The sequence below is a fragment of the Pseudomonas aylmerensis genome, from assembly GCF_001702265.1.
Classification (GTDB): Bacteria; Pseudomonadota; Gammaproteobacteria; order Pseudomonadales; family Pseudomonadaceae; genus Aquipseudomonas; species Aquipseudomonas aylmerensis.
In genome coordinates, this window is sequence record NZ_MAUE01000032.1 from 115,343 (window position 1) to 206,686 (window position 91,344).

General features: G+C 61.5%; 80 protein-coding genes and 1 pseudogene (1 of these 81 running past the window's edge). 42 read left to right on the top strand and 39 right to left on the bottom strand.

The window, feature by feature from the left end; translation table 11 throughout:
- Both BBG20_RS21640 and rlmF read left to right on the top strand, forming a co-directional pair.
- Window positions 1-1,855 carry the 3' portion of a valine--tRNA ligase gene (locus BBG20_RS21640; protein ID WP_065906935.1) on the top strand. It extends 992 nt beyond the left edge of the window, so only the last 1,855 of its 2,847 coding nucleotides appear in the window; the start codon falls outside the window, past its left edge; it ends in the stop codon at window positions 1,853-1,855.
- A gap of 217 nt (window positions 1,856-2,072) precedes the next feature.
- Entirely contained in the window at window positions 2,073-3,089 is a 1,017-nt protein-coding gene (gene rlmF / locus BBG20_RS21645) for a 23S rRNA (adenine(1618)-N(6))-methyltransferase RlmF (protein WP_065906937.1), read from the top strand.
- Between the two features lie 73 nt (window positions 3,090-3,162).
- Here rlmF and BBG20_RS21650 read toward each other — a convergent pair whose 3' ends face one another.
- Window positions 3,163-3,444: an HU family DNA-binding protein gene (locus BBG20_RS21650; protein ID WP_003188840.1), complete on the bottom strand. Its 282-nt coding sequence runs from the start codon at window positions 3,442-3,444 to the stop codon at window positions 3,163-3,165.
- 397 nt (window positions 3,445-3,841) lie between these two features.
- Between BBG20_RS21650 and yejK the strand changes: the two genes are divergently transcribed.
- Window positions 3,842-4,846, top strand: coding sequence for a nucleoid-associated protein YejK (gene yejK / locus BBG20_RS21655; RefSeq protein ID WP_010212893.1), 1,005 nt, complete (start codon window positions 3,842-3,844; stop codon window positions 4,844-4,846).
- Entirely contained in the window at window positions 4,846-5,199 is a 354-nt protein-coding gene (locus tag BBG20_RS21660; protein WP_065906939.1) for a glutaredoxin family protein, read from the top strand. Before yejK ends, BBG20_RS21660 begins: the two co-directional genes overlap by 1 nt.
- Here the strand turns inward: BBG20_RS21660 and BBG20_RS21665 are convergent, their stop codons facing one another.
- From BBG20_RS21665 to BBG20_RS21685, 5 genes are read right to left on the bottom strand one after another with little or no spacing between them, the layout of a single operon-like run.
- Window positions 5,200-6,177 carry a FecR family protein gene (locus BBG20_RS21665; protein ID WP_065906942.1) on the bottom strand — a complete coding sequence of 326 codons (978 nt, stop codon included), beginning with the start codon at window positions 6,175-6,177 and terminating at the stop codon, window positions 5,200-5,202.
- Window positions 6,174-6,752 (bottom strand): RNA polymerase sigma factor, encoded by a 579-nt coding sequence (locus BBG20_RS21670; RefSeq protein WP_065906946.1) that lies wholly within the window; start codon window positions 6,750-6,752, stop codon window positions 6,174-6,176. Before BBG20_RS21670 ends, BBG20_RS21665 begins: the two co-directional genes overlap by 4 nt.
- A 9-nt stretch (window positions 6,753-6,761) precedes the next feature.
- Window positions 6,762-7,088, bottom strand: coding sequence for a DUF3325 domain-containing protein (locus BBG20_RS21675; RefSeq protein ID WP_065906947.1), 327 nt, complete (start codon window positions 7,086-7,088; stop codon window positions 6,762-6,764).
- Window positions 7,088-8,662, bottom strand: a complete 1,575-nt coding sequence (locus BBG20_RS21680; RefSeq protein WP_065906948.1) for a PepSY-associated TM helix domain-containing protein — start codon at window positions 8,660-8,662, stop codon at window positions 7,088-7,090. The genes BBG20_RS21675 and BBG20_RS21680 overlap by 1 nt, the downstream gene beginning before the upstream one ends.
- Window positions 8,659-8,961: a DUF3649 domain-containing protein gene (locus BBG20_RS21685; RefSeq protein ID WP_065906949.1), complete on the bottom strand. Its 303-nt coding sequence runs from the start codon at window positions 8,959-8,961 to the stop codon at window positions 8,659-8,661. The genes BBG20_RS21680 and BBG20_RS21685 overlap by 4 nt, the downstream gene beginning before the upstream one ends.
- 170 nt (window positions 8,962-9,131) lie before the next feature.
- Here BBG20_RS21685 and BBG20_RS21690 point away from each other — a divergent pair, with 170 nt between their 5' ends.
- The 3 genes from BBG20_RS21690 (at window position 9,132) to fecA (ending at window position 12,986) form a co-directional block, all read left to right on the top strand.
- Entirely contained in the window at window positions 9,132-9,620 is a 489-nt protein-coding gene (locus BBG20_RS21690; protein WP_065906950.1) for a sigma-70 family RNA polymerase sigma factor, read from the top strand.
- Entirely contained in the window at window positions 9,617-10,558 is a 942-nt protein-coding gene (locus tag BBG20_RS21695; protein WP_065906951.1) for a FecR domain-containing protein, read from the top strand. The genes BBG20_RS21690 and BBG20_RS21695 overlap by 4 nt, the downstream gene beginning before the upstream one ends.
- A gap of 91 nt (window positions 10,559-10,649) precedes the next feature.
- Window positions 10,650-12,986, top strand: a complete 2,337-nt coding sequence (fecA, locus tag BBG20_RS21700) for a TonB-dependent Fe(3+) dicitrate receptor FecA (protein WP_065906952.1) — start codon at window positions 10,650-10,652, stop codon at window positions 12,984-12,986.
- A 195-nt stretch (window positions 12,987-13,181) separates the two neighbouring features.
- Here fecA and BBG20_RS21705 read toward each other — a convergent pair whose 3' ends face one another.
- Window positions 13,182-14,093 (bottom strand): LysR family transcriptional regulator, encoded by a 912-nt coding sequence (locus BBG20_RS21705; RefSeq protein ID WP_065906955.1) that lies wholly within the window; start codon window positions 14,091-14,093, stop codon window positions 13,182-13,184.
- A gap of 104 nt (window positions 14,094-14,197) precedes the next feature.
- On the opposite strand from BBG20_RS21705, the gene BBG20_RS21710 reads away from it, so the two are divergent.
- Entirely contained in the window at window positions 14,198-15,709 is a 1,512-nt protein-coding gene (locus tag BBG20_RS21710) for an MFS transporter (RefSeq protein ID WP_065906957.1), read from the top strand.
- A gap of 59 nt (window positions 15,710-15,768) precedes the next feature.
- On the opposite strand, the gene BBG20_RS21715 is transcribed toward BBG20_RS21710, so the two are convergent.
- Window positions 15,769-16,179 (bottom strand): HPF/RaiA family ribosome-associated protein, encoded by a 411-nt coding sequence (locus tag BBG20_RS21715; protein WP_065906958.1) that lies wholly within the window; start codon window positions 16,177-16,179, stop codon window positions 15,769-15,771.
- A gap of 212 nt (window positions 16,180-16,391) precedes the next feature.
- Window positions 16,392-17,339 (bottom strand): LysR substrate-binding domain-containing protein, encoded by a 948-nt coding sequence (locus tag BBG20_RS21720; protein WP_065906960.1) that lies wholly within the window; start codon window positions 17,337-17,339, stop codon window positions 16,392-16,394.
- A 137-nt stretch (window positions 17,340-17,476) separates the two neighbouring features.
- Here BBG20_RS21720 and BBG20_RS21725 point away from each other — a divergent pair, with 137 nt between their 5' ends.
- From BBG20_RS21725 to BBG20_RS21735, 3 genes are all read left to right on the top strand, one after another.
- On the top strand, window positions 17,477-18,853 hold the full coding sequence (locus tag BBG20_RS21725) for an L-serine ammonia-lyase (protein WP_065906961.1): 1,377 nt from the start codon (window positions 17,477-17,479) through the stop codon (window positions 18,851-18,853).
- Between the two features lie 60 nt (window positions 18,854-18,913).
- Entirely contained in the window at window positions 18,914-20,206 is a 1,293-nt protein-coding gene (locus tag BBG20_RS21730) for a serine/threonine transporter (protein ID WP_065906963.1), read from the top strand.
- A gap of 238 nt (window positions 20,207-20,444) precedes the next feature.
- Entirely contained in the window at window positions 20,445-20,762 is a 318-nt protein-coding gene (locus tag BBG20_RS21735) for a DUF3509 domain-containing protein (RefSeq protein WP_065906965.1), read from the top strand.
- On the opposite strand, the gene BBG20_RS21740 is transcribed toward BBG20_RS21735, so the two are convergent.
- The gene (locus BBG20_RS21740) at window positions 20,759-21,247 is read right to left on the bottom strand and encodes a phosphate-starvation-inducible protein PsiE (protein WP_065906966.1); all 489 of its coding nucleotides are present in this window, start codon (window positions 21,245-21,247) and stop codon (window positions 20,759-20,761) included. The genes BBG20_RS21735 and BBG20_RS21740 overlap by 4 nt on opposite strands.
- Window positions 21,248-21,495: 248 nt before the next feature.
- Here BBG20_RS21740 and BBG20_RS21745 point away from each other — a divergent pair, with 248 nt between their 5' ends.
- Window positions 21,496-21,756: a YebG family protein gene (locus tag BBG20_RS21745; protein WP_012722374.1), complete on the top strand. Its 261-nt coding sequence runs from the start codon at window positions 21,496-21,498 to the stop codon at window positions 21,754-21,756.
- A 55-nt stretch (window positions 21,757-21,811) separates the two neighbouring features.
- Here BBG20_RS21745 and BBG20_RS21750 read toward each other — a convergent pair whose 3' ends face one another.
- Window positions 21,812-22,831: a Glu/Leu/Phe/Val dehydrogenase family protein gene (locus tag BBG20_RS21750; RefSeq protein ID WP_065906967.1), complete on the bottom strand. Its 1,020-nt coding sequence runs from the start codon at window positions 22,829-22,831 to the stop codon at window positions 21,812-21,814.
- Window positions 22,832-23,019: 188 nt separating this feature from the next.
- Between BBG20_RS21750 and BBG20_RS21755 the strand changes: the two genes are divergently transcribed.
- Window positions 23,020-23,823 carry a SirB1 family protein gene (locus BBG20_RS21755; RefSeq protein WP_065906968.1) on the top strand — a complete coding sequence of 268 codons (804 nt, stop codon included), beginning with the start codon at window positions 23,020-23,022 and terminating at the stop codon, window positions 23,821-23,823.
- A 493-nt stretch (window positions 23,824-24,316) separates the two neighbouring features.
- Here BBG20_RS21755 and BBG20_RS21760 read toward each other — a convergent pair whose 3' ends face one another.
- The 4 genes from BBG20_RS21760 to hmgA form a co-directional block, all read right to left on the bottom strand.
- Window positions 24,317-25,678, bottom strand: coding sequence for an MFS transporter (locus BBG20_RS21760; RefSeq protein WP_065906970.1), 1,362 nt, complete (start codon window positions 25,676-25,678; stop codon window positions 24,317-24,319).
- 162 nt (window positions 25,679-25,840) lie between these two features.
- Window positions 25,841-26,485, bottom strand: a complete 645-nt coding sequence (gene maiA, locus BBG20_RS21765) for a maleylacetoacetate isomerase (protein WP_065906975.1) — start codon at window positions 26,483-26,485, stop codon at window positions 25,841-25,843.
- A gap of 11 nt (window positions 26,486-26,496) precedes the next feature.
- Window positions 26,497-27,783 (bottom strand): fumarylacetoacetase, encoded by a 1,287-nt coding sequence (gene fahA, locus BBG20_RS21770; RefSeq protein WP_065906977.1) that lies wholly within the window; start codon window positions 27,781-27,783, stop codon window positions 26,497-26,499.
- 3 nt (window positions 27,784-27,786) lie between these two features.
- Window positions 27,787-29,070 carry a homogentisate 1,2-dioxygenase gene (gene hmgA, locus BBG20_RS21775; protein ID WP_065906979.1) on the bottom strand — a complete coding sequence of 428 codons (1,284 nt, stop codon included), beginning with the start codon at window positions 29,068-29,070 and terminating at the stop codon, window positions 27,787-27,789.
- A 119-nt stretch (window positions 29,071-29,189) separates the two neighbouring features.
- Here hmgA and BBG20_RS21780 point away from each other — a divergent pair, with 119 nt between their 5' ends.
- Complete coding sequence (locus BBG20_RS21780; protein ID WP_065906981.1) at window positions 29,190-29,969, top strand: IclR family transcriptional regulator; 780 nt, start codon at window positions 29,190-29,192, stop codon at window positions 29,967-29,969.
- A gap of 6 nt (window positions 29,970-29,975) precedes the next feature.
- Here BBG20_RS21780 and dacB read toward each other — a convergent pair whose 3' ends face one another.
- The 7 genes from dacB to BBG20_RS21815 form a co-directional block, all read right to left on the bottom strand.
- The gene (gene dacB / locus BBG20_RS21785) at window positions 29,976-31,433 is read right to left on the bottom strand and encodes a D-alanyl-D-alanine carboxypeptidase/D-alanyl-D-alanine endopeptidase (RefSeq protein ID WP_065906983.1); all 1,458 of its coding nucleotides are present in this window, start codon (window positions 31,431-31,433) and stop codon (window positions 29,976-29,978) included.
- Between the two features lie 294 nt (window positions 31,434-31,727).
- Window positions 31,728-34,154, bottom strand: a complete 2,427-nt coding sequence (locus tag BBG20_RS21790; RefSeq protein ID WP_065906984.1) for a TonB-dependent siderophore receptor — start codon at window positions 34,152-34,154, stop codon at window positions 31,728-31,730.
- Between the two features lie 139 nt (window positions 34,155-34,293).
- Window positions 34,294-35,229 (bottom strand): glutathione S-transferase family protein, encoded by a 936-nt coding sequence (locus BBG20_RS21795; protein WP_065906986.1) that lies wholly within the window; start codon window positions 35,227-35,229, stop codon window positions 34,294-34,296.
- Window positions 35,230-35,304: 75 nt separating this feature from the next.
- Entirely contained in the window at window positions 35,305-35,580 is a 276-nt protein-coding gene (locus BBG20_RS21800) for a GIY-YIG nuclease family protein (RefSeq protein WP_065906988.1), read from the bottom strand.
- A gap of 36 nt (window positions 35,581-35,616) precedes the next feature.
- Window positions 35,617-36,087, bottom strand: a complete 471-nt coding sequence (locus BBG20_RS21805) for a nuclear transport factor 2 family protein (RefSeq protein ID WP_065906989.1) — start codon at window positions 36,085-36,087, stop codon at window positions 35,617-35,619.
- 95 nt (window positions 36,088-36,182) lie between these two features.
- Window positions 36,183-36,818, bottom strand: coding sequence for a response regulator transcription factor (locus BBG20_RS21810; RefSeq protein WP_065906994.1), 636 nt, complete (start codon window positions 36,816-36,818; stop codon window positions 36,183-36,185).
- Between the two features lie 206 nt (window positions 36,819-37,024).
- Window positions 37,025-37,447 (bottom strand): hypothetical protein, encoded by a 423-nt coding sequence (locus tag BBG20_RS21815; protein ID WP_141697310.1) that lies wholly within the window; start codon window positions 37,445-37,447, stop codon window positions 37,025-37,027.
- A 400-nt stretch (window positions 37,448-37,847) separates the two neighbouring features.
- On the opposite strand from BBG20_RS21815, the gene BBG20_RS21820 reads away from it, so the two are divergent.
- From BBG20_RS21820 to BBG20_RS21855, 8 genes are all read left to right on the top strand, one after another.
- Window positions 37,848-38,468 (top strand): DUF1120 domain-containing protein, encoded by a 621-nt coding sequence (locus BBG20_RS21820; RefSeq protein ID WP_065906998.1) that lies wholly within the window; start codon window positions 37,848-37,850, stop codon window positions 38,466-38,468.
- A 32-nt stretch (window positions 38,469-38,500) separates the two neighbouring features.
- Window positions 38,501-39,121 (top strand): DUF1120 domain-containing protein, encoded by a 621-nt coding sequence (locus tag BBG20_RS21825; protein WP_065907000.1) that lies wholly within the window; start codon window positions 38,501-38,503, stop codon window positions 39,119-39,121.
- A gap of 38 nt (window positions 39,122-39,159) precedes the next feature.
- Complete coding sequence (locus tag BBG20_RS21830) at window positions 39,160-39,780, top strand: DUF1120 domain-containing protein (protein ID WP_065907002.1); 621 nt, start codon at window positions 39,160-39,162, stop codon at window positions 39,778-39,780.
- A gap of 89 nt (window positions 39,781-39,869) precedes the next feature.
- Window positions 39,870-40,496, top strand: coding sequence for a DUF1120 domain-containing protein (locus BBG20_RS21835; RefSeq protein ID WP_065907004.1), 627 nt, complete (start codon window positions 39,870-39,872; stop codon window positions 40,494-40,496).
- A 33-nt stretch (window positions 40,497-40,529) separates the two neighbouring features.
- Complete coding sequence (locus BBG20_RS21840; RefSeq protein ID WP_065907006.1) at window positions 40,530-41,231, top strand: fimbria/pilus chaperone family protein; 702 nt, start codon at window positions 40,530-40,532, stop codon at window positions 41,229-41,231.
- Window positions 41,232-41,336: 105 nt separating this feature from the next.
- The gene (locus tag BBG20_RS21845; RefSeq protein ID WP_065907008.1) at window positions 41,337-43,757 is read left to right on the top strand and encodes a fimbria/pilus outer membrane usher protein; all 2,421 of its coding nucleotides are present in this window, start codon (window positions 41,337-41,339) and stop codon (window positions 43,755-43,757) included.
- A gap of 11 nt (window positions 43,758-43,768) precedes the next feature.
- Window positions 43,769-44,911, top strand: coding sequence for a DUF1120 domain-containing protein (locus BBG20_RS21850; protein WP_065907010.1), 1,143 nt, complete (start codon window positions 43,769-43,771; stop codon window positions 44,909-44,911).
- Window positions 44,912-44,928: 17 nt separating this feature from the next.
- Window positions 44,929-45,579: a DUF1120 domain-containing protein gene (locus BBG20_RS21855; RefSeq protein ID WP_065907013.1), complete on the top strand. Its 651-nt coding sequence runs from the start codon at window positions 44,929-44,931 to the stop codon at window positions 45,577-45,579.
- Here BBG20_RS21855 and BBG20_RS21860 read toward each other — a convergent pair.
- Window positions 45,576-46,841, bottom strand: a complete 1,266-nt coding sequence (locus BBG20_RS21860; protein WP_065907015.1) for a CynX/NimT family MFS transporter — start codon at window positions 46,839-46,841, stop codon at window positions 45,576-45,578. The two genes, BBG20_RS21855 and BBG20_RS21860, sit on opposite strands and share 4 nt — an antisense overlap.
- The gene (locus BBG20_RS21865) at window positions 46,831-47,490 is read right to left on the bottom strand and encodes a FadR/GntR family transcriptional regulator (protein WP_065907017.1); all 660 of its coding nucleotides are present in this window, start codon (window positions 47,488-47,490) and stop codon (window positions 46,831-46,833) included. Before BBG20_RS21865 ends, BBG20_RS21860 begins: the two co-directional genes overlap by 11 nt.
- A gap of 153 nt (window positions 47,491-47,643) precedes the next feature.
- Between BBG20_RS21865 and BBG20_RS32010 the strand changes: the two are divergent.
- Window positions 47,644-47,820 (top strand): annotated as a pseudogene (locus BBG20_RS32010) (transcriptional regulator); the annotation flags it as partial.
- Window positions 47,821-47,877: 57 nt separating this feature from the next.
- Here BBG20_RS32010 and BBG20_RS21870 read toward each other — a convergent pair.
- From BBG20_RS21870 to BBG20_RS21885, 4 genes are all read right to left on the bottom strand, one after another.
- Complete coding sequence (locus BBG20_RS21870) at window positions 47,878-48,642, bottom strand: amino acid ABC transporter ATP-binding protein (protein ID WP_003171943.1); 765 nt, start codon at window positions 48,640-48,642, stop codon at window positions 47,878-47,880.
- A gap of 11 nt (window positions 48,643-48,653) precedes the next feature.
- On the bottom strand, window positions 48,654-49,751 hold the full coding sequence (locus BBG20_RS21875; protein ID WP_065907019.1) for an amino acid ABC transporter permease: 1,098 nt from the start codon (window positions 49,749-49,751) through the stop codon (window positions 48,654-48,656).
- A 10-nt stretch (window positions 49,752-49,761) separates the two neighbouring features.
- On the bottom strand, window positions 49,762-50,943 hold the full coding sequence (locus tag BBG20_RS21880) for an amino acid ABC transporter permease (RefSeq protein WP_065907020.1): 1,182 nt from the start codon (window positions 50,941-50,943) through the stop codon (window positions 49,762-49,764).
- Between the two features lie 72 nt (window positions 50,944-51,015).
- A complete protein-coding gene (locus BBG20_RS21885; RefSeq protein WP_016974565.1) occupies window positions 51,016-52,047 on the bottom strand; it encodes an amino acid ABC transporter substrate-binding protein in 1,032 nt (343 codons plus the stop codon).
- Window positions 52,048-52,392: 345 nt separating this feature from the next.
- Here BBG20_RS21885 and BBG20_RS21890 point away from each other — a divergent pair, with 345 nt between their 5' ends.
- Both BBG20_RS21890 and rhlB read left to right on the top strand, forming a co-directional pair.
- Window positions 52,393-53,049: an alpha/beta hydrolase gene (locus tag BBG20_RS21890; RefSeq protein WP_065907026.1), complete on the top strand. Its 657-nt coding sequence runs from the start codon at window positions 52,393-52,395 to the stop codon at window positions 53,047-53,049.
- Window positions 53,050-53,144: 95 nt separating this feature from the next.
- Complete coding sequence (gene rhlB / locus BBG20_RS21895) at window positions 53,145-54,614, top strand: ATP-dependent RNA helicase RhlB (protein ID WP_083221457.1); 1,470 nt, start codon at window positions 53,145-53,147, stop codon at window positions 54,612-54,614.
- A 57-nt stretch (window positions 54,615-54,671) separates the two neighbouring features.
- On the opposite strand, the gene BBG20_RS21900 is transcribed toward rhlB, so the two are convergent.
- The 8 genes from BBG20_RS21900 to BBG20_RS21935 form a co-directional block, all read right to left on the bottom strand.
- Window positions 54,672-59,540, bottom strand: a complete 4,869-nt coding sequence (locus BBG20_RS21900; RefSeq protein WP_065907029.1) for an RHS repeat domain-containing protein — start codon at window positions 59,538-59,540, stop codon at window positions 54,672-54,674.
- 43 nt (window positions 59,541-59,583) lie between these two features.
- Window positions 59,584-60,573 (bottom strand): hypothetical protein, encoded by a 990-nt coding sequence (locus tag BBG20_RS21905; RefSeq protein WP_065907031.1) that lies wholly within the window; start codon window positions 60,571-60,573, stop codon window positions 59,584-59,586.
- Between the two features lie 44 nt (window positions 60,574-60,617).
- Window positions 60,618-62,567 (bottom strand): hypothetical protein, encoded by a 1,950-nt coding sequence (locus BBG20_RS21910; RefSeq protein WP_065907033.1) that lies wholly within the window; start codon window positions 62,565-62,567, stop codon window positions 60,618-60,620.
- A 194-nt stretch (window positions 62,568-62,761) separates the two neighbouring features.
- Window positions 62,762-63,214: a molybdopterin synthase catalytic subunit MoaE gene (gene moaE / locus BBG20_RS21915; RefSeq protein WP_065907035.1), complete on the bottom strand. Its 453-nt coding sequence runs from the start codon at window positions 63,212-63,214 to the stop codon at window positions 62,762-62,764.
- Between the two features lie 2 nt (window positions 63,215-63,216).
- Window positions 63,217-63,459 carry a molybdopterin converting factor subunit 1 gene (gene moaD, locus BBG20_RS21920; RefSeq protein ID WP_065907037.1) on the bottom strand — a complete coding sequence of 81 codons (243 nt, stop codon included), beginning with the start codon at window positions 63,457-63,459 and terminating at the stop codon, window positions 63,217-63,219.
- Entirely contained in the window at window positions 63,456-63,929 is a 474-nt protein-coding gene (moaC, locus tag BBG20_RS21925) for a cyclic pyranopterin monophosphate synthase MoaC (protein ID WP_065907039.1), read from the bottom strand. The genes moaD and moaC overlap by 4 nt, the downstream gene beginning before the upstream one ends.
- Window positions 63,930-64,094: 165 nt before the next feature.
- Window positions 64,095-65,489: a PhoH family protein gene (locus tag BBG20_RS21930; RefSeq protein ID WP_017135209.1), complete on the bottom strand. Its 1,395-nt coding sequence runs from the start codon at window positions 65,487-65,489 to the stop codon at window positions 64,095-64,097.
- A gap of 348 nt (window positions 65,490-65,837) precedes the next feature.
- Window positions 65,838-66,962 (bottom strand): polysaccharide deacetylase family protein, encoded by a 1,125-nt coding sequence (locus tag BBG20_RS21935; protein ID WP_065907040.1) that lies wholly within the window; start codon window positions 66,960-66,962, stop codon window positions 65,838-65,840.
- 152 nt (window positions 66,963-67,114) lie between these two features.
- On the opposite strand from BBG20_RS21935, the gene yaaA reads away from it, so the two are divergent.
- From yaaA to BBG20_RS22010, 15 genes are all read left to right on the top strand, one after another.
- Window positions 67,115-67,894, top strand: a complete 780-nt coding sequence (yaaA, locus tag BBG20_RS21940; protein WP_065907041.1) for a peroxide stress protein YaaA — start codon at window positions 67,115-67,117, stop codon at window positions 67,892-67,894.
- A gap of 891 nt (window positions 67,895-68,785) precedes the next feature.
- Window positions 68,786-70,102, top strand: a complete 1,317-nt coding sequence (locus BBG20_RS21945; protein ID WP_065907093.1) for a nucleotide sugar dehydrogenase — start codon at window positions 68,786-68,788, stop codon at window positions 70,100-70,102.
- A 105-nt stretch (window positions 70,103-70,207) separates the two neighbouring features.
- Window positions 70,208-71,689, top strand: coding sequence for a mannuronan synthase (gene alg8 / locus BBG20_RS21950; protein ID WP_162946061.1), 1,482 nt, complete (start codon window positions 70,208-70,210; stop codon window positions 71,687-71,689).
- A gap of 38 nt (window positions 71,690-71,727) precedes the next feature.
- Complete coding sequence (locus BBG20_RS21955) at window positions 71,728-72,894, top strand: alginate biosynthesis protein Alg44 (protein WP_065907047.1); 1,167 nt, start codon at window positions 71,728-71,730, stop codon at window positions 72,892-72,894.
- A 90-nt stretch (window positions 72,895-72,984) separates the two neighbouring features.
- Window positions 72,985-74,409, top strand: coding sequence for an alginate biosynthesis TPR repeat lipoprotein AlgK (algK, locus tag BBG20_RS21960; RefSeq protein WP_371920687.1), 1,425 nt, complete (start codon window positions 72,985-72,987; stop codon window positions 74,407-74,409).
- Window positions 74,406-75,893 carry an alginate export family protein gene (locus tag BBG20_RS21965; RefSeq protein ID WP_065907050.1) on the top strand — a complete coding sequence of 496 codons (1,488 nt, stop codon included), beginning with the start codon at window positions 74,406-74,408 and terminating at the stop codon, window positions 75,891-75,893. The genes algK and BBG20_RS21965 overlap by 4 nt, the downstream gene beginning before the upstream one ends.
- A complete protein-coding gene (algG, locus tag BBG20_RS21970) occupies window positions 75,893-77,467 on the top strand; it encodes a mannuronan 5-epimerase AlgG (protein WP_065907053.1) in 1,575 nt (524 codons plus the stop codon). Before BBG20_RS21965 ends, algG begins: the two co-directional genes overlap by 1 nt.
- 11 nt (window positions 77,468-77,478) lie before the next feature.
- Window positions 77,479-78,927 (top strand): alginate O-acetyltransferase, encoded by a 1,449-nt coding sequence (locus BBG20_RS21975; RefSeq protein WP_065907096.1) that lies wholly within the window; start codon window positions 77,479-77,481, stop codon window positions 78,925-78,927.
- An 8-nt stretch (window positions 78,928-78,935) separates the two neighbouring features.
- A complete protein-coding gene (locus tag BBG20_RS21980) occupies window positions 78,936-80,045 on the top strand; it encodes a mannuronate-specific alginate lyase (RefSeq protein WP_083221459.1) in 1,110 nt (369 codons plus the stop codon).
- A 191-nt stretch (window positions 80,046-80,236) separates the two neighbouring features.
- Window positions 80,237-81,769 carry an MBOAT family O-acyltransferase gene (locus BBG20_RS21985; RefSeq protein WP_065907070.1) on the top strand — a complete coding sequence of 511 codons (1,533 nt, stop codon included), beginning with the start codon at window positions 80,237-80,239 and terminating at the stop codon, window positions 81,767-81,769.
- Window positions 81,770-81,780: 11 nt separating this feature from the next.
- A complete protein-coding gene (locus BBG20_RS21990; RefSeq protein WP_065907073.1) occupies window positions 81,781-82,965 on the top strand; it encodes an alginate O-acetyltransferase in 1,185 nt (394 codons plus the stop codon).
- Between the two features lie 16 nt (window positions 82,966-82,981).
- Entirely contained in the window at window positions 82,982-83,638 is a 657-nt protein-coding gene (locus BBG20_RS21995) for an alginate O-acetyltransferase AlgF (protein WP_065907075.1), read from the top strand.
- A gap of 208 nt (window positions 83,639-83,846) precedes the next feature.
- Window positions 83,847-85,298, top strand: a complete 1,452-nt coding sequence (locus BBG20_RS22000) for a mannose-1-phosphate guanylyltransferase/mannose-6-phosphate isomerase (protein WP_065907077.1) — start codon at window positions 83,847-83,849, stop codon at window positions 85,296-85,298.
- Between the two features lie 243 nt (window positions 85,299-85,541).
- Complete coding sequence (locus BBG20_RS22005; protein ID WP_065907081.1) at window positions 85,542-86,006, top strand: multidrug transporter; 465 nt, start codon at window positions 85,542-85,544, stop codon at window positions 86,004-86,006.
- Window positions 86,007-86,020: 14 nt separating this feature from the next.
- Complete coding sequence (locus tag BBG20_RS22010; RefSeq protein ID WP_065907083.1) at window positions 86,021-86,833, top strand: SDR family oxidoreductase; 813 nt, start codon at window positions 86,021-86,023, stop codon at window positions 86,831-86,833.
- Here BBG20_RS22010 and BBG20_RS22015 read toward each other — a convergent pair.
- Entirely contained in the window at window positions 86,830-87,687 is an 858-nt protein-coding gene (locus BBG20_RS22015; protein WP_065907085.1) for a LysR family transcriptional regulator, read from the bottom strand. The genes BBG20_RS22010 and BBG20_RS22015 overlap by 4 nt on opposite strands.
- A 112-nt stretch (window positions 87,688-87,799) precedes the next feature.
- Here BBG20_RS22015 and BBG20_RS22020 point away from each other — a divergent pair, with 112 nt between their 5' ends.
- Window positions 87,800-88,987, top strand: a complete 1,188-nt coding sequence (locus BBG20_RS22020) for an MFS transporter (RefSeq protein WP_065907087.1) — start codon at window positions 87,800-87,802, stop codon at window positions 88,985-88,987.
- Window positions 88,980-89,387 (top strand): DUF4440 domain-containing protein, encoded by a 408-nt coding sequence (locus BBG20_RS22025; RefSeq protein ID WP_065907089.1) that lies wholly within the window; start codon window positions 88,980-88,982, stop codon window positions 89,385-89,387. The genes BBG20_RS22020 and BBG20_RS22025 overlap by 8 nt, the downstream gene beginning before the upstream one ends.
- A 750-nt stretch (window positions 89,388-90,137) precedes the next feature.
- Here BBG20_RS22025 and BBG20_RS22030 read toward each other — a convergent pair.
- Together BBG20_RS22030 and BBG20_RS33240 are read right to left on the bottom strand one after the other, a co-directional pair.
- Window positions 90,138-90,974 carry an IS3 family transposase gene (locus tag BBG20_RS22030; protein ID WP_065899479.1) on the bottom strand — a complete coding sequence of 279 codons (837 nt, stop codon included), beginning with the start codon at window positions 90,972-90,974 and terminating at the stop codon, window positions 90,138-90,140.
- Window positions 90,971-91,273, bottom strand: coding sequence for an IS3 family transposase (locus BBG20_RS33240; RefSeq protein ID WP_065899480.1), 303 nt, complete (start codon window positions 91,271-91,273; stop codon window positions 90,971-90,973). The genes BBG20_RS22030 and BBG20_RS33240 overlap by 4 nt, the downstream gene beginning before the upstream one ends.
- Window positions 91,274-91,344 lie beyond the last annotated feature (71 nt).

The window sequence follows — 91,344 nt, forward strand, 5'->3', positions numbered from 1 at the left end:
CCTCGACCGCTTTGAAGCACGCAAGCAGATCGTTGCGGCCTTTGACGCCGCCGGCCTGCTGGTCAGCGTTGACGACCACGGCCTGAAAGTCCCGAAAGGCGACCGCTCCGGTACCGTGATCGAGCCGTGGCTGACCGACCAGTGGTACGTGTCGACCAAGCCGTTGGCTGAGCCGGCCATTGCTGCCGTGGAAGACGGCCGTATCCAGTTCGTGCCCAAGCAGTACGAAAACATGTACTTCTCGTGGATGCGCGACATCCAGGATTGGTGCATCAGCCGTCAGCTGTGGTGGGGCCACCGCATCCCGGCCTGGTACGACGAGTCGGGCAAGGTGTATGTCGGCCGCGACGAAGCCGAAGTGCGTGCCAAGCACAACCTGGGGGCTGACGTTGCGCTGCAACAGGACAACGACGTGCTGGACACCTGGTTCAGCTCGGGCCTGTGGACCTTCTCGACCCTGGGCTGGCCGCAGCAGACCGAATTCCTGAAGAAATTCCATTCCACCGACGTGCTGGTCACCGGCTTCGACATCATTTTCTTCTGGGTTGCCCGGATGATCATGCTCACCATGCACCTGGTGAAGAACGAGGACGGCACGCCGCAGGTACCGTTCAAGACTGTGTACGTGCACGGCCTGGTGCGTGATGGCCAGGGCCAGAAGATGTCCAAGTCCAAGGGCAACGTCCTGGACCCGCTGGACATCATCGACGGCATCGACCTGGAAACCCTGGTGCAGAAACGCACCTCGGGCCTGATGCAGCCGAAACTGGCGAAGAAGATCGAGAAGCAGACCCGCGACGAATTCGCCGACGGCATCGCCAGCTACGGCACCGATGCCCTGCGCTTCACCTTCTGCTCGCTGGCGTCCACCGGTCGCGACATCAAGTTCGACATGGGCCGCGTCGAAGGCTATCGCAACTTCTGCAACAAGATCTGGAACGCCGCGCGCTACGTGCTGGACAAGGGCGAAGACTGTGGCCAGAACGGCGAAGCCTATGAGCTGAGCCTGGCTGACCGCTGGATCATCTCGCAGCTGCAGCGCACTGAAGCCGAAGTGACCCGCCAACTCGACCAGTTCCGTTTCGACCTGGCCGCACAAGCCTTGTACGAGTTCATCTGGAACCAGTATTGCGACTGGTACCTGGAACTGTCCAAGCCAGTGCTGTGGGACGAAAACGCGCCGGTCGAACGCCAGCGCGGCACCCGTCGCACCCTGGTACGCGTATTGGAAGTGGCGCTGCGCCTGGCGCACCCGTTCATGCCGTTCATCACCGAAGAAATCTGGCAGCGCATCGCGCCGCTGGCCGGTATCGACGGCAAGACCATCATGCTGCAGCCTTGGCCGGTGGCCAATGAAGCACGCATCGATGAAGCCGCCGAAAGCGACATCGAGTGGCTCAAGACCCTGATGCTCGGCACGCGCAACATCCGCGCCGAAATGAACATCGGGCCGGGCAAGCCACTGGCCGTGTTCGTCAAGAACGCCAGCGCCGAAGACCAGCGTCGTCTCACCGAGAACGACGCCCTGCTCAAGAAGCTGGCGAAGCTGGAGTCGATCACTGTGTTGGCCGACGGCGCCGAAGCACCACTGTCCGCCACCGCGCTGGTGGGCGACATGGAAGTGCTGGTGCCGATGGCCGGCCTGATCGACAAAGGTGCGGAACTCGCACGTCTCGACAAGGAAATCCTGCGCCTGCAAGGCGAAGTGCAGCGGGTGGGCGGCAAGCTGTCCAACGCGGCATTCGTCGACAAGGCGCCGGCCGAAGTGATCGAGAAGGAACGCGCCAAGCTGGCCGAGGCTGAACAAGCCCTGGGCAAGCTGGCGGAGCAACATGCGCGGATTTCCAGCCTGTAAGGGTGCGAACCGTGTGAAAAAAGGGACCTTCGGGTCCCTTTTTTTTGCCTTGAAAACCCAATCAATGTAGGCGCTGGCTTGCCGGCGATAGCATCACCTGGGTATGGCGGATGGACCGAGTCGCCAGCATCGCAGGCAAGCCAGCTCCCAGATTTGAACGAGTTGGCCTCAGGATGTGTGACAATGCCCACCACTTTGAGCCAACACCAGAATCAACATGACCGCCCCCAGCACGCCAAAACCTCCGCGCAAGAAGCCTAAAACCGCCACCCCGGCCAAGCCCGTGGTACCGCGCAAAGAGGCCACCCTGCACCCGCGCAACCGCCACACAGGCCGCTACGACTTCCCGGCGCTGATCAAGACCACGCCGGAACTGGCGCAATTCGTGATCATCAACCCGTACGGCAAGGAAAGTATCGACTTCGCCAGCCCGGACGCGGTGCGAGTGTTCAACCGCGCGCTGCTGAAAAGCTTCTATGGCATCCAGCACTGGGACATCCCGGCCGATTACCTGTGCCCACCGGTGCCGGGGCGTGCCGACTACGTGCACTTCCTCGCCGACCTGCTGGCCAGCGGCAATGACGGCAAGATCCCGCGCGGTTCGATCGTCAAGGTGCTGGACATCGGCATGGGCGCCAACTGCGTCTACCCGCTGATTGGCTACATGGAGTACCGCTGGAACTTCCTCGGTTCGGAGGTCGACCCTACCGCCGTGGCCGCCGCCAAGGCCATCGTGCAGTCCAACGACCTGAGCAAGGTCATCCAGCTGCGCCAGCAAACCAACCCCAAGCAGATCCTGCTGAACCTGCTGGAGCCGGGTGAGCGCTTTGACCTGACCATGTGCAACCCGCCGTTCCACGCGTCCATGGACGAAGCCACCAAGGGCAGCGAGCGCAAGTGGCGCGCCCTGGGCAAGGCGGACCCCAAGCGCAAGTTGCCGGTACTGAACTTCGGCGGCCAATCGGCCGAGTTGTGGTGTGAAGGCGGCGAGGCGCGGTTTGTGACGCAGCTGATTGCCGAGAGTGCGCATTTTGCCCACAAGGTGTTGTGGTTCAGCACACTTGTGTCAAAAGCGTCGAACTTGCCCGCGATCGAGACAGCCCTGAAAAAGGCTGGCGTGCTGGAAAGCCAGGTGGTGGAAATGTCCCAGGGGCAGAAGCAAAGCCGCTTCGTGGCCTGGACTTTCCAGACCAAGAACGAACAGCAAATCTGGCGCCAGCGCTGGGTTCGCTAGGACCGGCAACAAATCGCAGGCAACAAAAAACCGTGCCCGGATCGCTCCGGAGCACGGTTTTTTTTGCTGCGTCTTACTTGTTAACAGCGTCGGTCAGGCCTTTGGCCACAACCAGCTTGATAACTTTCTTGGCAGCGATTTCGATGGCAGCGCCAGTCGAAGGGTTACGGCCAGTACGGGCAGGACGCTCGGTCACTTTCAGTTTGCCAACGCCTGGCAGAGTGATTTCGCCGCCGTTTTCCAGCTGGTCAGCAACAACTTGGCTCAGTTGGTCCAGCAGAGCGCGCACGGTAGTTTTCGGTGCGTCTACTGCTTCAGCCAGGTCAGCGATCAGTTGGTCTTTAGTAATAGCCATTGTGGTGTTCCTTCCCTATCAAATTCATATGGATTGCAGAGTGCAGTGTCAGCCGTCGAGCCTGGCCGTCATGGCCTGGCACCCCCGGCTATAACCACGGAGATCGGGGTTATAGATGCTTGAAACGGGGATTGGTTCGACCTGACAGATGCTGAATGCACGCTTATCGCCGAGACTTGGCGTAAGACGGGGCAAAACTAGCACAGAGACGGGGAAATATCCGCTTCTACCTACCCATTTGGTCAGCTTTATCGCTCTAAACCGTGAAAAAAAGGCATATGCCCCGTCGGAGAGCCTGCAAAATGCCCTTCGACAGGTGTCTTGGCCAATGGGTGCGGTACACTGGGCGACTTTTCGGGGAGGCCAACCGCTCCCCGCTCAACCAGCCGAGAAGCCTATGCCGATCCGTCATTGCATCGTCCACCTGATCGACAAAAAACCCGACGGCACACCCGCAGTTCTCCACGCCCGCGACTCCGAACTCGCCGAGTCGGCCGCCATCGAGAACATGCTTGCCGACCTCAACGAGAGCTACAACGCCAAACAAGGCAAGGCCTGGGGTTTCTTCCATGCCGAGTCCGGCGCGCACCCGTTCAGCGGCTGGTTGAAGGAATATTTCGACGGTGGCCAGGATTTCACCACCTTCAGCCGCACCGCTGTCGAGCACCTGCAAAAGCTGATGGAGGAGTCCAACCTGTCCACCGGCGGCCACGTGCTGTTTGCCCACTACCAGCAAGGCATGACCGATTACCTGGCCATCGCCCTGCTGCACCACAGTGAAGGCGTGGCGGTGACCGACGAGCTGGACGTGACCCCCTCGCGCCACCTCGACCTGGGCCAGTTGCACCTGGCGGCGCGCATCAACGTCTCCGAGTGGCAGAACAACAAGCAGTCCAAGCAGTACATCTCGTTTATCAAAGGCAAGAACGGCAAGAAGGTCTCGGAGTACTTCCGCGACTTCATCGGCTGCCAGGAAGGTGTCGACGGCCCGGGCGAGACGCGCACCCTGCTCAAGGCCTTCAGCGACTTCGTCGAAAGCGAAGACTTGCCGGACGAGTCCGCCCGCGAGAAAACCAAGACCCTGGTCGATTACGCCAGCAGCCAGGCCAAGCTCGGCGAGCCGATGGGCCTTGAAGAATTATCGGGTTTGATCGATGAAGATCGGCCAAAGGCGTTCTACGACCACATCCGCAACAAGGACTACGGCCTGTCGCCGGAAATCCCGGCGGATAAGCGCACTCTCAACCAGTTCCGCCGTTTCACCGGACGCGCCGAGGGCCTGTCCATCAGCTTTGAAGCGCACCTGCTGGGCGACAAGATCGAGTACGACGAAGCCGCTGGCACCTTGATCATCAAGGGCCTGCCAACGCAATTGACCGATCAGCTCAAGCGCCGTAACTGATGCTCGGCGGGGTTTTCAAGAAAGTCCTGCTGGTGTTGCTGGTGGTCGTGGTGATCCAGAACTGGGGCAAGATCGAGCGGGTGTTCAACCCTTCGCAGGTGGCGCCCGAACACCTGCGTGAGTCAGCGCAGGTGGTGCTCTACACCACCGAGTGGTGCGGCTACTGCAAGCAGATTCGCCGCTTCCTCGACCAGAAAGCCATTCCCTACCAGGCGTTTGATATCGAAAAGGACGCCCAAGCCCGCAAGGCGTATGAGGCGCTGGGCGGCGGCGGAATTCCGTTTGTGGCGGTGAACGGCACGCTGATCCGCGAATACAGCCCCGAGAAAATCATGGCGGCGCTGACTCAGTAATCAGCGCACCACGATCATCCGGCCCAGCAGCTGGTGTTGTTCAAACCCCAGCACCGCCTGCAAGGCATTCAATACGGCTTGCGGGTCCTTGCTCGGGAAGCTGCCGCTGACGCGCTTGGCGCCCATCTCTTCGTTGAGCAACAGGATGCGGCCAGGGTAGTAGCGGCCCAGATCCTTGAGCACGTCCGCCAGCGGCGCCTTGTAATAGTTGAGCCAGCCGTCGCGCCACGCCAGGCGTGACTCGCTGTCGACCGCATGCAGGGGCTCTGCGATGCCATCGACGTAGGCCACTTGCTGGCCTGCCGTGAGTATTTGCTGCTGGCCCTGCTTCGACGGCGTCACCCCAACCCGCCCCGACAACACCGTCACCTGGGCCCCCGCCGGTTGCAGGCGCACTTCAAACTGCGTGCCCAACACCCGCGCCTCGCCACTGCCCGCCCCCACGACAAACGACTGGCCGGTGTGGGCCACGCGGAAAAATCCTGCGCCTCGACGTAGCTGGATATGCCGCTCGCCGTGGCTGAAATCCACGGCGATGGCGCTGTCGGCATCCAGGGTTACCTGGGATTGATCGGCCAGGGTGATGGTCTTCACCTCGCCTGGCGCGGTCACGTAGTCGGCGCCGAAGTCATCGACCCAGCGCGAAGGCTGCCAGCCAGCGCCCATCGACACCATCACCAGCAAGCACGCGGCCATGGCCATGGCGCCGGACCAGCGCAGCACTCGCGAACGCGTCGGAGTGTTCATCGCATTCAGGTAGCCCTGCAGCGCCAGGGCGTCTTCGTCCGCCAGCTTGCGCGCTGGCACTTCGCTCAGTTCCCACAGGACCTGGGCCTGGGAATAGGCCTCGACGTGCGCGGGGTCGGCGCGCAACCAGCGGCTGAACGTGGCCTGGTCGCCGCTGCTGGGTTGATCATGCAGCAGGCTCAGCCAGGCGAGAGCGGCCTGTTCCTGGTCGGGCGTGGGGCTGGCGTTCACGGTGCTTTCCCTGGCGTGCGTGGGGGTGAGGGTTCGCGAAGGCTGGCCTTGCAGGCTTCGAGGGCACGCATCATATGTTTTTCCACGGCACTTTGGGACAAGCCCATCGCCTTGGCGATCTGTGCGTATTTGCGGCCATGGATGCGGTTGAGCAGGAAGATCTGTCGGGTGCGCTCCGGCAAGCTGCGCAGCGCGGCCTCGACATGGCGCAGGTCATTGCCCGCTTCCAGTGCAGCCTGGGGCTCGCAGCCCTGGTTATCCTGCTGTTCGGGCAACCAGCCCTCGCTGCTGCGCACCCGCGCGCCTTCGCTGCGCAAGTGGTCGATGGCGATGTTGCCAGCGCAGCGCAACAGGTAGGTGCTGAGTTCTTCGACCTGCACCAGCGGCCGGCGCCAGAAACGCAGGAACAAGTCCTGCACCAGGTCTGCCGCCGTCGCACGGCAACCGACGCGGCGGCTGACCAGGGCTTCCATCTGCGAACGCTGGGACAGGAACACTTGCAGAAAATGCGCACGCCCGCCCGCCGCTTCAGCGTGCTGGCTGTCCGGGGATTCGGGCGGCGTGCTGATCATCATGGCTGGGGCTCAGAGGGTGGCGAAGGCCGCGACGGGGCTGGCCAGCAGTCCGACGCCCGCCAGGATCAAGGCCAGCCTTGGCCGATACGGCAACAACAGCACCAGCAGCAGTGCGCTGAGCATCAACACGGCGCACCACTCCACCAGGCCCTGGCCCCAACCGGCGATGCTCACGGCCGGCCAGATCGACACACTCAACAGCAACCAGCCGATCACCCGCAGCCCCATACGCCGACGCGCCGAAGGCTTGCTGTGGAGCAATTCGCCATGATGACGGTCGGTGGACAGGCACAAGGCAGTGAAACCGGCGTAGCACATCAACAGGGCGAGCAGCATCAGTTCGCCTCGCGCTTGAGGGTCATCGGGCGCGCACGTTCGGCCTTGGCCACGGGCGCGGTGCGGTGTTGCATCTTCCAGGCAGCCCAGCTCAGGAACGCGCCGCTGGCCAGGCAAGTCAGGTCGAAACCGGCCATGGCCCAGTCGCCGGTGACCAGGGACACACCCAGGTGGCTGGACGTGGTCAGTGCGTTGAGCACAGGGATGGCAACAAACAGCAGCGCGCCAACACTCAACTGCTCGACCCAACCCTGGCGGCCGCGACGCAGGATCGCGTGCAACAGACTCAATCCCCAGGCGATGAAGAAGGTTTGTACTTCCCAGTCGGAGCGTTCGGCGAAGCTCACCGGCAACAGGCGATTGGCCCAGAAAAACGCCGCGATCGCGATCATCAGCCCGGACATGCTGGCCATGTTCAGCACTTCGACCAGGCGCAACTCAAACGGCATGACCGAGGCCTTTGCATGCTTGAGCTGGCGCTTGCCCAGCCAGATCACCAGCCCCGTGCCGATCATCGCCGTGCCCGCCAGGCCGCAGATAAAGTACAACCAGCGCAGCACCGGGCCGGCGAAATGGCCCATGTGCAAACCGTAGAAACTGCCGCCGATCACCGCCGGCAGCGACTGCTCGCCGCTCACCCGCAGCAGCTCGCCGGTGCTGCCGTTGAACGACACGGTGCTGCCGAAATCATGGACCACGCGGTCGGAGCCGGCGCGGAACACATTCACCGATGCGTTGACATCACCGGGGTTATTCACCGCCAACCGCCCGACATGACCGCCCGCCCACTGCGCCCGCGCTTGCTCGTACATCGGCACCAGCGGCAGCAGTTCGGCCGGCTGGCCCAGCGCGGGCGCATTGTTGGAGGCCGGGAACACCTCATTGAAAAAGGCACGGGTGTCATTGCCATAGGAGGCCAGGATCGGCGCCGGCATGACCAGGCTCATGAAAATCACCAGGCTGCTGTAGGTGATCATCAAGTGGAACGGCAGCACCAGCACCCCGACCGCATTGTGCCCGTCGAGCCAGGAGCGCTGGCCTTTGCGGGGGCGGAAGGTGAAGAAGTCCTTGAAGATTTTCTTGTGGGTGATGATGCCGGTGATCAACGCGACAAACATCACCATCGCGGCAATCGTCGACAACCAGCGTCCCCAGGGATGAGGCATCTGCAGCTGGAAATGGAAACGATAGAAGAACTCGCCGCCCATGCTTTCGCGGGCCTGCACCGCCTGGCCGCTGACCGGGTCGAGGGTTTTCTGGATGAAGTTGCCACGCTTTCCGGGGTCGACCTTGTCTTGCCACATCACCGACAGGCCGGGGTCACGGCTGTCGGGCAAGGTGATGAACCAGCGCGCGGCGGACGGCGCCACCTGCTGCAGGTAGGTTTGCGCGACGCTCAGGCTGCGCGCATCGTCCAGCGGATGGGCCTGCACTTCAGGCTGCATCCAGTGGCTGATCTCATCCTTGAAATACGACAGGGTGCCGGTCAGGAAAATCGCGAACAGCAGCCAGCCAAAGATCAATCCGGCCCAGGTGTGCAGCCAGGCCATGGCCTGGCGAAATCCCTCTTTCATGTGCGTGTCATCCAGAACCCCACACCCGCCAGGGTGGCAAACGCCGCACTCGGCAACATCACGCCGAACCAGGCGCGCGCGGCACTGCGACAGGCGAAACACCAGAGCACCGCCAGCAGATAGAACACAAATGAACTCATCATCCCGGTGATCACCGCATCGGCGCGGCTGGTGGGCATCCAAAGCGCCAGGCAGATACTGGCGAGCGAAGCCATCAGGTAGCCGCCGACCACGGCAGCCAGCACGCGCGAGGTCACGGCAAGACGATAAGAGACAGGCAGCGAGGTTTTGCTTTTCATGCGGGAGGCGCCAGGTTCATCAGCGCGCAATATTAATGATAAATATTCTCATAAGCAAAACAGAACGGATGAATCACCTGCCCAGGCCGATTGCCGAAGCCGTTCTTGCGCCCTACAATGCGAACAATTCTTGTTCTCTAACGTGCATGGGTGCTTGTGGAGTGTCTTCGTTGAGCCCGTCCCACACCGTCGAAGTGTTGTACCACGACCATCACCACTGGCTCACCGGCTGGTTGCGACGCAAGCTCGGCTGCCCGGAAAGCGCCGCCGACCTGGCACACGACACGTTCATCCGCGTGCTGACCGCCCGGGAAGCCCCCACGCTGATCGAACCGCGCGCATTCCTCACCACCGTCGCCAAGCGCGTGCTGTTCAATTTCTACCGCCGCCAGGACCTCGAGCGCGCCTACCTCGATGCTTTGGCGCAAATGCCTGAGCACGTGGCGCCGTCGGAAGAAGAACGCGCGATCATCCTGCAGACCCTGATTGAACTGGACCAGTTGCTCGACGGCCTGCCCGTGCAGGTCAAGCGTGCATTCCTGCTGGCGCAGCTCGACGGCCTCACCTACGCACAAATCGGCGCGGAGCTGGGCATCTCCATCGCCACCGTCAAGCGCCACCTGAATAAAGCAGCGATGCGCTGCTACTTCGCCCTATGAACTTCTCGACCCAGGTTGCCGAACAAGCCGTGCACTGGCTGATGGAAATGCAGCAAGGCGCACTCAACCCGCGCCAGCAGGCGGCCTGGCAGCATTGGCTGAATGCCCACAGCGAACACCAGCGCGCGTGGGACCATATCCAGCGCGTCAACCAGCGCCTGCGCGGCATGCCCTCGCCATTGGCGCACGCGGCGTTGAACGCGCCAACGTCCACCAGCCGGCGCCAGGCACTGAAGTTGCTGTTGATCCTGGGGGCCGGTTCGGCGGCGGCCTGGAGTCTGCGCCAGCAACATATCCTGCCACCGCTGACGGCCGATTACCGCAGCCCCGTCGGCCAGCGGCGCAAGGTGCAATTGGCCGATGGCAGCCAGTTGCAGCTCAATACCGGCAGCGCGGTGGATGTACATTTCGATGGCCAGCAACGGCTGATCCGCCTGCTCGAAGGCGAGATCCTGCTGACGGGCATCGCCGGCGCGACACCGCTGCACGTGCTGACCGGCCAGGGCGTGCTCAGCAGCCAGGCAGCGCGCCTGAATGTGCGCCAGTTCAACGACCACACCCAAGTGGCGGTCTTCAGCGGGCGCGTCGAGGTGATGCCCAACCACTACAGCGGCCTGCCGCTGACAGTCGAGGCCGCACGCCAGGTCAACTTTACCCGCAAGGGTTGGGACACCCCGCGCGCCACCGACGCCAACAGCGGTGCCTGGGCCGATGGCATGCTGATGGCCGCGCACATGCGCCTGGAGGACTTCCTCGCCGAACTGGGCCGCTACCGCCGTGGCCAGGTCAACTGTGACCCGCAAGTCGCCAATTTGCTGATTTCCGGCAGCTACCCGCTGGACGACAGCGAGCGCATTCTCGACCTGCTCGAAATCAGCCTGCCGGTGAAAGTGCGGCGCTTTACCCGCTATTGGGTGACCGTGCAGGCACGCGCCTGAAATTATTTTCAATCCCAGTGAGCCGTTTTCCACACCTGGCGTGACAGAGAAGGAAAGCCACCTTGATCCTTCCTTCTCAGGACCGCTCTTCATGCCCCAGCAACCCACCCTTCTCGCCCGCACCCTGCGCCAACTCCTGCTCGGCGCCAGCCTCGGCCTGACCGTGCTGCCACCGGTAATGGCCGCTGACGCCAAGCCCTACCACATCGCCCCAGCGTCGCTGGAAGCGGCACTGAACCAGTTTGGTCGCGAAGCCGGCGTGCTGATTTCCTTCGGTTCCGAAGTCACCGCGGGCATGCAGAGTCGTGGGTTGTCGGGCAATTACGGCGCCGCTGATGGCCTGCAGAAACTCCTCGAAGGCACCGGCCTGCAAGCGCGTGCCGAAGGCGACAATGCCTACAGCCTGCAACCGGCCAACGCCCCGGCCAGCATTGAACTGGGCACCTCCAGCGTGGTGGGCGACTGGCTCGGCGATGCGGCGCAGACCAACGTATTCGAACACCCCGGCGCCCGCGACGTGATCCGTCGCGAAGAATTCGAACGCCAGGGCGCGACCCAGGCCCGTGATGTGCTCAACCGTATTCCCGGCGTCAACGCTCCGGAAAACAACGGCACCGGCAGCCATGACATGGCGCTGAACTTCGGCATTCGTGGCCTCAACCCGCGCCTGGCCTCACGTTCGACCGTGCTGATGGACGGCATCCCGGTGCCATTCGCGCCGTATGGCCAGCCGCAACTGTCGTTTGCACCGATCAGCATGGGCAACATGGACGCGGTGGACGTGGTGCGCGGCGGCGGCGCTGTGCGCTATGGCCCGCAGAACGTCGGCGGCGTGGTCAACTTCGTGACCCGCGCGATTCCCGACGCGCCAACCGTCAAAGGCGGCCTGCAGACTGAAACCAGCCCGTCCTCCAGCCACGACGGGTTCAAGACCACCGGCAATTTGCTCGCCGGCGGCACCGCCGACAACGGCCTCGGCGGCGCGATCCTCTACTCCGGGACCCGTGGCGGCGACTGGCGCGAAAACAGCAATACGCGCATTGATGACCTGATTCTCAAAGGCAAATACCAGCTCGACGACGCCAACAGCTTCAACGCCATGGCGCAATACTACGAAGGCCAGGCCGATATGCCTGGGGGGTTGAACGTCAAGGACTACAAGGCCGACCCATACCAATCCACCCGTCCCTACGACAAGTTCTGGGGCCGGCGCACCATGTTCAACGCCGGCTACCGCTACCAGGAAGATCGCCGCGAATTCACCGCCAACACTTTCTTCACCACCACCTTGCGCAACGGCTACCTGGACCAGGGCAACTTCCTCTCGCTGTCGCCACGCGAATACTGGGTGCGCGGCCTCGAAACGCGCTTCGCCCAAGGCTTCGACCTCGGCCCGACCAGCCACGAAGTGGGCATCGGCTACCGCTACATCAACGAAGCCGGCCACGAACTGCGCTACCGCACACCGATCGCCGCCAACCAGCAGATCCCCACCACCGACAGCCGCAACGACCGCGACACCCGCGGCAGCACCGAGGCCAATGCACTGTTCCTCGATGACCGGATTGATATCGGCAAGTGGACCATCACCCCGGGCGTGCGCTACGAAATGATCAAGTCCGAGCAGACCGACCACATCAACAACCTGAACTACAAAGGTGACTACAACACCGCACTGCCGGCGTTGAACGTGCTCTATCACCTCACCGACAGCTGGAACCTCTACGCCAACACTGAAGGTTCGTTCGGCAGCGTGCAATACAGCCAGATGGCCAAGCGCGTGCCCAAGGGCGAAGTGCAACCGGAAAAGGCCCGCACCTGGGAACTCGGGACCCGCTACGACGACGGCACCTTGCGTGTAGAGATCGGCGCGTTCCTGATCAACTTCGACAACCAGTATGAAAGCAACCAGACCGATGACTCGGTGATCGCCCGTGGCGAAACCCGCCACCAGGGCATCGAGACCAGCGTCAACTATGCACTCGACGGCCTGAGCCCGGCGTTGGCGGGGTTTGATGTGTACGCCACCTATGCCTATGTCGACGCCACCATCCGCGAAGACGGCCCGAACAAAGGCAACCGCGTGCCCTTCTCGTCCAAGCACAAAGGCACCCTCGGCGTGGGCTACACCGAAGGCCGCTGGAAGCTCAACCTGGACAGCAGCTTCCAGAGCAGCCAGTTCGCCGACAACGCCAACACCGAGGCCGAAAGCGCCAACGGTGCCACCGGTCGCATCCCCGGCTACATGCTGTTCAGCAGCCGCGCGGCGTATGACTTCGGCCCGCAACTATCGGACTTGAACGTGGCCGTCGGAGTGAAGAACATCTTCAACACCCAGTACTTCACCCGTTCGTTCGACGACAACAACAAGGGCAAGTATGTCGGCGAGCCGCGTACGGTATACGTGCAGACGTCTATCGCGTTCTGACTGCCGAGCAAAGCCCACGCGGGCTTCCCGTGGCAAGCAGGCTTACTGTGGAGAGCAGGCTTAATGTGGAGAGCAGGCTTAATGTGGCAAGCACGCTTCCTGTGGCGAGCGTGCCTCCTGTGGCGAGCGTGCCTCCTGTGGCGAGCGGGCTTGCCCCGCGTTGGGTTGCGAAGCAACCCCAAAAAGCCCTGACACCTAACTCCCCGCCAAACAACTAGGCGTCGCAGCAACCAAGGCATCAATGGCACAACGCGTCTTGGCCGGCATATGCGCCGCCGTCGGCCAAATCACATGGATCGGCGCAGGCTGGTCGCGATAGCTCGGCAAAACCGCCTCCAGTTGCCCACGCAAAACATAGTGGGCAATCAACCAACTCGGCAGCCAGGCCAGGCCCACCCCCGCGATCGCGGCATCGGCCACGGCCTGGAGGTCGTCCATCATCAACGGCGAGGCCACCCGCGCACGGTGCGCGCGCCCTTGCGCATCCTTCAACTCCCATTCCAGGCGTGGAGCACTGCAGCGGTAGGCAATACCGCGATGCCCCGCCAAATCCTCGATGCACCCGATCCGGCCGCTGCGCTGCAAATACGCAGATGACGCCGCCAGGCCGATGGCCTGTTCGCCCAGGCGACGAGCACTCAAGCGATCAGTGTCGGGCAGCGGGCCAATACGCACCGCCAGGTCAAAACCCTCCTGCGCCACATCGATCAGCCGATCCGAGAACGAAATCTCGATCTCCAGCTCAGCAAACTGGTCCATCAACCGCCACAGCGCAGGCGCGGCATAATGGTGCCCGAACGCCAGCGGCAGGCTCGCGCGCAGGCGTCCGCGTGGCTGCTGCCGACCGCTCTCCAGCACCGACTCGGCGGCCTCCAGCTCCGCCAGCGCGCGCAGGCAATGCTCGTAATAGGCCTGGCCGTCCTCGGTCAACCGCTGGCGGCGCGTGGAACGCTGCAGCAAACACGTGCCCAGGCGCGCCTCCAATCGCGCCAGCCCTTTGCCGACCGCAGAGCGCGTGAGGTTAAGCCGCTCGGCGGCTTCGGTCAGGTTGCCGCTTTCGACGATCTGTAGAAACAGCTCGACGCCATCAAAACGCGGAGTGGCCATGATTCGATTGTCGCTCTTGATTCCCTGATAAGAAGAAAACTTATCACGAATAAAGAAACAGATTCCCCTGAAAATGACCCGATTGCCATCGACAGGAGAATCCCATGCCACCCGCCGCTACGTTATCTGCCGCCACGCCCGCGCTTACCGCCAGGAACGGCCTGGCCCTCACCGCCGTGTGCCTCGTCGCCCTCATGTTCGGCCTGGAGATTTCCAGTGTGCCCGTCATCCTCCCGACGCTTGAACGAGAGCTGGGCACCGGCTTTCAGGATGCTCAATGGATCATGAATGCCTACACCCTGGCCTGCACCAGTGTGCTGATGGCGGCGGGCACGCTGGCCGACCGCTTCGGGCGGCGGCGCATGCTGGTGCTGTGTCTATGGGTGTTCGGCCTGGCATCGCTGGCCTGTGGATTGGCCGATCATGCGCCGACACTGATCGCGGCACGTTTCGTACAAGGCGTGGGCGCCGGGGCGATGATGATCTGCCAGTTCGCGATTCTTTCGCACCTGTTCCGCGAGCCGGCGGCACGGGCGCGGGCGTTTGCGATATGGGGCGTGATTGCCGGCATCGGCCTGGGTTTCGGGCCGATGGTGGGCGCGTTGATCCTGGCGATCGCGGATTGGCGCTGGGTCTTCCTCGTGCATGTGCCGCTGACGGTGTTCACCCTGGCGCTGCTGCACATCAGCGTGCAGGAATCCCGCGATCCGGCGGCCCATCGCCTGGACATCGCCGGCATGCTCACGTTGACGCTGTCGGTCTTTGCGCTGGTGTACTTCATTACCCAGGGCACCGAGCAAGGCTTCGGCACGGCGCCCATGCTCGGCTGGGCCGGGTTGGCGATCGGTGGGTTACTGCTGTTCATCGTGGTCGAGCGCCGCAGTGCGCAGCCGATGTTCGATTTTTCGGTGTTTCGAATCCAGCGTTTCAACGGCGCGCTGATGGGCTCCATCGGCATGAACTTCAGCTTCTGGCCGTTCATGATCTACCTGCCGCTCTACTTCCAGGCCGGCCTCGGCTACGACACCTTGACCACCGGCGGCGCCCTGCTCGCCTACACCTTGCCCACCTTGCTGGTGCCGCCGCTCGCCGAACGCCTGGCGCTGCGCTACGGTGCCGAGCGCATTATCCCGCTGGGGTTGGGCCTGATGGGTGCTGGCTTCCTGGCCATGGCCACCGCGAATGGAACCGGGCATCCGAGCCTCTCCTGGATGCTGGCCAGTTGTGTGATCGCCGGCGTGGGCCTGGCGCTGACCAACTCACCGACCACCAACACCACCACTGGCGCGGTCTCGGCTGATCGCGCGGGCATGGCATCGGGCATCGACCTGAGTGCACGCCTGATTACCCTGGCACTCAACATCGCGTTGATGGGGCTGGTGCTGTTGTTGGGGATCAGCCATTACCTGGCCGAAGTATTGCCCGCCACCACGGCCTCACAGTGGCCGGCCCTCAGCCAGGAGATTGCGGCAGGCAAACTGGAAGTGCCTGGGCTGGCAATCTCCCAGGCACAGGCGGGGCTGCGCCAAGGGGCGGGATGGGCGATGCTTTTTGCCGGCTTGGGGGCTGGCGTCCTGGCACTGCTGAGCGGGTATTTCTTCCGACGCGGCCGCTAAACGAAAACGGGCCTGCATGTGCAGGCCCGTTTCAGTCGGAGGGTAAAAACCTTCAGCGATCAGCTGTTAAACACGGCACGTTCTTTTTCCAGAAACTCCTGTTCAAGCTCATCTTCATTCACTTTGGTGTCCGACAGACTTTTCCCGGCAGCGCGGGGCTTGCCTTGCAGTTTGCCGAATAAATGTTCCAACGCATGGTCCAGCTTGGTCGCAGCGCCGTCGATCGCCTGCTCCAAGGTATCGGCCTTGTGCAGCACCGACAGCGGTTGATGGCCTTTTGGCCGCGCTTCCAGGCGGCAACTCAGATCGTGGGGACCGGGCTTGTCGCCGTTCTCATCCCGCAGGTAGACCTCGACACGGGTCAGGTCTTCTTCATAACGTTCGAGCGTGCTTTCAATGGTATTACGTACCCACTCCTCCAGTCGGATGCTGCTTTCAATATGGTTATCGCTATTGACTTGGATTTGCATAGTTCTTCCCTTATTTCAGCTAGCTCGCGAGAGGTCACAACTGCAACACCGGTGTGGTGAAACCATGACCTCTTGATTACACAATTGAGCAGTCAGCAGAACAATTCAACCCCTTTGCAAAGATAAATCACACATTACAAATTAACTCTGACTACGAGCAAAAACGCTGGTAGGGTGGGGAGTTAGTTACATCTTCTTACGCCCGACAATCCTCACAATTGCCCCTCTCCCAACGGGTGCAAGCTGCGAAAAATCCCTGCTTCCTCCACCAGCCAGTCATGCACTGCCCGCACGCCCGGATGGCTCAGCGCGCCCGGCGCATACAGCAGCACGTAGCGTTTATGGTTGGGCACGGCCAGGCCGAACGGCACGATCAAGGTGCCGCGCTCCAACTCATCGTTGAGCAAGGTGCGCCGCGCGATGGCCACGCCCATGCCGGCGATGGCGGCCTCGATGGTCAGGTGATTGCGGTTGAAGGTGTGCCCGCGCCGTACGTCGGCGTGGTGATAGCCGATGGCATTCAGGTAAAACTCCCACTCGGCGTACTCATAACTCCCACGCCACGCGGTAATGTCATGCAGCAACGGGAAATGCACCAGGTCAGCCGGCCCATGCAACGGCGGACGGCCGCGCAACAGGCTGGGGGCGCACACCGGGAAAATCTGTTCATCCAGCAAGGCTGTGGATAACAGGCCGGGGTAGCTGCCGTCGTTCAGGTCGATCGCCAGGTCGAAGTCGCCCTCGTGCAGTGCAATGCTGCTGTCTTCGGCAACCATGCGCAGCTGAATATCCGGGAACCGCTGCTGCAGGCGGGGCAAGCGCGGCGTCAGCCATTTGCCCAGAAACGACGGGATCGAACGCAGGCGCAAGGTGCCGCTGATCATCCCCGCATCCAGGCGCTGCAACTCGGCATCAATGCTGCCGTAGGCCTCCCCCACTGTGGTCGCCAGCCGCTGCCCCTCTGCGCTCAACTCCACGCCCCGCGCGCGCCGATGGAACAGGCGGAAACCCAGGCGCTCTTCCAGCTGGCGAATCTGCTGGCTCACCGCCCCCGGCGTGATGTGCAGTTCCTCGGCGCAACGGGTGAACGACAAATGCCGCGCCGCGCAGGAAAAAACGTGCAACCAGACATACGTCTGGCCATGAAGGGGCCGGGTCATAGGGTTTAGTCCTGCTAAAGGGTGTCTTAGGATAATTCGTTGGTCAGTGCCGTTCCAGAGGCTCAGTATCGCGCCAATTGCGCTCGTCCTACAAAACATGGCAGCGATTCCTACTCCATTGCTTGTAAGGCTTTAGCATGGCTATCAGTGTTTTCGATCTATTCAAGGTGGGCATCGGCCCGTCCAGTTCCCATACCGTCGGCCCGATGCGCGCTGCGGCGACGTTTGCCCAAGCCCTCATCGACCAACAGCTACTCAGCGAAACCCGTCGCGTCGAAGTGCGCTTGTACGGCTCGCTGTCGGCGACCGGCGTGGGCCACGCCACCGACCGCGCCTGCGTGATGGGGCTGATGGGCGAATGGCCAGACCAGATCGACCCCACCTCCATCAACGCCCGTATCCAGCAACTGCGCGAGAGCGGCCGGCTGCTGCTCGCCGGCCAGCAGGACATCGACTTCAACTGGCACGGCGACCTGTTGCTGCTCGACGAAAGCCTGCCCTACCACCCCAACGCCATGTCCCTGCATGCCTACGGCGACAATGGCCTGCTGAGCGAGCAAACCTATTACTCGGTGGGCGGCGGTTTCATCATCGAAGCCGCTGAAGCGGCTTCGGGCATTGCGCCGACCAGTGACGTGGAGTTGCCCTACGACTTTTCCAGCGCTGTCGAACTGCTGGCCCTGTGCAACCAGCACGGGCTGCGGGTTTCGGAACTGATGATGGCCAACGAGCGCGCGTGGCGCAGTGACGAGGAGATCCGCAGCGGTCTGCTGCATATCTGGTCGGTGATGCGCGAATGCGTCGAGCAGGGTCTGCGCGATGAAGACATCTTGCCCGGCGGCCTGGACGTGCCGCGCCGCGCTGCGAAACTGCACCGCAGCCTGCTGGAAATCGGTAAACCGAATGTGATCACTTCGACCTTGTCGGCGATGGAATGGGTCAACCTGTTCGCCCTCGCCGTCAACGAAGAAAACGCCGCCGGCGGGCGCATGGTTACCGCGCCGACCAATGGCGCGGCCGGCATCATCCCGGCGGTGCTGCATTACTACATGAAGTTCAACCCCGACGCGTCTGACGACGACGTAGTCAATTTCTTCCTGGCCGCGGCCGCCGTCGGCATCCTCTGCAAGAAAAACGCCTCGATCTCCGGCGCCGAAGTCGGCTGCCAGGGCGAGGTCGGCTCGGCCTGTGCCATGGCCGCCGCCGGCTTGGCCGATGTGCTGGGCGCCACGCCCGAGCAACTGGAAAACGCCGCCGAAATTGGCCTGGAGCACAACCTCGGCCTGACCTGCGACCCGGTCGGTGGCCTGGTACAGGTGCCGTGCATCGAGCGCAACGCCATCGCGGCAGTCAAGGCGATCAATGCCACGCAGATGGCCCTGCGCGGTGACGGCAAACACTTCATTTCCCTCGACCGGGTGATCCGCACCATGCGCGATACCGGCGCCGATATGCATGACAAATACAAAGAAACTTCACGGGGCGGCCTGGCCGTGAACTGGGTGGAGTGCTGAGGCGCATTCCCTGACCGCCCCAACGTGAGCCCGCGCAAAAATAATAACGAGGCAATAACGATGACCGATGTACGTACACCTGCTGCCGAAAATCCCGCTGTAGACCTGACGACCCCCGTTGCAAAAGGCTGGAACAAACACGACACCACCTGGATGCTTGGCCTCTACGGCACCGCCATCGGCGCGGGCACCCTGTTCCTGCCGATCAATGCCGGCGTCGGCGGGTTCTGGCCGCTGATCGTGCTGGCACTGCTGGCCTTCCCGATGACCTTCTTCGCCCACCGTGGGCTGACGCGCTTTGTGCTGTCGGGCAAATCCGGTGACATCACCGAAGTCGTCGAAGAGCATTTCGGCGTGGGTGCGGGCAAGCTGATCACCCTGCTGTATTTCTTCGCGATCTTCCCGATCCTGCTGGTGTACAGCGTGGCGCTGACCAACACCCTCGGCAGCTTCATGGAACATCAACTGCACATGGCGCCGCCGCCCCGGGCGATCCTGTCGCTGGTGCTGATCCTCGGCCTGATGGCCATCGTGCGCTGCGGCCAGGGTGTGATCGTCAAGGCCATGAGTGTGCTGGTCTACCCGTTCGTCGCCGCCCTGCTGTTGCTGGCGGTGAGCCTGATCCCCAACTGGAACGGTGCATTCTTCGCCTCCGCCGGCGACGGCATGCCGCTGCCGATGTTCTTCAAGACCCTGTGGCTGGCAATCCCGGTGATGGTGTTTTCGTTCAACCATTCGCCGATCATCTCCGCCTTTGCCGTCGACCAGAAACGCGTGTACGGCGCGCAGGCCGAGCGCAAGAGCAGCGGCATCCTGGACACCGCCCACGGCATGATGGTGCTGACCGTGATGTTCTTCTGCTTCAGTTGCGTGCTGGCGCTGTCGCCGGCTGACCTGGCGGCGGCCAAGGCCCAGAACATCTCGATCCTGTCGTACCTAGCCAACCACTTCCAGACGCCGGTCATTGCCTACGCCGCGCCATTGATCGCGCTGGTAGCGATTACCAAATCCTTCCTGGGGCACTACATCGGCGCCAGCGAAGGCTTCCAGGGGTTGATCGTCAAATCCCTGCGCGGGCGCAACCGTTCGATGTCGTCCAAAGGCCTGGAGCGCTGCACCGCGCTGTTCATGGTGCTGACCTGCTGGGCCGTGGCGACGTTCAACCCGAGCATCCTCGGCATGATCGAGACGCTGGGCGGGCCGATCATCGCGTGCCTGCTGTTCCTGATGCCGATGTACGCGATCCGCCGCGTGCCATCCCTGCGCCAGTACTCGGGCCAACTGTCGAACGTGTTTGTGGTGGTGATCGGGTTGATTGCGCTGTCTGCGATCGTTTTCTCGTTACTGCCCTGAAATAGCCCACAGACCTGAAGATCAACCCAAGATAAATGTGGGAGCGGGCAAGCCCGCTCTCACATTCAGGCCCCACAGGCTGGGAAGTCGCTGTTCGGCACGCCCCTTGCTGTACAGCTCATGAGGCAAACGGAATTTGTACACCCTCAGCGACGGAGTGGCCGGTGGTCAGGCAATGCGAACTAATCCAGACACCGGTCGTCAATGACTGCATGTTCTTATCAGGCGGTAACGCACCATGGACAATCCTTTTCAGATCATCACCGACACTTTCACCCCCCAATACCGAGTCAACCTGAGCATCCAGCGGCTGGATGGCAGCATCATGCTCACCCTCTCGGATGACACCGGCGTCGTCGCCAAGCGCATGATCAGCGCCGAACAGCGCAACGACCCGCAACGCCTCAAACGCCTGGTGCAAAGCATCCAATTCGGAATTGCCATCGAGCAGGGCCACAGCGCCATGGAAATCCTGGCGGTGATGACCGACGGCGACAGCCACAAACTGTTGCAACGGCCACCGACCCGCGCCCTGCCCTTCAGCGTCGGGCTTTAAAGCTCGCCCTTCTCGGTTTCCAGGCTCGTCTCGCCTTTGCGACGCGGGCCTTCGACCTTCACCGACGGGAAGGCCGACGAGGCATAGCGCACCACCAGAATCGCGAACGCCAACAGCAGAATCCCACCGCACAGGTAGATGATGCCGATATCGGGCGGGTTGTGGTGCGACACGTTGGAGATCAGCAGGCGCGTCAGCGCGGTGATCGCCACGTAGATCAGGAAGCGCACCGGCATGTGGTTGGTCTTGAAGTAGATCCCGACCATCGCCCCCAATTCCAGGTAGATGAACAACAGCAAGATGTCATCGATCTTGATGTGCCCGGTTTCCAGCATCCCCAGAAACTCCATCACCGCTGCCCAGGCGGTCACTGCACCAATGGCGAACAGCGCCAGGTAGTGGAACGACTCGACAAACAGATTGCCCAGGGACTCAGCCAGACCATGGACGTTCTGGCGCAGCTTTTCGGCCCAGTTGATTTTCACGATGATGCTTCCTTAGGTCGACTCGACCGGATAATGCGGGTTGGACGTGACGGTTGTTCTGCATGCAGAAAAAAGGCCAGAGGCAGGTATAAGATGATGGCGGGGTGACATGAGGCACGCTCAACCTGTATTTACGGGCTAGATTAAAAAACTGCTACCCAAACCCCGTGGTTTGGCTTACCCTTTTCGCTGTATATAAATACAGTAGTCGCAAAAGACAACTATCGTGAAGGCATGTGAGGTGGTGAATGGCCGTCGAAGTGGTATACCGCAGCAGCCGAGATCTGGAGCGTTTGTTCATGGATAAAGCCGAAGCTGACCGTCATGACAAGATGCTTGAACTCGCTGAGTTGCTGGCAGAAGTGTTGCAAAAAGCCGTGCCGTCGCTGAGCGAACAGCAGGTTGAAGAAGCCGGGATCTACATGGCGAAGAACCGCGATGTATTTGCCAAGGCGTTCAAGAGCCAACCGGACGCGCTGTCCGAATTGCTCAACGCGCCGGCGGAATAAAGCCCGAATTGAACAGGCCCTGAATCATGGATTCAGGGCCTTTTAAATACCCGGCCTACTTGTACAGCAGGCGCTCGGCCAGCTCATCCGCGACCCGTGCAGGCGAGCGTTTTTCGGCCTGGGCGTGGGCGAAGATTTCGGTAAGGCGCGTGCCGATGTTGGACAGGTGCGCGGTGATGGTCGGCAACTCGGCGCCGCCGTGCTTGAGAGCGACGTAGATCAAGCCACCGGAGTTGATCACGTAGTCCGGAGCGTAGAGGATGCCGCGCCCTTCCAATTGGTCGGCCACTTGCAGGTTGGTGAGTTGCGCACTGGCGGAACCGGCCACGGCGGCGCAGCGCAGTTGGCCAACACTGTGCCGATTGAACACCGCACCCACACCGCACGGCGCAAGGATGTCGCAGGGCGTGCTGAGCAAGGCGTCATTGGCGATGGGGTGCGCACCCAATTGCTCCATGGCCAGTTGCACCTTGCCATGGTCGATGTCGCTGACCAGCAGTTCGGCGCCGGCGGCGTGCAGCTGTTCGGCCAGGGCATAACCCACATTGCCCAGGCCCTGCACCGCTACGCGCAGGCCTTCGAGGTTGTCGCTGCCCAGGCGGGCCATGGCGGTGGTGCGGATGCCGGTGAATACACCCATGGCGGCATGCGGAGCCGGGTCGCCTGCCGCCGTGGTGCTGGTGACGAAGCGCGTGTGTTGGGCGATGCAATCCATATCGGCCACTGATGTGCCACTGTCGATCGAGGTGATGAAGCGGCCGTCGAGTTTTTCGATGCAACGGCCAAAGGCTTCAAACAAGGCGGCGCGGCTTTCCACGTGCACGGGGCGGATGATTACCGCCGTCCCGCCGCCCACCGCCAGCCCGGCCAGGGCAGCCTTGTAGCTCATGCCCTGGGCCAGGCGCGCGGCATCGGCCACGGCGCTTTCGTCGTCGGGGTAGGCAAGGTAGCGGCAGCCGCCCAAGGCAGGGCCCAGGCGGCTGTTGTGAATGGCGATGACCGCCTTCAACCCCGTCACCGGGTCGATGCTCAGGTGCAGCGATTCAAGGCGGGTGCTGTGCATGAGAGCAAACATCGTCGAGCTCCCGAATCACTCTTTGTAGTCGCCAAGTATAGGCTTGCGGCAGAAAACTGCCGAAGTACGCTGGAATAAGCCGCCCGGTTTTACGGGGCTTGCGACATAAGCACGGAGGATATTTTCTAAGCCACTGGACGAAAATTCCCAGCAAGGCTAAAACGGGAGGGCATCCGCCGGAGAATGCAATGAACCCCCGCAAAGCCTTTTTCGCCTGCCTGGAATGTTCACCCCCTGCGCTGTTTGAAGCCGCGCTGTGGATTGCTGCCGAGCATGACCCGGCGGTGCAGCCGTTGGTGATCCTGCAGGAGCTGGGGTTGCTGCAACAACAGGTGAGCCTGGGCATGCCAATGTTGCCGGCCGATGAACTGGGTCAACCTCTGCTGCGGCGAATGAATGACCTCGGATTCGCCCAGGATGACTTCACCCCCCTGCGCCCCGCCGCCGCCCTGCTGGACAAGGTCCTGCAGCGCAAGCGCGGACAGCCGCTGGCCATGGGGTTGATTGCGATGGAGCTGGCGCGACGCCTGGACATCCCCATGGTCGGCGTCAACTTTCCGGGCCACTTCCTGCTGCGGGTGCCCGGCGCCGATCACCTGCTGGACCCTTGCGGCGGTCGGCGCCTGTACCCCAATGATTGCCGCGAACTGTTGCAACGCCAATACGGCCCCAACCTCAAGTTGCAGGCCGACCATCTGCACACCGCCGGACCGCGCTCGATCCTGCAGCGCCTGTCGCGCAACTTGCGCCAGCTGCACCTTTCCAATGACAACCCGTTGTCCGCCCTGATCGACGCCGAGCGCGTGCTGGAACTGGGCAATGCGAGTGCCGCCGACTACCTCGCCCGTGCCAGCCTGTATCAGCGCCTGGACTGCCCGAACGCCGAGCGCTTTGACCTGGAACACGCACTGCTGCTCAGTGAAGATCCGATCCAGCGCCTGCGCCTGACGGAGCGCCTGGGACACTTACCGCCGAATACAGTGGTGCATTGACGCTGCCGGATCCGTTGGTGGTGAGTTCTGGGTGGGGGTGGGGCTCTGGCAGGGACTGTGGCTGTATCAATGACTGTGGTGAGCGGGCTTGTCGTGGCAATGGGGCTCTTTGTGGTGAGCGGGCTTGCCCCGCGTTGGGCTGCGCAGCAGCCCCATCAAAAACCCATGCGGAGTGTCAGATATACCCCAGCGTCAGGTTTTAGGGCGGCTTCGCCGCCCAACGCGGGGCAAGCCCGCTCACCACAACAAACCCGCTTGGCACAATAAGCATGCTCACCATAACAGGCATGCTCACCAAAGTGACTGGCGCCTGATTCAAGGTGATTTGGGCAGATGACTAACGTGGCGAGCGGGCTTGCCCCGCGTTGGGCTGCGTAGCAGCCCCATCAAAAACCCATGCGGAGGGTCAGATATACCGCAGCGTCAGGTTTCAGGGCGGCTTCGCCGCCCAACGCGGGGCAAGCCCGCTCGCCACAGTGACTCGCGCCTGGCCTCAAGGGGTCTTGAGAATATCGCCCGGCACCGGGCGTTCCGCCGACCCTACACCCGGCGAGCGCACCTGGATAATCAGCAATGCGGCAATCACCGCCGGAATCGCGCAGAAGAAGAAAATCTGCTGCACCGGAATCTGCATCGCCAGCAGCATGCTGCCAAACAGCGGCCCGAGGATCGAGCCAAACCGCCCCACGCCCAATGCCCAGCCGGTACCCGTGGCGCGTACGTGCGCCGGGTAGAAGTTGCTGGCGAAGGCATTCAGGGTCAGTTGCCCACCGATGATGCAGAACCCGGCCGCGAACACGCAGGCCACCAGGTAGCGCGGATTGTCGTGGTTCAAGCCCAGCAGCACAGTGCACACGGCTGCTGCCGCGAGCACGCCGGACAACAGCCGGACCTTGCTCTTCAACCGGTCGGCAAACCACGCCATGCCAATCGCACCCAAGGTGCCGGCAAACAGGAACATCGAGGTCACCAGGTTGGCTTGCTTGAGGGCCAGGCCGCTTTCCAGCAGCAGCGACGGCAACCAACTGATCATGAAGTACAGCAGGATCAGGCTGACGAAAAAGGTCGCCCAGATCAGTACGGTCGGACGCGCGTAGCCATTGCGAAACAACTCCACCACCGTCAGTTTGCTGCCTTGCTCTTGAGCGTTTTCCGCCGCGCTTGCCGGCGGGGCCTGCCAGCCGGGCAGCATGCGCTCGGTGACCTTCTGCAGCCGCGCATACGGCGGCGCATCACGCAGCAGGCGCGGCAGTGATTCCGGCAGCAGCCACACCAGGAAAGGAAACAGCAGCAATGGCGTGACACCGCCCGCCAGGAATACCGCCTGCCAGCCATACCCCTCGATAAATCCCGCCGCCACAAACCCGCCCGCGGCGCCGCCGAACGAGAAACCGCACGCCGCCAGGGTCACCATCAGGGTGCGCAGGCGCGGCGGCGAATATTCCGACATCAAGGCCATGGCGCTGGGCATCGCCCCGCCCATGCCAATGCCGCAGATAAACCGCGCGGCCATCAGCGTCGTCAACGAGTTGGCGAACACCATCAGCACTGTGAGGCTGGCGTAGATCAGGACGCAGCCGAGCAGGATGCGCCGCACACCAAACCGATCCGCCAGGGGCGTCACCAGCAGCGAGCCGAGGGTCAGGCCCAACAGGTTGGCGCTGAACACCGGGCCGAAGGCGGCTTTTTCCAGACCCCAATCCTTGGCCAGCGCAGGCACTACATAGCCCAGCACCTGGGCGTCGTAGCCATCGGTCACCAGCAGCAGCGCCAGCAACAGGAGGATCAACCACTGATAGCGCGACACCGGACGGGCGTCGAGTGCCGCGCGAAAGCTGGCAATCTGATTGTGCATCGCAAGGTACCTGTATTGTTTTTATATTCTGGACACGCTGGAGACCCCATGTGGGAGCCGGCTTGCTCGCGAAAGCAGAGTGTCAGTCGTCGACTCTGTGACTGATACAGCGCATTCGCGAGCAAGCCCGCTCCCACAATTGACCAGTGCAAGCCTTCAGATTCACGGGGTGGCAGGGGTATCCGGCTGATTTGCGGGATGAGCCTGAAGGAATGCCGGATGCCCAGCCGCCAACGCCACTACCCGCCCGATACGCGGATACGCCGTCAACGCCACCTTGAAGCGCTCCGCCGCATACACCTGCGGCAGTAGAAACGCATCCGCCAGCCCCGGCTGCGCGCCAAAGCAATAACCCTCGTCGCCAATCAACTGCTCCACCGCACCCAGGCCCTGGCTGATCCAGTGCCCGATCCATTCCAGCAACTGCGCCTCGTCATGTCCCCACTGGCGCAGCAGGTTCTGGGTGCTGGAGTTGTGCAGCGGGTGAATGTCACAGGCAATGATCGAGGCGACCGCGCGCTCGTGCGCACGGGTGGCCAGGTCTTCGGACAACAGCGGCACCTGTGGATAACGTTCGTCCAGGTATTCGATGATCGCCTGAGACTGGATCAACAACTCGCCGTCATCTGTGCGCAAGGCCGGCACGCGGCCCTGCGGGTTGATGGCCAGGTACTCCGGCTGGCGATTGGTGCCGCCCGCCGGCACCAGTAGATTCACTGGCAGCGCAGTGAAATCCAGGCCCTTGAGCGCCAGGGCGATGCGCACCCGGTACGACGCGGTGGAGCGGTAGTAGGTATAGAGTTCCATCGCCCTGCCTCCTAGCGCGCGGCGACCACGGTGCCGCGGCATTCGCCGAAGCCAATCGAGGCATGGCCTTCGCGACTGCAACGCGCACGCAGGATGATTTCGTCGCCGTCTTCGAGGAATTTGCGCACCTCGCCGGAGGGCAATTCGATCGGTTTTTTGCCACCTTCGGTCATCTCCAACAGGCTGCCGAACTGCCCGGCCTGCGGCCCCGACAAGGTGCCCGAACCAAACAGGTCACCGGCCTGCAACTGACAGCCATTGACGCTGTGGTGCGCAACCAACTGCGCAACGGTCCAGTACATATGCAGGCTGTTGCTCAGGGCCAGGCGGTGGGCCGGCAGGTTCTGCTCGCGCATCGACGCGGTGGTGAGCAGCACTTCCAGTTCGATATCGAGGGCCCCGCCCGCCTGGTCGCGCTGATCCAGCAGGTACGGCAGCGGTTGCGGGTCGCCTTCGGGACGCGCCGGTTGCGCCTTGCGGAACGGCGCCAGCGCTTCGGCGGTCACCACCCAGGGCGAGATCGTGGTGATAAAGCTTTTCGACAGGAACGGCCCCAACGGCTGGTATTCCCAGGCCTGGATATCCCGCGCCGACCAATCATTGAGCAGGCAGAAACCGGCGATATGCTCGGCCGCATCGCCAATTGCAATCGAGTCGCCCATGGCATTGCCCTGGCCGATCCAGATGCCCAGTTCCAACTCATAGTCCAGGCGTGCGCAGGGGCCGAAGCTGGGTTCGGTCTGCCCGGCCGGCAGGGTCTGGCCTTTGGGACGACGGACTTCGGCGCCCGAGGTGCGAATGGTCGAGGCGCGTCCGTGATAACCAATCGGCACGTACTTGTAGTTCGGCAGCAGCGGGTTATCCGGGCGGAATAGTTTGCCGACATTCTGCGCGTGCTCGATGCCGACGTAGAAGTCGGTGTAGTCGTGGATCTTGGCTGGCAGGTGCATCTGGCAATCAGCGGCGCGATGCAACACCTGCGCTTCACGGGTTTGCAGTTTGCTGCCCTCCGCGAGCAGTTCCAGCAGCCGTTCGCGCAACGCCACGCGCGGGCCTCGGCCGAGTTCGAAAAAGGCGTTCAACTGGCCGCCGGCGGTGGCTTCGACTGCACGCCGGGCTTCACCGTCGAACTCGTCCACGGCCGCGTGCAGGTCGAGGATCGCGTCGCCGATCGCCACACCACTGCGCGGTGCCGAGCCGTTGATACTGAACACGCCCAGCGGCAGGTTCTGCAGGGGAAAATCGCGATGACCGTTGGCGGAGGCTACCCAGCTGCGGGTGAGGGTTGGTTGCGTCATGGGTTATCTCCGATTCGGGTTGAAGGTGGCAGGCAACGAGGCCCAGCACGCGTCGTAGGAAGGTTGCAGCTGCGGGCATTGCAGCGCGAATTGCGTGGGCCGCAGTACCTGGCTGGTCTCGAACATGAAGGCCATGGTGTTGTCGATCTTGTGCGGCGCCAGGTCCACATTGATGGCCTTGGTGCAGGTCTCACCGTCCGGGCCGTGGGCACTCATGCAGCTGTGCAGCGAGGCGCCGCCGGGCAGGAAGCCTTCGGCCTTGGCATCGTAGGCGCCCTGGATCAGGCCCATGTATTCGTTCATCAGGTTGCGGTGGAACCACGGCGGACGGAAGGTGTTCTCGGCCACCATCCAGCGCGGCGGGAAGATCACGAAGTCGAGGTTGGCCAGCCCGTGGGTGCTGGTGGGCGAGGTCAATACTGTGAAGATCGACGGGTCGGGGTGATCGAAACTCACCGTGCCGATGGTGTTGAAGCGGCGCAGGTCGTACTTGTACGGCACGTTGTTGCCGTGCCAGGCCACCACGTTCAGCGGCGAGTGGTCGAGCTCGCAGGCCCACAGTTCACCGAGGAATTTCTGCACCAGCGTGGTCGGCTGCTTCAGGTCTTCGTAGTGGGCGACGGGGCTGAGGAAGTCGCGTGGGTTGGCCAGGCCGTTGCTGCCGATGGGCCCCAGGTCCGGCAGGCGCAGCGGTGCGCCGTGGTTTTCGGCGACGTAGCCGCGCGCTTGCGCATCCAGCAGTTCGACGCGGAATTTAAGGCCGCGCGGCAGCACCACGATTTCCAGCGGCTCGACGTCCAGCACACCGAGTTCGGTGGCGATGCGCAGGCGCCCCTGCTCGGGTACGAGCAACAACTCGCCATCGGCGTTGAAGAACACGCGGTCCATCGAGCGGTTGGCGCGGTAGTGGTAGATGCTGATACCTGAAGGCTTTTCCGAGACGGCGTTGGCGACCATGCCGACCAGCCCGTCGATAAAGTCCGTCGGCTCACTCGGAAAATCCAACGGGTTCCAGCGCAGGCGATTGGGCGTTACCGCGCCCAGTGGTCCTCCGGCCAATTGCCGCTCCAGCTTGGCGAACGCCGGGTGATTGGCCGACGGCTGGATGCGATACAGCCAGGTGCGGCGGGCTTCGCTGCGCGCCATGGTGAAGGCAGTGCCGGAGAAGAGTTCGGTGTACAGCCCGTAGGGCGCTTTTTGCGGGGAGTTCTGGCCGACCGGCAATGCACCGGGCAGGGCTTCGCTAGCGAATTCATTGCCGAAGCCCGAGAGGTATTCGAGGTTCATGGATCATCCTCTGACGGAAGTTGTTTTTATCGTAATCCAGTTACGCATAACGTAATTTGATCACTGTCGACCGTCAAGCTATAAAGACGCCCATTCATCTCTCGGATTCTCGCCCCTCCATGGAAAAGCCCCGCGACACCGGTAAACAGAAAGTCCGCTCGGCCGAAGTGGGCACCGATATCCTCAAGGCCCTGGCCGAATTGTCGCCGGCCACCTCGCTGTCACGCCTGGCCGATCATGTGCAAATGCCGGCGAGCAAGGTGCACCGTTACCTGCAGGCGCTGATCGCCTCGGGGTTTGCCGAACAGAACACCGCCACCAACCACTACGGTCTCGGCCGCGAGGCGCTGCGTGTCGGCCTGGCCGCGCTGGGCAGCATGGATGTGTTGAAAGTCGGCGCAATGCCGCTGGCGGAACTGCGCGATGAATTGAATGAAACCTGCTTTTTGGCGGTGTGGGGCAATCAAGGCGCGACCGTCGTGCACATCGAGCCGGCGGTGCGCGCCATCACTGTGGTGACGCAGTTGGGGTCGGTGTTGCCGTTGCTCAGTTCGTCCACCGGGCTGGTATTCAGCGCCTTCCTGCCTTCGCGGGAAACCGTGGAGTTGCGTGAGCGTGAGGTCCAGGCCGGCATCGCCCATGCCCTGGCGGACGATCAGGCCTATGCGCGCACCTGCGAGCAGATCCGCCAGCGCGGCCTGCACTTTGTGCACGGCCTGCTGATGCCGGGGGTGGATGCGTTGTCGGCGCCGGTGTTCAACGCGGTCGGGCAAGTGGCGGCGGTGATGACCGTGGTCGGCCCCACCTCACTGTTTCACGCCGATGAAAATGGCCCGGCGGCCCAGCACTTGCTGGCCGCCACTCGGGCCGTGAGTTGGCGCATGGGCTATCAGCCCTGAGTCAACTCACTCGTGCCATTGGCTCAAGGCCAGCGCCACGCGGTTTTCCACAGCGCGAATAGGCGCGGCGTCACTCACGTAGTTATTGCTGATCATCGAGAACACCAGGCGCCGCCCATTGGCGTCGGTGATGTAGCCACTCAGCGATGACACGCCGGCCATCGAGCCGGTCTTGGCGTGCAGGTTGTTTTCGGCAGCGCTGCCACGCAGGCGATAACGCAGGCTGCCACCGGTCATGCGGTCGGCATTCCCGGCAATCGGCAAGGCGTTGTACCAGGCCTCGAACCACGGCTGTCGGGACGTGGCCAGCAGCAGGTCGGTGAAGGTCTGCGACGACACCAGGTTGCGTCGCGACAAGCCCGAGCCGTCCACCTGGCTCAGCGTCGCCGGGTCCAGCCCCTGGCGCTGCAGAAAGCCCGCCACCGCCGCCACGCCCGCCGCTGCCGTGCCGGCATTGGCGGTCTTGCGGCCCATGGCCTTGAGCAAGGCTTCGGACATGTTGTTGTTCGAGAGTTTGAGCAACGGCGTGATCAGCTCCTGCAGCGGTGCCGATTGATGCTCCGCCAGCACAGTGGCCGTCGCAGGGCTGCTCGCACCGATCACACGCCGCCCCAGCACCTGGATGCCCTGCTGCGCCAGCGCCTGTTCGAACAGATTGGCCACCAGTTGCGTCGGCTCCCACACACTCACCCACTGCCGGCTTTGCTTGCCCGGCGCCAACGCGCCGCTGAGTTGCAGCAGGTTGGTGCCGTGCTGGCGAGTGATCGCGTAGCTGTTGCCCGCTCCGCTTACCGCACGATTGCTGAGTTGCACATAATCGGTGGCCGGGCTCACCGCGACACTCACCGGTTGCCCGACTGCTACCGGCGCGCGGGCGGTAACGAGCAAAGTGCCCGCATCAAAATCGCTGTTGGGCGACACCGTCAGCGCCGAAATCTGTGCGCCGTAGTAGGTGCTTTCGTCATCCTGGGACCAGTCCACGCCGAGGCGCTCGGCGTCGAACCAGGTGTCGTCGAACACCAAATCGCCCTGCACCTGGCGCACGCCCTGGCTCGCCAGTTGGGCGGCCAGGGCCTGGTAGTCGGCGAACTGCGTGGTCGGGTCGCCCAGGCCACGCAGGTACAGGTTGCCGCTGAGGCGCTCGCCTTGGCGGGTGCCGTTGCTCAAGAGCTGGGTGGAAAAGCGGTACTGCGGGCCGAGCACATCCATCGCCGCAGCAGTGGTCAGCAGCTTGAGGTTGGAGGCCGGGATCAACCGCGTGCGCGGGTTGTGCTGATAGAGGGTGGTGCCACTGCGGGCGTCGCGCACCATCACTGAGACGGTGGCGCCGTTGAGAGCCGGGTCGGCCAGCAGGTGGTCCAGGGTCGCTGGGGTGGAGGTCGGCGAAACACTCGCGCAACCTCCCAGTAAAAAGCTCAGGCCGACCCACAGCGTGCCGGTGTGTAACCATCGTCCAAAGTGCATCAGTATCGTGTTCCGCAAAGCGTCAGGTGGCGGCAACGCTAACAGCTCAAGGTGTTTGTGGCGAGCGGGCTTGCCCCGCGTTGGGCGGCGAAGCGGCCCCAATAAAGCCACTGCGTTTTTTTCGGGGGTATTACGGTGCCTGGATTTGGGGCTGCTGCGCAGCCCAACGCGGGGCAAGCCCGCTCACCACAGGAAACATGTCGGCCCCAAAAAAGGCTTGCTTGTAACAGGCAGCATGCCGGCCCCGGAAAGTTTGCTTGCCACAGGCAGCCCGCTCTCCACAACGGTGGATCTTTAGAACTCCAGCGTGCTCGAGACCGATACCTGTCGCGCATCGCCAAGGGATACAAACACCCGGCTGGCCGCCGAGGTGTAGTAGGTGCGGTCGAACAGGTTCTTCACGTTGAGCTGGAACTTGACCTTCTGCCCTTCGATCTTGGTGTCGTAGGTGGCGAACGCGTCCGCCACGGTGTAGCCGGGCAAGGTGAAATCGTTGGCGGCGTCGCCTGCGCGGGCGCCGACATACCGTGCGCCGGTGCCGACGCGCAGTTGGTCACCGCCAAAAACGTTGCCGAAGTCATAGGCCAGCGCCAGCGAGCCGGTGTGCTTGGCCACGTTCTGCAGGCGGTTGCCTTCCAGGGTCGGGTCTTTGTCTTTTACGTCTTCGGCGTCGGTGTAGGCATAGCTGCCGATCACGCTCCATTGGTCGGTCAACTGGCCAGTGGCGTCCAGTTCCAGGCCACGCGAACGCACCTGGCCGGCGATGCTGTAGATGGTGTTCGCGCCCGAACCCACCGACACCAACACGTTACGCTTGTCGATGTTGAACAACGCCGCGCTGGCAGTGATGCGTCCGGGGATGTCGAGCTTGGCGCCCAGTTCCCAGGATTTGGACTGCTCCGGCGTCAGGTCACCGGTCAATTTGCTGCCATCGGCCAAAGGGGCAATGGTGGAGTTGGGCTTGAAGGATTCGGTGTAGCTGCCGTAGAACGACAACTCATCGGTGTAGCGGTACACCAGGCCGGCACGTGGCACCCAGGCCTGGCCGTTGCCGTTGGTGTTGACGCTGAATGGCACGCCCTTGCCGGCGTACTGGTCGTACATCTGGTAGCGCGCACCCGCGACGAAGATCCACTGGTCGGTCAGGTGAACGGAGTCCTGGAAGAACAGCGAGTCGCTGCGCAGCAGGTCGGTCTGGGCACTGTCCTTGGCGCTGACGGCGGTGCCTTCCACATCCCTGCCGTAGACCGGATTGACGTAGCTGAAGACGCTGCGCTGCGCCTGGCGAATCAGGTCGGCGCGATAGATCTTGCGGTACTCGTCGTCCAGGCCGAACACCAGGTCGTGCTGCATGCCGCCCAGGTTGACCTTGCCTTCCAGGCTCGCCGTGGCGAAGCGGTCGGTGGTCAGGGCACCGCGGGTGCCGTCCATGCTGCGCGTCAGGGTGCCGTTGGCGTTGACGGACACCGTGCGCACCTGGCTGGCGTCGTAGGTTTCACGGTTCCAGCTGTAGCCAAAGTGGGCTTTCCAGTCGTCATTGAGTTCGTGATCGACTTCAAAGCGGTACAGGTCGGAACGGCCTTCCATGTCGTTGAACGGCTCGTCCAGGCGACGGGTCGACGGGATATCCAACGGGTGGTTGGTCTTGGGGTCGATGGCGGTGCCCCGGTCAAATGGCGAGAGAAACTCACGATGCTCGTAGGCGAATACCACCTGAGTGGTGTCGCCATACCAGGCCAGCGACGGCGCCACCAACGATTCGCGGCGGGTGCCGAAGTTGCGCCAGTAATCCTCGTCTTCATGGTCGACGATCAGGCGGTAGGCAAGGCCCGAATCGCCTATCGGCCCGGTGGTGTCGAGGTTGCCGCCGCTGCCGTTCTTGCCGTCGCCAAAGGTCGAGCCGCGTACGGTCAGCGACGTGGCCTGGGTCAATTGCGGCTTCTTGCTGACGATATTGACCACGCCGCCCGGGTCCTGGATGCCGTACAGCAGCGAGGACGGGCCCTTGAGCACTTCGACGCGTTCGGCCGTGGAGTTCAGCGCCCGGCCCTGCACCACCGGCATGCCGTCCTGCATGATCGAGCCGTTACGGTTGTCGCCAAAGCCGCGCAGCATCACCGCGTCCTGGGTGCTGGCCAACGTGTTGGCCTGGGTGATGCCGCTGATATTGGCGAGGGCATCATCCAGGTTGCGCGGGGTCTGGTCACGCAGCACCTGGGCCGGCACCACGTTGACGGTTTGCGGGGTTTCCAGCAGCAGGCCGTGGGAGCGCATCACCGAACTGGTGGGCGGCGGCTGGTAGCTGGTGCTGTCCTGGGACGGGTTCTGGCCAACGCCACTGATGGTGGTGGCGCCGAGGTTGACCGCGCCGTCGGTGGGCAGCGGTTCCAGGGCCAGCGTGCGGGCGTCGATCTGGCGGAAGGTGAAGCCTGAGTTGCCCAGCAGGCGTTGCAGCGCCTGGGTTGCGCTCATTTGCCCGCTGACCGCCGGGGCGCTGAGGCCGTAAGGCGCTTCATCGGTGTAGATCACGCTGATCCCGGTAACCCGGCTGAAATCACTCAGGGCCTGGGGCAGCGGTTTGGCGGCCAGGGCAAAATTGAACTGGGCGCTTTGCTGTTCCTGGGCCTGCGCCACGCACAGGGGCAGCAACGCCAGCCCCGACACCGCCAATACCGAGGCTCCCAGCCACTGTTTAACCAAACCGCCCGCCGTCGACTTCATGCTGTGAGAACCCGTGTAGAAAACGCTGTTAATGCGAATAGATCGCAGTTTCAAGCACTACACGGATGGGCTGACGATTTACCTCACCTGATTTTGAAAATAATTCAAAAAAAACCGCTGGCCCTGTGCACGAACGCGCCTACAACGCCTGGATACGGAACCCCAAGCGTGGGAAATGCACGTGCACGGTGCCGGCGCGTTCATCAATGCGGCGCAGGATCAGTTCCTCGCGGCCCGCGAACAGCAGTTCACCCGCGACCGGGTCAGTGCCGTAGTCAGTGGCGCAAATACTCACTTGCTGCCCAGGCTTGAAGCCGTTCAGGTCCTCGAAGATCTCGTCAGGCAACACCGCAGGCGTCGCGTTGCGCGCCACGTCCAGGGCTTGCTCGGCGCTCATTTGGGTCGCCGTGCCATGGCCGAAGCTCAGCACCCGGTCCAGCCACGCAGCGACAGCGGGATAAGCGTCCACCAGTGGAGCGGTCACCGAAGACCCCTTGAGGAACCACAACGGATGCGCCAGCGCAAAGTCGGCAATCGACGGCTCGCCGAACAGGAAATCCCCCGACTGATGCTGCAATTGCTGATCAATACGCGCGACGATCACCGGCCATTGGTGCTTGGCCTGGTCCAGCTGCACACGGGCGGCCGTGCCGCCGCTGAACAATTTGCTGCGGTCGGCCACCAGCACCTGGATCATTTCCGGCGGCACTTTGGCAAATTTGACCGCAAGGGATTCTGGCTGGAACACCAGCGCCACCGCGTGCGAAAACACCAAAGAATCGGCCCAGGCGGCAAAGGCTTGGGTGACCAGTTCCTGGCCTTGGGGGAATAGCGCCGGCGCGGCTTTTTCCTGCTCCAGGCGGCGGGCGATCAGCGCAGTGTCGCAGTAGATATCGGCGCCGACTTGCAGCACCGGCGTCTTGCGATAGCCACCGGTGAGGGCCGTCAGGTCAGGCTTGGGCATCACCGGTGAGATATGCACCGAGCGCCAGGACAAGCCCTTGAAACCCAGCAACAGGCGGGCTTTTTCAGCAAAGGGAGATTGCGGGTAGTGATGAAGGATCAACTCAGACATGCCAGGCTCCGCTCGATAGGTGAGCCGCTAGCTTAGCCTGCAACCACGCGCGTGGGGACCATGGGAACCCATCAGTCAAATCAATGAGCCGCTCGCCGCCAGGCATTCCTTGGCGCTTTTTTTCAGTTTTTTGATCAAGCGTTCCTGGCGCAGAGCCTCGCCCTTGCTCGCACATTGCTCGGTGTACACCAAAGCCACTGCCGGGCTCGACAGGAAGAACCGCGCACCCTTGCCGCTCTGGTGCGAGGCAAAACGGCGCACCGGGTCATTGCTGATGCCGCAGTACAGCGCGCCGTTGGCGGCGCGCACCAGGTAGACGAACCAGGGTTTGGGGGCAGGAAGATCAGTCACAGGTCGAGTCGGCAATCCAGAGGTGCGCCAAGCTTATCAACGACTGGCCTGAAATGCCTTCAGGCCTTTGAGCGCCTGGGCGCGCACGGCGTTTTTCAGCGCCGGCGACCAGCCCAGCAACAGGCCCTTGAGGCCCAGGGCCTGGCGCGACCAGCGCCACAGGTCGAAGTGGTCGTGGTGCTCGCAGATCTTGCCCTCGCGAAACACAAAGCGTGCGCCGATATCGTTGACCACCGTGTTGCCGGTCGCGCTGAACAGGTAGGTGGCCACCCAATGCGCACTGCCGCTGGTCTCATCGCTGCGCACATGGTCGAAAGTCAGGGAAAAATCCTTGGCCCGGGTGGTGAGCATGCGCCACATGTCGCCGGCATCACGGCCGCGCAGCTCGCCGAAGGCCGGGTCGCTGAACAGCACATCCTCGGTGTAGCAGGCCGCCATGGCCTCGGCATCCAGCCGCTGGAAGGCGCTGTAGAACTCGGTGATCAGGGCGTTGTGTGCATCGCTCATGGGCAGGTTCCAAACCAGGGTTGTAAGCCGATCAAGATAGTCTGCGCCTGGGCAAAACTCTATCGGCATTTACGCCGGGAATGGCCCGCCCCCCGCTACGGCACCATGCCGCAACTGCGCGCATAGGCGAACAGGTCGACGTCGGTGGAAATGCACAACCGGCTCATGGCGGTACTTTTCTGTTTGCTGATCGTCGAAATGCTGCGATTGACCCGCGCGGCAATCTGCGTGACGGTCATGCCGCTGGCGAGCATCCTCACCACTTCACGTTCCTTGCTGGACAACTGCGGCTGTTGCAGTTGGTCGCCGGTGCCGGCCTCCAACAGTTGCGCCTTCAGGCACTCACTGGCAAACGTCTCGCCCTGGATCACCGTCCTGATCGCGATCGGCAACTCCCTGGCTGACGCGCTCTTGGCGACAATCGCGCGCGCACCGTGGGCAAACGAAGCCCGCAGCGTTGCGACGTTGGCAAACATGGTCACCAGGATCACCGGCAAAGTCGGATACTGGCGTCGCAACAGGCCGAGCAATCCGTAACCGTCGGCCTGCTGGCCGCCCGGCATGGCGAAGTCCGTCACCAGCACATCGCAAGCCACCGTGCTCAACAACTTGAGCAACTCATCGGGCCCATCGGCTTCGCCGACCACTTTGCACCGGCCGCCCGCTTCAATCACCACCCGTTGCCCGATACGCACAATCGGATGGTCGTCGGCAATAATTACACGAAGCATAAATACCCACGAATGATGGCAATTGGAATTTTGGCAAAATACCTCTGTGCGCGAGCCTCAACAACCACTCGGCGCGCGGTGTTTTTAACCGCGCCCAGTAATTGATAGCCGACAACCTTATACCTACAAAATAAAAAGAAATTACCTACATACAAGGCCTTCAGCACAACCGAAAAACCTCCTACAAAGTTCTCTATTCCGAGGGTTCATAGTCGACTCAAGTAAGCGATATAGACCCGCAGGTTGCGCTGGAACGCTTGCAACTGCAGCGCATTCGCCGCCACCCCAAAGGCCTGTACCCGCGCGATCAGGTGCTCGCTGCCACGCTCCAGGTCGACCCCGCCGACAAACGCCAGGCTGCCCACCAACCGGTGCAGGCGCTCCACTACCAAAGGGGCATTGGCGCTGATCCGCGCCTGATCCAGCAAGGCATCGTCCTTGCGAGCTTCATTCATCAGGCTGACCAGCACCCGGCTTACCATTTCATCACTGCCGAAAATCTCGACCAGGCGGGCACGGGTTGGCCACGTGATGCCCTGCGAGTTGTCCGGCGGCTCTGCCACCCACGGTGGCGAGGGTGAAGGTGCCAACTTCAGGACAGGTACTTGATCGGAAAATACCCTTGTCACCAGGGTCACCTCATTGTGCTTACCGTGATTGTCCAGCCCATGAGTTCATCAACACCCCAAGGCTCTCACACGACTGTTTACAAGCGACCATGAATAGCCTTTTGGAGATAAAAATGACGATACAACAACTACGAAAAATTCAACTTTCTTACATAACAAGCACATAAGTTCTCACGTTCCCATGCCCAAATACTTGTTACTTCGATTGTCGTAATAGTTGTATTTCCCCGCCCCCAGAGCCCGGCTAAATTGCCGCCACCCCGCAAAGAGGGAACGGGCTCGCGGTCATCGGCGATCCCATCCAAATACAACCTGCCGCCTTGCTCGCCGCCTGCCCAGACAGGCCGGTCGATGCTGCGCGCGCTTTATATCAGCCAGCCCCGTAGTGGAACGTATTGAAATGAGCAAGTCCCTGACGCTGTCGAGCATCGCCCTTTTACTCGCCTGTACTACACCCGCTTTTGCCGCCAGCAACGTCGACCTGACCGTCAAAGGCCTGATTACCCCGAATGCCTGCACACCGACGCTCTCGGGCGGCGGTATGGTGGATCACGGAAAAATAGCTTCCAAGGACCTGGTCCAGAACAATCCGACGTCATTGCCCCGAGTGACCCTGCAGTTGAGCATCACTTGCGATGCAAGCATCCCCTTCGCCATCAAACCCATCGATAACCGCAGCGGCACCTCGACCGGCAGCAGTGATTTCGGCCTCGGCCTGATTAATGGCAACAAGCGACTGGGCCGGTTCTACCTGACCCCCTTGAACATGCTCGCCGACGGTGTGAGTGCCCAGCCGATTGCCTCCGTCGATGGCGGTCGCACCTGGTACAGCGAGCGCAACTGGGAACTGCAAACCTTGTGGGGCGCGGGAGCAGTGGACGACGCAACCACACTGCTGCCGATCAAGAGCCTGGTGCTGGACCTGGAAGTCGGCGCCAGCATCGCCCGTGCAGACCAGTTCGATTTCAGTGACGAGGCGCCCATCGACGGCTCCGCAACCCTGGAAGTGATGTACCTGTAACCCCAATCCCGTCCACACGGAAGGTTCCAACCATGCACGTTCCCCCTGCAATCCCATTGGCAGTGTTGTTGCTCGCGGCCTCGCCATGGGCACTGGCCGCCAGCTCCACCGACCTCGCCGTCAAAGGCACCATTACCCCCAGCGCCTGTGCGCCGCTGATCTCCGGCGGTGGCACGATCGACTTCGGAAAAATGGCCGCCAAGGATCTCGAGGCCGAGCAGTACACCTCGCTGCCCCACCAAACCATGCAGTTGAGTGTGCGCTGTGAGGCGCCGACCTTCTTCACCCTGAGCACCATCGACAACCGCGCCGGCTCCTCGGCCAACCACGCCAACTGGCATGGCCTGGGCATGACATCGGACGGTGAAAAAGTCGGCGGCGCCGCCTTCCATCTATATGCCCCAGTGGCGGACGGCGTCGCTGCACGCGCCATTACGTCTGTCGATGGCGGCGTTACATGGCTGCCCACCAGCATGCTCACCCACACCATGCTGACGGCAATCGCCAGGGGCAACCAACTGGTGCCGATTGCGGTGCAGGACTTCGATGCCGAAATCCGCCTGTACACCCACATCGCCCCCGCCAACGGCCTGACCCTGACCGACGAAGTCCCCGTCGACGGGCACGCGACTGTCCAGGTCAACTACCTGTAATGCCTCACACAGACTCAATCGAAAGGAATTCGACTCTCATGAAACCCGTGTTTACCGCCCTCACCACCAGCCTGATGCTGCTCGGCTCCGCTACCACTTACGCCGCGTCCACCGTCGACCTGACCGTCAAGGGCCTGATCGTACCGAGTGCCTGCACCCCCGTCCTGTCCAGCGGTGGGGTGATCGACCACGGCAAGATTTCCGCCAAGGACCTGCGCACGGACAACCCGACGCACATCGGGACGCACACCCTGACCATGGCCGTGAGCTGCGACAGCGCAATCCTCTTTGCACTGCATTCGGTCGACAACCGGGCCGGCTCGTCGATTACTCCCAGCAACTACGGCCTGGGCCTGATCAACGGCACCCAGAAGCTCGGCTGGTTTTACCTGACACTCGACAACCCGGTTGCCGACGGTACTGCGGTGCAGTCGATTGCATCCTTCAACGGCCAGGATAATTGGTACCGCGAAAAATTCTGGGATCCAGGCCTGTACATGTCGGTGGCCACCATGGATGACGCCACTCAACCGGTGCCGGTCAAGGATTTGTCGCTGGAGTTGATGATTGAAACCTCCATCGCACGTACCGACGGCCTGGACCTGAGCAACGAGGTGACCCTCGACGGTTCCGCCACCCTGGAAGTGAAGTACCTGTAACCCCTGGGCGCCCATGCCTGGCAACACCTCGCAGGCATGGGCGTTGTTGTTGTACCGCCCGTATTCAACTCGACCCGTGGCGCCCACCGATGAACACGCACTCTCGCTTCCTGGCTGTATTGCTCTGGTTGACGACCGCTCCTGCGGCCTTCGCCGGCTCCTTCGTCGACCTCACCGTGACCGGCCGGGTGACGCCGGACGCCTGCCACGTCACGCTATCGGACGATGGCACGGTCGACCACGGGAAAATCCCCTCGCACACCTTGAACCCCAGCGAATTCACCGTGCTGCCCACTCGGTTGCTGGAGCTGAGCGTGCAGTGCAGCAGGCCCATGCTGTTTGCCCTGGTGGGGCTCGACAACCGCGCCGAGTCGTCACTCGACCCCGGGGCTTTCTACGGCCTGGGCAGGAACCTGCATGCGCCGGCCGAGCGCCTGGGGTCGGTGGCCTTGTCTTATCGCAACCCGATGGGCGACGCCCAGGTTATGCAGGCCCTGGCGTCCAGTGACAACGGCGAAACCTGGTCGCCGCAAGCCACTGCCAATCCCAGAGCCTATGTGGGATTTGCGCCGCCGGGTGATCGCCAACCCGACTTCATCGGCCAGCTCAGCACCCAGTTGCGCATCGACACCTCCATCAACTTCGCCCAGTACCTGACCCTGAATCAGGAGGTGCCGCTCGACGGCGCCATCGTGCTGGATCTGCGCTACCTCTGACCTCTTCATGTTGCCCCAATGGAAAACCCCGTCATGCTGACGACATCATTCAAACCCACTACCGGCCTGCTTGCCCTGACCCTGTTGTTTGGCGCAGGTGCGCAGGCCGACGGGATGATCCCCGACACTTCGGTGGTCATCGTCTACGAAGCCGAAGGCGAGGCGGCCGTGTCGGTCACCAACACCGACAGCCAACTCGCCCTGCTGCACGTCACCCTCGAAGACATTCCCGAAGACAAAGAGCCGTTGCTGGTGGTCACCCCGCCGTTGTCGCGGGTGGAAGCCTCCAAATCGCAACTGGTACGGTTCATCCTGCAAAGCCAGCAACCGCTGCTGACCCAACGGCTCAAGCGCGCGATCTTCGAGGGCATGCCCCAGGGTCGCCCCGCGACCGAAGCCGGGCACGCCCGGGTGGGTGTGACGGTGCGCCAGAACCTGCCGGTGATCATTCATCCCAAAGGCCTGGCGCTGAATCGCACACCCTGGACCCACCTGACCTGGTCACAGCACGGCAGCACCTTGCAGGTGCGCAACGACAGCCCGTACGTGGTGCGCCTGGCCCAGGAGTTGCGGCTGCTGCCCGGTGACGGCAAGGCCATGCTGCCGCGCACCTACGTGTTGCCGGGAGAAACCCTGAGCGTGCCTGCCACGGGCGGCCCGGCGAGCAAAGTCCGGCTGCAACCGGCCACCGTGTACGGCTTTGCCGTGGCTGCCTACGAAGCCCCCCTCACCTGACCAACACTTCAGGCGCCCGACGCCTGCATAACGAAGTGGCGGCTCGAAGACCGTCACCGGGGCGCGCAGACGCCCATCATTTGAGTGCCTTTCGTGAAAACAGTATTGAGCTACCGTGACGGCGATGCCGTGCCCGACATACCCGCCCGCAGCGCCTTCCCGGCGCTGCTGCTGGCGTGTGCCCTGCTGCCCGCTGAAGCCTGGGCCGAAACGCGTGCCGGCTTCGATGCGACCACCCTGCACCAACGCGGCATCGACCCGCAGTTGGCCAGCCTGCTGCTGGACGCCCCACGTTTTGCGGCTGGCCGGCATGCGGTGAGCCTGCGCGTCAACGGCCAGCCCCGTGGGCGTGTCGAGGTGGGTTTCGATCAACAGGGCCGATTGTGCTTTGACCAGGCCGTGCTGGACGCCGCCAACCTGATAGTGCCCGGCGACAATGGCCCCTGCCATGACCTGCTCGCGCAGTACCCACAAAGCCTGGTGGAGCCGGACCCAGCCAACCTCAGCGTGTCGCTGGTAGTCCCGACCGAAGCCTTGCGGCCACTGCAACAGGACGTCTCGGGCTATCAGACGGGGGGCGTTGCCGGCCTGTTCAATTACGACCTGACGGGGTTCTATAACCGCTTCGGCGACAACGACAGCCGGTTTGGCTCGGCCAATACCGAGGTTGGCTTCAACGCCGGCGACTGGATCGTGCGCAGCCGCCAGGTGCAGACCTGGCAGGACGGTCGGTCGCGCAGCACCCATCTCGAGGCGTATGCCCAGCGTACCTTTGCCAGCCAACAGGCAGTGCTGCAGGCCGGGCAGATCAACCTCTATAACCCGGTGTTGGCCGGTGCGCAGATCACCGGGGTACAGGTCCTGACCGAACAGGCGCTTCAAGAACAAGGCCAGGCCGCGACCATCGAGGGTATCGCCAACAGTCCGGCCCAGGTCGAGGTGCGGCAGAACGGCGCGTTGATTCACTCCACCGTAGTCCCGGCCGGTCCGTTTTCCCTGACCGATGTGCGGCGCCTGAATGCTCGCTCGGACGTTGAAGTCACGGTCAAGGAAAGCAGCGGCGGCGAGCGCCGCTTCACCGTACCCGCCGCCATGCTCGGCCTGGGTTTGCCAGCGCCGGGGTACTCGGTGGCAGCGGGCCGTGTGCGCAATATCGGCGATGCCCAGGGTGACGATCCGTGGGTGGCCAGCGCTGGCTGGACCGGCGCCGTCCACCCGCAACTGTCCCTGGGCAGCGGCGTGCTGGCGTCCAGCGAATACCGGGCGGCGGGCGTGAGCCTGGGCTGGCTGCCATGGCTGGACAGTCAGGTGCAACTGGCCACCCAGGTCGCCGATACCCAGGCACGGCACAACGTGCGTGGGGTACAGACCGACCTGGCATGGTCCCAGCGCCTGAATGATCAATGGTCATTCAGCGTGGCCAACTCGTGGCGCACGCCCGGCTACCGCGAACTGGAAGAAGCCACCTACGAACCAGAAACCACCCAGCAACGGCGCTCGCGTTATCGCGATCAACAAAGTGCCAACGTCGGCTGGTCGCACCCGTGGCTGGGGGCGTTCAGTGCCGGGGTGTCGCGCTCCAGCAGCTTTGATGGCGACAGCAGCAGCCGAGGCCTGGCCTCGTGGGGCACCAGCGTCGGCGGCGTGTCGTTGTCGGCGAGCGCCGAATGGCAGATGGGCGGACGCCAGCAACAGGACAACGCGGTGTACCTGAATGCCAGCCTGCCCCTGGGCGAAAGCCGCCGCGTGCGCGCCTGGGTGCGCAATTCGGGAGGCGAACACCGCACCGGCCTGGGGCTGAACGAACAGATCGATGATCAATTGAGCTATCGCGTCAGCGCCGAACACGACACCCGCGACCAGCAGGTGGAAACCACTCTCGGCGTCTCGGCCCTGCCCCGCTACAGCCAACTCGACGTCAGCTACAGCCGCTCCGATGCCGAGCGCTCGAGTTATCAAGGCAGTGCCCGCGGTGGCGTGGTGGTGCACGGCGATGGCGTGACCTTCTCGCCCTACCCGGTACGCGACACCTTCGCCTTGGTCTCGGTGGGCGATACGGCCGGGGTCAAGCTGAGCACCCCCAGCGGCCCGGTATGGACCGACTGGCAAGGCCAGGCCGTGGTGCCCCAGGTCAGCGCCTATGGCCGCAGCCCGGTGGAGGTGCAGACCCGCTCACTGCCGCGCAATGCCGATATCAACAACGGCCTGGCAATGATCTCGGCCGGGCGCGGCGCGGTGGACCGGGTCGACTTCGGCGTGACCCTGACCCGTCGCGTGCTGCTCACCGCACGCACCGAACAGGGCGCGCTGCTGCCCCGAGGTGCCTCCGTCAGCACCGCGAGCGGCGAGTTCGTGACCCTGGTGCAGGACGGCGGCCAGGTGTTCCTGCCCAATGTGCTGGAGCACACCGGTTTGTGGGTCAGCGGGCCAGGCATGACGCGCTGTCGGTTGCAGTTCAAGCTGCCGGCCAAGGGCGATCCCCAGGTGTATTTCGAAAACGCGCCAGCGCGCTGCAACCCTTCATGAGGACGATCACCATGCTTTTTTTTCGCGCCCTGCGCCGGCTGACGGCGGTCGTGCTGACCGTCGGCTTCGCCGGCCACGCCATGGCCAATGACGACTGCCAGTTGAACATCAGCGAAGCGGTGCTGGACCTCGGCCTGATGAGTCGCCTGGCGCAAAACGACAGCGACCCTCAGCGCCTGCTTGGCGAGCGTCGCCTGAGCTTGAACCTTACCTGCCCGCAACCGGCGGACATGAGTGTGTTTTATCGGGCCCTGGCGGCGAACGCACATCGCCTGCAGTTTACCGAACATGGCACCTACGCCCTGCAGGTCAGCGACGGCGTGCTGGACGGCCAGGCGGTTGAACTGGGCTTGCTGCCGGCTGTCGGGCAGCCACCGGCGGTCGTCGGCACGGCATTGAACTGGCGTCCCGGCCATGGTGTGGCGCCGGTGCAAGGCGCCAGCGTGGTGCAGGGCAAGCACTTCGCCGTGCAACTGAGCCTCAGCGCCTGGGCCGACATCGCCGCCACCCGTGTGCGCGAGGCAACCACCTGGGAAGCGTCCGGCACGTTCGATGCCTTGCAGAGCAGCCGCTCCCGGGCACTGACCCTGCGCGCCCACTTCGCGCCCACCGCGTGTACACCCCAACTGTCCAATGGCGGATTGGTGGATTACGGCACGCTGCTGGCGAAGGACTTGAATGCCAGCAATGAAACCCCGCTGCCGACCCGCACCTTGCAGCTCTCGGTGAGTTGCGACGCCGCCACACCCTTCGCGCTGAAGATGCATGACAACCGCAACGGCTCGGCCACCGGCGGGATCGACGAAACCGCCTACGGCCTGGACCTGGACAACAGCCAGAACAAGATTGGGCGCTTCTACCTCAACATCGATCCTGCCGAATTCACCGCCGACGCACTCGGCTCCCTGTATCGCACGGACTCCACCAGTGGCGGCGCAGCCTGGAGCAGTTCGAGTGCGCGGCAGATCCCCATGGCCGCCAACAGCCTGATGGGGTTTACCGACAGTGTCGGCAGCACCCGTGGCCCGGTGCCGATCCAGCAACTGGCCGGCACCGTGCGCATCAAGGCCTACCTGGCCCCGACCCAGTCACTGGACCTGCGCAGCGTGGTGTACATCAACGGCTCGGGCACCCTTGAAATCATCTACCTCTGACCTATGGAGTTCGCCTCATGAAGACCTGTTCCCTTGCCCTTTGCGCGCTGGTTTTGCTGGGCGGCGCCCCACACACGCTGGCGGCCTCCAGCGTCGACCTGAGTGTCAATGGCGTGATCACCCCCACCGCCTGCACGCCGTTGCTGTCGAGCAACGGGGTGATCGACTACGGCAAGATTTCCCAGCAGGACCTCAACGTCGACAAGGGCACGCGCCTGCCGGTCAAACAGTTGCACGTCAGCATCGGCTGCAACGCGGCGAGCCGTTTTGCCCTGCGCATGCGCGACAACCGTGACGGCACGGCCACCGTCAACAGTGAGATTTACTATGGGCTGGGGCTGGACAACAGTGGTAATCGCATTGGCCTGTATTCGATGAATTTCGACCCTCGCCAGACGCAGGTGGACAGCACTGCAATCGCCTATGGCACCGAATCCACCACCGGCGGCGTGGCGTGGCGCACCGCCAACCTCAACCCGATCGACATCGGCGCCAACAGTTACCTGGGCTTCACCGATACCCAAGGCAGCACCGCCGGCCCCTCGGCGATCCAGGCGTTGACCAGCACCGTCAAGATCGAAGCGGTGATCAATGCCAGGCAGAACCTGGACCTGAGCAGCGACACCTTGCTCGATGGCTCGGCCACCCTCGAAGTGGTGTACCTCTAGACTTTTTCGCTGCTGACCTGCACATACAGCGCACGCCCGGCACCCAGCCCGGCGATGATCGCGCCCACGCCAATCACCGCGAAAATCCAGCCGATGGCCGACCAGCCGCCCGTCCAGTCATGCACCAGGCCCACCGCGAACGGGCCCACGGACGCCAGGGTGTAGCCGATGCCCTGGGCCATGCTCGACAGGTTGGCCGCCACGTGGGAGTCGCGCGAGCGCAGCACGATCAGGGTCAGCGCCAGGCTGAAAGTGCCGCCCTGGCCGAGCCCGAGCAGAATTGCCCAGCCCCACAGACCATCGAGTGGCGCATACAGGCAGCCGAACAGGCCACCGAGGGTCAACAGCATCACCACCACGATCGCCAGGCGCTGGTCTTTGCCACGGGTGGCGAGCCAGGGCGCGGCGAGGGAGCTGACCAATTGCACGATGATCGAGCCGGACAGCGCCAGGCCGGCTTCGGTCGCGCTCAGGCCACGGCCGATCAGGATCGACGGCAGCCAGCCGAACACGATGTACGCCAGGGACGATTGCAGGCCCATGTACAAGGTCACCTGCCAGGCGAGCGGATCACGCAGCAGCCCTCTCACGCGATAAGCCACCTGGTGCGCGCCGTGCTTCTGGCCGACCTGTGGCAGCCAGAACAATGCGGCCACCAGCGCCGGCAGAATCCAGAACCCCAGGCCGAGGGTCCAGCGGTCGCCGAAGTAATGACTCAAGGGCACCGTGGAACCCGCCGCCAGCGCCGCGCCCAGGCACAGCGCCATGGTGTACACGCCGGTCATGGCGCCGGCCTGCCTGGCGAAATCACGCTTGACGATGCCGGGCAGCAATACGCCGATGATGCCGATGCTCGCGCCGGCAATCAGGCTGCCGGCGAACAGCCCCACTTCACCGAATGAACTGCGCAGGATGATGCCCGCAGCCAGGGTCAGCAGAATCCCCAGCACCACTCGCTCGGCGCCGAAACGGCGGGCCAGGATCGGCGCCGTGGGCGCAAACAGCCCCAGGCACAACACCGGCAATGTGGTCAGCAGACCGGCCTTGGCCGCCGACAACCCGAGGCTGCTGGACACGTCGGCGAGCAGCGGCGACATGCTCGACAGCGCCGGGCGCAGGTTCAGGGCCACCAGGATCAGGCCGAGCAGCAACAGCCACGGGCGGCTCACCATGGGCGGGCTGGTTTGCACCACTTCGTCGTCGGCTTCGGCGTCGATCAACAGCTCTTCGAGTTCACGGGTAGGTCGGGTTTCAAGGTTCATTGATCAACTGCCGGCAGAGGGATTTGGCGCGTTCCGGGTCCTGGTGTTCGACGGCGTCGAGCAGGGCGATGTGCAGGTCGAACACCGCCTGGCGACGCGGCGAGATGTTCAGGGTCTGGCGCAACTGCGCGCCGACGATGGCGGAAAAGTACTGATACAGCTCACTCAACGCCGGGTTGTGCGCGGCGTCGACCAGGCGCTTGTGAAACACCAGGTCGGCGCTGATGTAGGCCTCCAGGTCGCCGTGGTACAGCACAGCGCTTTGTTGCAGGGCCTCACGCAAACCGTGCAGATCGTCCTCGGTACGACGCAGCGCGGCCAGGCCGATCGCCACCACTTCGAGAATCTGCCGGGTTTCCTGCGCCTGCTCCAAGGTGCAATGCGACAACGCGCGCATCGCGCCCAGCGGGTCGGTCATCGAGCGCAGGTAACTGCCGTCGCCCTGGCGGATTTCGATCAATCCTGAAAACGCCAGCACGCGCATGGCCTCGCGCACGGTATTGCGGCTGATCCCCAGCTCGGCCGACAACTCCGGCTCGGTAGGCAGGCGCTCGCCAATGGCCCAGGTGCCTTGGGTAATGCGCTGGCGCAACTGTTCCAGGGCCTGGTCGACCAGCGAGCGTTTGATCAGCGGAGCGATGTCTGTCATGGGTTTTGCACTTTCGTCCAATCATAGGATGAATTTTCCTACAGCCTATTAGGACTTGCCTACAAAGGCAACGCACTAGGGTTCTGAGGCAGGTAAAGGAGCAGTATTTTCGATTAGTAAAATCACCCTCAGAGGGTCCGCGGGCATCATGCATTTTCTCGCTATGAGAAAGCTGAAATTCTACCCGAGCCGCTGCTTATTCTTATGCGTCTACTGGATAAGCACCCGCACCTGCTGGCCGAGATTCAGGCGCTCAATGGCGCAGAAGACCTCAACCGCCTGCTCATTGCCAAAGATGAGCAACAACTGGCCACTCAAGCGTCTGCGTAAAAACAGCAGGCAAAAATAAACCCGGCACCAGGCCGGGTTTATCCTTTCACGCGTCGATCAATGCAGAATCTGGCTCAAGAACAACTTGGTCCGGTCATTCTGCGGGTTGTCGAAGAAGTCGTTCGGCGCTGCCTGCTCGACGATTTCGCCCTTGTCCATGAAGATCACACGGTTGGCCACGGTGCGCGCAAAGCCCATCTCGTGGGTCACGCACAACATGGTCATGCCGTCTTCGGCCAGGCCGATCATGGTGTCCAGCACCTCTTTGACCATTTCCGGATCGAGGGCCGAGGTCGGTTCGTCGAACAGCATGATTTTCGGCTTCATGCACAAGGCACGGGCGATGGCTACGCGCTGTTGCTGGCCGCCGGACAGTTGCCCCGGGAACTTGTGCGCCTGCTCCGGAATACGCACGCGCTCCAGGTAGTGCATGGCAATTTCCTCGGCCTTGCGCTTGGGCATCTTGCGCACCCACATCGGCGCCAGCGTGCAGTTCTGCAGGATGGTCAGGTGCGGGAACAGGTTGAAGTGCTGGAACACCATGCCGACTTCGCGGCGGATCGCTTCGATCTGCTTGAGGTCGTTGGTCAGCTCCACGCCATCGACCACGATGCGGCCCTGCTGGTGTTCTTCCAGGCGGTTGAGGCAACGGATGGTGGTGGACTTGCCCGAACCCGACGGGCCACACAGCACGATACGCTCGCCCTGCTTGACGTTGAGGTTGATGTCTTTCAACACGTGGAATTGGCCGTACCACTTGTTGACGCCCTGCATCTGGATAATGCCTTCAGGGCTCACAGGCTGTTTGATCGCTTCGCTCATAACAACAACTCCTAACGCTTGTGGCCTGTGTCGAGCTTGTGTTCCAAATGAATGGAATAGCGCGACATACCAAAACAGAAAATCCAGAACACCAGGGCGGCAAACACATAGCCTTCAGTGGCCATGCCCAGCCATTTCGGGTCGGCAGCGGCTTGCTTGACGCTGTTGAGCAGGTCGAACAGGCCGATGATGATCACCAGGCTCGTGTCCTTGAACAGCGCAATAAACGTGTTGACGATGCCCGGGATCACCAGCTTCAGAGCTTGCGGCAAAATCACCAGGCCCATGCTGCGCCAGTAGCCCAGGCCCATCGCCGCGGCCGCTTCGTATTGACCCTTGGGAATCGCCTGCAAGCCCCCGCGCACCACCTCGGCAACGTAGGCCGACTGGAACAGGATCACGCCGATCAACGCGCGCAGCAGCTTGTCGATGCCCATGCCTTCCGGCAGGAACAACGGCAGCATCACCGACGACATGAACAGCACGGTGATCAACGGCACGCCCCGCCAGAACTCGATGAAGGTCACGCAGACCACTCGAATCGCCGGCATATTCGAACGCCGCCCCAGCGCCAGCAGGATGCCCAGCGGCAAGGCGCCAGCGATACCGACGGTGGCGATGACCAGGGTCAGCATCAGGCCGCCCCATTGGCTGGTGGCCACGTTGGTCAGGCCGAAGATCCCGCCGTGCAGCAGGAAGTAGGCGATGATCGGGTACAACACCAGGAAGCTCAGGCCGTAGATCGCCTTGCGCTGGAAACGCGAGATGAACAACGGCGCCACGCCGACGATGGCCAGCCACACGGTCAGGTCCACGCGCCAGCGCAGGTCGCCGGGGTAGTAGCCGTACATGAACTGCCCGAAGCGCTGTTGGATGAACACCCAGCAGGCGCCCTCCTTGGTGCAATCGGCGCGGGTCGTGCCGACCCAGTTGGCGTCGAGAATCGCCCAGTGCAGGATCGGCGGGACCACCAGGTAGACCAGGTAGAACGCCAGCAATGTCAGCAGGGTGTTGAGCCAACTGGAGAACAGGTTGGCGCGCATCCATGCCACCGGGCCGAAGACTTTGCTCGGCGGCGGCATATCCGGTTTGAAAGTATGCGTACTCATGGGCGTTTCCTCACCGCTCGATCAGCGCAATGCGCTTGTTGTACCAGTTCATCAGCAGGGAAATGCTGATGCTGATCGCCAGGTACACGCTCATGGTGATGGCAATGACTTCGATGGCCTGGCCGGTCTGGTTGAGCACCGTGCCGGCAAACAGCGAAACCATTTCCGGGTAGCCGATACCGGCGGCCAACGACGAGTTTTTCGCCAGGTTCAGGTATTGGCTGGTCAACGGCGGAATGATCACCCGCAGGGCCTGCGGGATGATGACCTTGCGCAGCGTCGGCCCGGGGCGCAGGCCCAGGGAGCGCGCGGCTTCGGTCTGGCCGTGGCTGACGGACTTGATGCCCGAGCGCACGATCTCGGCGATAAACGCTGCCGTGTACACGGTAAGCGCCAGGGTCAGGGCCAGCAGCTCAGGAATCAGGACCCAGCCACCGACGAAGTTGAACCCTTGCAGCTTGGGCATTTCCCAGTGCAGCGGCGCGCCGAAGATCAAGGCACACAACGCCGGGATCACGATGAACAGCGCCAGGCCGGCCCAGAATTTATGGAACGGTACGCCGGTCGCCTCAAAGCGCTTGTTGGCCCACCGGGCCATCAGCACGATCGCCACGATGGCCACGACGATGCTCGCCACAAACGGCCAGAAGCCGTCGGCGGCCAGTGCTGCCGGCATGTTCAGGCCACGGCTGCTGACAAAGAAGGTGTCGCCGAAGTTATGGCTGTTGCGCGGCCCCGGCATGGTCAGGAACACCGCGAAATACCAGAACAGGATCTGCAGCAACGGCGGAATGTTGCGGAACACTTCCACATACACGGTCGCCAGCTTGTTGATCATCCAGTTCGGCGACAGCCGTGCCACGCCGATGATGAAACCGAGCAACGTCGCCAGGATCACGCCGATGAAGGTCACCAGCAAGGTGTTGAGCAAGCCGATCACAAAGACCCGGGCATAGCTGTCCGATTCGGTGTAGTCGATCAGGTGCTGCGCGATGCCGAAGCCGGCACTGCGCTCAAGAAAGTCGAAACCCGAGGTGATGCCCCGGTGCTGAAGGTTGGTCTGGGTGTTGTTGAAGAGGTACCAGCCCAGCGAGACCACCGCCACAATCGTGATGATCTGGAAGAGCCACGCACGCACTTTGGGATCGCTGAAGCTGAGCTTCTGCTTTGGTGCGCCGATTTGATTTTGCATGAAGTGCCCCGGAAATAATGGAACAGAACATCACCCGGCGGTTGGCCCACCGGGTGACAGAACCATCAGCGATCAGCGCACAGGGGGTGCGTATTGAATGCCACCGTTGTTCCACAGCGCGTTCAGGCCACGGTCGATTTCCAGCGGGGTGCTCTTGCCCAGGTTGCGCTCGAACATTTCACCGTAGTTACCGACTTGCTTGACGATCTGCACGACCCAGTCTTTCTTCACTTTCAGGTCTTTTCCGTACTCGCCATCAGCACCCAGCAGACGGGCGACGTCCGGGTTCTTGGTGGACTTGGCTTCAGCCTCGACGTTTTTGGAAGTGATGCCGGCTTCTTCAGCGTTGAGCATGGCGTAGCCCACCCAGCGCACGATGGCCAGCCACTCGTCGTCGCCGTTACGCACGACCGGGCCCAATGGCTCCTTGGAAATGGTTTCCGGCAGAACCACGTAGTCCTTCGGCGAAGCCAGCTTGCTGCGCTGGGCGAACAGTTGGGACTTGTCGGAGGTCAGCACGTCGCAACGACCGGATTCCAGCGACTTGGCGCTTTCATCGGAGGTGTCGAAGGTGATCGGGGTGTACTTGAGGTTGTTGGCGCGGAAGTAGTCGGAAACGTTCAGCTCAGTGGTGGTACCGGCCTGGATGCAGATGGTTGCACCGTCCAGTTCCTTGGCACTTTTCACGCCCAGCTTGTTGTTTACCAGGAAGCCGATGCCATCGTAGTAAGTGATGAAGCCCGGGAATTTCAAGCCCATGCCCGCATCGCGAGAGCTGGTCATGGTGGTGTTACGCGAGAGGATGTCGACTTCGCCAGACTGCAGCGCGGTGAAACGCTCCTTGGCATTCAACTGGCTGAACTTGACCTTGGTCGCGTCGCCGAACACGGCAGCGGCCACGGCGCGGCAAACGTCAGCATCGATCCCCAGGATCTTGCCGCTGGCATCCGGTACCGAGAAACCCGGCAGACCGTCACTCACGCCACATTGCACAAAGCCTTTCTTCTGCACGGCGTCCAGGGTGGCGCCTGCTTGGGCGAAACCGCTGACACCCAGTACAGCCGCCGCGCAAACGATGGCCAGGGTGGATTTCAATACCTTCATTCAAACCTCCAGTTGCTCTTGTTGTGTCGGAGCTCGAACCTCAGCGCACCCTTATGAGGCGATATTGACCCGTGTTGGCTTTTTTTGGGGTCAAGCAGCATGAGACTGTCGCAGTAATTCCAGTTGCTATCCCACGAGCGGCAGTCACTGATAGTGTTACCGTCCTGAGATAGTTCTGACATCGACCTACACATAGCAAGGCGCGTACCAGAGTAATGGCTGAGTCGTTTCAGCCCATGGTCAATAGGAAAAGATTCAACCTTGCGACATTCTCTTAACAGATCAACTCACTGCGCACCGTTCCGACGCACCCAATCGGAGCGCACGCACATTAATGGAGCAGACATGACCGAACCCTTGATTCTTCAGCCCGCCAAGCCCGCAGACGCCTGCGTAATCTGGTTGCATGGCCTGGGTGCCGATCGCTACGACTTTATGCCGGTGGCCGAAGCCCTGCAGGAAAGCCTGCTGACCACGCGCTTCGTCTTGCCCCAGGCGCCGACACGCCCGGTGACCATCAACGGCGGCTACGAGATGCCAAGCTGGTACGACATCAAGGCCATGAGCCCGGCCCGTTCGATCAGCCTGGAGGAGCTGGAAGTGTCGGCCAAAATGGTCACGGATCTGATCGAAGCGCAGAAGAGAACCGGAATAGACGCCTCTCGGATTTTCCTCGCCGGTTTTTCCCAAGGTGGCGCCGTGGTTTTCCACACGGCGTTTATAAATTGGCAAGGGCCCTTGGGCGGCGTCATCGCCCTCTCCACCTACGCGCCGACTTTCGGCGACGAGCTGGAATTGTCTGCCAGCCAGCAACGCATTCCCGCCCTGTGCCTGCATGGCCAGTACGACGACGTGGTGCAGAACGCCATGGGCCGCAGCGCCTTTGAGCATTTGAAGAGCCGTGGTGTCACCGTGACATGGCAGGAATACCCAATGGGCCACGAAGTGTTACCTCAAGAGATACACGACATCGGTGCCTGGCTGGCCGCTCGCCTGGGCTGAAACCAGCGTTTATGTAGCCGTATGACAGACGCACTACGCCGCGCCCGATTCTTGCATTACACTGGCCGGCGTATATTCCTTAACCAATTAATGAGATCACCGTGCTCAAAGCACTCAAGAAGATGTTCGGCAAAAGCGAGGCTGAGCCGCTCGCGCCTGTTCCCAGTGCTCCTGTCCCGACTGCCGGCAGCCGCAATGACGGTAAACAGCCCGGCCGGACCGCACCTGTCGCCCAGCCGAAGAAGCCGACGGTGACGCCACCTGAACCGGCAGCACCGGTCGAGGCCGCTATTGCGCCAGTCGCGCCAAAGCCGCGGCGCGAACGCGCACCCAAACCGGCGGTCATCCCCTGGAAACTCGAAGACTTCGTCGTCGAGCCACAGGAAGGCAAGACCCGCTTCCACGACTTCAAGCTGGCCCCGGAACTGATGCACGCCATCCAGGACCTGGGTTTCCCGTACTGCACGCCGATCCAGGCGCAGGTGCTGGGCTTTACCCTCGCGGGCAAAGACGCCATCGGTCGCGCCCAGACCGGCACCGGCAAGACCGCCGCGTTCCTGATCTCGATCATCACCCAGTTGCTGCAGACGCCACCACCCAAGGAACGCTACATGGGTGAGCCGCGCGCGCTGATCATCGCGCCGACCCGCGAGCTGGTGGTACAGATCGCCAAGGACGCTGCCGACCTGACCAAGTACACCGGCCTCAACGTCATGACGTTTGTCGGCGGCATGGATTTCGACAAGCAGCTCAAGCACCTCGAAGCGCGGCATTGCGACATTCTGGTGGCCACGCCCGGCCGCCTGCTGGACTTCAACCAGCGCGGCGACGTGCACCTGGACATGGTCGAAGTGATGGTGCTGGACGAAGCCGACCGCATGCTCGACATGGGTTTCATCCCACAAGTGCGTCAGATCATTCGCCAGACTCCGCCGAAAAGCGAACGCCAGACCCTGCTGTTCTCCGCCACCTTCACCGAAGACGTGATGAACCTCGCCAAGCAATGGACCACCGACCCGTCCATCGTCGAGATCGAAGCGGAAAACGTGGCCAGCGAGAACGTCGAACAGCACATCTATGCCGTGGCCGGCGCCGACAAGTACAAGCTGCTCTACAACCTGGTCAACGACAACGGTTGGGAGCGCGTGATGGTGTTCGCCAACCGCAAGGACGAAGTGCGCCGCATCGAAGAGCGCCTGGTGCGCGACGGCGTCAACGCCGCGCAACTGTCCGGCGATGTGCCGCAACACAAGCGCATCAAGACCCTGGAAGGCTTTCGCGAAGGCAAGATCCGCGTGCTGGTGGCCACCGACGTGGCCGGGCGTGGTATCCACATCGACGGCATCAGCCACGTGATCAACTTCACCCTGCCGGAAGTGCCGGATGACTACGTGCACCGTATCGGCCGCACTGGTCGCGCGGGCGCTGCGGGGGTGTCGATCAGCTTTGCCGGCGAGGATGACTCGTACCAATTGCCGTCGATCGAGGCCTTGCTGGGCCGCAAGATCAGCTGCGAGACGCCGCCGACGCACTTGCTGCGCGCCGTTGAGCGCAAACGCCCTTAAACCTGCCCCCCCGCAGGCGCTGGCTTGCCAGCGCCTGCACACGCCGCGTACCCAAGACTAGCCTCGATACAATTCCCCCAGGATGGGTTGCCGAATTCTCGAGGCCTCGTCTCTGAATGACTGGTAATAGTCGAAACTGCTGGCCGGCATATCCAGCACGCTGCTGCTCGTATCATACGACTGGCTTTGGGTCGACTCACCAGCCCCCGCATTGAACGCGGGCGGGCCCGCATCGGACGAGGATTGGCCGTCGCCGGACGAGGATGTCGCGCGCAAGGCGTTGACCCTGCCCTCTATCGCCCGCCCCAGGTTGGTCGTCCTGACGGTAAAGCGCGTAACACCGAAAACCTTGGAAAAGTTATTGCCGCCACTCGTAACCTCACTCTTAATCAAGGAATCCAGATCCTTGGCTTTTTTGTAAAACCGAAAACCATAGCCCGAAAAACTCTTCACGAACTCACTCGCTCCCTTAGAGGCGGCACCGGACCTGGACGTCGCCGCCAAGCCGGTATAGGCGCTGATAGCCCCTCTGGCTGCCGCCGCAAAACTGACCGTCCATGAAGCAATAGAGAAGCCGAACGACGCCCATCCAAGCCCCTTGAGGTGGTTCGAACGATCCCAACCCATTTGGTGATCGACAGCCTCAATACTCAAGCTCGTAACACTCAGAACGCCTCCTACGCTCCCCAGCCCCGAAATGGACACACCCAGCCCCGCCTTGATGATCGCTGCCGCTGCTGTTGCTTTTGCAGCCACCGCTGCTGTCGCCCCGACTGCTGCAGTTGCAGCGGCTTTCGCCGAATACGCCGCCACAGCTGCCGCAAGCGCTAAGGATCCGGACCCCAGCGACACGACGGCCAATGCCAACGCGGCCCCGGTCAACACCCACTTCAACCAGTTGGGCCACAGCCCATTGGGGTCCATCAGGTTGACCGGGTTGCCGGCACAGTAGGCATAGCTGTTGATCCCTCCCTCATCGATCGGGCTCGTCGGGTCAGCCTGCACGTACATGTATAGAGAAGGGCAGTAGGCCCGCAGACCGTTACCGAGGAAGTACAGGTTGGTCGCCGCATCCAGCCGCTGCCCATTGAACGCCTGCAGTTGCAGGTCGGCCATGCTGCGGACCTTGCCGTCATCCAGGCGGATATGGGTGTCGCCATAGGGCGTGTAGTGCCGTCGCACGTGGGCCTGGCCCGCAGCGGAGATGCCGCGCACACTGCCGGCAGCATCGTTGGCATACACTTGCGGCCCGTCGACGCCACCGGTACGCGCCATCACTTGGTCGCCGCCGTCGGCATAGCGGATTTTCTTGTTGCCTTCCACCAGGGTCTCCAGGCGTTCGCCGTTGTAGGCGAGCATCACCGGCGGCTCATCGCCCCGGGATGCCTGGACCTGGCGCGACTCGGCGTCGTACTGGTAGCTGTACTTGAGCGTGCCGACCTGCACCGTAGTGAGCTGCTCAAAGCTATTGAACGTATAGATGTGGCCCTCTGGGCTCGCTAGCAGGTTGCCCGCCGCATCATAGGTGAGAGTGACTTCCTGCACCGGACGGGTGTGGGTCAGTCGGGTCAACTGGGTAGGGTCGGTGCCGGTAAAATAGCGTTCGCAGGTATCCTGGGTACCATCGGCAAAGAAGGTGATGACCTGGGTAATGTTGTTGAGGCTGTCGAAGGTGAAATCCTCGCCGACAATGCCCCGGCCCAGATGATCCTTGGGGTGTTCAAGCCCGGTACAGCGGTAGGCCTTGAGCCGCAGGTAGGCGTCATAGGTAAACGTCTCGCCGATCAACACCCTTGAACTCGCATCCGTCAGTACCCGTGTCGCCAGCAGGCTGTTGACCCGATAGGTACTGGTCATCACCTGCAGCAGCACGCCGTTTTGCTCAAACGTGCGATCGGTTTCTCGGCCCAGCGCGTCGTACGTCAACCGGGTGAGAATCTTCGTGCGGTCATGGGTGGTGGTCAGGCTCTGAGGCCGGCCCAGCGTATCGTAGCTCTGCTCAATCACCAGGGCGCCGGTGGTGATCTTCGAAAAACGTCCCAGGGCATCGTACTCAAGCTGGCTTTTCTGACCATCGGCGCCGGTTTGTTCAAGCAGTCGCCCGCCGGGGGAATACTGATTCAGGGTGGTCAATGCCGCACCATTGGCGCTCTGCACCTCTTTCTCGACCTGGCCGTATGTGTCGTAAAACAGCTCACGGACCAGTCTGTTGCTCTCCGAGCGTGTCAGTGCACCAGAGACGGGGTCATGCTGGTAGCCACTCTCGGGAAGCCCCGTCATCTCAATCTGGGTGGGCACATCGAGTTCTTTGTCATACGTGAGGCGCTGACGAGCACCACGCGGGGAAACCATGGCCACCGGCGCCAGCCATCCGGCCTCGTATTCCCACGTCGTCGCCTGCCCGGTCCCACGCGCCTGGCGAGTCATGCGACCCAGGCTGTCATAGGTACGGGTCGCCAGCAGCTTGCCGGCTACCGTGAACGCGCTAACCCTGTCGCCACTGCTGGTACCTGGGGCGTACTCGGTTTTGCGTTCGCGTTGCGGGGTGCCGTCGGTGGGCTTTTGCAAGGTAGTCAGCAGCCGATCGAACCCGTCATAGCTGAACTCGGTGAGGGTCGCATTGATGTCCCGTGACGTCAGGCAACGGCCCAAGCCATCGTAAGTGCGTGACTCCACTTCGACCTTGTTGCCGTTGGCATCCAGTCGCTCAACCTTGATCGGCTGGTTATGCGCATTGAAATACGTTATGCGCCGTTCACTGCCAACAACGCCTTCCTCGGTCAGATTGAGGCGCGGGTCGTACTCATTGATCGCCACACTCCCATCAGGTCGAGTGACGGTGCTGGCGTTGCCCCAAGGGCTGTAGGTGTAGGTCTGGGGGCTTTCCAGGACGCGCTGGCCGTTGTCCAGGTAATCGTAGCTGACCACTTCCACGGTTTGCCCAAGCGTGTCATACCGCCATGTCCTGATGACACGCTCTTGATTCAAGCCCAGGCGCTGCGCATCGGACACTTGGCGCCCAGCGCCATCGTAATAGGTAACGGCCGTGACCCCTTTAGCATCCGTGGTGATCAGATGAGCGTGCTTGTCCTCCTGCGCAAAATGGTAGGCGTATTGCCGCGTGGCTTTGCGCAGAGTGCCGGGAGAAACCGTTTCCGTCACCAGCCGGCCACTGACATCAAATGCCAGGTCCAGAGTGCTGTCACCGTCTCGCGTCATCGACAGCAGGCGACGATTGACCAGCGAAAGCGTGCGCTTGGCCTCAAGCCATTGCCTTCCTTGCACTTCGCTCCCATTCAAGCGTCGGGTTTCAATCAGGTTGTCACCTTGAATCACGTAACTGAAATCACTGGTCAACGCCTGCCCGTCGACCGTACTGGTGGTGCTTTTCAAGCGGCCGGCCAGCGCAACGGGGGTTTCGTAGTAAGTCTGCTGCATGGCCAGCCCACCCGCCTGGCTGCTCGATTGCTGCAGCACAAAATAGCTGCTGCCCGTCTGTGGCACGCGGGTATAGGTATATTCCGTGAGCCGGGCAGCAGGTGAGCCGCCCACGGGTACCAGGCGCTCGTGCTTGACGTAGCGTTGGAACAGCTTATGGGGATCCGCCGGGCATCGGCTGCCCTCGCCGGCAATCGGGTAATAGCTGTATTCGGTGCGAATCCCGGAAGTCTCGGTGCGGCTGAGCGGGTTGCCGAATTCATCCGTCTCGATATGCTGGATTTCTTCCCTCGCTGCGCCGCCAGCCACCAGTCCATAGCGCTTGGTGATGGTTTTAGGCAGGTGGAGGTTGGCCGGCTGGGCGGGAAACAAGCCATCATTGGTGTTGTAGGTAATGCTGGTTTTAGTCAGCGTCCCCTCGCGCCGGACCAGCTCTTCGGTCAACAGGTGAAACTTGTTGTAGGTGGTCTCGGTGACGCTCAGCACCTGATCATTGGCGTCGCGGCTGGTCTCCTCGGTGCAGTAGTTGTAATCGCTACCGATCAAATACAGGTTGTCTTCGCCTTCGCGAAAACCGCCGGAAAACGGGAAGCCGGTGAAATTCCTGCCCGTACTGTAGGCATAGGTTCGGATCATGTCCGGCTGGCTGGCCCCGGGCGACTGCACCCATCTAATGACCCGTGGAATGTACTGGTTGTTAGCGTACTGGTGCCCATTCTCATCATAAGTAATCAGTTCCTGCCCGCCCATCGGCGACTGCACTTGCTCGAGCGCAACCAGCCCATTGCGGAACGCCTTCCGGTACTTGAACACATAAGCCGCAGTACCCTGCGCTTCACTACGATCATAGGGGGCTGTCACCCCGGTCAGGCGATCATTGGTGTAAGTAAACCGAACACGGGCATAGCGCCCGCCGTCGACCCGCGCATCCGCTGTCACCAACCGCTGACCCGAATAGGTCAATACCAGCAGTTCTTCTTGCTTGTGATTGAGGATACGGTCGAGAAAACCTGTTTCCTCATAGTCAAAGATCAGGCGCTCACCGTTCTCGAACAGCATCGCAACGATGCGGTAGGGCACGTTACTGCCAGTGCGCTCCAGCACTTCTATGGTGCCGTCCTTGTAAATCACCTGCAGCGTAGAGGACGTCGGCCGCTTGACGACCAGGTCCTTCAGCTTCCGATCCTGGATAACCAGAGTTCCGTTTACGGGAGGTAAAGCCTGGGTTTTGAACTGCTCTCCACTGAGCAGCGTCAGGCGCTGGGTGCTGATATCAAACTCCGTGTTGCTGAGCCGCCAGCCCAACCCGTAGCCCAATGCTGAGGTGTTCATCATCGAGAACATCAGAGTAATGTCCCGGCTCGCCTCGAGGGCACCTTGTGGATACAGGGTTACCAGGCGAATCTGGCTGGAGTATTGGCCTGTACGTACATCGACAGAGCCACTGAGGTAAGAGCTGAAATTGAAAGCGTTGGAGTAGACGTTCATGAGGACATCTCCTAGCGCGGACACCCAGTCAATAAATACCGAACTAGTCAGTCAATTCCAAACTGGGCGTTCCACCCAATTTCAAACGAAACTTGTGTTCGCATCCAAAGTTATCCAGCAGGCTCCAATGTCCGGTGTCCCTGTGCGGCGTCGAGGGCACTCCGCCATGAAGCTTTAATGCGCGCATCACTTTGAAGCACCGTCGATATTCAATGTCAGGCCCATTACCTGAGTAAATGCCTTGTTGTACATCGGCCATGAACACCCGCTCCTCCAATGAATCCCTTTCGACAAGGATCCCGCTTTTGTCATTAGGAACGCTGATGAAATCCGACGTATTAAAAAACCGTCCTTCATCTTTTATATTCAACGGGTTAGCGATCCCCACATTCTGAATAAATTGTAGGCCTCGTGGCGGCGTCCAGTAATGCACATCGATATAAATGTTACGTGCTTTATCCTCAAACGCCCTATTATCAATATAGCGAACCAGTTGAGCCACTCTCAACACATAAGGACGCTCTGGCTGAATCTCCACCCAGGAATTAAACGAGGCGTCATCATCAGTGTAATTTGTCGTATAGACTTTACCGGCTATCTGGATACGCGCCATAAAGCGATAGGATTGAATAGGCTGCCCCGCATTAACACGCATATACCGTTCCACCATCTCCAGCGGGCCGCTTGCTATAGAAGGTTTCGCAGGGGACGACGAGAGCGTGGTGCTGTTTGTCTCGCTGCCGCGCGGGGGCCAAAGCCCCGGATCATATTTATCTTTATCCGTATCACAGTGCCATCCGGTGGGAAGGGGTGCATCTGGGTTAGTTGCATACTGAGTCACCGTCAGACTATTACGCTCAGCCGCAGTCAACGCTGCAAACTGCCAGTTACCTGACTCATCCGCGACGTTCTTGGCAATCAGCACCACGAGCTTGCATTGATGGCGACCATTGGTATATAGCGCCCTGGTCTTATCTTCTGCCGTTTCCGTCTGGATCTCGAAATGCCCTAGTCGTACGCTACCCGCTTTCATTTAGATTCTCCCTAAAAGAATAACAACTCTGCGACCCGTGCGTTTCATCCTGACAACGTCAATGCGCCCCCGGAGGCCTTATAACCCAATCGATAACGATGCTCACAGCCGTAATTATCCCTCACTGTCCAATCATTAAACACCGACGGTGCGTCTCCCGGAATGGGACCTGTAAAACGAATCGCCCGCATAATAGTCTCGCGCTTATTAAATTCGATCCGCGGATTTTTGTCAGGGTATACATTGCGCTGAACATCATTCATATAAATAGACTGGCCCATGCCATCTCGCCCTACCACCACTCCCACTTTTGCCGGACCGAACTCACGAGAAAATACTGCTGTAGTGAAGGCGTATCCCTCATGACTCACAGGCACTGGATGACTCACGCCCAAATTATCAAAAAATGAAAGACCGGCAGGAGGCGTCCAATAATAAACAGAGACAAGAACGGTAGGATTACTGCCCTGATACGCGGTTTCATCTACATATGGTGTCAGCTCATCAACCCCCAATAGATAGGGGCGAACAGGTGAAACAATCACCCAGGACACAGCAGAACCGGCAACATCCGCTGAATTGGTCGTGATTGTTTTGCCATTGATGGTAATGCTCGCCATAAAGCGCTGCGTTTGAATATGCTCGGGTGCTACACGTAAAAAACGCGCCACAACATCTTGCTGGCTGGCCGCTGCACTCGCCTCTGGGAGATCCTCTGTGGAGCCAGGCTTCCAGAGCCCCAGGTTATATTTGTTTTTTTCCTGATCACACCTCCACCCCTCGGGAAGTCCCTGGTGGGGATCGGCGGAAAATTCAGCCAAGGTAATGCTGTTTCGCTGACCAGCAGTCAATGGCACTCGCTCCCAGCGGCCACCGGGGAGTCTTTGTTCAAGGGTGACTTCAATGTTGACTTGGCATTGGTGATGACCATTGGCGTAAAGGGCGTTGGTCGACTGCCCACTGCCAGGCAGCGTTACAAAAAATTCAGTAACCCGCAACTCGGACTCCACTGCGCCTCTCGTCTCGAGCTTGATATCGCCATTACTTGCCAGACTTAAACAATAAGTATGCTCGCGGCCAAAGTTATCGATCAACCGCCATAAACCATTACCCAGTCTGGATTCTGGAAAGACCGTGGAGATAAGCCTCACCGCGCGCATGACCGTAGGTCGCTCATGAAATTTCACAAATGGATTGGGGAACGATATTGGAAGGTTTTTATGAACATCATCCATGCGCAATAACGCCTCGGGCAAATCTTTGTTAACCACAACACCTATCTTGACGCTTAGAGACCCGGCCCCGTAGTTACGGACTTCGAGAGTTTGAAAATTATCACCCTCATTGGGCAAGGCAACCGGCCCATCAATCCCCTTGTTTTCAACAATCCCCAGGCCTGTCGGCAGCACCCAATAATAAACAGCCAACATCGTCAATCCGTATTCATAAGCCTTCGTATCAACATGAGCCACAAGACTATCGATAGGCAGGCCATAAGAAGCCACTGGTTTGACGGTGACCGTCGCCCCATCACTTGATTGACCACTTACCAAGGCGGTTGTATAAGTCGCTCCCTCCAGATCTATAACGGCCATGAACGCTACGGCTTCCTGCGCGCCCCCCTCTTCTACGCGCAAGTAGCGAACGATAGTGTCCACCTGAGGATCAAGATAACTGAATGACGCTTGAGGCTCTCCCTCTGGTTGATAGAGTCCTGCGCTGTATATATTCTTTTGTTGGTCACAATGCCAATCTTTTGGCAGCAGTTGGTCAGTCTGTGTTGAATAGGCGCACAGCGTGATACTGGCAAACTCTTCGTCGGTCAGGGCTGTACGCTCCCACTCACCCGTCGCCGTCACTACTTCCTTGACCACCTGAATAAGAACCTCGCATTGATGGCGGCCATTGGCATATAACGCGTCGGTTGTTGATGCGCCGTTGGGAAGTGCGACTTTAAAAAGCGCGAGTCGGCAGCTGCCAGTCTTACGGGCCATAATGCTCTCCTGCGGAGATTGAAATTAATCAACTAGAGAAGCCACAGGTGCATTCCAACGATGGGTTGTTGGCCTGTGCCTTACACGCATTAGGAACGCAATAGAGAAGGGTAACAACTGTCAAAGTTGACAGTTGCCCCAATCAAAACGAAATAACCTCAGGGTTTTAAATTCAGTAAAGTGCACTCATGCACTTACACCTTCCAGCGATTCGCCGCCTTATGATCACTGTCCCGCCCTTCCACCCACCGCGGCCCTTCGCTGGTATTTTCCTTCTTCCAGAACGGCGCGCGGGTCTTGAGGTAGTCCATCACAAACGCACAGGCATCAAACGCCGCCTGGCGATGGGCACTGGCAGCCGCGACGAACACGATGGGCTCGCCAGGCTCCAGGGCGCCGATGCGGTGCAGCACTTCCAGCTTGAGCAGCGGCCAGCGCTGCTCAGCCTCAACGGCGATCTTGGCCAGGGCTTTTTCGGTCATGCCGGGATAGTGCTCGAGGAACATCCCCGCCACATCGAGGCCATCGTTGAAATCGCGCACATAGCCGACAAAGCTCACCACTGCGCCGACGCCGACATTGGCGGCGTGCATGGCGTTGACTTCGGCGCCGGGGTCAAAGGGCTGGGCCTGCACACGAATGGCCATGCTCAGCCTCCGGTCACGGGCGGGAAGAACGCCACTTCGTCGCCGGCCTGCAACGGCTCGTCGAGGGTGCACAGTTCCTGGTTGCGCGCGCACATCAGGCTGGTTTCGTTCAACACCGCGAATTCGGGATCGCCCGCCAATGCCTGGCGCACAGCCTCGACGGTGGCGAAATCGCCTTCCATCTCCAGGGAGTCCAGGCCGATCACTTCGCTGTAGCGCGCAAAAAACAGTACGTTGATGCTCATGCCTGGTCCGCCTTGAAATGCCCGCTTTTACCGCCGAGCTTTTCCAGCAGGCGGATGCTTTCGATGGTCATGCCGCGGTCCACCGCCTTGCACATGTCGTAGATCGTCAGTGCCGCGACGCTGGCGGCGGTGAGGGCTTCCATCTCTACGCCGGTCTGGCCTGAGAGTTTGCAGCGCGCGAGGATATGCACCACGTCCACGCCCTCGGCGCTGAGCTCGACCTTGACGCCGGTGAGCATCAGCGGGTGGCACAGGGGGATCAGGTCACTGGTTTTTTTCGCCGCCTGGATCCCGGCGATGCGGGCCACGGCAAACACGTCGCCCTTGGGATGGGCGCCGTCGACAATCATTTTCAGGGTCTCGGGCAGCATGCGCACCCGCGCTTCAGCCACCGCCTCACGGAACGTCACGGCTTTGTCGGTGACGTCGACCATATGGGCGCGACCTTGGGAATCGAGATGAGTCAGCACAGCGGTACTCCTGATCAGGAGCGTCGATTGTAAACCCAACGCAGATCAAAAGGTGGGAGCTGGCTTTTGTGGGAGTCGGGCTTGCCCGCGATGCAGGCACCTCGGTATGTCAGTTACACCGAGGTGATGCTATCGCAGGCAAGCCAGCTCCCACATTGACCGTGGTTACAGGTGGGATTCGGCGTATTCGGCCAGAATCGAACGTGGGACACCCTGCAGGGCGATGTGCACGCCGTTCGGGAAGTCCTTGAAGCGTTCCGTCAGGTAAGTCAGCCCGGAGCTGGTCGCGGACAGGTAAGGGGTGTCGATCTGTGCCAGGTTGCCCAGGCACACCACTTTGGAACCGGCGCCGGCACGGGTGATGATGGTTTTCATCTGGTGCGGGGTGAGGTTCTGGCATTCATCGATCAAAATCAGGCTTTGCTGGAAGCTGCGACCTCGGATGTAGTTGAGGGATTTGAACTGCAACGGCACTTTGCTGAGGATGTAGTCGACGCTGCCATGGGTGTTTTCGTCATCCATGTGCAAGGCTTCGAGGTTGTCGGTGATCGCCCCCAGCCACGGCTCCATTTTTTCCGCCTCGGTGCCGGGCAGGAAACCGATTTCCTGGTCCAGGCCCTGCACGCTGCGGGTGGCGATGATGCGGCGATAGCGCTTGGTCACCATGGTCTGCTCGATGGCGGCAGCCAGGGCGAGGATGGTTTTCCCCGAACCCGCGGCGCCGGTCAGGTTGACCAGGTGGATGTCCGGGTCGAGCAGCGCATACAGCGCCAGGCTCTGGTAGATATCACGCGGTTTCAGGCCCCAGGCTTCCTGGTGCAACAGGGGTTCCTGATGCAGGTCGAGGATCAGCAGCTTGTCGACCTGGATCTCTTTGATCCAGCCCACGAAGCCCTGTTCGTCGATGATGAACTCGTTGATGTGCACGGCCGGCAGGTTGTCGATCAACTGTACCTGGTGCCAGGTGCGGCCATGGTCCTGACGGGTTTCAACTTTGCTGACCAGGTCCCAGAAGGAGCCCGTCACAGTGTGATACCCACGGGAGAGCATCGACACGTCGTCGACCAGTTGGTCGGTGCTGTAGTCCTCGGCAGCGATCCCACACGCTCGTGCCTTGAGGCGCATATTGATGTCTTTGGTCACCAGCACCAGGCGCAGGTCCTTGTCGCGTGCGTGCAGGTCGATCAATTGGTTGATGATTTTGTTGTCGTTCAGATTTTCCGGCAACAGGCTGTTGGGCTCGCTGCGCTTACTCATCAGAATCGACAGCAAGCCCTTGGGCCCGCTTTTGCCGCGCTGGATCGGCACACCGACTTCAACGTCGTCAGGTGACGCTTCGCCCAGGGTCTTGTCGATCAGGCGGATGGCCTGGCGGCATTCGGCAGCCACGCTGTGGTGCCCGCTTTTGAGTTTGTCGAGCTCCTCAAGCACGATCATCGGGATGGCGACGTGGTGTTCTTCGAAGTTAAGCAGTGCGTTCGGATCGTGGATCAGTACGTTGGTATCAAGCACATAAAGGATTGGCTGGTCGGAAGAAGGGTTACGTCCATGATCATCCATACTCGGTCACCTTTGTGGGAGCCAGTCGACGCAATACCGCAACAGTGCTGCGCCTCGATTCGACCACCGACTGCACCTGAGTGACGTCAAGTGCAGTGCCCACATGAGGAGTCTTGGAAGACGCCACCTGTGTTGCAGGTTTCGGCGATCTGACTTCGTAATACCGCAAAACCCATGACAGGAAAAAGCACTTTGACGCATTTTTGAAGTTTATTTTTCAGGATGACGAATAGCACTAGCCGAGTGCCATGGACCCCGTTAAAGTCGGAAGTCCGCCTGCATCGAAATGTCGCACGAAATCACCCCGAAAATGCCGCATCCCCAACAGGGCCGGGCACTTCGGTCTTTTCAGCGAAACGCCTCCCGGCAGTCCTGCCAACCCAATCCGCTTTGCCCCGTCGCCTGCAATAATATCGGCAACGCCACCCGCGCCTTGTCCTGGGTGTCGTGAAACACAATCACCCCTTTGCGCCACAGCAACATCAACGTCAGCACCCGTTGCGCCGACTCATCGGCCTTGAGCTTGCCCGGTTCGTCCTGGGAATCGATATCCCACAACGCCACTTGCAGGCCCTGGGCCTGGAAGAACCCCTGGCTGTCCGCGCGACGCTGACCGTAGGGCGGCCGAAACAGCGGCAGGTAGTTTTCCGGCATCAGGTTCTGCGCGAGCGAGGCACTGCGGGTAATGGAGCCCTGCCAGTCGACCCAATGGCTATGGGAGCGATACTGCCAGCCTTGGGTGCCGACGCACTGGCCCTGGTACAGCGCCTGCACATCGGCCACCGAGCTGCGCTCGACGCGCGTCTGCAGGCTGCTGCCGAGGACGAAGAAGGTCGCGTTCATCTTCTGCTTGCGCAGGTAATCGGTGAGCCAGTCGGTGTTGCCGCTGACCGGTGCCGGGCCGCCATCGAAGGTCAGCAGGAACAGCCGGTCGTTGAACTCGTCGCCATTGCGCTCGTGATCGCCAAAGCGCGCGATTTCGCTGCTGATCTGCGGAAACAGCGCGGCTTTGCGCAGCAGCTCGTCCAGGTAACGTTCGTGGAACGCGTGGCTGGGGCCGGCCCAGCCTATATAGAAGGAGTTTTCGCTGACCTCGAACTTGCCGGCCTGCTCGCGCAGGTCGTCCATGTTTTCCACCAGGTAGCAGAACGAGGCATCTTCCTCGCAGCTTTGCTGGGCGAACGTGTAGTTCTCCAGCAGACGCTGCCAGAGCTGGCGGCGCAGGTCGTCGATGGATGCCATGTTGATGATCTTCAGGCCCAGCCGTTGCTTGAGCGCGGCTTCATCCTGATTCTCGCTGGCGAGCAGGCTGTGGGCGAACATCAGGATTTCCGCGCGCGAGGCCACGTCGAACAGCGCCGGGCTGCCGAGCTTTTCGGGCCAGGTGCCACGGTCCAGGCTGGCGACATCCACCGGCGCCGCCTGGGCGGTCAGGCAGAGCAGGCAAGCTGATAATAAAAGCGCAATTCGCACCTAGGGTCTCCCTCTCCAGAGTCGTCGGCCACTATAGCCGATACACCCCATCCCACGCTGGCTCCCGCAGTTTTGGTGTCTATTGCCTTGATAGGTGGAGTCAAAACGCCCCAGCCCCTAGAATCCCCTCCACGATTACAGGAGCCAACTTCATGCTGATGGTGATTTCCCCCGCCAAAACCCTCGATTTCGAGTCAAAGCCGGTAACCCCGCGCTTCACCCAGCCGCAATACCTTGACCACTCCCAAGAGTTGATCGAGCAATTGCGCGACCTGAGCCCGGCGCAAATCAGCGAGTTGATGCACGTATCCGACAAGATCGGCGGCCTCAACGCCGCGCGTTTTGGCAGTTGGACTCCCGCTTTCACGCCGGACAATGCCAAGCAGGCGCTGCTGGCGTTCAAGGGCGATGTCTACACCGGCCTGAACGCCGAGACCTTCAGCGATGCCGATTTCTCCTACGCCCAGGACCACCTGCGCATGCTCTCGGGCCTCTACGGCCTGCTGCGCCCGCTGGACCTGATGATGCCGTACCGCCTGGAGATGGGCACCAAACTGGCCAACGCCCGTGGCAAGGACCTGTACGCCTTCTGGGGCACCCGCATCAGCGAATGGCTCAACGAAGCCCTGGCCGAACAAGGTGACGACGTGCTGCTCAACCTGGCCTCCAACGAGTACTTCTCGGCGGTCAAGCGCACGGCCCTGAACGCGCGCATCATCAATACCGAGTTCAAGGACCTGAAGAACGGCCAGTACAAGATCATCAGCTTCTACGCCAAGAAGGCCCGGGGCATGATGAGCCGCTTCGTCATCGAGGAGCGCATCAACGACCCGGCCAAGCTCAAGCAATTCGACGTGCAGGGTTATCGCTTCAATCCAGAGCAGTCCAAGCCGGATAACCTGGTGTTTTTGCGCGATCACGCACCGGAATAAGGCCCTGGCAAGCACTCTTGTTTGAATGTGGGAGCTGGCTTGCCTGCGATAGCGATGTATCAGTTGCAGATTTGCCAACTGACCCGACGCTATCGCAGGCAAGCCCGCTCCCACATTTTTTGTGCGCATTTCAGCGCGTAAATAGTCATTATTTTGGCGTCAAAAAATATCTTGACGCATCTCTAACAATTCTTTCACTCGACATTTCCAATTTTTTTTCGTAGTGGCACCACTTTTTTCAAACCGTGGTGGCACAAAACTATCTCTGCGCGCCAACTCCCTACAACTACTGGCCCAAATAGCAAGTGCTATCACTGTACTACCAGTGCCATCTTTTCTAATATTTCAAGAAATTTCGGGAAACAGGATGAGCGGCCCGGAACTTCACCTTAAAGCGCCGCTCATACCACCGGTAACGAAATTCTCTGTTTCTGTAAGAGATGACTTACATAACGATCCACGGAAGTAGCAAAGTTGCCCCATCAACTTTGACTCACGGGTCACATCATCAACTGATATGAGTTGAGGGCGGCGATAAGGATGAATTGCTAACCCCTATAGGCCAAGGCAGCGCTTACCCAAATGTGTCGGTGCCAACGCTCAAGCCATTGATATTAAAGGGCTAACTGCCTCTATCAAGGCTCTACGGCGCCGGCGTCAGGCCCTTCCACCCGGAAGCCTGGCTGCATTTTAGGGCAAGCCCCAATAACAAGGCCAAGTTGCGCACACCTTGAGTGCAATAGTTAGTCACTCACTATTTAACCTGCCTGTACGCGGTAAGTCGGCGTCTATTCGCCCAACTTCCGTGTGAACAGTGACGTTTGCAAACATGAACTCCGGCCATCTATTGGCATGATTAACACCGTCTTCAATGACAAAGAGGTAAATGCGATGCGCATCAGCATATTTGGTCTAGGTTACGTTGGCGCAGTCTGTGCCGGTTGCCTGTCTGCACGTGGCCACGAAGTGGTCGGCGTAGACATCTCCAAGGAAAAGATCGACCTGATCAACGCAGGCAAATCGCCCATCGTTGAGCCGGGTCTGGGCGAACTGTTGAGCCAAGGCATCGCAAACGGTCGACTGCGTGGCACGACCAACTTCGCCGAAGCCATCCGCGATACCGACCTGTCGATGATTTGTGTCGGCACGCCGAGCAAGAAGAACGGCGACCTGGAACTCAACTACATCGAATCGGTATGCCGCGAGATCGGTTTTGTCCTGCGTGACAAGACCACCCGCCACACTATCGTAGTGCGCAGCACCGTGTTGCCGGGCACTGTCGCCAATGTGGTGATCCCGATCCTCGAAGACTGCTCCGGCAAGAAAGCCGGCGTCGACTTCGGCGTCGCGGTCAACCCGGAATTCCTGCGTGAATCCACCGCCATCGCCGACTACGACCTGCCGCCGATGACCGTTATCGGTGAGTTCGACAAAGCCTCCGGCGATGTCCTGCAGTCGCTGTACGAAGAACTCGACGCCCCGATCATCCGCAAGGACATCGCCGTTGCCGAGATGATCAAGTACACCTGCAACGTCTGGCACGCGACCAAGGTCACCTTCGCCAACGAGATCGGCAACATCGCCAAGGCGGTCGGCGTCGACGGTCGCGAAGTGATGGAAGTGGTCTGCCAGGACAAGACCCTCAACCTGTCCCAGTACTACATGCGCCCAGGCTTCGCGTTCGGCGGCTCGTGCCTGCCCAAGGACGTGCGTGCCCTGACCTACCGCGCAGGTTCCCTGGACGTGGAAGCACCGCTGCTCAACTCGCTGATGCGCAGCAACGAGTCCCAGGTGCAGAACGCCTTCGACATCGTCGCCGGCCACGACAAACGCAAAGTCGCGCTGCTGGGCCTGAGCTTCAAGGCTGGCACCGATGACCTGCGCGAAAGCCCGCTGGTCGAGCTGGCCGAGATGCTGATCGGCAAAGGTTTCGACCTGAGCATCTACGACAGCAACGTCGAGTACGCCCGTGTCCACGGCGCGAACAAAGACTACATCGAAGGCAAGATCCCGCACGTGTCGTCCCTGCTCAACTCGGACTTCGACGACGTGATCAACAACTCCGACGTGATCATCCTGGGCAACCGCGATGAGAAGTTCCGTGCCCTGGCGCATAACGCCCCGCACGGCAAGCAAGTGGTCGACCTGGTGGGCTTCATGTCCGCAGCCACCAGCGTCAGCGGCCGCACCGAAGGCATTTGCTGGTAACGGAAGAGCAGCGGCTAGTTGCGAGCCGCAAGCTGCAAGTAAAAGCACCGCCCTTGCAGCTTGCGGCTTGTAACCAGCCGCTTTCACCACCTTCGGATGACGCTTATGTCCAAGTTAAAACACGTACTGCTCCAATCCGCCGGCTGGCTGTTCTTTCTGAGCCTGCTGATGGGACTCGCCCTGCTTTTGCCGGCGAGTACGTTCGACTCCGAGTCGAAGAATTTTATTTTCCTGATTGGCGCCGTCGGTATCTGGCGCTACTCGATGGGTGCTACGCATTTCTTTCGCGGCATGCTGTTTTTGTACGTGGTCTACCCGCACCTGCGCCGCAAAGTGCGCAAGTTGGGCAAGGCCGCCGACCCGTCCCATGTGTTCCTGATGGTCACCAGCTTCCGGATCGATGCGCTGACCACCGCGCAGGTCTACAGCTCGGTGATTCGCGAGGCCATCGAATGTGGCTTTCCGACCACCGTGGTCTGCTCGCTGGTGGAAATGTCCGATGAGCTGCTGGTCAAGAGCCTGTGGGAACGCATGAACCCGCCAGACCACGTGAAGCTCGACTTCGTGCGCATCGCCGGTACCGGCAAGCGTGACGGCCTGGCCTTCGGTTTTCGCGCCATCTCCCGCCACCTGCCGGATGACCGCGCCGTGGTCGCCGTGATCGATGGCGACACCGTGCTCGCCGAAGGCGTGGTCCGCAAGACCGTCCCGTGGTTCCAGCTGTTCGGCAATGTCGGCGGGCTGACCACCAACGAGTTCTGCGAAGTACGCGGCGGCTACATCATGAGCGAGTGGCACAAGCTGCGCTTCGCCCAGCGCCACATCAACATGTGCTCGATGGCCCTGTCCAAGCGCGTGCTGACCATGACCGGGCGCATGTCGGTGTTCCGTGCCAGCGTGGTCACCGACCCGGGCTTTATCGCCGACGTGGAAAGCGACTCGCTGCAACACTGGCGCCTGGGCCGCTTCAAGTTCCTGACCGGCGATGACAAGTCCAGCTGGTTCAGCCTGATGCGCCTGGGCTACGACACCTTCTACGTGCCGGACGCCGCGATCAACACCGTGGAACACCCGCCGGAAAAGAGTTTTATCAAGGCCAGCCGCAAGCTGATGTTCCGCTGGTACGGCAACAACCTGCGCCAGAACTCCCGTGCCCTGGGCCTGGGTGTACGCCGGTTGGGCCTGTTCACCAGCATCGTGTTGTTCGACCAGCGCGTGTCGATGTGGACCTCCCTGCTCGGCCTGACCGTGGCAATCATCGCCACCTTCAAGTACGGCGGCGCGTTCATCCTCGCCTACCTGCTGTGGATCGGCATCACCCGCCTGATTCTGACCCTGCTGCTGTCGTGCTCCGGCCACAAGATCGGCCCGGCCTACCCCGTGATTCTCTATTACAACCAGATCATGGGCGCGCTGGTGAAGATCTACGTGTTCTTCCGCCTTGATCAACAGTCCTGGACCCGCCAGGACACCAAACTGACCCGCGATTTGGCCAGCTTTCAACGTTGGTTCAACACCTGGTCGTCTCGGACCATGACCTTCTCCGCCGGCAGCATTTTCGTCGCCGTGTTGCTGATGATGGTCTGACCCTGCCAAGCCTGAATTAACCAAGGAATTACACCGTCATGAACAGCCAAGTAAACGCCAACGTTGTCCACGAGTCCGAAGCCCAGCGCCAACATGCCCGGGTCAAAATCCCGGCCAAGCTGCGCTTTTTCAACACCGACCGCACCCAGACCGAAGCACGGGTGATCGACCTCTCCGCCGGCGGCCTGGCGTTCACCGCCACCCAGCCGTTGACCGTGGGTGAAGTGCACAAGGGCCGCCTGCAGTTCGTCATCGACAACCTTGGCCTGGCCATGGATGTAGAGCTGCAAATTCGCTCCTACGACCGACAGACAGGTCGCACCGGTTGCCAGTTCCAGAACCTCGACGCCCAGGACATCTCGACCCTGCGCCACTTGATCACCTCGCACCTGTCCGGTGACATCGTGACCATGGGCGACGTGCTGGCAACCCTGCAGCGCGACAACTTCACCAAGGCGCGCAAGGTCAAGGACGGCGGCAGCAACATGAGCGCCTTCGGCCGCCTGCGTGCCGTGACCTTCAGCCTGGCGATCTTCCTGGTCGGCCTCGCCGCGTTCGGTTTTGTCTTCAAATCGGTGTACGGCATGTACTTCGTCAGCCACGCCCAGGCTGGCATCGTCAGCGTACCGGGCATGAACGTGACCATGCCGCGCGACGGCACCGTGCAAAGCCTGCTCAAGGGTGATGCGGTCGCTGCCAAAGGCGCGCCACTGGCGACCTTCAGCACCAGCATGCTCGACGTGCTCAAGGGCCACCTGGACGAAGACCAGCTGCAACCGGCCAAAGTCGAAGAGCTGTTCGGCAAGCAAATGACCGGCACCCTGACCTCCCCATGCGATTGCGTAGTGGCCCAGCAACTGGTCGCCGACGGTCAGTACGCCAGCAAAGGCGACGTGATCTTCCAACTGGTGCCACGCGGCAGCCTGGCCAATGTCGAAGCGCGCTTCACCTATCGCCAGTTCGCCGACGTGCGCCCCGGCACTCCAGTGAGCTTCCAGGTCGCCGACGAAGAACAGGTCCGCACCGGCACCATCGTCAGCAGCACCAGCCTGAACAGCGCCGACCTGTCTTCCGACATCCGCGTGCAGATCAAGCCTGATGCGCCGCTGGACAGCACCTACGCCGGCCGCCCGGTGGAAGTGACCAGCGACCGTGGCCCATCGCTGAACTGGCTGATCGACAAAGCCATGGCCAACGGTCTGTAAGCAGAGGACATGCCTGTGATGACTCTCTCAAAAACACCGCAGTCCCTGTGGGAGCGGGCTTGCTCGCGAAAGCAGTGTGTCAGCCAACACATGCATCAACTGACAGGGCCCCTTCGCGAGCAAGCCCGCTCCCACATGGGAACTGCGGCGTTGCTGGCTGTTGCGGTCAGCCTCGCCGGTTGCGCCGGCCTGCCCGACCAGCGCCTGGCCAACGAAGCACTCAAACGTGGCGACACCGTCACTGCCCAGCAGAACTACCAGCAGCTCGCGGACCTGGGCTACAGCGAGGCCCAGGTGGGCCTGGCCGATATCCAGGTGACCACCCGTGACCCCGAGCAGATCCGTCAGGCCGAAGCCACTTATCGCGCGGCTGCCGATACGTCGCCACGTGCCCAGGCGCGCCTGGGTCGCCTGCTGGTTGCCAAGCCAGGTGTCACCGAGGCCGAGCAGCACGAAGCCGAAGGCCTGCTGAAAAAAGCCTTTGCCAATGGCGAAGGCAACACCCTGATCCCACTGGCGATGCTGTACCTGCAATACCCGCACAGCTTCCCCAACGTGAATGCGCAGCAGCAGATCAGCAAGTGGCAGGCCGCCGGTTACCCGGAAGCCGGCCTGGCCCAAGTGCTGCTGTATCGCACCCAGGACACCTACGACCAGCACCTGGATGACGTCGAGCGCATCTGCAAGGCCGCGCTGAACACCACCGACATCTGCTACGTCGAACTGGCCACGGTCTACCAGAAGAAAGCCGAGCCGGAAAAGCAGGCCCAATTGCTCAAGCAGATGGAAGCCGGCTACAGCCGTGGCACCGTCACCGCACAACGCGTCGACAGCGTGGCCCGCGTATTGGGCGATGCCTCGCTGGGCAAGACCGACGAAAAGACCGCCCAGGCCCTGCTGGAAAAAATCGCCCCTGGCTACCCGGCTTCCTGGGTCAGCCTGGCGCAGTTGCTCTACGACTTCCCTGAACTGGGCGACGTCGACCAGATGATGAAGTACCTGGACAACGGCCGCGCCGCCGACCAGCCGCGCGCCGAGCTGTTGCTGGGCAAGCTCTACTACGAAGGCAAATGGGTGCCGGCCGACGCCAAGGCCGCTGAAGCCCACTTCGAAAAAGCCGTGGGCAAGGAAGTGGCCGCCGATTACTACCTCGGCCAGATCTATCGCCGTGGCTACCTGGGCAAGGTCTACCCGCAAAAAGCCCTCGACCACTTGCTGACCGCTGCGCGCAACGGCCAGAACAGCGCCGACTTCGCCATCGCCCAATTGTTTTCCCAAGGCAAGGGCACCAAGCCCGACCCGTTGAACGCCTATGTCTTCAGCCAGTTGGCTAAAGCCCAGGACACGCCAGAGGCCACTGACCTGGCCACGCAGCTCGAAGCCCCGCTCACGCCTGAGCAACGCGCCGAAGGCCAACGCCTGGTGCAACAGGAGCTGGCCGCGCGCGGCACCCTGGCCCAGAGCACGCTGCAACTGCACGCCCTGCAAGAAGAAGACGGCGAGGAATCCCTATGAAGCTCAACCCATTCGTCAAGGCCGGCATCGGCCTGACCTTCGCCCTGCTGTGGTCGTGCCCGACCCTGGCCGCGCTGACCGAAGCCAAGAACTTCGGCCTGGAAGTCAAAGCCACCGCCCAGTCCGAAGATGACCGCGACCTCGGCACCCAGAAAGGCGGCGACGTCAACGGCATCGGTCTCGACCTGCGCCCGTGGATCTACGGTGAAAGCGGCGCGTGGAGCGCCTACGCGATGGGCCAGGCCGTGGTGTCCAGCGACATTATCGAGACCGACACCCTGCAACAGTCGGCGGATGACGAAAACCAGCAAACCACCAACAACGACCGCAAGGCCAAGAAAAACTACCTGGCCATGCGCGAGTTCTGGGTCGGCTACAGCGGCTTCACGCCCTACCCTGGCGAGATCCTCAAGTTCGGTCGCCAACGCCTGCGCAATGACGACGGCCAATGGCGCGACACCAACATCGAAGCGCTGAACTGGACCTTCGACACTACCCTGCTCAAGGCCAACGTCGGCGTCGCTGAACGTTTCAGCGAATACCGCACCGACCTCAAGGAGCTGTCGCCCAAGGACAAGGATCGCCAGCACCTCTACGCCGACGCCGCCTACCAGTGGACGCCCGGCCAGTGGATCGGCCTGCGCGCCCACCACACCCATGACGACGGCAAGCTCGACTACCCGGAACCGGGCGTGGCCACCGACTCGCTGGACAAGCGCGAGAACGGCGACCTGACCTGGCTCGGCATCGAGGCCAACAGCGACGCCTACAACTGGCGCAACACCAACACCGTCAACTACTGGGCGAGCATCACCGGCATGCAGGGCGACCGCGACACGGTCAACGCCTTGAACGCCGACGGCACCCGCCCCACCAACGCCAAGCGCAGCGACGACGTGAATGGCTGGGCCACCGACCTGGGTATCCGCCTGCGTCTGGACCCGCAGTGGCAAGTGGGTGCGGCCTACTCCCGCGCCAGCGCCGAATACGAGCAGAACGGCCTGCAGAGCAACCGTTCGAACTGGACCGGCACCCAGTCCCGCGTGCACCGCTTCGGCGAAGCGTTTCGCGGCGAGATGAACAACATGCAGTCCATGAGCCTGTTCGGTTCCTGGCAGCTGCGTGAGGACTACGACGCCAGCCTGGTGTACCACAAGTTCTGGCGCGTCGACGGCAACAAGCCGGTCGGCAGCAACGGCATCGATGCCGTGCAGAACAACACCGATGACGTCACCGGCGCGATCCTGTCCAGCACGTCCCTGCCGCTTGAAGACGGCAAGAAGGACCTGGGCCAGGAGATGGACCTGGTCGTCACCAAGTACTTCAAGAAAGGCCTGCTGCCGGCCGCGCTCAGCCAGTCGATCGACGAACCGTCGGCCCTGGTGCGCTTTCGTGCGGGCGTGTTCAAGCCGGGCGACGCCTACGGCAGCCAGGTTGACTCGTACATGCATCGCGCCTTTGTCGACGTGATCTGGAAGTTCTGATGGGAGCCTGCGCAATGAAACCTCAACGCTTGCTGGTTGCCGCGATGCTGATGGCCAGTGCCACAGCCTTCGCCGATACCGCGCAGCAGGTCAAGGCGCCGACCATCGCCAAAGAACTGCAACAGGCCAAGACCTACACCATTTCCAGCCCGCCGACCGCGCCGCTGGAACTGGCCAAGCCTGCCCTGCCGGACCTGTCGGGCTACACCGCCGCAGCGATGGAAAAGAAAATCGTCAGGACCAAGCCGGGCAAGATCAGCATCCGCCGGATGATGCAGGAAGACGCCCTCAAGGACTTTATCGGCGGCGACAACAAGATGGCCGAATGGGTGGTGCGCCAGCACGGTATTCCCCAGGCGATCTTTGTCGACGACGGCTACATGAACCTCAGGGACCTGCTCGGCAAAGTGCCCAAGCAGTACCTCAGCGAAACCTCGCCGGGTGTGTTCCTGGCCAAGCTGCCGATCGTGGTCGGGCGCAAGGGCATCCTCGAAATCGACAAGCAGACCAAAGAGCTGCGCCTGTCCCAGGAAGCCGGTTCGTTCCTGATCAACGACGGCCAGCTGTTCGTGCGCGACACCAGGATCACCGGCTGGAAAGAAAAGGCCAACGGCCCGGCGCTGTTCCAGTCGCCCAAGGAATTCCGCCCGTTCCTGCTGGCCTGGGGCGGCACCGAGACCTACGTCGCCAACACCAAGATGGCCAGTTTCGGCTACGCCAACAGTAAGTCGTACGGGGTGAGTATTTCCCAGTACACGCCGAACATGGCCAAGGTGCTCAAGCGTCCCGAGCCGACCGGCTGGATCATCGATTCCGAGTTCTCGGACATGTGGTACGGCTTCTACTGCTACGAGACCACGGGCTTCGTGATCAAGGGCAACACCTACAAAGACAACATCGTCTACGGCATTGACCCGCACGACCGTTCCCACGGCCTGATCATCGCGGACAACACCGTGTACGGAACCAAGAAGAAGCACGGCATCATCATTTCCCGTGAAGTGAACGACAGCTTCATCTTCAACAACCGCAGCTACGACAACAAGCTCTCGGGCCTGGTGATCGACCGTAACAGCGTCAACAACCTGATCGCCGACAACGAGATCTACCGCAACCACACCGACGGCATCACCCTCTATGAGAGCGGCGACAACCTGTTGTGGGGCAACAAGGTGATCAGCAACCGTCGCCACGGCATCCGCGTGCGTAACAGCGTGAACATCCGGCTGTACGAAAACACCTCGATGGCCAACGGCCTGACCGGCCTCTACGGCCACATCAAGGACTTGACCGACACCGACCGCGACATCGCTCTCGACCCGTTCGACGCCAAAGTCTCGCTGATCGTGGTCGGCGGTGAGCTGGCAGGTAACGGCAGCGGACCGCTGTCGATCGACTCGCCGCTGAGTGTCGAGTTGTACCGCGTGTCGATGCTGGCGCCGACCAAATCCAGCGGCATCAGCTTCTCCGGCGTGCTGGGCGATCGCCAGGAAGAGATTCTCGACCTGCTGGTGCGCCAGCAGAAAGCCGTGCTGATCGACCCTGTCGAACGCCAGACCGAATTGCAGGACTGAGGATGACCCTTATGCACCCACACATGATCAAACTGCTGAGCCTCTCGGGTCTGACCCTCGGCCTGCTCGCGGCCAGCCAGGGCGTACGCGCCGACGAAATCAAGGCGCCGACCTTCACCGCCGAGCCGTGCTGCAGCCTGTGCCCGGCCGCCCACGACGCGAAGAACTACACCACGCGCTACCAGCAGAACTTCACCACCCTGGTACAGGCCCAGGGCGACTGGCTGTTCCGCACCCAGGAAGACCTGCGCACCGAATTCGACACCAGCCCCGCCGGCTACAAGCGCATGCAGCAACTGCACGATGCGTTCAAGGCCAAGGGCGTGGAACTGGTGGTTGTCTACCAGCCGACCCGTGGCCTGGTGAACCGCAACAAGCTCAACCCCGAAGAGAAAGCCAAGTTCGATTTCGACAAGGCCCTGAGCAACTACAAGACCATGCTCGGCCGCTTCGCCAAGATGGGCTATGTGGTGCCGGACCTGTCGCCGTTGACCAACGAGCAACTGCCGGATGAATTGCCGGCGCACGATTTCTACTTCCGCGGCGACCAGCACTGGACCCCTTACGGCGCGCAGCGCACGGCGAAAATCGTCGGTGCCAAAGTCCGTGCGATGCCTGAATTCGCGGATATTCCTAAGCGTGAGTTCGAGACCAAGCGCTCCGGGCGCATGGGCAAGACCGGCACCCTGCACAACATGGCCGGGCAACTGTGTGGCACCAGCTACGCGATCCAGTACATGGACCAGTTCACCACCGAACCCAAGGGCGAGGCCGGTGACGGCGACCTGTTCAGCGACTCCGGCAACCCGCAGATCACCCTGGTGGGCACCAGCCACAGCGGCAAGAACTACAACTTCGCCGGCTTCCTCGAACAGGAAATCGGCGCTGACATCCTCAACGTTGCCTTCCCCGGCGGTGGCCTGGAAGGCTCGATGATCCAGTACCTGGGCAGCGATGAATTCCAGAAGACGCCGCCGAAAATCCTCATCTGGGAATTCTCGCCGCTGTACCGCCTCGACCAGGAGACCATCTACCGCCAGATGATGTCGCTGCTCGACAACGGTTGCGAAGGCAAGACCGCACAGATGACCGCGAGCACTACCCTGAAGCCCGGCAAGAACGAATTGCTGGTTAACAGTTCGAACAAAGACCTGCGCAACGCCAACCATCAGGTTGATATCCGCTTCGCCGACCCGTCGGTGAAAACCCTGCAAGCCACCCTCTGGTACATGAACGGGCGCCACGAGGACATCAAGATCGAGAAACCCGAAACATCCGATACAGACGGGCGTTTCGCCTTTGAACTGCGCACCGATGAAGACTGGGCCTCGCAGAACTTGCTGGCCGTGGAAGTGCAGGGCCCCGAAGCGGGCGCTGCCGCGCAGAAAGTCGAAGCGAAAATTTGCACACGCAACGTATTCCCAGCCGGTGGTCAGCAGACCGCCTCAACTGGGCAATGAGGTTACTTATGCAGAAGTTATTGATTCCAACGCTGCTGGGCCTGGCAATGTTCGCCGGCTCAGTCAACGCCGCCGCGCCACTGCGTCCGCCCCAGGGCTATTTCGCTCCGGTGGAAGCGTTCAAGACCGGCGATTTCAAGAATGACTGCGACGCCATGCCGGCGCCGTACACCGGCTCGCTGCAATTTCGCAGCAAGTACGAAGGTTCGGACAAGGCCCGTTCCACACTGAATGTGCAATCCGAAAAAGCCTTTCGCGACAGCACGGCCGACATCACCAAGCTGGAAAAAGACACCAGCAAGCGCGTGATGCAATTCATGCGCGACGGGCGTCCGGAGCAGCTGGAATGCACACTCAACTGGCTGACCAGCTGGGCCAAGGCCGACGCGTTGATGTCCAAGGATTTCAACCACACCGGCAAGTCCATGCGCAAATGGGCGCTGGGCAGCATGGCTTCGGCCTATGTGCGCCTGAAGTTCTCCGACTCGCACCCACTGGCCAACCACCAGCAGGAATCGCAACTGATCGAAGCCTGGTTCAACAAACTGGCCGACCAGGTGGTGAGCGACTGGGACAACCTGCCGCTGGAAAAAACCAACAACCACTCCTACTGGGCCGCCTGGTCGGTGATGGCGACTTCCGTCGCCGTGAACCGTCGCGACCTGTTTGATTGGGCGGTGAAGGAATACAAGGTCGGCGCCAACCAGGTCGACGACCAGGGCTTCCTGCCCAACGAGTTGAAACGTCAGCAACGTGCCCTGTCGTACCACAACTACGCACTGCCGCCGCTGTCGATGATCGCCAGTTTTGCCCTGGTCAACGGTGTCGATCTGCGCCAGGAAAACAACGGCGCGTTGAAACGCCTGGGCGACAAGGTGCTGGCCGGCGTGAAAGACCCGGAAATCTTCGAACAGAAGAACGGCAAGGAACAGGACATGAAGGACCTCAAGGAGGACATGAAATTTGCCTGGCTTGAGCCCTTCTGCACCCTCTACACCTGCGCCCCGGATGTGCTCGAACGCAAGCATGGCATGCAGCCGTTCAAGACCTTCCGCCTCGGCGGCGACCTGACCAAGGTCTACGACCCGACGCATGAAAAAGGCAACAAAGGCAGCTAGCGGCTGATGATCGTTCCCACGCTCCGCGTGGGAATGCAGCCAGGGACGCTCAGCGTCCCAAAAGCGGACGCTGAGCGTCCAGTGAGGCATTCCCACGCAGAGCGTGGGAACGATCACAGCCTCCCGCGAAATCGCGGGGGGTTTGGGGGGGCTCTGGCCCTTGACTGTTGGTTAAACATGGAGAGATCGGGATGGTTTTCTCGTCCAATGTGTTCCTGTTTCTGTTCTTGCCGATCTTTCTCGGCTTGTACTACTTGAGCGGGCAACGCTATCGCAACCTGCTGCTGCTGATTGCCAGCTACGTGTTCTACGCCTGGTGGCGAGTGGACTTCCTGGCGCTGTTCGCCGCCGTCACGCTGTGGAATTACTGGATCGGCCTCAAGGTCGGTGCCGCCGGCGTGCGCACCAAGCCGGCCCAACGCTGGCTGCTGCTGGGCGTGGCGGTCGACCTGTGCATCCTCGGCTACTTCAAGTACGCCAACTTCGGCGTCGACAGCATCAACCTGATGATGAAGTCTGCAGGCCTTGAGCCCTTCATCCTCACCCATGTGCTGCTGCCGATCGGTATCTCGTTCTACATCTTCGAGTCCATCAGCTACATCATCGACGTGTACCGCGGTGATACCCCGGCGACCCGCAACCTCATCGACTTTGCGGCGTTCGTGGCGATCTTCCCGCACTTGATTGCCGGCCCCGTGTTGCGTTTTCGCGACCTGGCCGACCAGTTCAACAACCGCACCCACACCCTCGACAAGTTCTCCGAGGGCTGCACGCGGTTCATGCAGGGTTTCATCAAGAAGGTCTTCATCGCCGACACCCTGGCGGTGGTCGCCGACCATTGCTTCGCCCTGCAAAACCCCACCACCGGCGACGCGTGGCTCGGCGCGCTGGCCTATACCGCGCAGCTGTACTTCGACTTCTCCGGCTACAGCGACATGGCTATCGGCCTGGGCTTGATGATGGGTTTCCGCTTCATGGAAAACTTCAAGCAGCCGTACATCAGCCAGTCGATCACCGAGTTCTGGCGCCGCTGGCACATCAGCCTCTCCACCTGGCTGCGTGACTACCTGTACATCACCCTGGGCGGCAACCGCAAAGGTACGCTGACCACCTACCGCAACCTGTTCCTGACCATGCTGCTCGGTGGCCTGTGGCACGGCGCGAACATCACCTACATCGTCTGGGGTGCCTGGCACGGCATGTGGCTGGCGATCGAAAAAGCCATCGGCCTCAACACCTCGCCGCGCAGCTTCAACCCGGTGCGCTGGGCCTTCACCTTCCTGCTGGTGGTGATGGGCTGGGTGATTTTCCGCGCCGAAAACCTGCACGTCGCCGGCCGTATGTACGGCGCGATGTTCAGCTTTGGCGAATGGTCGCTGTCGGAACTCAACCGCGCCAACCTCACCGGCCTGCAAGTGGCAACCCTGGTGGTGGCGTACGTGACCCTGGCGTTCTTCGGCCTGCGCGATTTCTACACCAACCGCCCCGCCGAAAAAACCAAGCCGGCCGACCCGAGCCTGATCAAGGCCGTGCCGGGCGATAACCCGGGCAGCATCCACGAGCCAGGCTTCACCGTCGGCCAGGACGCCGCCGTGCAACCGGCCTACTGGACCGCTGACTGGCCACGCTACGCAATGCGCGCGGCAGTGCTGCTGCTGTTCGTGGCGTCGATTCTCAAACTGTCGGCGCAGAGTTTCTCGCCGTTCCTTTACTTCCAATTCTGAGGGAGCCGACCATGACCCGTTCATTCCGCGTCCTCTATATCGGCCTGTTCCTGGTGGTGTTGCTCGCCCTGGGCGCCTGGTCGATGCGCAGCTTCTTCGGCTTCAGCACCAATGCCGATGCGACCGTGCTCAACGGTCGCTGGACCAAGGCCGTCGAGACCCATTACGACGACCAGTTCCCGATCAAGCGCCTGGGCACCAACCTCTGGGCCGCGCTGGACTACAAGCTGTTCAATGAAGGCCGCCCTGGCGTCGTGCTGGGCCGCGATCACTGGTTGTACAGCGACGAGGAGTTCAACCCGGCCGTCAATGAAGACCAGAACCTTGAGGGCAATTACGCGCTGGTCGAAGGCGTGCGCCAGAAACTCAAGGCCCAAGGCATTCAACTGGTGATGGCAATCGTGCCGGCCAAAGTGCGCCTGTACCCGGAACACCTGGGTGAGGTGAAGCCTGCGAGCATCCACGCCAACCTGTACCAGGACTTCCACGCGCGTGTCGCCGCCGACAAGATCATCGCCCCCGACCTGCTCGGCCCGCTGCAACAGGCCAAGCTGGGCGGCAAGCAGGTGTTCCTGCGCACCGACACCCACTGGACCCCGGACGGTGCCGAAATCGCTGCCAAGCAACTGGCCAAGGTGATTGCCGACAAGGCGCCACTGAACGGCGAGCCGCAGCGTTTTGTCACCGAAGCCGAGAAGACCGAGCCGCACAAAGGCGACCTGCGTCTGTTCCTGCCGCTGGACCCGCTGTTTGAAAACCTGATGCCGCCTAAAGAGCCGCTGGAAAAACGCGTCACGCACCTGGCTGAAACCAAAGGCGACGACGCGCTGTTCAGCGACAGCGAAACCCCGGTTGCACTGGTCGGCACCAGCTACAGCGCCAACCCCAACTGGAACTTCGTCGGCGCGCTCAAGCAAGCCCTGGGCAGCGACGTCATCAACTACTCCGAAGACGGTCACGGCCCGATCCTGCCGATGCTCAGCTACCTCAAGAGCGACGACTTCAAGAACAGCCCGCCGCAGGTGCTGATCTGGGAGTTCCCTGAACGATATCTGCCCGTCAACAACGAAATCGGTGATGCCGACCCGCAGTGGGTTGCGCAGCTTAAACAAGCCGGTTCGCGCCAACAGAACATGGCACTGAACACCCCAGTTAAACACTCAAAATCCGAGACGCCCGACCGGGCGCAAAACTGAAAGAGAGGTAACTCACATGACTTTCACTACTACTCCGCGTCGTCTCGCCAAGACCCTGGCCCTCGTTGCCGGCATGAGCGTTGTATCGATGTCTGCCTTCGCCGGTGGCGACGCCGCCCTGTACGGCCCAACCGCGCCAAAAGGCTCGAGCTTCGTGCGGGTCTACAACGCCAGCAACCAGGAAGTCAGCGCCACCGTCGGCGCGACCAACCTGAGCGACGTTGCGCCCTTGGCCAGCAGTGACTTCAGCTTCATGCCCGGCGGTGACTACAGCGCCAAGGTCGGCAGCCAGACCGTGCCGGTCAAGCTCGCCCCGGACCACTACTACACCCTGGTCAACAACAGCAGCGGCCAGCCGCAGTTGATCGAGGAACCGCCGTTCAAGAACAAGCAGAAATCCCTGGTGCGCGTGCAGAACCTCAGCGACAAGGCCCTGACCCTGAAGACCGCCGACGGCAAGACCGACGTGGTCAAGTCGGTGGCCGCCAAAGGCCGTGGCGAGCGCGAAATCAACCCGGTGAAGGTGAGCCTGGCGCTGTATGACGGCGACAAGAAAGTCGGCGACGTGAAGCCAGTGGCCCTGGAACGTGGTGAGGCAGCGGTGCTGTACGTCACCGGTTCCGGTTCGAGCCTGTCGCCAGTCTGGGTGAAACGCCCAGTGTCGACCCGCTGATCAGATTTTCGACCGGGCCCGTTCCCCTGTGGGAGCGGGCTTGCCTGCGATGGCATCACCTCGGTGTCACTGACACACCGAGTCGTCTGCATCGCGGGCAAGCCCGGCTCCCACAGGGGCCGAGGAGCCCAGTCGGACCGAGACAAAAACAAGAGTGAAACGACAAACCTTCGTAGCTCTGACCCAAATCGATTCAAGGAGAAACAGCATGATCCCAGTAATCCTTTCCGGTGGTAGCGGCTCACGTCTTTGGCCGCTTTCCCGTAAACAGTTCCCGAAACAATTCCTGGCCCTGACCGGCGAGCACACGCTGTTCCAGCAAACCCTGGAACGCCTGGTGTTCGAAGGCATGGACAGCCCGATCGTGGTCTGCAACAAGGACCACCGTTTCATCGTCAACGAGCAACTGAGCACTCGCAAGCTCGAATGCCAGCGCATCCTGATGGAGCCGTTCGGTCGCAACACGGCGCCGGCCGTGGCCCTCACCGCGATGATGCTGGTGAATGAAGGTCGCGACGAATTGATGCTGGTGCTGCCGGCCGACCACGTAATCGACGACCAGAAAGCCCTGCAACGCGCCCTGGCCCTGGCCACCGTGGCGGCCGAGCGTGGCGAGATGGTGCTGTTCGGCGTGCCGGCAACCCGTCCGGAAACCGGCTACGGCTACATCAAGTCGACCAACGATTCGCTGCTGCCCGAAGGCGTGAGCCGCGTCGAGCAGTTCGTGGAAAAACCCAATGAAAAACGCGCCGTCGAGTTCGTCAAGAGCGGCGGGTACTTCTGGAACAGCGGCATGTTCCTGTTCCGCGCCAGCCGCTTCCTCGAAGAGCTGAAAAAGCACGATCCGGACATCTACGACACCTGCCTGCTGACCCTGGAACGCAGTGAGCAGACCGCTGACACCGTGACCTTCGACGAAGCCACCTTCGCCTGCTGCCCGGACAATTCCATCGACTACGCCGTGATGGAAAAAACCCAGCGCGCCTGCGTGGTGCCGCTGAGCGCCGGTTGGAGCGACGTCGGTTGCTGGGCGTCGCTGTGGGCGGTCAACGATAAAGACGTCAACGGCAACGTCAGCAAGGGCGACGTGGTGATCCAGGACAGCCGCAACTGCATGATCCACGGCAACGGCAAGCTGGTTTCGGTGATCGGCCTGGACAACATTGTGGTGGTGGAAACCAAGGACGCGATGATGATTGCCCACAAGGACAAGGTCCAGGGCGTCAAGCAGATGGTCTCGACCCTCAACGACCAGGGCCGCAGCGAAACCCAGAACCACTGCGAAGTCTATCGCCCGTGGGGCTCCTACGATTCGGTGGACATGGGCGGGCGCTTCCAGGTCAAGCACATCTCGGTCAAGCCGGGCGCGTGCCTGTCGCTGCAGATGCACCACCACCGCGCCGAACACTGGATCGTGGTCAGCGGCACCGCCGAAGTCACCTGTGACGAGAACGTGTTCCTGCTCTGCGAAAACCAGTCCACCTACATCCCGATCGCCTCGGTGCACCGCCTGCGCAACCCGGGCAAGATCCCGTTGGAGATCATCGAAGTGCAATCGGGCAGCTACCTGGGCGAAGACGATATCGAGCGGTTCGAAGATATCTACGGTCGCTCGACCCCGGTTGAACGTGGCGTATCGGTGAAAACTATCGCGCAGTAAAACAGTCGTACAAGAAGCCCTCGCCCAGCCCATTGCGTCCCCTATCCGCAGTGGGTTGGGTGGGGGCTTTTTTTTGAGATCTGCACTGGCTGTTAGGGCCCCATCGGGGGCAAGCCCCCTCCCACCTTTGATCTGCGAATAGCTTGCCCCCGATGAGGCCGGCACGCCCACCACAGCACTCAAGGTAGCCAATCCCACCTACGCTTAAGTTAGGATGCTCGTTCCCTATTCGAGGTGGTCTCCATGTTCTTCGGCGTTCTCCTGATCATCACCTGGCTGATCCTCCTGCTGCGCTACCCGGCCAAGGCCCTTCCGGTTTCCCTTGCTGCCTTGGCAGGCCTGGGTTGCGTGGCCGTCTGGGTGGTCTGGCTGGACAACCGCGAAGCCTCGCAACTGGCGCGCCTGGAACTGCGCATCAGCTATGCCCCGCAGGAATGCCCGGCGGACCGCCCATTGAAACTGACCCTGAACAACGGCAACGACGTGCCTCTTACCGAACTGCGCTGGCGCGTCGCGGCCTATGCGCCGGGCGACTCGGTCAACCTGGCCGACAACGTCTATGCTGCCCCTCGCTATCGCGGCCCCGGCGAATTACAGGCGGGCGCCACCTGGGAAGACTGCCTGCCCACCCCGCCGCTGCGCCCTGGCTACCGCGCGCAAACCCTGGAATTTCGTGCCGAGCACCTGCAAGGCAGTTTCTCGGACTGACAAAGGACTGATCCATGCCCAACGTACTCATCACCGGCTGCTCCAGCGGCATCGGCCGCGCCCTGGCCGAGGCCTTCAAGGCGGCGGGGTTCGACGTATTGACCAGCGCCCGCCGCGAAGACGACGTGATCGCCCTCAACGACGCCGGCTTCCATGCCGTGCTGCTGGACGTGAACGACGCGGGTGCCCTGCAAACGCTGGCCACGCATCTGGGCGAACTGGATGTGCTGATCAACAACGCCGGCTACGGCGCCATGGGGCCATTGCTCGATGGCGGCACTGAAGCGATGCAGCGCCAGTTCGAGACCAATGTATTTTCCATTGTCGGCGTGACCCAGGCGCTGTTCCCGGCCCTGCGCAAGCGCAAAGGCCTGGTGGTGAATATCGGCAGCGTTTCCGGCGTACTGGTCACACCGTTTGCCGGTGCCTACTGCGCCTCCAAGGCGGCAGTGCATGCCTTGAGCGATGCACTGCGCATGGAGCTGGCGCCGTTTGGTATCCGCGTGATGGAAGTGCAGCCCGGCGCCATCGATACCCGCTTTGCGAAGAACGCCGGGGCCCAGGCCGAGCTGTTGATCAATGAGCAGTCACCGTGGTGGCCGTTGCGCGAGGGCATTCGTGCTCGCAGCCAGGCCTCCCAGGACAAGCCGACACCCGCCAGCCACTTCGCCAGCCAGGTGCTGAACGCGGTGCAACAAGCAACACCGCCACGCTTGCTGCGCGCGGGCAATGGCAGTCGAGCGCTGCCGTTGATGGCGGCGTTGTTGCCCAAGGGGCTGCTCGAGAAGGTCTTGAAAAAGCGCTTTGGCTTGAGCGGGACGCTTTAACCCTTCATGAAATCAATAAACGCCCGCACTTTCAGCGGCAGGTGACGGGTATCCGGGTACAGCGCAAACACGCCTTGTGGGGCGAAGCGATGGTCCGCCAATAGCCGCACCAGGCGTCCCGACTCAAGGTCATCCTGCACCAGCCATTGCGGCAGTACTGCCACGCCAAGGCCACGCACGGCAAAGGCCAGCAGTACGGCCGCGCTGTCGGCCACCAGGGCTGCGGGCCCGGCACGGTATGGATGCTCGCCGCCGGCGGGGTCGGTCACGCTCAGTTCCGTCAAGCGGCCGTGGCCCAGTTTGGGCGCAAGTGCCAACTGATCCAGGGTGTGCACGCCGGCAAACTCGGGCGCCGCCACCGCGAACACGTCGAACGTGGACAACTGCACCGCACGATGGTTGGAATCGAGTAAACGTCCCAACCGAATCGCCACGTCAAAGCGCTCGGAGATCAGATCCGCGTGGGTGGAGGATGTGGATAAGTGCAGGTTGAGGTCCGGGTGCAGGCAGCGAAAACGCGCCACCGCAGGGGCGACCACGGCCAGCGCATATTCCACGGTGGTGGTGATGCGCAGGGTGCCCTTGAGCTGGGCCTGTTCGGAGCGCGCCTCTTCCACGGCCAACTGCGCCTCTTCGAGCACGCGTGTGCAGCGCAGGTAAAAACGCTCGCCGGCATCGGTCAGCGCCAGTTGGCGGGTGCTGCGCGTCAGCAGGGTGACCCCCAGTTCCGCTTCCAGGCGCTTGAGATTGAAGCTCACTACGGCGCGCGTCTGGCCCAGCAGGTCGGCCGCTGCGGTGAGCGACCCGGCCTCGACCACGGCCTTGAACGTGTCGAATCGGTCCAGGCTGACCATCAATTGCCTCCTCTTTTGTCAAAATATTTTTGACAAACTAGCAGCCAAACCGGCGTATCCCAAACGTTGCGTGCGGCCTACCCTGCGCGCTTCACTCGCCGGATCGCGCTCAATGACCTACCGCTCGAAAATCGCCTGGATCTTTCTACTGGGTTTCGCCCTTGACCTGGTGAACATGTTTGTCGCCACCGTCGCCTACCCGGATATCGGCCACGAGCTGCAGGCGTCGGTGACGCAACTGGCCTGGGTCAGCAACGCCTACCTACTCGGGCTGACCCTGATCATTCCCTTGAGTGTGTGGCTCGCGGCGCTCATGGGCGAGCGCGGCCTGATCGTGGTGAGCCTGCTGATATTTGCCGGTGCCTCGGTGCTGGTGGGCCAGGCGGACTCGATTGAAACGCTGATTGGCTGGCGTGCCCTGCAAGGGCTCGGCGGCGGCTTGCTGATCCCTGTGGGCCAGGCCATGGCGTACCGTCACTACCGCGCGGCAGAGCGCAGCCAACTGACCGCCCGCGTGATGTCGGTGGCCCTGCTGGTGCCCGCCCTGTCCCCGGCGTTGGGCGGGCTGATCGTCGACAACGTGTCCTGGCGCTGGATCTTCTACGCCAACCTGCCGCTGGCGTTGATCACCCTGCTGCTGGCGAGGCTGTGGATAAAACCCGACGTGCCGGCCAGCGTGCGTCCTACCTTGGAGGTGGGCAGCATTTTCAAACAGATCGCCAGCCCGATGCTGCGCACCGCGATGTTGGTCTACCTGTGCATTCCCGGCGTCTTTATCGGCACCAGCCTGATCGCCATTCTTTACCTGCGCGGCCTGGGTTACGACGCCACACACACCGGCGCCCTGATGTTGCCGTGGGCACTGGCCTCGGCGCTGGCCATTTGGCTGAGCAAAAAACTGTTCAATCGCTGCGGCCCCAAACCCTTGCTGCTGGTGGGCATGCTGCTGCAATGCGCCGGCATCCTGCTGCTCAACGAGCCAGGCCTGATCGTGCTCGCCTACGCCTTGATGGGCCTGGGCGGCAGCCTGTGCAGCAGCACTGCACAGACCCTGGCATTCCTGGATATCCCCGCCGAGCGCATGGGCCATGCCAGCGCGTTGTGGAATATCAATCGGCAAATAAGCTTCTGCCTGGGTGCGGCGGCCCTCAGTGCACTGTTGTCGGCCTTGGATTCCTTCGCCATAACCTTCACGATGGCAGCCGCATTAACCCTGTTGCCTCTCTTTGCAGTGCTGCGCCTGGATGCCTCCACAGTACGGACACTGCTTCACCCTGCCAGCGAGCCCCGTCATGATTAATTACAGCGATTTTTTTGAGGAAGTGATCCAGACCCACGTCGAGATCGAGCAATGGTTTGCCGGCGTCGCACCCGAAGGCACCCTGCAGAGTCTGCTCGCGCGCTTCTCCCCCGAGTTCAGCATGATCGCTCCCGCCACGGGCGCACGGGTCAATGCAGCCGGGGTCAACGCGCTGTTCACCCGCCTGGGCGGCATGCGCCCGGGGTTGAAAATCACCTTGAGTGAAATGACCGGCATCGACCGCCACGCACGCGGCGCCACCGTGACGTATCGCGAGCATCAGATCGACGCCAGCGGCACGCAGACCGACCGCCGTGCCACCGTGGTGTTCGAGAAACAGGCGAGTGGCGCGCTGTTGTGGCGCCATTTGCATGAAACCTATGTAGCGCTAGCGCAATGAAATAACTGATCGGGCGGATCCTACAAAAAACAGCGAACGGCCTGACTGGTGACGGTGCTGCGTGAGTGTGTGCCGTTGCGATATCAGGCCCAAGCGCATGATAGGTGGGAGCGGGCTTGCTCGCGAAGGCGCTGGATCAGCCCGCATATTTGTTGACTGACACACCGTATTCGCGGGCAAGCCCGCTCCCACAGGGAGAGAGGCGTTGTCCATGCTTGCGGTGCAAGGCCCGCCTATTCCAGCCACGCCGCCAAACCCCAGGCTTCACCGCGATCAAAAAGGTGGGAGCGGGCTTGCTCGCGAAGGCGGTGGATCAGCCAGCATATTCATTGACTGACACACCGTATTCGCGGGCAAGCCCGCTCCCACAGGGAGAGAGACGTTGTCCACGCCTGCGTCGCAAGGCCCGCCTATTCCAGCCACGCCGCCAAACCCCCGGCTTCACCGCGATCAAAAAGGTGGGAGCGGGCTTGCTCGCGAAGGCGGTGGATCAGCCCGCATATTCGTTGACTGACACATCGCTTTCGCGAGCAAGCCCGCTCCCACAGAGAGAGAGGCGTTGTCCATGTCTGCGGTGCAAGCCTTGACTATTCCAGTCATGCCGCCAAACCCCAGGTTTCACCGCGATCAAAAAGGTGGGAGCGGGCTTGCTCGCGAAGGCGGTGGATCAGCCCGCATATTTGTTGACTGACACACCGTATTCGCGAGCAAGCTGAACTGGTCAAGTAATCTTGGACACCGATTAAGGTTTCACGCCACCAGCTTCTCCCTGGCGACTGGTGACCGATAGTCGTTGTAGCTATGCGGCCTGGTGATGTTGTAGCGCGATACATAGCGCTGCACATCCGCTCGGGCCTCATGTTCCGACCCGTAGCCTGCTTCTGGCACCCACTCTGATTTCAAACTTCCAAAGAAACGCTCCATCGGAGCGTTATCCCAGCATTCGCCTTTACGGCTCATGCTTTGTCGGAGTCCATGTTCCAGCAGTTCATTTCTGAATTTATGGCTGGTGTACTGGCAACCTTGGTCGGAGTGAAACAGTACGTCTTTTGGGCGACCGCGCAGTTCAATCGCCATGCGCAGGGCTTCGCAGGTCAGCGTGGCATCAGAGATCATCGAAAACGACCAGCCCACAATCCGGCGAGCGAACAAGTCCAGAACCGCCGCAAAATACAGCCAACGCTTGCCGACTTTGATGTACGTCACGTCCCCACACCACACCTGATTGACCGTCGCAACATCAAACTTGCGTTTGAGCACATGCGGTGCCACCAAAGCCTCCACGCCAGGTGACTTGTACTTATGGCGCCGGCGTTGACGGCTGACAATGCCTGCTTCTCGCATCAAGCTGCGAGCCATGAACCGCCCGACATCATGCCCGCCGGCTTGCAGCTGTTTAGCCAAGGTACGAGCGCCCGCAGACTCTCTCGACGCCCTGTGGTGCTTGACCAGCATAGCCTTGAGTTTCTCTCGCTTAGGGCTCACCTTGCCTTGGCGCTGACGCCATGCGTAAAAGCTACTGCGGTTTATTCCGAACACACGACAGCAATCGTTAACGCCGTACTGCTCGCCCAGCTCACAGATCAACGAGAGTGATCTTTGGCGTCCAAAAGCAGGAGAGCACTGGCCTTTTTTAGGATTTCGATATCCCGGTCTCTTTGCCTGAGCAAGGCTTTAAGTTCCTGGATCTCTCGCTGATCCGCGGTAATCGCCTTGGCTCCCACCGGAGTCGAGCCCAAGCGTTCCTTGCGAACTTGATCGACCCAGCGGCGCAAGGCCGTAGGGCCAATATCCAAGCTGGCACAGACCTCGGGAACCGACTGCCCCTCGTCCAGCACCATGCTGGCAGCCTTGAGTTTGAACTCACATGAATAAGATTTACGCATATCCAAACACCTCAGATTTGGACGCCATCATAGCGCCCGATTGAGGTGTCCAAAATCATTAGGCCAGTTCA

Coding starts and splice junctions, on each gene's coding strand:
- rlmF (WP_065906937.1), top strand. CDS start 2,073: ATGACCGCCCCCAGCACGCCAAAACCTCCGCGCAAGAAGCCTAAAACC.
- BBG20_RS21650 (WP_003188840.1), bottom strand. CDS start 3,444: ATGGCTATTACTAAAGACCAACTGATCGCTGACCTGGCTGAAGCAGTA.
- yejK (WP_010212893.1), top strand. CDS start 3,842: ATGCCGATCCGTCATTGCATCGTCCACCTGATCGACAAAAAACCCGAC.
- BBG20_RS21660 (WP_065906939.1), top strand. CDS start 4,846: ATGCTCGGCGGGGTTTTCAAGAAAGTCCTGCTGGTGTTGCTGGTGGTC.
- BBG20_RS21670 (WP_065906946.1), bottom strand. CDS start 6,752: ATGATGATCAGCACGCCGCCCGAATCCCCGGACAGCCAGCACGCTGAA.
- BBG20_RS21675 (WP_065906947.1), bottom strand. CDS start 7,088: ATGCTGCTCGCCCTGTTGATGTGCTACGCCGGTTTCACTGCCTTGTGC.
- BBG20_RS21680 (WP_065906948.1), bottom strand. CDS start 8,662: ATGAAAGAGGGATTTCGCCAGGCCATGGCCTGGCTGCACACCTGGGCC.
- BBG20_RS21685 (WP_065906949.1), bottom strand. CDS start 8,961: ATGAAAAGCAAAACCTCGCTGCCTGTCTCTTATCGTCTTGCCGTGACC.
- BBG20_RS21695 (WP_065906951.1), top strand. CDS start 9,617: ATGAACTTCTCGACCCAGGTTGCCGAACAAGCCGTGCACTGGCTGATG.
- fecA (WP_065906952.1), top strand. CDS start 10,650: ATGCCCCAGCAACCCACCCTTCTCGCCCGCACCCTGCGCCAACTCCTG.
- BBG20_RS21705 (WP_065906955.1), bottom strand. CDS start 14,093: ATGGCCACTCCGCGTTTTGATGGCGTCGAGCTGTTTCTACAGATCGTC.
- BBG20_RS21710 (WP_065906957.1), top strand. CDS start 14,198: ATGCCACCCGCCGCTACGTTATCTGCCGCCACGCCCGCGCTTACCGCC.
- BBG20_RS21715 (WP_065906958.1), bottom strand. CDS start 16,179: ATGCAAATCCAAGTCAATAGCGATAACCATATTGAAAGCAGCATCCGA.
- BBG20_RS21720 (WP_065906960.1), bottom strand. CDS start 17,339: ATGACCCGGCCCCTTCATGGCCAGACGTATGTCTGGTTGCACGTTTTT.
- BBG20_RS21725 (WP_065906961.1), top strand. CDS start 17,477: ATGGCTATCAGTGTTTTCGATCTATTCAAGGTGGGCATCGGCCCGTCC.
- BBG20_RS21730 (WP_065906963.1), top strand. CDS start 18,914: ATGACCGATGTACGTACACCTGCTGCCGAAAATCCCGCTGTAGACCTG.
- BBG20_RS21735 (WP_065906965.1), top strand. CDS start 20,445: ATGGACAATCCTTTTCAGATCATCACCGACACTTTCACCCCCCAATAC.
- BBG20_RS21745 (WP_012722374.1), top strand. CDS start 21,496: ATGGCCGTCGAAGTGGTATACCGCAGCAGCCGAGATCTGGAGCGTTTG.
- BBG20_RS21750 (WP_065906967.1), bottom strand. CDS start 22,831: ATGTTTGCTCTCATGCACAGCACCCGCCTTGAATCGCTGCACCTGAGC.
- BBG20_RS21755 (WP_065906968.1), top strand. CDS start 23,020: ATGAACCCCCGCAAAGCCTTTTTCGCCTGCCTGGAATGTTCACCCCCT.
- BBG20_RS21760 (WP_065906970.1), bottom strand. CDS start 25,678: ATGCACAATCAGATTGCCAGCTTTCGCGCGGCACTCGACGCCCGTCCG.
- maiA (WP_065906975.1), bottom strand. CDS start 26,485: ATGGAACTCTATACCTACTACCGCTCCACCGCGTCGTACCGGGTGCGC.
- fahA (WP_065906977.1), bottom strand. CDS start 27,783: ATGACGCAACCAACCCTCACCCGCAGCTGGGTAGCCTCCGCCAACGGT.
- hmgA (WP_065906979.1), bottom strand. CDS start 29,070: ATGAACCTCGAATACCTCTCGGGCTTCGGCAATGAATTCGCTAGCGAA.
- BBG20_RS21780 (WP_065906981.1), top strand. CDS start 29,190: ATGGAAAAGCCCCGCGACACCGGTAAACAGAAAGTCCGCTCGGCCGAA.
- dacB (WP_065906983.1), bottom strand. CDS start 31,433: ATGCACTTTGGACGATGGTTACACACCGGCACGCTGTGGGTCGGCCTG.
- BBG20_RS21790 (WP_065906984.1), bottom strand. CDS start 34,154: ATGAAGTCGACGGCGGGCGGTTTGGTTAAACAGTGGCTGGGAGCCTCG.
- BBG20_RS21795 (WP_065906986.1), bottom strand. CDS start 35,229: ATGTCTGAGTTGATCCTTCATCACTACCCGCAATCTCCCTTTGCTGAA.
- BBG20_RS21805 (WP_065906989.1), bottom strand. CDS start 36,087: ATGAGCGATGCACACAACGCCCTGATCACCGAGTTCTACAGCGCCTTC.
- BBG20_RS21810 (WP_065906994.1), bottom strand. CDS start 36,818: ATGCTTCGTGTAATTATTGCCGACGACCATCCGATTGTGCGTATCGGG.
- BBG20_RS21820 (WP_065906998.1), top strand. CDS start 37,848: ATGAGCAAGTCCCTGACGCTGTCGAGCATCGCCCTTTTACTCGCCTGT.
- BBG20_RS21825 (WP_065907000.1), top strand. CDS start 38,501: ATGCACGTTCCCCCTGCAATCCCATTGGCAGTGTTGTTGCTCGCGGCC.
- BBG20_RS21830 (WP_065907002.1), top strand. CDS start 39,160: ATGAAACCCGTGTTTACCGCCCTCACCACCAGCCTGATGCTGCTCGGC.
- BBG20_RS21835 (WP_065907004.1), top strand. CDS start 39,870: ATGAACACGCACTCTCGCTTCCTGGCTGTATTGCTCTGGTTGACGACC.
- BBG20_RS21840 (WP_065907006.1), top strand. CDS start 40,530: ATGCTGACGACATCATTCAAACCCACTACCGGCCTGCTTGCCCTGACC.
- BBG20_RS21850 (WP_065907010.1), top strand. CDS start 43,769: ATGCTTTTTTTTCGCGCCCTGCGCCGGCTGACGGCGGTCGTGCTGACC.
- BBG20_RS21855 (WP_065907013.1), top strand. CDS start 44,929: ATGAAGACCTGTTCCCTTGCCCTTTGCGCGCTGGTTTTGCTGGGCGGC.
- BBG20_RS21860 (WP_065907015.1), bottom strand. CDS start 46,841: ATGAACCTTGAAACCCGACCTACCCGTGAACTCGAAGAGCTGTTGATC.
- BBG20_RS21865 (WP_065907017.1), bottom strand. CDS start 47,490: ATGACAGACATCGCTCCGCTGATCAAACGCTCGCTGGTCGACCAGGCC.
- BBG20_RS21870 (WP_003171943.1), bottom strand. CDS start 48,642: ATGAGCGAAGCGATCAAACAGCCTGTGAGCCCTGAAGGCATTATCCAG.
- BBG20_RS21875 (WP_065907019.1), bottom strand. CDS start 49,751: ATGAGTACGCATACTTTCAAACCGGATATGCCGCCGCCGAGCAAAGTC.
- BBG20_RS21880 (WP_065907020.1), bottom strand. CDS start 50,943: ATGCAAAATCAAATCGGCGCACCAAAGCAGAAGCTCAGCTTCAGCGAT.
- BBG20_RS21885 (WP_016974565.1), bottom strand. CDS start 52,047: ATGAAGGTATTGAAATCCACCCTGGCCATCGTTTGCGCGGCGGCTGTA.
- BBG20_RS21890 (WP_065907026.1), top strand. CDS start 52,393: ATGACCGAACCCTTGATTCTTCAGCCCGCCAAGCCCGCAGACGCCTGC.
- BBG20_RS21900 (WP_065907029.1), bottom strand. CDS start 59,540: ATGAACGTCTACTCCAACGCTTTCAATTTCAGCTCTTACCTCAGTGGC.
- BBG20_RS21905 (WP_065907031.1), bottom strand. CDS start 60,573: ATGAAAGCGGGTAGCGTACGACTAGGGCATTTCGAGATCCAGACGGAA.
- BBG20_RS21910 (WP_065907033.1), bottom strand. CDS start 62,567: ATGGCCCGTAAGACTGGCAGCTGCCGACTCGCGCTTTTTAAAGTCGCA.
- moaE (WP_065907035.1), bottom strand. CDS start 63,214: ATGGCCATTCGTGTGCAGGCCCAGCCCTTTGACCCCGGCGCCGAAGTC.
- moaD (WP_065907037.1), bottom strand. CDS start 63,459: ATGAGCATCAACGTACTGTTTTTTGCGCGCTACAGCGAAGTGATCGGC.
- BBG20_RS21930 (WP_017135209.1), bottom strand. CDS start 65,489: ATGGATGATCATGGACGTAACCCTTCTTCCGACCAGCCAATCCTTTAT.
- yaaA (WP_065907041.1), top strand. CDS start 67,115: ATGCTGATGGTGATTTCCCCCGCCAAAACCCTCGATTTCGAGTCAAAG.
- BBG20_RS21945 (WP_065907093.1), top strand. CDS start 68,786: ATGCGCATCAGCATATTTGGTCTAGGTTACGTTGGCGCAGTCTGTGCC.
- alg8 (WP_162946061.1), top strand. CDS start 70,208: ATGTCCAAGTTAAAACACGTACTGCTCCAATCCGCCGGCTGGCTGTTC.
- BBG20_RS21955 (WP_065907047.1), top strand. CDS start 71,728: ATGAACAGCCAAGTAAACGCCAACGTTGTCCACGAGTCCGAAGCCCAG.
- algK (WP_371920687.1), top strand. CDS start 72,985: ATGCATCAACTGACAGGGCCCCTTCGCGAGCAAGCCCGCTCCCACATG.
- BBG20_RS21965 (WP_065907050.1), top strand. CDS start 74,406: ATGAAGCTCAACCCATTCGTCAAGGCCGGCATCGGCCTGACCTTCGCC.
- algG (WP_065907053.1), top strand. CDS start 75,893: ATGGGAGCCTGCGCAATGAAACCTCAACGCTTGCTGGTTGCCGCGATG.
- BBG20_RS21975 (WP_065907096.1), top strand. CDS start 77,479: ATGCACCCACACATGATCAAACTGCTGAGCCTCTCGGGTCTGACCCTC.
- BBG20_RS21980 (WP_083221459.1), top strand. CDS start 78,936: ATGCAGAAGTTATTGATTCCAACGCTGCTGGGCCTGGCAATGTTCGCC.
- BBG20_RS21985 (WP_065907070.1), top strand. CDS start 80,237: ATGGTTTTCTCGTCCAATGTGTTCCTGTTTCTGTTCTTGCCGATCTTT.
- BBG20_RS21990 (WP_065907073.1), top strand. CDS start 81,781: ATGACCCGTTCATTCCGCGTCCTCTATATCGGCCTGTTCCTGGTGGTG.
- BBG20_RS21995 (WP_065907075.1), top strand. CDS start 82,982: ATGACTTTCACTACTACTCCGCGTCGTCTCGCCAAGACCCTGGCCCTC.
- BBG20_RS22000 (WP_065907077.1), top strand. CDS start 83,847: ATGATCCCAGTAATCCTTTCCGGTGGTAGCGGCTCACGTCTTTGGCCG.
- BBG20_RS22005 (WP_065907081.1), top strand. CDS start 85,542: ATGTTCTTCGGCGTTCTCCTGATCATCACCTGGCTGATCCTCCTGCTG.
- BBG20_RS22010 (WP_065907083.1), top strand. CDS start 86,021: ATGCCCAACGTACTCATCACCGGCTGCTCCAGCGGCATCGGCCGCGCC.
- BBG20_RS22015 (WP_065907085.1), bottom strand. CDS start 87,687: ATGGTCAGCCTGGACCGATTCGACACGTTCAAGGCCGTGGTCGAGGCC.
- BBG20_RS22020 (WP_065907087.1), top strand. CDS start 87,800: ATGACCTACCGCTCGAAAATCGCCTGGATCTTTCTACTGGGTTTCGCC.
- BBG20_RS22025 (WP_065907089.1), top strand. CDS start 88,980: ATGATTAATTACAGCGATTTTTTTGAGGAAGTGATCCAGACCCACGTC.
- BBG20_RS33240 (WP_065899480.1), bottom strand. CDS start 91,273: ATGCGTAAATCTTATTCATGTGAGTTCAAACTCAAGGCTGCCAGCATG.